Here is a 98,830-nt window from a genome sequence, read left to right on the forward strand (position 1 = left end):
TGGCCGTCTTTAGTAGGAATCCCCCTCCTTTGAGGGCGGGGAGGAAGTCAAAGTTATGTATACCTATTTCGTCGCTGGATTTGTTTGGCGGCTTTTCATTTTTGTATTTAAGGCTGTAACATGACCGTTACTCATACCTCTAAACCTTTCGAACCTATTATTACCTCTTTACTCGATAATGATTTATATAAATTTACGATGCTGCAAGCCATGCTGCATCAGTTTCCACAGACACATGGTGTGTATCGCTTTCGCTGCCGTAATAATAAAGACACGCTGTATCCATTGGCTGATATTAAAGATGATCTAGAGCAGCAGTTAGACAATTTATGTGAATTACGATTTTTAGAGGATGAACTAGAGTACTTACGTGGTTTGCGCTTTATGCGCTCAGACTTCGTTGACTATCTAGAATTGTTTAAGTTGAAACGTCGTTTTATTACCGTCAGTACGGATGATAAAGGTCGCTTATTTATCGATATCGAAGGACCGATGATTCAAGCGATGTTCTTTGAAGTGTTTGTACTCGCCATCGTTAATGAGCTGTATTTTGATGCGCTATCGAATGCCAGTGTGATTGAAGAAGGGCAGCGCAGATTGGATGAAAAAGTCACATTGTTGCATCAATATGCGACAGAGCAGGCAAAATGTGATGCTAATACCCCGCCATTAATTATCGCTGATTTTGGTACTCGTAGACGTTTTAGCAAAGCTTGGCAAGCCCATGTGGTTGAGACTTTGCATAAAGCGGAACCAAAAATAGTGAGCGGTACTTCCAACGTGTATTTAGCAAAAAAGCTGGGAATGACGCCAATCGGTACGATGGCACATGAATTTATGCAGGCATTTCAGGCTTTGGATGTGCGTTTACGTGATTCACAAAAAGCGGCGCTTGAAGCGTGGGTGCATGAGTATCGAGGCGATTTGGGTATTGCGCTGACCGATGTCGTTGGGATGGATGCGTTTTTACGTGACTTTGATTTGTATTTCGCTAAGCTGTTTGATGGTTTACGTCACGATAGCGGTGACCCGTATATCTGGGGTGATAAGGCGATTGCTCATTATAAAAATCTTAAAATAGACCCAAGAACCAAGATTTTAACCTTTAGTGATGGCTTAGATTTGGATAAAGCTTGGGATTTACATCAGTATTTTAAAGGTCAAATAAAGACCAGCTTTGGTATTGGTACCAACCTCACCAATGATATGGGTATCACCCCGATAAATATTGTCTTAAAATTGGTGGAATGCAATGGGCAGCCAGTCGCTAAACTGTCAGACAGTCCAGGCAAGACCATGATTAATAACGACACGTATCTTGCCTATTTGCGCCAAGTATTTGAAGTCGACGAGCCTGAATAGAATTGACTTAACTTAACTGTCGCTATTCTCTGTTTTATCTTCTTCTTCAGCAAAAGCGGCATCTAGTGCTTGCTGTACCGCATTGATACGGGTTTCGCAAACGCGATAAGCAGCAATCGACTCTTCAACAGTCGTCATCAGATTATCAATATCTGGCTCATCTTGTTGCTGTAATTCAGCGGCATTGGTTTTTAGAATATCATAAGCCGCTTTAAAGGTTTTTGGGGCGGCTTTTTTGCGTTTGCGAGTAGGGGTTGTCATAAGGTTTCCTAATTTTAAAATAAAGTCTTTGATTAAGTTGAATCGACGGTAGGTTGTACTTCTTATTTATTAATATTTACGTCAATAATCTGTGCTTTTGCTTTACCGTCTTTTAAGAGAATGTGCACCGTTTGTTCTGGATGGAGCTGCGTACCGCTGGTCAGTATTTGCTTGTCTTTTGCATCAGTAAGCATGGTATAGCCTTGCTTGAGCACCCGAGAAGGACGGTGCAGGAGCACAATATCACGCAGATGTTCGCTATCACGCTGTGCTTGTATTAACTGCTGCTGTGCGGAATGCATAATCGTTTTTTGGTTATTTTGACTGGCGCTAGCAGCCACTGTTAACTGCTGATAGGCAGCCGCTTGAGTCTGTGTGCGTAGCTCGCTGGTGAGTCTGGCGGCTTGCTTGACTTGGCGCTGAGCGCTTTGCTGAATACTACGCCACGCATAATCACTGTCTTTTTGCAGAGCGGTTAATTGACCAATTGTTTGTGATTGTATTTGGCTCAACTGGCGTGTCGTTTGTTGTGCAGCGGTGCTTAATTGACGCTGAGCAGCTTGTTTTATTTGCGCTTGGTATTGCAGCGTTTGAGTGACGAGCTGGGCTAAATGCGTCATGATAGCGGCAATCACCTTTGATGGGGTATCAAAGCTAGTATGCGCGACTTCATCTAAGATCACTTTATCACGCTCGTGACCAATGCCAACCCAGACAGGGATAGGCTGCTCGGCAACCAATGCTGCCAATTCATAATCATTTAGATAGGCTAAATCACCGACCGCACCGCCGCCACGAATAATGACTAATAAGTCTGGCAGGTGCTTATAAGTATCAAAAAACTGCTGCTGGGCGTTAACGATTGCTTGGCGGATCTCGCTTGGCGCATGATTACCCTGAAAGGTCGCATTATGATAATGGAAATGACAGGCACCTGTGCGCGCTAAGCGATCAGCGTCGGCTTGAAAATCGCCTAATCCAGCGGCTTTTTCAGGGGCAATGACCAGCACATGCTCAATATCAAATGGAACAGGCAGCTGTTGATTCAGGTTTAATAAGCCTTCTCCCGTCAAGCGGTCGACCATCTCTGCATACTGCCGCGCCAAGTCGCCTAACGTGTAGCTAGGGTCAATATCTTCAATAGTGAGAGAGAAGCCATATTGCGCATGGAAGCCTGCGGATACTTTGAGCAATACTGTCAAATCACGATCAAGGGGCATGCCAGTTGCGCGCTCAAATTTTGCTAAGACGCGTGCTGCTTTAAAGCGCCAAAGATTGCCGCGGCAACTAGCAATGACCTTACCGTCATCATCTTTTTCTGCCAATTCAAAGTAATAATGCCCGCCTTTACTAGATAGATTGCGAATCTCTGCTTTTACCCATACACGGTGGTTAAAGGTCTGTTTGATAACCATATCAACGGCTGATAAATAGTCACTCAACCGCAGAACGGTATCTTCTAAACTGACTTCTATATTGTTTTCTTGCTCAGCTAACTCGGCTTCCAAGGTCGCTAAATCTTTAGCAGGCGCTAATACCTTAGCTGGTTTCATATTTGACAGGTTGGGTTTGCGCATAATAATAGACCAAAAGTGAGGGAGCTTAAAAACGAGCTGTTTATAGAATAAGAGTCATAAAAAATCAGAAAGGATAGTTTACCCCAAAAGCGAGCACACAAAAAGAGAAGCCAACCAGTCAGCGACTAATATATTCTTATCGCTGATTGGTTCGCTAAATACTTTGTTAAATAACAAGATACTTTATTAAATAACGAGCCGCCAAATAAGTGCTTTATGAAATAATAATTATTTTATTGGCAACGAAAGTTGATTTTATACTCGTAATCGTCATCACGTGATAAGTTCGGCGAGCCCGTACCAAGGATCGTACCGAGGACGGCACTGGCTTGCCCAATCATCCGACCGGTATTTTCATCTAAAATACCGTTATAAGTGACTTTGTCATCGACGATAATAACTTGCTTACCTCTGCAAGTCTTTTGTGCGCTGTCTATCGCATTTTGCTGTGCTTTTACTTTGCTATCGGCGATGCCAGTCGTCTCATAAATAGAGTTGGCACGCTGGATAACTGGTGATGAAGGCGTAGTTTGGCAAGCACTTAGGGCGAGTGCTGCCGCCAAAGTAGCAGTCAGTGCAGCGGTTTTATTAATAGTATTCATAAACGATTCCTAATGTCTGTCAGTCATATATAAAGTTGAATATCACAGCAAAGTTGAGGATACGCCATGCACGTATCCGTCCATAGGTGGCTCAACAACTATGATGAATCTACCCTATTCGGCTCTGGGGTGTCTAGTCGGTTATTGTGTGCGGTATTGCAGAGACCGCACATATTCATCATATATTCATAGGCGACGTTTACTTATGATGAGCGAAAATGAAAATAAGCGGTACTATGACACAGCAAATCACTTGAAATATAAACCATATCTAGGATAATTGACCTATTCATTTTTAATCAATAAGTAATTTTATGCCATTAATTCCTGCTCCTGCTGGCGTGCTCGAAGTCGACGCGCTTTGGCAACAAGATAATCCTAACAATCCAAATACCGATACAGTGGCGTTACTGTGTCATCCCAATCCGTTATTCGACGGCACGATGAATAATAAAGTGGTAACGACGATGTATCGCTTTGCTCGTGATAATGGTATGCACGTGGTACGCTTTAACTTTCGCGGTGTCGGGCAGTCGACTGGCGAGCACGATTATGCGGATGGTGAAGTCGTAGATGCAATGACCGTGCTACAATGGATTGCAGAGCAAACCAATGCGCGCAAGTTATGGTTGGGTGGTTTTTCTTTTGGCGGTTATGTGACAGCACGGGTGGCTGAGCAGGTACTTGAAGCCCCTCATATTTGGGGGCTAGGCGATTTTGAGATTACTAAAATCGCCCTTATTGCTCCATCCGTTGAAAAAAATAACAGCAGTGATATAAGCTTGCCAGCCGATAAAACTTTTGAGATTTATGGCAATGCTGATGAAGTGATTGACCCTGATAATATGCAAGCATTTGCGGAGCGATTAGGAATTGCTGTCAGCGTTGTAGAGGGCGCAGGGCACTTTTTTCATGGACGTCTGTCAGAGTTGAAAGGCTTATTAGAAAAGCATACCTTTGGTAGCGACGCTTAGTTGTTACCTAGTAATATTAGGATAGAGAACCGCTATCAAGTCATGAGCTCTGATCGCTTTACTTTGACGAGTTCATGCAGAATCAACCATTACCTTACTATTTATTTTGTCTAATGATGAGTCGTATTATGAGTTTATCTCCATTGCAACGTTACGAGCAAGCCGTCAGTACAGATGAGTTTACTCGAGATGAGCAGCAATTTAAGGCCATGAGCTATCTTGATGAGATACATCATCAGCTCATCAATAGTGCGCCACAGAAGAAAAGCTTTTTTGGCTTTTTAAAGTCCAAGCCGACAGCACCAACGGGGTTGTATATGTGGGGCGGGGTAGGTCGTGGTAAAACATGGATGATGGACATGTTTTATGATTCATTGACCATTGATCGCAAGATGCGTCTGCATTTTCATCATTTCATGCAGCGCGTTCATCAAGAGCTAAACAAGCTGCAAGGTGAGAGTGACCCATTAGAAAAAGTCGCCGACATCATTTATGCAGAAGCGGTTATTATCTGTTTCGATGAGTTCTTTGTTTCTAACGTTTCTGATGCCATGATTTTGGGTGATTTATTTACCATGCTGTTCAATCGTGGTATTACATTGGTCGCCACCTCAAATATTGAGCCATCAGGATTGTATAAAGACGGCTTACATCGTGACCGTTTTATGCCCGCTATCGCTGAAGTAGAGCGTCATACTACGGTGATGAATATCGATTCTGGTATCGACTATCGTTTGCGCGTATTGCAGCAGGCAGAGCTATATGAGTCGCCTATGACGAAAGCGAATCATCATTGGTTAGCCAACCGTTTTGCCAGTTTATCCAATAACCAAAAAATCAGTAATGAGCCAATTACGATTAATGGTCGCGAAATTAGAATTAATGCTCGCACTGAGGATATTTTATTCTGTGATTTCCGTCATTTATGTATGGAGCCACGATCAGCATCTGATTTCATCGAAATCGCCAAGCAGTTCAGCACAGTATTGGTCAATGCCGTGCCTGCCTTAGATGATGACTTACGTGATCCGACCCGTCGGTTTATTTATCTGGTTGATGAGTTTTATGATCGCCGTGTTAAATTGCTGGTTAGAGCGCAGCAGTCGATTTTGGACCTATATCAAGGAGAGAAATTGGCGTTTGAGATTGAACGGACACGCTCGCGCTTACTTGAGATGCAGTCAGAGGATTATCTGCGCATGGAGCATCGGGTCGATGATGCGGCATAATTAAAGCCTCTTCATAGCCGATGATAATCTACAAGTTGTCGATTAAAACACTCATGGTTTTCCATTCAAGTCATTCACACTCAATATTGATATATATTCGTTTGACATAACGTGTTTTTTGACAGTATTGAGAGCCAACCAAAGCATTGGTTTTTTGCATAAAAAGATAATAATAAATAAGGAGCGGTAATGACTACATCCGACGAAAATGATAAAAAACTGTCGACCAAAGACATCACCACTAACAGTATGCCGATTAGCAGTGAAGAAATGATTGGCTGGATCAATTCAAGGCGCAGTATGGGCAATTTGGATACGCCAGCACCCACACATGCCCAAATCGAAACAGCGATTGAGTGTGCGGCGACAGCGCCAGATCATAAAAAACTGCGCCCATGGCGTTTTATAGTGACACAGGGGGACGCCCGTCATGAATTGGGCAATGCCTTGGTCGCAGCGGCTCAAGCTAAAGCGGTGCAAGAGGGCGAAACGCTGTCCGAAAAGGACATCGTAAAAACTCAGGCCATGCCATTAAGAGCGCCCGTCATCATCACAGTTGTCACAAAAATACAAGCGCACAAAAAAGTTCCTCCTTTTGAACAAATGCTAAGTGCGGGTGCAGCTGTACAAAACCTGATTTTGGCGCTAAAAGCCCAAGGTTTTAGTACAGTGTGGCGTACGGGACTGCTATGTAATGAAGCTGCTGTTAAATTATATTTTGACGTTGGTCCAGATGATTATGTGACGGCTTTTGTTTATACTGGCACCAGTCCCAAAAATGAACCCGCCCGTAAACCGATTGATATCGAGTCTTTAGTGCGATTTGAGTCATAATATATCTAAGCGCTGTTTAGTGGCGCTTTTCTCTTGACGAATACCGCTCTCTAAGAAGACAGTCGGTCGTGTAGCAAAAAGATAGATAGCCTCAATACTCCAAAGCGTCATAAGTCATGATAAATAACCCATGATAAATTCTATTAATAATAAATCAGCCAATACGGATAACAGCAAATGACCAGCCCTAATGATAGCAACAAAGACATCAGTAGCGATAATACTGAGGTGAATACGAATGCCCCTGAAAAGCAAAACAGTCTGCTGGCAGGTATCATCGAACGTGCTACCAAATCGGGTATTGGTCGTAAAAAACTCAATCCTAGCGCGGTAGAATCAGCAGTAGCAAAAAACATGGCGGATATTCACAGTAATCCTACCAAGCTACGTTTGGCGTTTTTAGGCGGTGGTAGTTTTGGTACAGCAATGGCAAACTTGGCTGCACGCAACGGCTGTGATACCACGCTATGGGTACGTAACAAGCGTACGGTAAAGGCGATGGTAAAAACGCAGACCAATAAAAAATATTTACCAGGTTATAAGCTTGATGACAGCCTTAAATACAGCCATGACTTGGCAGCAGCCGTCAAAGATAAAGATATCGTTTTTATTGCGGTGCCTGGTTTGGCTTTTCGTGAGACCCTAAAGAATATTGCACCATTTATCAGTGGTCAGTCTATTGTGTCATTGACCAAAGGTATGGAGAAAGATACTTTTGCCATGATGAGCGACATTATTAAAGATGAGCTACCTGAAGTGAATTTTGGTGTCATGTCGGGGCCAAACCTTGCGATAGAGATCATGAAAAACATGCCATCGGCGACCGTTATCGCCAGTGAGTCTGAGCCCTTGCGCCATGCCGTACAAGCCGCATTACATAGTGCGTTTTTTCGAGTGTTTGCCAGTGATGATGTCAAAGGTGTGGAGCTTGGCGGTGCGCTAAAGAATATCTATGCGATTGCCATGGGAATGGCGGCGGCCTATGATGTCGGTGAAAATACCAAGGCAATGATATTGACTCGTGCTTTGGCAGAGATGAGCCGCTTTGGGGTTGAGGCGGGTGCGAATCCGCTTACCTTCTTAGGATTGTCTGGTGTGGGTGATTTATACGCCACTTGTAGCTCAGAGCTCAGTCGTAACTATCGTATCGGCAACATGCTCGGTCGCGGTATGAGTATTGAGGCCGCGGTGAAAAAACTCGGTCAAACAGCTGAAGGGGTCAATACCATTCAGCAAGTGCATGAGAAAGCTACCAAAGAAGGCATCTACATGCCTATTACCCATGCATTGTATGCGGTCATTTATGAAGATAAAGCAGCATTAGGTGTGGCGTTACATCTCATGGAAGCGGGCTTCCGTAGTGATGTTGAATTTGTAATGGCACATGATCATAGTAATGCGGCGCTAACTGCGCAGATGAAGACGTCAAGCGATAGCACTGATGATGAAAGTGGCGATACTGACAGTAAGTAAAAACCCCAATGTTAAATGATGACGTTGTTCTAAGAATGATTATTCTGCAAACAACGTCATCATGACAATGCATAAAGGAAGGTTATGAAAATTATACTAGTACGTCATGGTCAAGCAGAAGATGAGTCGCGCCCAGACAGCGCGCGCCAGTTAACTGACTTTGGTCAACAGCAAGCAATGCAGACGGCAGAGTATGTGATGACTCACTATCATCCTGATTATTTTGTCGTCAGTCCCTATGATAGAGCACAGCAGACGCTAGCAGCATTTCAGACGCGCGCGCCCAAGGTTCCAGTAATCGTACAGCAAAATATCACGCCTTCTGATGATGCGCGTCAAGCCTTAATAGATATTGCGAATATTGACGCTGAGTGTCTGGTAGTGGTGTGTCATATGTCTATCGTTGCTTATATCGCTGGTTTATTAACCGGTGATTATCCTGAATCATTTTCTCTTGCAGAAGCAAGGGTGTTTGAGATGGAATTTGTAATGGCAGGTATGGCAAAAGAGATTGATCGTTTTGTGCCTGAGCAGCCGTATTGAGATTAGGTCGAATCGTCAGTGATATTGTTGACACTTAGTCTATTGATGCTTAGTGGTGTTAAACTGGCTAAGTAAGGGTTGGCTACTAAAATTTCAGTCGCCAATGCATCAGGTTTTAGCTATTACAGGAGAACAATGATGATAACAAACCAACCTGCATCAGCATGAGATTGTCTGAATCCTATCTTATCCTACATTTAAAGCAGCTTTAATAATTAAGGACACGCTTAGTGTTACATGTTTGGTTACGAGCGCAGCATAGCCCGCTAGCTGTCTGGCATGAAGATATTCAGCAATGGCAAACGGTCGATGGTTGGCAACAGCTACAAGCAATCTATGGTAATTATAAAACCAATGCACAGAAGACTTTGTGTCTATACTTTCCATCAAGCCATATATTGCAGGTAGATACTGAGCTGAATGCGACTCAGCTTAAACAGCTGGGCAATAGCGGCAAGCAATACTTGTTTGAAGAGACATCCTTGACCCCTGTTGAGCAATTGGCGATTCGGCAAATCAGTGAAGCTGATAATCACCAACTGTATGCACTGGCGCAAAGCGATATCGAGTCATGGCAGCAGAGTGCTAAGCTCGCTGGCATGAGCATAACGGCGTTACTGCCTGATTTTTTATTGCTGCCAACGCCAGATGAAGGGGCAGGTCAGCAAGTAACACTGTATCAAGATGAGCAAACCATGCTACTGCGTCAGTCATTGCGACAAGGTATGGCTGTCAGTTATTTGCCCTTGATCTTTGAACGTTTCCCGCATTTAAGTGAAGTGAATATATTACCGCCCATAACGGCTTTAGATGATCTTTCAAAGCCAACAAATTCGGCAATGCCCACGAGCTTTATGGCACAAACGGCCGCGCTTGTTGCAGATCATCAGTTATTATTAACCACATTGACCACGCCGCCCAAGCCTGTTGACAGCCCTGAGCGTCACGCGCTTAACTTCTTTATTAAATCAACGGACTCAAAGCTCTCACCGTATTTGCGTGTGGCAGCGATGGTCGCGTTATCGGCACTGGTATTACAGATGGCGACCGATGGCCTGCAGTGGTATCAGTATAGTAAGGCGACGGTAGCGACCAAAGCTGAGATTGCGGCGCAGTATCAAGCTTGGTTTCCAAATGAGCCATTAAGCTCGCGCACCAAACTGCAAGTGCAATTGCAACCAAAGCTGCGCAGTGACAGCCAAGCACCAGCCTCTCATATGGCAGCATTGACTCGTATATCCCCGTTAATCAAACAGTCTTCACTGCGGGCGCAAGCATTAGTGATGCAGCCATCAGCACTCAGCTTTACCTTGATTGCCCCTGATCGTAATAGTCTTGATAAGTTTACGAGCACACTTGTTGCGCAGGGTTTAAATGCCAAGCTTGCACAGGTAAACAGTAATGAGCAAGGGCAGTTTAGTGGTCAAGTTACGGTGAATGTCGTAGAAAATAATGACACTACGCAAACCAATGTAGCGGCATCATAATTTATTTGCCAACTAGGCAACGGTAATAAATAGGCAGTGGTAATAAAAGTCAAAAAGGTTGGAAAATGAAACGATTGCAGCGCCGCACTAAACGTAATAACATCACGCCAGAGACCAGTAACAGTATTGGAACCAATGTGCTGTCAACGCGTGTAAATAATTTTCAACAGATGCTATCGTTACGTTGGCAGGCACTTTCGCCACGTGATCAGTTGGCATTGGCCGTATTGTCTATGTTCTTATTATTGTTCATTGGGGGCTATGGTGGTTATAGTATTCATCAAGCGGCAAACGATAGTAAGCGCGACTATCAAGAGCAAGTGGCTGATTACTTTTGGTTGCGTGCCCAAGCTGGCAATATCGATAGTAATGCGATCAATGCGGCAAACACGGCGGATGGTGAAGCCGCCATGCCACCTGCCAATAGTATCAGTGCATTGTTAAACAACTCAGGTATTGCCAACGCTCAAGTCGTTGCGACGGGTGATGCTGTGCAACTGAGCTTCAATCATGCCAGTCAAGCGGTGGTCAGCACAGCACTTGGAAAGCTGGAACAGCAAGGCTGGCAGTTCAGTCAGCTATCGATACAGCAAGACTTGGTTACCAAAGCCATTCAAGTACAAGCGACTGTCACCTCATAAATCGATATGCTGTGGAAACTGGAAATATTTTACTCTTTATCTACTATTGCCCCAAATTAACTAATCATCAATTTCTAAAATAGCCATTTATCATTAGCATCATTGAAAAATTGCACGTTTGACACAATTGATTAACTATCACACAGCCAGAGATGGATATTTAAGATGAATCAATCTTCTGATCGCAAACCTGACACACGTAGCCATCAGCAGACCAGAACTGCTGAACACCAGAGTAATGCGTCAGTTGAAGCTGCATTTGATCATGAAATGACTCAGCAAAGGCAGAGCTATGGGGCGAGTGACAATATGAGCACTGGTAAGCGCCGTTCTTTAATCACTTATAATCATATTACTTATTTTTTATACGTAATCAGCTATTTTACCGCTGGATTACTGTGGGTTGTACCAATTGTGATGAACTATGCGAAGCGCCATGACGCAGAGGGTTCGTGGTTGTCCACGCATTTCGATTGGCAGATTAAGACCTTTTGGTATAGCATCGTGTTTTTCTTCTTAGGCATCATTATCATTACCTTTGCATTAGGGGGTTTTGGCATCAGTATGCTGGCTGATAGCAATAATATTGCCATTGGTTCGGTATTATTAGCGGTATTTGGCCTGCTAATCATGATTTTTACCTTCATATGGCATCTTTATCGTATCGTCCGTGGTTGGATAGCCCTGACGGATGGTCGTCCTGTACCTTAGGGACTTTAGAATACATCTGTCAGCTCCTTAGCCAATATGTAGGTATAGCTATTAGTACTCTAATACAGAAATTTAGCGCATGAAACTTTGCTCTTATTTCTGTTAAGCTGATATAATCGCAGCGCTTGATTTTATTCGCACTATTCACTCACTATTTCTTTCGAGCAGGGTCTGCCATTACTATGTCTTATGCCTTACTTCGCCCTTTTTTGTTTAAGATGGATCCAGAGCACGCCCACGAGATGACCTTATCTTTATTAGATAAAGCTCATAAAGCACGTGTTTTAGGTTTGGTATACGGTCAGTCAATGCAGCCAACAGACTGTATGGGCTTGCAATTCACCAATCCGGTCGGCCTAGCGGCAGGACTGGATAAAAATGGTGATTATATCGATGCGTTGGCTGAGCTGGGCTTTGGTTTTATAGAAGTGGGCACGGTCACGCCAAGACCGCAAATAGGCAATGATAAGCCAAGGTTGTTTAGAATCAAGCAAGCGGATGCTATCATCAATCGAATGGGTTTCAATAACCAAGGTATCGATTATTTGATCGAAAACGTCAAGCGCTGTCAATATAAAGGCAATATTGGGATTAATATTGGCAAAAATGCCGATACGCCAGTAGAGCAAGCCGCCGATGATTATGTCTATTGTTTAGAGCGTGCTTATCCGCATGCCTCCTATATCACCGTTAATATCTCCTCACCAAATACTAAGAATCTGCGTGATTTACAAAGTGGCGAGGCCTTGACTCAGCTTTTGGATACGATTAAAAATCGTCACAGCCAATTAGCCACTGAATATGGTTTTTATGTGCCACTGGTATTGAAAGTTGCGCCTGATCTAGAGCCGCTACAAGTGGATTATATCTCGCAGCAATTGCTCGATTTTGAGATAGATGGGTTGATTGCGACCAATACAACGTTGAGCCGTGTTGGTGTTGAAGATTTACCTGATGGTGAGCAAGCAGGTGGTCTATCCGGTCGCCCAGTCAGCCACATTAGTACCCAAATTTTACAACAGTTCTCCGATCAGCTAGATGGTAAAGTCGCTTTAATAGGCGTCGGCGGTATTGACAGTGGTGCAAAAGCCGTCAAAAAAATCGAAGCGGGTGCAGATATGGTGCAGCTCTATACGGGGCTCATTTATCGTGGTCCTGGGCTGGTACAGTCTTGTATTCAAGCAATCGGTGGCTATTACGACGCGATGGAGCTATAGCGGATCAATATCCTTAGCTCATTACCTATCATATGCACAAGATGACTGTATTTTGAGCTGAGTCATCAAAGATTAATGTGTCACAAAAAAGAAAGTAAACATCTGATAAAAATCGATAAGGTATGAGGCGTAGAACATGAGTGGTCTGGATATCGTGATTGCTATTGTTGTTTTGATCGGCTTATGGCGCGGCTTTCAAGTCGGATTGATTAAAACAGCCGTTGGTCTAGTCGGTTGGTTTATTGCCCTGATTGCTGCCACACGTTTGGCAGGAGTGGTTTCGCCGCAACTATCAGGCATGGTACAAAACCCTGTTTTACAAATGGCAATGGCATTTTTATTGGTGGTGATAATCATATTGGCCATCATGCACTTAGTGGCATTTGTATTCTCAGGCGTGCTTAAAACCTTACGCTTGGGTGTCGTTGACAAAATGGCAGGTGGTGTTCTTGGTGCTGCTAAAAATGTACTGATGGTTTTAGTTGTGCTTAGCGTCAGCGCGCCGTTACTGGTGCAAATGCCACAATGGCAAACGTCAGTGCTCGCGCCTGAGCTATTGCCTTATGCCCCGATGGGTAAAGCGTTGGTCTCAGATGTATTAGGTATGGCTTGGGATCAAGTCAATCAGTCGTAAGTATTTTTACGGTTAGCCTTTAATGTCTCAACGCTTCGATGCTGATAGCTTGGATTTATGGTGCTAGAGGTTATCGCTTCTATCATATCCTCTGTGTAAGTCATCCTTGATAAAAAATTATTTAATCGCATTTAGAGACCACAAATGCCAACAAATAGTGCATTTTGCTAATAGTCAAAAGATAAATATTCGTTAAATTCTGAACAACAATCATCATGTCGTCGGTGAGTGACAGTACGCATTTTTTATAATCTACTGTTAGCAGTCTTGCCACTATTGTAGTACTAATTAATGAGTCAAAATAGGATATAGCTATTATGTGTGGAGTCATTGGAGTTGCAGCTCACGAACCAGTCAATCAGATTCTTTATGACGGTTTGACGATGCTACAGCATCGTGGGCAAGATGCAGCGGGTATTGTCACTTTGCAAGATGGACGACTCTATCTACGTAAAGAAAATGGCATGGTACGTGACGTATTTATGAATCGTCATATGATGAAACTGGTTGGTAAGTTTGGTATCGGTCACGTCCGCTACCCAACAGCAGGCACGTCAAGCAGTGCCGAAGCGCAACCATTTTATGTCAACTCACCTTATGGTATTACCCTTGCACACAATGGTAACTTGACCAATGCTGAGAGCTTAGCCAAGTCTTTATACATCGAAGATCGCCGACATCTTAATACCGATTCAGATTCAGAAGTATTGCTAAACGTACTTGCCCATGAAATGCAAAACTTGGGTAAAACCAAAGCAACGCCTGCTGATATCTTTGAAGCAGTCACGGCTGTATATGGTCGCGTCGAAGGCGCTTATGGCGTGGTCGCTCTGATTACTGGTCATGGTTTGCTCGCATTTCGTGATCCAAACGGTATTCGTCCGCTTATTTTCGGTAAGCGCATGGCACCGAATGGCGGCACCGAGTACATGGTTGCCTCAGAGTCAGTTGCACTGACAGGATCAGGATTTAGTATTATCCGTGATGTCAAACCTGGCGAAGCCATATTCATTGATTTAGATCATAAATTACATACCCATCAGTGTGTTGAGCAGCAAGAATACACGCCTTGTATCTTTGAATATGTGTATTTTGCCCGTCCAGATTCTATCATGGACAACATCTCAGTTTACAAAGCACGCTTACGTATGGGTGAAAAGCTGGCTGATAAAATCCTTGCTGAATGGGGTGAAGATCACGATATCGATGTGGTGATTCCTATTCCAGATACCTCGCGTACGTCAGCGATGGAGCTGGCACTAAAAATGAATATTAAGTACCGTGAAGGGTTTATGAAAAACCGCTATATCGGTCGTACCTTTATTATGCCAGGTCAACAACAACGTAAAAAATCAGTTCGTCAAAAACTCAGCGCCGTACCACTTGAGTTCAAAGGTAAAAACGTCCTGTTGGTTGATGATTCTATCGTTCGTGGTACCACTTGCCATGAAATCATCCAAATGGCACGCGATGCTGGTGCGAATAAAGTGTTTTTTGCTAGTGCCGCGCCACCGGTTAAATATCCAAACGTCTATGGTATCGATATGCCAGTACGCAGTGAGCTTATTGCCTCAGGTCATACGGTAGAAGAAGTACGCGATATCATCGGTGCGGATAGATTGATTTTCCAAGATTTGGACGACTTGATTGATGCGGTAAAAGATACCAAGTACAGCAAAGTTGAAGGTTTTGATTGTGCCGTATTTAATGGTTGCTACATCACTGGGCAGATCAATGAAGCGTATCTTGAGCATCTACAAGAGCAGCGCAATGACACTGCCAAGACGGGCAAAAAAGGCGTACAGATAGTGGCTGATACCCCAGTTGATATGATGGGCGTCGAAGAGCTTTAAGCTATCAATTTCTTAAAAGTATCAGTTTTTTGCAGCACTTTTAGAAAGTAAAAGGCTGGATTCTCATAAGAATCCAGCCTTTTTTTATTTTAAATATAGTTCAATTACAGGGTTTAAAATTATTCATATGAACTATAAGCTGTTATCCATTCACGTGTTTATCAATTTTCTAGTAGCCACTTAAAAAATTAGTAAATACCCATAGTAAGCCATTAATGGCGGCGATGCCAACGACCATACTGACCAACAGCTGACGGCTGATATGATAAACGAACAACACCAAAATAAGGGCACCAATTTGCGCCATCAATAAATGCAGTTCAGCACTATCTAGCCCAGTCGTTGCTGATAAATTTTGATAAGAAAGGCTGGTCAAAATAAGTAATACCATGACTGATAGCGGCAAGCTCTCATTGAGCCGATGCAGCCAAGGTGTGTCTAACAACTTTCTGGGTATTAAGGCGGGTAGCGCACGGGTAATAAAGGTCACGGCGGCCATCGCAAAGGTTGCGAAAATAAGGTAACTACTGGTCATTGTTGGCTCCTGTCATATTGCGCTGCGTCCAAAACCCACGAGCTAAAATCAATAGCATACAAATGGTGATAGCTACCAATAACAACCAATTGCTAGTAAATAAGGAGGCCACCGCTAAAGAAATGATAGCAATAGCAATGGGGAAATAACGTTTGATACTTTGGAACTGCTCATAAGCTAAGATTGCAAACAGACAGACTAAGGCAAAATCCAAATGTGGTACCAAATCGCTCAGAGTACTGCCGATCATGACACCAACCGTGCTCGCCAGTACCCACCAGCTTTGATTAAATAAGCTCAATGGTAGTATCAACGCTTGTCTTGACTCATTAGGTAAACTGGTCATAACAGAGAAAGTTTCATCAGTCAGGGCAAATAGGCAATAGGTTTTGGCAAGCTTATGTTCTGGTAGGTATTGCAATAATGGCATACCATAAAATACATGACGTAGATTAATAGCGGCAATATTGGTTGCGATGCTACCAATCGGTAAACCAGCGCTCAGCATCGGCAAACAAGCATATTGAGCGGCGCCCGCATACAGTACAACACTCAACATAATCGTTGCCCACACAGGGATACCGGCAACTTGTGCCAGCACACCAAAGGCGATACCCGCAGGTAAATAGCCCATCGCCACAGGTAGGCTTTTTTTGAACCCCGCCGCCCAGTCGTAGCTGGTCTCATGCTGTTGATGTAATTCTTTTGAATGAGTAGTCACATGACATCCTAATTTTTGCTGTTTTTTGGTTATTATTAATATTTTACTGAAAGATTAATGTTAGAAAACTGGTTTTAAAATGAAGCCTAGTGCGAGCAATGGCAAAAACACCCTAGAAAAAATACACTTAATCGAAGAACATTACACAGACGGCTGGAGCTTTTCATAGCTGGCTGTTTGATGAGCCCGGTACAAGAAGCCACCCAAAATAATCAGCCGAAGTAATAACAAACACCACACGCTTAGCCAAATACCAGTCATATCCCACTGTTGGTAGAGCACCCAGCTAAGTGGAAAAAAGATAGCGGCGAGTATCAATGCTGCGTTACGAATCACATTACCGGCAGTTAAGCCAAAAAATATACCATCTAGCCAATAGGCACCAACGCCAACGAGAGGTAGTAATACCGCATAAAGATGGTACTCATATGCCAACGTAAAAACGGACTCGATATTGGTCATAAATTGCAAATATGTTGGCATTGCCAGCCACCATATTGCACTCAACGTTATCGCTAGACCATAACTGACGATACCGGTGCGCTTGACGATAATACGAAAACGTGGCCAATCCCGTCGTCCTGCTGCTTGACCGCTTAACGTCTCAGCCGATACTGCCACGCCATCAAGAGCAAAGGCTGAGATACTTAATACTTGAAGCAAAATAGCATTGGCGGCTAGGATGACGTCACCACTTTGAGCCGACAAGCGGGTAATCCAAGCGAAACTCAACGTCAAGATTAGAGTACGGATAAAAATATCTTTATTTAATGAAAATAGCCTAAGCATTTTTTCTTTAGAAAAATGTTGCTTGTCGGCAGTGAATAAGGCTTGCCAAGATATTTGCAAATGCTGACGGCTGAGCCACAATGCTAGTATCACGCCTAGCCAAAAGGCAATAGTGGTTCCTAACGCCACCCCAACCAAGCCCATCTGCATGCCGTAGACAAAAAACAAGGTTAGAATGATATTTAGCATAGCGATAAAGCCTTGCTGGTAAAGCATGTAGCGAGTCTTACCTTGACCAGCAAACCAGCCAATAAAGGCAAAGTTCATTAGCTCAGCGATGACGCCCCAAAAGCGTACATCCAAATAAGTCTTTGCCGCTTGCCCACTTTCAGGGTTAGCCGATAGGGCTTGCAAGCCAAAATCTATCAACCAAGGCTTTGCCAGTAACAGAATGCTACCGATAGCAAACGCTAATAACAAGGCACGTTGCAAGATTGATAGTAGGGGTGATGGGGTTGACGATTTTGTGGTATGAGTAGAATTATCAACATGATTGACCGATTGTCCGAGCGCTTGAGCCGATAGCCCAGAAGACGCATATTGCAAAAAGTTAAAACTCACGAGCAATAAAGACAATAACTGTATCGCCAAGCCCATCCCAGCAAGTTTAGCCGTGTCATTCATGTTACCCACGATCGCGGTATCGATGACGCTTTGTAGTGGCATGGCTAGGTTGGCCAATAACACGGGCAACGCAATAGCAACGATGCGCGCATATCGAGTATCAATCGGTGGCATAGCACTAGGTGGCGAGGTGGTCATTGGCATTTTTGGCTCGTTTATCGCTGAAAAACAAGAAGGGCGGAGTTAGTGTCATTAACGCTATGACATTACCGTATAGTCAATTCATTATAAAGGCGTTACGGCGTTAACTTTACTTGAAGTATGGCTTATATATTTGTACTTTGTTGCCTGGACTCTGTTTTAAATGGAGTTAGCTCTAGCAAGTGTGATATTCAAGGCAAAAATAGCTACAAAGACAAAAGCACCTAGACTCATTATTCACGAGTCAGGTGCTTTTCTTGATGCTTGCTTAAATACTATCTTAGCTAGCGATTAGCTTGAGAAAGTATAAAATTTATTAAGCATTGTCTTGTTCAAACATTTTTGGATCATTGAAAGTGACAATTTCTTCTTCAAACTCAGGTTTTACTTTCACAATAAAGTCATCGCGTGATAGACCCATACGTAATGGAATCGAGCTTGCAATATACGTTGATGAGTAAGTACCGGCAAGCAGACCAATGAAGAGCGCTACTGAGAACCAGAACAGTCCATCGCCGCCTAAGAATAGCATGGCAAGTACGACCAGTAAAACAGTGGAAATGGTCATAATGGTACGGCGCAACGTTTCGGTCAAAGACAGGTCAACGGTCTGGCGAGGTGTGATACCACGGACACGACGAAAATTCTCACGAATACGGTCATACACAACAATTGTATCATTGATAGAATAACCAACCAGTGCCAAGACGGCCGCCAAGACGGTTAAGTCAAATGGGAAACCAAATAACGCAAAAACACCAATGGTCACGATAGCATCATGAAACAGCGATAATACCGCACCAAGAGCGAGTTTAAATTGGAAACGTAAGGCAACATAGCCCAACATACAGACCAATGCTAATACCAGTGACATGACTGAGTTTAGATAAATTTCATTACCAACTTGGCTGCCAATAATATTAACGTTACTGATTTCAACATTATTATTAGGCAGGGTTAATGCTTTAGTCAGGCTACTATTTAGGCCGTCTACGTTATCAGACTGTGGTGGCAAGCGTACGAGGAGTTCTTCTCGCGTACCAAGATATTGTACCACGGCATCATCAAAGCCATTATCGGCCAATGCTTGTACGACTTCAACTTGCTCAACAGGCTGCTCGTAACGCACATCTGCGGACACACCACCCGTAAAATCAAGTCCTAAGTTTAGACCGTTTACTGCAATTGCAATGATACTACCAATAACCATCAATAGAGATAAAAGTGCCATTGGCTTTTCTATCTTCATAAACGGAATAATACGCTGGTTGCCAACGGCTTTGATACCGCCTTCAGCGATTGCAGCCGCATCATCAGCGGCATCACCCGATTCTACATCAGGATTGGCTGCTTGGGTGGTCAGTGCTTGACTGTCTTTACCCGCATCCTTACTGCCGCTCAGAGCTTTGCCTTTTTTTGATTTAGCGGTAGTTGGGTTATTGGCTTTGGTATTACTACCTTTCCCATCACGGCGTGGTTTTTTACGGCGGTGTGTGCTTGCCTCAACATTTGAGCCACTTGAACCATCTCGATCTGGATTATTCTGCTGTTCTAAAGGATTGTTCTTATCAATCGTCATAATGTTCTCCTAACCGATGCTCAAACGTTTGATAGATTTACGCTTACCATAAGCAATCTGTACCAGCGCACGTGTCACCATAATAGCGGTAAACAGTGAACTGACAATACCAATAGCCAATGTAACCGCAAAGCCTTTAATCGGACCCGTGCCAATTGCAAATAGAATAAAAGCAATCAATAGGGTGGTGATGTTGGCATCGAAAATACTACTAAAGGCTCGATCAAAACCTGCCACGATGGCGGATTTGGGCCGTACCCCGTTTGCTAGCTCTTCACGTATTCGCTCAAAGATCAGTACGTTGGCATCGACGGCCATACCGATGGTCAAAACGATACCAGCAATACCAGGCAAGGTAAGTGATGAGCCTAAGATTGACATAATAGCAATGATGATAATAACGTTCACGGCCAGCGCCACGTTGGCAATCACACCAAATAGACGATAGAATATAATCATAAACGCAAACACTAATAGATAACCGACTTGCGTAGAGAATAGACCTTTATCAATATTGTCTTGACCTAATGATGGACCAATGGTGCGTTCTTCTACAAAGTACATCGGTGCGGCAAGTGCGCCTGAGCGTAGTAGTAGTGCAAGCTCGGCAGCTTCAGCGCTACTATCTAGACCAGTAATACGGAAGGATGAGCCAAGGACCGCTTGAATATTGGCACGGTTAATGACTTTGGTCTCAGCATAAGGCGTTCTAACTTCGACAGTTTCGCCAGTTTCTGGATCTTCTTCGTAAGTGATTCTTTGCTTGTTTTCGATGAACAATACAGCCATCTGTTTGCCAACGGCGGTACGAGTGGCATTTTGCATGAGCTTACCACCAGCACTATCTAAAGTAATGCTGACTTCAGGAGAGCCGCTTTCATCCACACCAGTTTGAGCATTAGTGACTTTATCACCCGTGACAATCGCTTGACGTTCAAGCAGTACCGGCGGACCATCAAGCGTCTCAAACGGGAAAGCTTCGGTACCCGCTGGAGGGATGCCGCCCGTATAGTTTTCGCTGTCTTCAGCAACCATACGGAACTCAAGGTTTGCAGTGCGCCCTAAGACACGTTTTGCCTCAGCAGTATCTTGTACGCCAGGAAGCTCGACGACGATACGGCTAGCACCTTGAGACTGTACTAAAGCTTCAGTCACACCAAGCTCAGCAATACGATTGCGAAGGGTGGTCAAGTTTTGATTGACCGCATAGCTATTGATTTCATCAAGCGTTGCATCGTTGTACGCTAAAATCAGTGCAGGACCTTGCTCATCAATAGAGGATTGCAAGCTAAAGGTATTGCCCATTGAGCCTTGCAGAACATTCTGTGCACGGTTACGAGCATCTGTATCAGCGAAATGTAATACCACACTTCGATCTTCTGTCTTAATGCCTTTGATCGCAATTCGCTCAGCACGTAGCTCGCGACGCATGTCACGACTGGCACTGGTCAAACGCTGTTCAAGCGCCTTGTCCATATCGACTTCTAGTACAAAACGCACACCGCCACGCAAATCAAGGCCGAGTTTCATCGGTTTTGCCCCGATATCACGTAGCCACTGCGGCGTCGTTTGCGCCAAGTTAAGCGCGACGACATAGTCTTCGCCCAAGTTTTGACGCAGTACTTCCTGAGCTTTGAGCTGATCGACTGGATTGTCAAGACGTACCAGTGCACTGTTGCCCTCAAAGGTTCCATCATGGTTATTGATGCCAGCCTCTTCAAGCAAGCTTTGAGACTCAGTCAAGATACCTTCAGACAGCTGTGTACCTGCAGCGGCGCTTGTAATCTGCACGGCAGGTTCATCAGGATAGAGGTTAGGAGCAGCATATAGACCGGCAATGATTAGCACGACGGCAATAAGTAAGTATTTCCAAGCGGGATATTGCATAATCACTTCTTTAGGTTGATAAACGACTGGCGACGTAGGCCACAAGTTAGCAGATGGGAAGTTAGCGATAGCAATGGTTGAGTGCTGTATCTAGCAGTCGTCATCATGCACCATTGCGATCATCCGCGATGATAGTAAAACAGTAGAGCAAATAATACAGACGTATCTTTATATAGTCATCAAAAATATATAGTCAGCAAAATATCACTGATAAAATCAATAAAGACAGCATGGTCAAAAGCATAAACATAAATTGTCTATACTCTATGAGACTGTTTTTACATCATTGCTCTATAGCGAAAAATGACCGTAAATAAGGTACGGTCATTCTTAGGCACTGTATTAATCACTATATTTATTAACGAAAGATTAGGGCGTGTCCTCAATTCAATCGATTATCCTCTAAATGGGCTAAAAATGGCTAAATTTTGCCAAACATCGTCAAATAGCTTATTAATATCTCGATATTATTTGCGCTACTTTCCTTGTTTGACGGCAATTTATTTCATTTTTACCCCTATTTTTAAAATGAGGACACGCCCTAGTAATCATTAATAAAACGCGACTAATATTTCAATCAATCATTAAACGCTTTCGATTGTGCCAGCAGGTAACACTGAAATAACAGAAGCACGTTGTACTTTGACATCAGTATTATTGTTTAGGCTGACCACTGCATAGTCACCTTCAATGGCTTTGATACGACCCATCAAACCACCAGCAAAAATGATTTCGCTACCGACAGTCAATGCATTGACCATGGCACGATGTTCTTTGGTACGCTTAGACTGTGGACGAATGACTAAGAAGTAAAAAATCGCAAAAAAAGCAACAGGCAATAGTATTTGACTAAATAGTGACATCGCACCAGCAGCTTCTGGTGCAGCATGGGCAGCTTGGATAAATAACAACATAATTTCTCTCAGTAAGTCATAGATAATAATAAAATTAAACGCATAGTAACAAAAAATCCCAGACTTGGTAACTGTTAATCATAGGCTGAGTATGTTTTTCTTAAGGTAATGGCATGCTAGTGGTCATTACTTTTTGCGGCAATATTTTTGCCACCTCATATAAGTGACGCCAAAGCGCTGAGAGTATAACAAAATTCAAGCAGCGAATGGATGCTAGGTAGTAGTAGCGTAGCAAAAGGTATGATCAAGGATACCAAAAAACAAAGACTTAACAATAGCGTCTTATTGTGAAATGACATCATCAATGCTACTATCAAATGGCAATAATTCCCTGCATTTAGCGCACAGTTTATTAGTATATAATATATCCTATTATCTGCTGCTAAATCAGTTTTGAGCAGCGAGTTACCATCGTTTTAGCAGATAACTAATAGCTAATTAATCATGTTTGTTTTTAATGATTTAGTATCGTTTGCTCATTATATTATTATCCCTTTTACTTTTTTCTGTTTAGGTTACCTAACTTGTTTACCACTTTTATGTTTGTACCTCGTTTGTGTCGTCCGCGCGCTTGTAAAGAAGCGTCTGCTAAACCTCCTCCGACATCACGCTATTCAAAGCGTCTTAGTCGTACCAATTCAATTGCTGGATTATCAGCACTGACGGCGATGCTGCTATTGCCATATCCAGCTTTTGCCGCTGATGCTTTAGCAGAGCCGACCGCGATCAGTGTGCTATTACTCATACTTTTTGTGGTTGTCGCTATCGGTATCTCGTTTGTCTGTTCATTGGCTGAGTCTGCATTACTGAGCATGACGCCGTCTTATATCGCTGATGTTCAAGAAAGCAATCCGAAAAAAGCAAATATGCTAAGACGCTTAAAGGTTGATAATATCGATCAGTCATTGGCGGCTATTTTGACTTTGAATACAGTGGCTCATACATTAGGTTCTATCGGTGCTGGTGCCCAAGCCACGATTGTGTTTGGTAGTGCTTGGTTTGGACTGTTTTCTGCCATTATGACCTTGGCGATTTTGTTTTTATCTGAAATTATTCCAAAAACGCTTGGGACACTATACTGGCGTCAACTAAGCGGTATGGTCGCTTACTTCGTGCGAGGCATTATCCTGCTGTTGTATCCACTTATTTGGATCTCAGAAAAGTTAACCAAATTGCTAGTACGTGGCAAAGAACCCCAAGCATTCAGTCGTCGTGAATTTGCGGCACTTGCCAGTATCGGTGAAGAGTCAGGACAGATTGACCCATTAGAATCGCGCATTATTCGCAATTTACTAGCATTTGGTGCGATCAAAGTCGAAGATATCATGACCCCGCGTTCGGTGATGTTGGCGTTTGAAGAAAACAAAACAGTCGCTGAATTATTGGTTGATCGCCCAAAATTGACGTTTTCACGACTGCCAATTTATGATGGTGACTTGGATAACATCACAGGTTTTGTATTAAAAACAGACATGTTATTAGCAAAAGTAAACCATGCGATGCACAAGCCGTTGACTCAGTTTAAACGTGACATTACTTTTGTTTTTTCAAAAATGAAACTGTTTGATTTGTTAGAGCTGATGCTAAAAAACCGTATACATATTGCGATTACAGTCGGTGAGTATGGTGAAGTCAAAGGTTTGGTTACTTTAGAAGATGTGTTTGAGACGCTATTGGGACTTGAGATTGTGGATGAAATAGACCGCGTCGAAGACATGCAAGCACTGGCTCGACAAATGATGGACAGACGAGTAGAGCGATTGGGCATGAAGCTTAGTGATGATGAACAACAATACGAAGATAATAGTACGGACGCTAAGTAAGCTTCCATTTGGCTTATTAAATTGAGATTGGATTGACAGAAAGCGACCTAAAATTAGAGCGAAAACTGAGCTGTGTACTGCGTAAGTGGTTCAGTTAATATATCTAGTATTTATGATAACGATGGGCAGTGACTCATATTTCCAGAAATAATTGTGCCATATGGTTGGTATTTTAGTATTCGCAATAATTACACAGGGTGTCACATAGCTGTGAGAATTGAATGATAGTCTCACTCTATGGTAAAAGTACGCTGTCATCATTAATAAGTAGGTGATGATTAAACAGATATTTTTCACAAGTAGAATGAAGAGGGCACACGCTAGCCAGTGCTCGCTTCATTTATCATGATGTTAATGAGTAATAAACGACTACTATATTTAATCAATAAAAAACGTTAGTCATCAAAAGATGGCAACAACGATAACAGCATTGCTAAGGATTATGATGAAACGATTATGGGGAAAAGGGCTTTTGGCATTATTGCTAAAAAGTGCCAGCGTGGCGGCGGTAGTGACCGTTGTAAGTACTGTGAGTATCAGTGCACAAGCGGCAGCCATGACCGAAGCTTTGGTGCAGAACTATATAGCAGCAATGAAGTCATCAGCGAATAGCCAAAATGTCAATCAGGTCGCGCGTCTTGTCTCTGACGATGCACTGATTTCATTATCTAGAAAAGGTAAGTCTACCAGTTTAGATAAAGATGCTTATTTAAAGTTGTTGCAAAATAGTTGGAATAACACCTCTAATTACCGTTATGATATTTCTGTGGATAACATCGTTATTACGGGCGATCAGGCCAAAGCCAATGTCACGACCAATGAGAGCTGGGTAAAAGATGGTAAAAATGTCTCATTTGTCACTACCTCAAGAGTGACGCTGACGTTATCGACTGGTAATGCGGTGCTGCTACGTGCCGTATCACAAGTAACGATTAATTAATCGTTACTCGACTAATAACTCAGTACTGGCTAGTCAGCAATTAGACATTATCAACAATTAGGTATTAATGGATAAGCATTGATTAAGAAACGTCTTTATCAGTGGATAATCAAAGACAATAGTGCATTAATCAGGCTCTTCGAAAGCTAAGCATTCCATCATAAATAGCCATACAAATTCACAGGGTTGAACAACTAAATGGTTGATTGCATTTCGTGAGAGGTCTAAAAATTGACTCAACTTATGATGATTATCTTTTTATATTAGACTGGTCTTTGCTTCACATTGCATACTATACTAGCAAGCAACTTTATCTTATCACTTTCTGTCGTTAGGAAACTTCCAATATCATGTCTACTGTGCTATCAAAATCTCGCTCATTTATTGCGTTGCCATTGACGCTTGCGGTATCAACTTTACTTATCAGTGCTTGTAGCAATACGTCAGCGGTAAAAAAGGGTGCGACCAATAGCTCATCTGTTATTACTAAACGCCCAGCTACTAAAGCGCCTGCAGCAAGCAGCAGTACGGACTATTCAACGGCATATTTAGATGCAGATAGCTTGGATGAGTTAGCCGATTTACTCGAAGCCACTGACATGACTATGGTGGAAGGCAACAAACTTGCTATTCAGCAGTATGGTGATTTATGGAGTCGCTTACGTGCTGGCTATCGTATGAATGGCGGTCAGCCGACTTATAATCAGCGTATCGAAGGGCAAAAAAGCTGGTTTACCAGTCGACAAGACTATTTAAACCGTTTGACTGCACGTGCTAGTCGCTATATCTATCACACCGTACGAGAAGCTGAGCGTCGTAATATCCCGACAGAGCTGGCTTTGTTACCTGTTATTGAGAGCTCTTACGATCCAAGCGGTACCAGTAGTGCGGCAGCAGCAGGCTTATGGCAGTTCATTCCAAGCACGGGTCGTATTTATGGTTTGAATCAAAGCAGTACCTATGATGGTCGCCGTGATGTCATCGAATCAACTCGCGCCGCTTATGACTTTTTGACCGCACTACATAACCAGTTTGGCAGTTGGGAGTTAGCATTGGCTGCTTATAATGCGGGTCCTGGTCGCGTGCAAAAGGCCATTGATGCTAATAGAGCTCAGGGTTTACCGACAGATTATTGGTCTCTGAGATTGCCTACTGAAACGATGAATTACGTGCCGCGTTTCTTGGCGGTAGCGGAAATTGTTGCCAAGCCTGAGCAATATGGTGTCTACTTGCCAGCCATCGCCAACCGTCAGCATTTCCGTAGTGTGCCAGTGAATTATGGCGTGAGCTTGGCTGAAGTTGCGCAAATGACAGGCGTGAGTTACGACGAATTAGAAAGGTTAAATACGGCCTTAACATCAGGGCGTGTTGATTCTTCTGGTCCCCAGCGTATTATTATTCCTAATGATGTGAGTCTTAATACCGATGTTAAATTGAGCTCATTGAGAGGCAATGGTACGGGCAATATACTGGCATCGAGTAATACAAGCACACCAAGTAGCACGACCACGACGCCAAGCTATAATAACAAACCCTATACTGGCTCTTCATTACCATCTACAGGTAGCGCCTTGGCTGATTATGCTGCAAGCGCTAGTGTGCCGCAGCAAACGACCAGTTATATATCACCGTCAGCCACACCGACTAGCAGCTCTGTCTACAGTAATAATGCCTCGGTGCGTACTGAGCCACCATTGAGTACGGCAGAAACCAACAAGATCAATGCTGAGCTAAAAAGCAGTAACAGTCTACCGACCACCTCTGCTCAAATTACACAGAATAATACGATTGTCCAAGAACCACCACTGAGCAAAGAAGAGCGTGATTTTATTGCCAATCAAATTCGCAGTAACACGCCTGAAACCAATGTGATCAATGCTGATGGTAATATTAATTTATCCGCCGTACAGACACAGCAGTCTATTCTAGAAGCCAGTGGCGAAGAGAAAAAGCTTAGCTTTGCAAAAACATCAGTAAGCAAGCCAAAACCCCAAGGTGCACGTACCACTTATACTGTCAAGCGTGGCGATACCTTATCTAATATTGCCAGTCGTGCGGGTGTCAGTTGGCGCGATATCGCTGAATGGAATCAAATAGATGCCAGCTCTAAGCTGCTATCAGGCAGTACCTTATACTTATACAATGCAAAAACCATCGAACCGTTGAGCACAGCTAACAATACCGCGGCAAGTCAACCAGAGAGCTATGTAGTACAGAGTGGCGATACGCTGATTGGTACTGCTAACCGCTTTGGTCTATCGGTGACTCAGTTGGCAACCTACAATAATTTGAGTAGTAGAGCGGATTTACTACGTGGTCAAAAGCTATGGCTGATACCAGGTAAAGTGACTGCGCCAGTGACCACGCCTGCCGCTCCCTCGACCAAACCAAGTAAATCAAGCACGGCTACTAAGAACTATAAAATAAAATCGGGCGATGGCTTGATTGCTCTCGCACGTCAGTTCGATGTATCAACTGATACACTTGCCAGCCTCAATAATATGAGCACTACAAGCTCACTATATGTTGGTCAAACTCTAAAAGTACCTGCAAGTGTCGATTTCGATGCAGCAAACACCTCAAGCTCTAGTAGCCGTAACAGCAGCTCAAGTTCGGTGGCAACCACCAACTATAAAGTAAAATCTGGCGATACTTTGATCGGCATTGCCAATAGCGTAGGTATCAGTCCAGCTGAGCTTGCGGCGGTGAATAGCAACTTTGATGCAAAAGCACGCTTACAACGTGGTCAAACCATCAAAGTACCCGTGTCTAAAGGATTGGTTGATCGTCAGCTAAATGATAAAACTGTCAGTTATAAAGTAAAATCAGGCGATACGTTAACAGGCGTGGCTCAACGTTATAATATCGGTCTTAGTGACTTGGCAACAGCGAACAACCTGAAAACCAACTCTAATTTGATACTCGGTCGTACGATTACGATTCCTGCCAGTGGCAGCGTTGTAGCGACCTCTAGTAGCAATACCCAAAGCAGTAGTACGGCTAGCAGCACTGCCGCGACTAGCACAGCGAGTAGTGGCAAAAAATTGGGCAACACCGAGAGCTATAAAGTTAAATCAGGTGATGGTTTGATTGCTTTAGCACGTCAATTTGGTGTTTCGATAGACGACTTGGCTGCGACCAACGATCTCGCGACCAATGCCCAATTACAGCGTGGACAAACGCTTAAAGTACCAAAGCTCACAGTGAGCTACACCGTTGGGTCAGGAGACAGTTTGATTGGCTTAGCACGTAAATATGGCGTCTCTACGCAAGAATTGGCTGAAATGAATAATATCGCGGCGGATACGATGCTACAGCGTGGTCAGCGCCTGACCGTACCTAATCGTTAAGAGTAAGCGGCTTAGTGGAATAATAGCCAAGTAAATACGATTAAGACAGATCATTCTGCACAAAAAAGCTGCTCTTTATAAGAGCAGCTTTTTTTATCTATAAAATTCAATTCTCAAAATATCTAATAGCACTTATCAACTAGACAGTTTGAGTTTTGATAGTCTCAAGATAACTTCTAATATTGCTAACATAATGCATGGCTTGGCCATAACGACTATTGGTAGCTTTATTGTCACCTAAGTACGCATAAACGTTCGCCCAGCTTTTATCATCAATACCCTGATCTCGCAGTTTACGCTGAATACTCTTTACTGCATTTGGTCCCATGTTGTAGCCGGCAAGCGCAAACCAAATACGATCTGTCTTTGGCACATCAGCAAAGTCATCTTTCATTTGCTCTAAATAACGTGCGCCGCCGCCGATACTTTGGTAGGGATCGACGCGATCTGAGACCCCCATTGCTTTGGCTGTATTATTGGTCAACATCATAAGCCCACGCACGCCCGTTGGCGATACGGCATTGGCATCAAGGTGTGATTCTTGATAACCCATGGCCACTAATAATTCCCAATCATGATTATAATTGCGTGCTTGCTCTTCAAAAGACGATTGATAATCAGGCAGTTTTTCGGTCAACGTTTTTTGGAAATGATCTTGGCTATAGGCGTCTTTTAGCAAGTTTTGATTGTAAAAGGCAGCAAGTTTTTGTGTGTTTTTCAGCTTAATGCTGTCACATAAAAAGTAACTGGCTTTTTGTGATAATGGGTCATTGGATGAATTGAACGTCCAACTGACTTTTGGATGTAAACCATTCTTTGTTAAGCTGGCGTCATAGCCGCAACTGATGTTGATAGACGATAAGTTAAACTTGCTCTTTAACTGTGTACTGGCCGTTGTTAATGCCATGTCTACCTCGCCCGATCTCAGCGCCTTTAGGGCAGTTTCTTCATTGGCATACGCTTTTAGGTCGATATCAACGCCAAGCTCGTCAGCATAAGTACGCACCAAATCAAAACCAAAGCCATGTTGAAAACCGTCAGTCGCAAAATAAGTGCTGTCACCGGGGACGGCAGCGATAGTTAACGTGCTTTCTAGCATAACGTTATCATAGGCTGGCACTGGCGCACGCATCGTCGTCAGACTCTCAGCAGGTAAAGAGAGAAGAGCGATACTAGAAACTTGCGCAAGCTTTTTGGTTCTAGAAAAACGACTCGATGTCGTCGGGGTAACGGATGAAACGATGTTACTTTTAGTGTTCGGTAGGCGTTTAGATGGACGCAGTAAATAAGAAATACGGCGTCTAGCCCCTTGCGCAGATACTTTCACACGATAAGTAATACGCTGCATGGATGTCTCCTGATTTTAGCCATCCTGCTTACCGTAAAACGCTTATGAATGTATGCTTATAAAGTAGTCATACATCGATGTTGCATTTTAGACAACCACGCACTTCTTAATAAGATAAGTGCGTCGTCATCTTGTTTAATAATAGTGCCGCTAATGAATTTTTATCAGATGTAGCGGTGCAGTTTTTAATTAGCTGGTTATCTACTGGCGTATTCAGTGTATCAGGTAAGAGGGCTAAAAAATCTCTCAAAATATCAATATAAAACATCGATATAAAGTATCAATACAAAATGATGAACGCACAACACCGCGAAGGATATAAATCGGATGATTCCTTCATCGATGCATAGATAGGGCTAAGAATAAAACAACTATATATTAAACATAGGTAAGGTCATGAACTAAGTTATTGAGACAAAACATAAAATGAGCGGGGTGCTTATGCACTCAGCTTTTCTATGCTGATATTAATGACCATGTCCTCTTTAAATCATTTGTAATAGAGTCAACAGTGATTAATTTTTTGTCCAGCAATAAGGGTAAGCAAGTCGCTATTTTCATTACTAATAAAAAAATGATAGAAAATTTACTACCAATCAGCGGTTGCTAACCCAGTATCGCGACACTTAAATCAAGACATACCATGCTGCTGAAAATATATCACGCACAGTGTGTCTATTAGTAAACCGTCCAAAACCTCGCTATCTATATGACCTCAATAGCTATACAACATAGTAAGATTTTAGGCGGTTATACTCATTTAAGTACCATAACCGGAAGCTGTAATAAATGGGAAGCCTCATGACAAGACATTCTTTCTTCGGATATTAATATGCGGATATTCCTTGGATTATTCAAGTGTGGTTAAGAAATTAGCGATAAAACTTAACAATTGGGCTATAGACGGTTAAAAAGGCCATTGTTATTGATACACTATTGAAAATTGCAGCAGCAAAAATTGTGCATACTGGACGACAATACTGATTGTTATTAGCCTTGTTTTCCGAAAATTATTCTAAATTTAGATAGCTATGAGTAGAGTTGAGGACACAGTTTAAGCAGGATTATCAATATCTACAAAGGTCACGGGTATACTAAATGCTTGAGAAACTATGTGACCGAGTGCTTGAATACCGCCGCGTTCTGTCGCGTGATGTCCACAAGCGAAATAATCAATGCCCAGCTCACGGGCAATATGGGTGGTACGTTCTGATATTTCGCCAGAGATAAAGGCGTCACAGCCCATCAATGCAGCTTGCTCGATCATATCCTGTGCGCCGCCCGTACAAATGCCCACGTGTTCGATAATTCTGTTATTATCGATATGAGCGCTTGTACTATTCGGTGCGCTATAATTGGCAGAGATATGCAATGGCAATCGTCCTAGTGTCTGAGTAATGTGAGCAATGAGGCTTTGAGCATTCTGCGGGGTACAAGTGGCGATATTACCCACTGGATGCGACTCACTAGGGTATAAAGCGCCGATAACGGTCATGTTTAATGCGTCAGCCAACTTGGCATTATTACCAATGACAGGATGGGCATCGAGCGGCAGATGATAACCAATCAAAGAGATACCATGCTGCATAAGTTTACGGATACGCTGACCTTTCATACCAGTGATGGGGGCAGGTTCGCCTTTCCAAAAATAACCATGATGCACCATAATGGCGTCTGCATTGTCAGCAATCGCCGCATCAATCAACGCCTCACAAGCCGTCACACCAGTGATGATTCGTTTGATAGGTCGACCCCCATCTACTTGTAAACCATTAGGGGCATAATCTTTAAAAGCATCTGCTAATAAATAGTCATCACAGAATGTGGTCAGCGCTTGAACGGTAATGGCGGTGTTTGAGGGCTCGCTTGAGATATTGTGTGTGGTCATGGTATTCCCTTATAATTGATTCAGTGGGGCAAGCATTTATGGCTAACATGTGGCTTTTGATAATGAGTATTTTAACATGTAGCTACAGTAGGATAGACAATCCTACTCACTGAAATGGTACACGATACGTTACAACTGGGTAGTATTGGCGGTTATAATTTATACATGTAAGCTTGCCGTATAGATAGTGCAAAAAAACAACCATCTAGTGGGCTGTGAACGTTTGATAAATGCCGCTCAATGCATCCTAATATACACCATGCTTCTTACCTTATTTATCTTCGTCTGTTTGTATCAAATTTATAGAGGTTTTATATGTCGTCATCTCGGAACACCAGCAGCAAGGCGTCTGTATTAAAATGGTTACCTTGGGTTTTATTGCTAGTCGTGATTGCCGCATTTATTTGGTTGTTTGCGAGTATGAAGACGGCATCAGAGCAAGCATGGGAGCCGCCCAGAACCACACCTGCTGAGCAGCAAGCGTCAGCACCTGTTTCTGATACACCCGCAGCGATTTCTTCTTATCATAATGCGGTTGCTCGCGCCTCACAATCAGTCGTGAATATCTACACCACGCAAACGATGGCAGAGCATCCTTATATGAATGATCCTGTGTTGCGCCGCTTTTTTGAGTTCCATGGTGCACCGTCAGAAGAGCAGGGCAATACCAATTTAGGCTCTGGGGTGATTGTCTCAGAAGATGGCTATATCGTGACCAATGCCCATGTGATCGAAAAAGCTGATGAAATTACGGTCGCCTTTAATGATGGTCGTAAGAGCCGCGCTAGAATCGTTGGTACAGATCCAGACAGTGATTTGGCAGTGATTAAAGTAGATATGACCGGTTTGGCACCACTTGGTTTCCGTAAAGAACCTATCCGAGTTGGCGATGTCGCATTAGCGATTGGTAATCCTTTCGGTGTCGGTCAAACGGTAACGCAAGGGATTATCTCGGCGACAGGACGTACTGGGCTTGGGGTCAACAAGTTTGAAGACTTTATTCAGACCGATGCAGCGATTAACCCAGGTAATTCGGGCGGCGCACTCGTTGACGCTTTTGGTGAATTAATTGGTATTAATACGGCCATTTACTCACGCTCTGGCGGCTCTATGGGTATCGGTTTTGCTATTCCTACCGCTATCGTTGAGCAAGTGATGAACGCCATTATCAAAGATGGTAAGGTGAGCCGTGGTTGGTTGGGGATTGAGATACAGTCACAGCTACGTGACCCAACGCAGCTTGAAACCTCGACTGGGGTAGAAGTGCTTAATGTCGTTCCTAAGAGTCCTGCTGCTAAGAGTGGTCTGCGTATCGGCGATATTATTTTGACGATTGACGGCGTTGAGATGACGGATGCCAATACCTTGATTCAGTATGTCGCTCGTAAAGCACCGAATACCACGCTGAATGCGCAAATATTACGCCGTGGTAAAAATGCGCAAGTCAAAATACTGTTAGAAGAGCGTCCAGCACAAGAGCCGATGGAACGTCCGGTTGTGATTCTTGATGAAAATGTTGGTGGTATAGAAGATCCAAATCTACAAGGTGAGAGACAAGACGTACCGATGATGTCAGAAGCCGAGCGTGACCGTATGCGTGAAGAGCTGTTGCAGCTGTTTGAAAGAGATGGTGCACCCTTATAAGGTCACTCTTCATCACCTAAAACTTAAGCAAAATAAGCTTAATCAAAATGGCTTGAACAATTTATAGACAGTAAAAAAGCGCGTTATCTTGAAGATAACGCGCTTTTTGTTTCGACTTTTTTAGCACTATTTTGGTTAATATTACTCTATAGTAGGCTCGTGATTAATGTAAATCACCCCCTGCACACGACAACAGCAGGGTAGGATCTCGTCTTCATCAATCATGGCAAGGGGCGCAAACGGATAGTCAATGACGTGTGAGCTGGCGATACGCTTGATGCGGCAACTGCCACAATAGCCTTCCTTACATTGATAATTGATATCATGTCCGGTGCGTAGCAATCCATCAAGCAAGCTTTCGTCATCATGCAAGTAAAATTGCTTTTTACTCGTCATTACCCAAGTCATAGTCTTATCCTGTTTGTTTCCCTATCATTCTGTACTTTCTAAACAATAATCTTTCAAAAACTATTTTTTAAATGAACACATAAGCTCTAAAGTTCAAAATCATCAAAATCACTGTCTGATAAATCTGAATCAATTTGACCAACCAAGTATGAGCTGATTTCCGTCTCTTGCGGGGCAACTTGTACGTTGTCAGATGACAACCATGTGTTAATCCACGGGATTGGGTTTGATTTAGAATTCGGGAATGCGACTGGCAAGCCAACCGCTTCCATACGTAAATTGGTGATGTATTCAATATATTGGCAAAGAATGTCTTTATTGAGACCAATCATTGAGCCGTCTTTGAATAGATAGCCTGCCCATTCTTTTTCTTGCTCAGCCGCTTTACGGAATATCTCGATGCTTTCTTCATAGCACTCTTTGGCAATGTCGACCATCTCAGGATCATCACGACCGATGCGCATGAGGTTAAGAATATGCTGAGTGCCCGTTAAATGTAGCGCCTCATCACGAGCAATCAATTTAATAATCTTGGCATTACCTTCCATTAGCTTACGCTCAGCAAAGGCAAATGAGCAAGCGAATGACACATAAAAGCGAATGGCTTCTAAGACGTTGACTGCCATCAAGCACAAGTAAAGCTGCTTTTTCAGCGATTTTAAATCGACAGTAATTTGCTTACCATTGATCGTGTGCGTGCCTGCACCGTATAGGTTATATAGCGATGAGTTATAATATAAGTCATCGTAGTACTTGGCGATGTCTGCGGCGCGCTCTAGGATATGATCGTTTTGCATGATGTCATCAAAGACGATAGCAGGGTCATTGATAATATTGCGAATGATATGGGTATAGCTGCGCGAGTGAATGGTCTCAGAAAACGTCCACGTCTCAATCCACGTCTCAAGCTCAGGAATCGATACCAATGGCAGTAGTACGACGTTTGGGCTGCGACCTTGGATAGAGTCGAGTAGCGTTTGATACTTTAGGTTACTGATAAAAATATGCTGTTCGTGTGAGGACAAATTGCCATAGTCCATACGATCACGTGATACATCGACTTCTTCTGGACGCCAAAAGAACGACAGTTGCTTTTCAATCAATTGCTCAAAGATAGGGTGCTTTTGTTGGTCGTAACGCGCCACGTTGACCGGATTACCAAAAAACATCGGCTCTGTTAGCGCATTGTTTGGCGTTTGGGAAAAAATCGAATAAGTCATGAGACTGCCTTTATCATTGATATGGTTATTAAGTTATAGGGTTTTGACTAGATTTGGTTTGATTGGATGGGATTGTATTACAAGTGCTCTAAAGATATCTGTTCTGGCGTCTGTCCATCATTCATATACGCTTTAAATATCTCACTTAGCTCACTATCGTCCAAACCTTCCAATTCATCGATCGCACTCTTACGCAGCGCACTCAAGCCATCATCATCTGATAGTTGATGCATTTCTTTCTGTACGTCTTTTTTAGTCGTTCTCTTTATTGGTTTTTTCAATACTTTTGTGGTGACTTTCTTTAATGCTTCTGGTTTTGCTGCTGTGCCTTCGCCTAATTGCTCACGGACGTCTGCGATGTCGACTTCCACTTGTACGATATGCGAGTCACCATCGTTTAGGTCTGAAAATACGTTAGGGATAAACAAACCACCGTCTTTGATGATTGCGGTATATTGCACTCTATGACCTCCGTTATTTTTATTCTGTCTGTGTTTTAATTAGGGGTGGCGTGTCGCAAGCGCATCATATACTTTGTTATTCTCTCTTTTGCCTACTGCTAATACATAAACCACGACCACATCATCTTTAACGGTATACACCAAACGATAGCCTATGGTGCGTAGTTTGATTTTATAAGTATCATTATGACCTGATAACTGTGAAGCAGGAACACGAGGATTTAATAAGCGCTGCTGTAACTTTTTCTTAAACTGCTGCTGAATACTGGGTGCTAACTTTTTCCATTCTTTTAACGCTAAAGGGTGAAACTCAAGATTATAGGTCATCCAACGTTACCTTTACAGGTTTTTGCCCGTCATTCATCCGTGAGCTAATAGTTTGGCTTAATGCCATGTCGTCCATTGCTTCCATCATGCGTTCAAAGACGTCTGTTGAGACTAAATAAGCCACTGGTTTATTGTGGTTTAAGATAGCAATAGACTCACCGTCTGACTGTTTAATCAGTGCCGAAGGGTTGTTTTTCAGCTCTGAGATACTGGCTGTCTGTGTCGCAAATATTGGTTGCATGATTCATTCTCCGCTAATATTAAGCTCTAAATATAGAGACAATATTAGCACGAAAATTAGGTCTTAATTGTTAATCTATTTACGCGTATTTTGTAGGGTGCGCCAAACGTAATTTCCATGCTATCACTGCGCTGGGAATATCCTACAAAAAATATAAATAATGTTTAAACAAGCATATTTATTTAAACAAATTGTCAATACCAGATACTTGCTGACTTGCTTTATCGAATAAATCTAATAGTGCTGGAGAGTTCTTTTCATATTTGTATACAATGTAATCATCTTTAATGATACAAAACACTGTATCTTCACACCAGCTATATTCAGATTCATCATGATAGTATCTATATCTTCTTAAATATAAGCCTAGGGATTGAGATTGGTATTCTGTATAAAGAAATAATGGGAAGAAATCATCTGTGCCATAAGATAAATTTTTAGGGGGTATTCCTATATTCCATCTAATTGTATTAGAGTTAGTTTGTTGTATTAAAATATTAATTAGATTTTCAAATTTAGATACAGTATCCATAGTATTCATTTCCATTTTAAATCTTTCTCTAATTCTGAAAGAGTAACAACTAGGGCAGATAGTTCTCTCAACAACAACCAAGATTCTTTGTCTGTAAATTCTATTTTTTTGCGATAATAGAAAAAATATTTTTTAGTAGTAAACATAAGTACAAAATTTCTACACTTTTTTTTGTGTGAATCCTCAGTGAGCTTTTTTTCCAGACTCTCAACAAGGCTTTTAGCATTTAAAAACTCTGTAAATATATATTCTTTGTTGTTTTCAAAATCATTCATTTTTTCTGATACGTCTGGATAGATCTTTTTTAAAGATTTATTGATTTCTGGAATCCTAGCCTTTCCGATAAATAGTTTATATATCTTCCTAGCTTCAAGAAATAAGAATATAGAAATAGCTAAGCTAATAAAAGACATAATTACGGAGATATCTGAAGCTAGAGCTACATAGTTGCTCGGAATGATCCGAATGTCCAAAATAATACTCCATACTATTAAAACTGGCTAAAAAGCTAAGATCGGTATAGTAAATATCCTGTCACCTATAGTTTTTAAAAGTAACAGGATAGTATTTCCAATATTTCTAGCCTAAATCTTACATGCACCGCCAGCACAATCATCTTCCATATCCGCTTGGGCATCGTTCGCACCATCACGGGTGTTGTGATAATACAACGTCTTCACGCCAAGCTTATACGCGTTTAGTAAATCCTTAAGCAATATCTTCATTGGTACACGACCGCCTTCATAACGAACGGGATCGTAGTTGGTATTGGCAGAGATACTTTGATCGACGAATTTCTGCATGACAGCGACCAGCCGTAGGTAACCGTCATTGTTTGGCATTTGCCATAGTAGCTCATACTGATTTTTTAGCTTATCAATCTCAGGCACGACTTGCTTTAGGATGCCGTCCTTTGACGCTTTGATAGACACCAAACCACGTGGTGGCTCGATACCGTTGGTCGCGTTGGCGATCTGACTAGAGGTCTCAGACGGCATCAAGGCGGTTAGGGTAGAGTTGCGCAGACCGTGAGTGGTGATTTCAGTACGTAGGGTTTCCCAATCGAGATGTAGCGGCTCTTGGCAGATTTTATCCAAATCTTTTTTGTACGTATCAATCGGCAAGATACCTTGCGAGTACGTCGTCTCATTGAACGCAGGGCAAGCGCCTTGCTCTTTTGCCAATTTGTTTGACGCTTTCAAGAGATAAAATTGCAACGCTTCAAATGTTTGATGGGTGAGACCCAATGCTGAGTCGTCTGAATAGCGCACGCCATTCTTAGCAAGGTAATACGCATAGTTAATAACGCCCACACCGAGTGTACGACGACGCATGCTGCCATTTTGAGCCGCTTTAACTGGATAGTCTTGATAATCAAGCAGGGCATCAAGCGCACGGACGATTAGCTCAGCTGGTTCTTCGATGTCGCTGACGTTGTCGACTTTACCCAAGTTGACCGCTGATAGCGTACAAAGCGCGATTTCGCCTTCTTCGTCATTGATATTATCAAGTGGCTTGGTCGGTAGGGCAATTTCCATACATAGGTTTGACTGACGAATCGGCGCAACCGTTGGGTCAAATGGGCTATGCGTATTGCAATGATCGACGTTTTGGATGTAGATACGACCCGTGCTCGCACGTTCTTGCATCATTAGGCTGAACAAATCAGCGGCTGGGATTTGACGGCTACGAATGCTTGGGTCATTTTCGTACTTGGTGTATAGCTCTTCGAATTTGTCTTGATCTTCAAAGAACGCATCATACAAGCCCGGCGTGTCACCTGGTGAGAATAGCGAGATGTCTTGACCTTTGATGAGGCGCGTGTACATCGTTTTATTTAGCTGTACGCCGTAATCCATATGACGCACACGGTTGTCTTCCACGCCGCGGTTGTTTTTAAGTACCAATAATGACTCAACTTCTAAATGCCACAATGGGTAAAACAACGTCGCTGCACCGCCACGGACGCCGCCTTGTGAGCAGCATTTAACAGCTGTCTGAAACAGTTTATAGAATGGGATACAACCGGTATGCTGTGCTTCGCCGCCACGAATAGGGCTACCAAGGGCGCGGATGCGACCCGCGTTGATGCCGATACCAGCACGCTGTGACACATAGCGTACGATGGCGCTGGTGGTCGCGTTGATAGAATCTAGGCTATCACCACATTCGATCAATACGCATGAGCTAAACTGACGCGATGGGGTACGCACTCCTGCCATAATAGGTGTTGGTAGCGAGATTTTGAATTGCGACGTCGCATCGTAAAAACGCTTTACGTAGTCCAAACGATCTGATTTGTCATAACGGCTAAACAAACACATACCAACCAGCATGTACAAGAACTGCGGGCTTTCAAAGACGGTCTTGTTGACACGGTCTTGGACGAGGTATTTACCTGCCATTTGCTCAACAGCGGCATAAGCAAGGTTCATATCGCGCCAGTGATCAAGATATGCTTCTAATTCATCAAACTCAGCACGGCTATAATCAGCTAGGATATGCTGATCGTATTTACCAGCGTCGGTCAGTTTTTTGACATGATCATAAAGGTGCGGCGGGGTGAATTTATTGTAAGCAATTTTACGCAGATGGAAAATCGCCAAACGCGCAGCCAAATACTGATAATCAGGCGTATCTTCAGAGATAAGATCTGCTGCTGACTTGATGATGGTCTCGTGAATATCGCGAGTCTTGATACCTTCATAAAACTGAATGTGCGACTTTAGCTCAACTTGCGACACAGACACATTATCCAAATTGTGAGCTGCCCACTCGATTACCTTATGAATTTTATCCAAATCAATAAGCTCTAATCGTCCGTCACGTTTGGTCACTTTGATTTTGTCGATGTGTGTCATGTTGCCCTCTTAAGTTGATAACTTGGTAATTATTTATAATGTTGCTTATAGTGATGCTGCACAGTCAGTAAACGGCAGGCATTCTTTATAATGCTACGATGCTTGCGCCGCGATAGGTGTTTTTTTAGGCAAAAATCTACCGCTACTCATAGTGACAATTAAATTCACTGAGTACTACATATAGCGTGTTTGTTAGTAGGTAGGCACAATATAGCGGGAAAATTTTGAAAATACTATATTGATTTTAGCATCAAACTATGTTGCTGTGAGGTTGTGCTGTGTCCGAATTTTAGCAAAGGACGATGGGGTAAGGGTTAGACGCGATTGACTCAAATAATAAGTTTTTTGTAAAAATCGTAGGATCATTTGCTTTTCATTCGCGAGTAAATGACCCACCAATAAGGGGATATAGAACAATAATCATGAGGGCGCAGATTGTACAGCAAACCACAAAAAATCGCCACCCGTATGTGATTAATAGCGAGTGACGATTTCGACGGAAAAGCAGCTGGCTTTTTTTAAACGACAATTATCTGTTTATACGACCAAACGGACTGTTTTGGCAGCGTCGAGTGAGGCATACAGTACATTGACCTGATCGGCTGCTGTAAGATATAGATTGACCCGTGCTGAATGGAAGCGACCCGTTTTAGACGGTTTCACTTCTATCGAGGCCAAATCGAAATCAGGGAACTGACTGCCCAAAATAAGCTTCACTTCATTGAGTAAGTTCTCACGCTCGCCTTCATGACCAATGATGCTAAGTGGATAGTTCATTGGAAAGTCCCAGAGCTCAGGATTTTGAATATCCGTCCTTTTGCCTGTGATCACACCTTGATTGGGCGTTAGGTTGGTCATTTTTACTGATTTTTCATTTGCTGGTGCTTGGTTGTTGTTTTGATTGGTGCTGTCTTTTGGATCGTCAGTCATGATGTGTGCCTCGCTTTATTAAATGTTAGCTATTAGCATAAGAGCTTTATTCACCATTTATAGTGGCACTAAACTTATAATTCAAGTGCTAAAATGGCAATGACAGTATGCTATGGATCACTGTGATCTGTCATAAATTTTGCTCAGTCATCCATGATAATCAAATGTTAATACACATATCAGCTCATTTTTTATAAGCACAAACAGCGACATAATCCCCACGGTCATAGCCTTCGATGACTTCTTGCACCTTGTCATTGGCATACATAGGATGGGTCAGTAAGGTCTGCGCATACTCAAAATCGACGAAACCATTGGCTTGCATCAGCGCGATTTTTTCATCAGAGGTGCGCCAATTTGCTGATTTAACCAGCTCAATAGGATAGGGATCAGCAGGAGAGATATGCGCAAGTAGCGGATGCTCCCAAGTATTTAATGAGCTGGCCAAATTATATAAGCTGGCAAAACCGCTTTCTTTTGGCACATCGATAACAATCAATTTGCCGCCGGTTTTTAAGGCATCAAATGCCTTTTTAATACAGATATCCAAATCGTTGATGTAGCTGACACTGCCGTTAAACATGATGATATCAAACTTATTTGGCTCAATATCGCAAGTCTCGGCAGGACTAATATCCACTTGTAAGCCGCGCTTTTTAGCGATTTCAGCCATGTCTTTAGAAGGCTCAATGCCGTGCCTGATATGGATATCATAATCCTGCGCCAATAGTGACTCAAACAGTCCACTACCGCAGCCGATAGACAATATCTCACTATCCTTATCTAAGAAATGCGCGACCAGCTTTAGCTCACTGGTCAGTAAGTTTTGGTTGTCAAAAAACCAGCTGTCATACGCGCTTGCATGTTCATCAAATGCTGCCATGATGTTTCTCCTTGAGTGTGTCCATTATTATGTTTAGGGTTAAGTTAAATTTTATTTATAATAAATATGGTATATAAAAGTATTTGCCATAAAGCTAGCACTTTGCATAGGGCTAGGACAGATCAAGCGCTTGTTGCCAAAAATTCACTTCCATACGTGAAGCAGTATTAAATAACTGTTGGAATTTGTCTGCCTGAGCGGGGTTAGCCTGTGCTAGTAGCGTATTAATCTGCGCTTCATTCTGCGCGGTAATCGCTTGAAATTCGTCACTGGCAAAGACATCAATCCATGGCTGGTAAGGATTGTCCGCGACAAAACCTTGTTCTTTAATGCGTTTGCCAATTTCGCCATAGCCCATCAAACAAGGAGCAATTGCCGCATAAAGCTCAGCTAATGAGCCTGACATGGCAGCGTCCAATAGGTAGCGGCTATAGGCAATAGTCACGGCAGATTCAGAAGCGCTTTCTACTTCTTTAAGTGGGATGTCCCACTCATGACATAAATCGAGATACATGCCAATTTCCATATCTAGCATGGCATTGATGCCTGCTTGACCGACTCGCATTTGTGCCAGCGTATCACTCCTATACACGCTCAACGCCATCACACGGGTATAGTGAATAAGATATAAATAGTCTTGCACAAGATAGTGACGAAAGCTGTCAGGGGCGAGCGTACCTGCTGTTAGCTGTTTGACAAAATCATGCTGAATGTAGTCATCCCATGTGGGGCAATGGTGGCGTAATGTTTGGTAGTTCATAGTGTTCACTTACTGTTATAAAATGCGAGTAAGCAAAGAGTAGGAGGTGATCAGTGAGCAGGCACAAAAAAACCTTACCAGATTATATGAATAAACTGGCAAGGCTTGCTTAGCAATGTATGCTTAAGAGGTGTGCTATAAAATGTCACGCTTGTTTCCTACGTCAGTGCTAACTGCATCAGGTTCGCGGGTAACTCTCAGCCATGATTTTGAATTGTAGTTAAAGCATCAAAAATCAAAGCACCCCGACAAGGTTTATTTTTCAGAAATAAATATAAAGTTTATATAAGTTTAAACTGCTCGTACTTAAGCAATCGGCTCTATGGTAGACGAATTCAGTTATCATTAGCAAGTGATGCGCAAAAAACCATGAATAAAGGTTGTCTTACAAGCGTAAATAGGCAAGTTTTTACCTTTTATTAAGCTGATCAAGTACCACGAGAATGGTGAAAGAAATCACTATTTTCAAATGTATTTTTTATTCATAAACGCTCTACGATTGCCTATATTATTTAGCTACCCGACGGTAGGATATTAAAAAATATCTTATAAATTAAGGCAACATGTTTATGGGACACTGTCTCATTTAGCATTGATTAATTTATGCTTTATAATCATTCAGCTAAGAGGCTATGGCAAATAGCCATTGATAGGAGTGATCTCAGGCGGAATATCTGCCTCTTCTAGTGCTTCTCGCAGATTAATCTCGATAGTACGCGACAATGCAGTCAGGGGTAGTTTGTTGGCGGCTAAGCCGAAAGGCTCTTCTAGCTCTTCACTGAGGGCATCCAAACCAAAAAAGGTATAAGCGATCACGGCACAAATCAGTGGGGTCACCCAACCGAGCGAGGCCACCAAGCCAAAAGGCAACATGATGCAATACAGATAGGTCGTGCGATGGACCAGCAGCATATAAGCAAACGGCAGCGGTGTATTATGAATGCGCTCGCAGGCCGCCAATACAATGGTCATAGACGTCAGGCGCTCGTCCATGTTCTGTATGACTTGCTCTGACACCAGTCCTTGACGCCGAATGTCGCCGAGCTGCTTACCCATGAGGCGCATGATGTAATCAGGTAGGTTGCGCGCTTGGCGCATACTATCATGGTGTTTCGATGCGACAAAAGGCTCGACATCATGCCAAGGTGACGAGCCGCGCAGGCGATGGCGCACAGCATGCGCAAAAGCAATGGTCAGGTAAACCATCGTTCGCCCAGTCTCGTGCCCATTCTCGGTATCAGTATCTATAAAAGAAAGCACTTGACGGGTTAAGCTACGCGCATCATATACCAACTGACCCCAAAGCCCTCGAGCTTCCCACCAGCGTTGATAACTGGCATTGTTGCGAAATCCAAGAAATAGCGACAACGCGATTCCTAGCAAGGTAAAAGGAGCCATACCATAATAAGGAAAAGAGTCAGGAAGCCAGTGCTGAATAATTGTTATAAGTGTGCTGAGAAGCGCGATCAGCAAAATTTGCGGATAAATTTTTGGAATGACAGAGCCGTGCAGGGTAAAAAGTATCTTGAGGGCGTTTGGGGTTTGCCGGACAATCATGTCGGTTTCCTATCGATGGCATGTATAAAAAAGCGATGACAGAGGTATCAATCAGCGTATACTCAAATCATCGCGACCTATCATATCAGTAGTTACCAATATGGCAATAATAAGATGATACTTAAATACTCAAATCACTTTTGTATTGCGCAGCAGCAAGGGGAACGGTAAGCACGCTTTAAAGGGTCTCTTCTTCACGCAGCGTCAGCACTTCATAACCATCGGCAGTCACCGCGATGGTATGCTCCCATTGGGCAGAAAGCTTTTTGTCTGCAGTCACCACCGTCCAGCCGTCTTTTTTCATTTTTACTTTGGCTTTGCCTTGATTAATCATTGGCTCAATAGTAAAGGTCATGCCTTGTTCTAGAACCAAGCCTGCACCAGCGCGACCATAATGTAAAACTTCAGGCTGTTCGTGCATTTCGCGACCGATACCATGCCCGCAGTATTCTCTAACGACAGAGTAACCGTGCTGTTCGGCATGGCTTTGAATGGCATGCCCAACATCGCCGAGCGTTGCGCCCGGCTTGACCACACGGATACCTGCCCACATGGCCTCATAAGTGTTATCGACGAGGCGTTTTGTTAAGGGCATCACATCGCCAATCATATACATTTTGCTAGAATCGGCAATAAAGCTGCCTTTTTCTAAAGTAATGTCTACATTGATGATGTCGCCTGATTTTAGGACTTGATTGCTTGAGGGTACACCATGACAAACCACTTGATTGACAGAAGTATTGAGCACGTATTGGTAGCCGTATTGACCTTTGCTGGCAGGTCGCGCCTGCAAAACATCCACAATATAGCGCTCGACTAAATCATTGACAGTCATTGTGGAGATGCCAGCGACCATGTGCGTATCTAGGTAAGCAAAAACCGATGCCAATAAGCGTCCAGACTCGCGCATGATGGCCAATTCTTCAGGTGTTTTTAGCGCGATTTTAGCCATCGATAAGATTTCCTATATTAACATCTGCTCGTTTTAACTGCTCGCTGATGATATCGGTATAAGATGCGTGAGGATTGGCCTCGGCCAACATACCTATCTTTATCCAATACTCTGCCTGCGCGTTAATCGAACGTACCATTACCGCACTGGCTTTACGAAGCTCTTCGTGTAGCGCATCATCAATCTTAACAATACCCATTATTTTACCTAGTATATGAAATGTATACGAATCATATATATTGTATAGTGCCATTGCAAGCTCGTTCTTGTATTCCTTGATGAAGACATGTAGTTATAGCACTCGAGCCATCAAATCGATGACCCAAAAAAGCCGAGATAAACTCGGCTTTTTTATTGGTGCTTAGTTTGCTTTATGATTAATCATTCTCTAAGAACGAACGCAGATGCTCAGAGCGTGACGGATGACGCAATTTACGCAGTGCTTTTGCCTCAATCTGACGAATACGCTCACGTGTTACGTCAAACTGCTTACCTACTTCTTCCAAGGTATGGTCAGTTGGCATGTCGATACCAAAGCGCATTTTTAGTACGCGTGCTTCACGCTCAGTCAGATTGCCCAATACATCACGAGTCGCTTCACGCAGACCAGCTGCGGTCGCATCATCAACAGGGCTTGAGATAGTACCATCTTCGATGAAATCACCTAGATGTGAGTCTTCATCATCACCGATTGGCGTTTCCATAGAGATAGGCTCTTTGGCGATTTTCAGTACTTTACGGACTTTAACTTCGTCCATCTCTAAGCGTTCACCTAACTCCTCAGGCGTTGGCTCGCGTCCCATTTCTTGTAGCAACTGACGTGAGACACGGTTTATTTTATTAATCGTCTCGATCATGTGTACAGGAATACGAATGGTACGCGCTTGGTCAGCGATAGAGCGGGTAATTGCCTGACGAATCCACCATGTTGCATAGGTCGAGAACTTATAACCACGGCGGTATTCAAATTTATCAACCGCTTTCATCAGACCGATGTTACCTTCTTGGATTAGATCCAAGAACTGTAAACCACGGTTGGTATATTTCTTCGCGATAGAAATAACCAAACGCAGGTTAGCTTCGACCATTTCTTTTTTGGCGCGGCGAGCTTTTGCTTCACCGACAGCCATACGGCGAGCGACATCTTTCATATCGTGAATTTTCATGTCGAGCTGCTGCTCGTAATCACGAATGCGACGTTGAAGTAAAATGACGTCGTCTGCGACTTTTTCTAAGGTACCAGCAAAGGCAGGCTTACCCTTGATACGTTCAATGAGCCAGTCGACGTTGGTTTCATTGCTAGGGAAGGTCTTACGGAATTCTTCGCGCGGCATACGACCACGGCGAATGACCAAACGCATGATTTGACGCTCTTGCTTACGCACGTCGTCATAGACGTCATGCATGATGGCCATGACTTGGTCTGACAAGCGATTGTTCAACTTTAGCATCATAAAGCGTTCGGCAAGTAGAGCATAAGCAGTATCTGCTTCTGTGCTACCACGGCCATAATCTAGCAAGGCTTGCTTGGCTTTAATAAATAAGTGTTCGATTTCTTCTAGACGCAGACGTACTTCTTCAGGATCGATACCGCTGGTTTCTTCTTCAGCTTCCTCTTCAACGTCGTCTTCATCCTCGTCCTCATCATCAAGCGCCGCTGCTTTGGCTTTTGCTTTGATCACAGGCGGATTTTCTTTCTCTTCTTTTATGCGTTCACGTTCTTCTTTTGCTGCCTCTTTTGCTTCTTGGGCAGCGATTTTGTCTGCTTCGGTTTCAGGATCTAAAAAGCCAGTAATGACGTCAGAAAGCTTTTTCTCGCCATCTTGTACTTTTTGATACTCATCAAGGACGAACTGTACGGTGCCCGGCCAGTAAGACATCGCATGCTGTACGTCACGAATGCCTTCTTCGATACGCTTGGCAATGGCGATCTCACCTTCACGGGTCAATAGATCAACCGTACCCATTTCACGCATATACATACGCACAGGGTCAGTGGTGCGACCCGGCTCAGTCTCAACAGAGGCCAATACCGCCGCTGCCTCATCCGCTGCCATGTCATCATCGCTTGAATCGTCGTTCATCAAGATGTCATCGGCATCAGGCGCAGATTCAAAGATTTTGATACCAACGTCGGTCAGCATTTGCACAATATCTTCGATCTGATCGCTTTCGGTAATAGAGTCGGGCAGTTGGTCATTCACCTCAGCATAGGTGAGATACCCTTGCTCTTTACCCATTTGGATTAAGGTGGCCAGTTGAGATGTGGACTTAGAAACTGACTTATCGTTCATAAATACTCGCTTACTTGCATCGGACATTTTTATATTGTGACGCGCTATCGCTCGCTCAGTGCGTTGATATAATCAATCGATTCATCAAAATATGGCGTAGAGGTTGTCAATAATATCAAAAATGAGTTGATATGAATAAAGGCTCAAAATACTACAATTACAATGCTAAAAAACTGCTAGAAATTAGTAACGCTAAAAAGTTTTCAAGATAACATTATCTAAAAAATAATATATAAAAATAACGGTCCCTAAAAACGGATACTTCAAAATAATATCTAAAATTTGTGCTTAAGGAGGCGGATTATTGCCATCTATTAAATTGGGCTATAAATAGTTAGCGACACAGTTTAACACACACCAGCGTAATCAAGCACGAGGTAGTGATATCTACCGACCATTTCTTACTGATTATTTTATATCAGCCAAATGATTAAATGGCAATACATGCTATTGGGCATAATCATTAGTAGTGGGGGCAGCCGCTATACTTTTAAAGGGTTGGAGATTTTTTAGCAAAAATAATGGCAAACGTTAAGATTTGACGGTAACCATCTGCGCTGACTGCTCAGCTTGCTGCGCGCGTAACCAATCATTTAATAATTGCGACTGCTTACGGACAATCGCCAGCTTAATATGGTCAGGATTTTTGATGAGCTCTTGCATCTTTTTTTGCAGATGTAACTTGAGCAACTGCATCACCAAGTTTTCGATCAACTCATCCAAGCTCAAAATATTTCTGCCAATTAATGTCTTATAAAATCCGCCCCAGCTACGGCTAAGTGTTTCTTGGGTGATTGGTTTGACATTAGACAATATAAAGTGTGCGGCGGCGTTGGCATCTTTGGGTAAATGATTCAGGCAGCGTTTGATGGTGCTAACGATATCCAGCAAGGCGATATCTTGCAAATCTTCCCAAGCAAGCGGACGCAAGATGTCAGGCGCGGCTTTTTGCTTGATGTGTGCTGGCAGCTGTAAATCATTAATACCTGCCTGCTGCCAAATGGCTTCGATAGGGTCTTCAATTAAGGCGCGTGGCTGAAACAAAAAACAAAGTTGCAATTGCTGACTGATGGTCATGTCACCATCAAAATCTAGCAGCGCATCTTTGGCTTCGATATTTTGGCTACGTTTACCACCCAGCTTCTGATAGACGTCATTGTTCAGCAAATAGCGAAAGCTACTGCCTTTAGGTAATGCAGTGGTCAAGGCACGTACTTGCGACATGAGCTTGGCTTTGCCTTCTGCCAAGGTTAAATCGTAACGCTCGCTTAAATAGGCAAAAATATACTGTGACAATGGCATGGCATTCGCGATTTGCTCACGCATGGCATCGCCGCCCTGACTCTTAATAAACGTATCAGGATCATGATTATTTGGTAGGGTCAAAAACCGCAACTCTTTGTCATCGGCCAGTACTGGCAAAGCCACTTCAAGGGTACGCCAAGCCGCTTTTTGTCCCGCGCTATCGCCATCAAAGCTCAAGGTTAGGGTAGGGTTTAATGTTAAAAGTCGTGAGATTTGGCTTTCATTGATCGCCGTACCCATCGAAGCGATAGCGCCATAAATACCCGCTTGGTAAAGGGCAATGACATCCATATAGCCTTCGACCACTAGCCAGTCGTTGGCACGCTGCTGGCGAGACTCATAGTAGCCGTATAGTACATGCTGTTTATGAAAAACGGGTGAGTCAGAGGAGTTGATATACTTGGGTTTTACCTCATCATCGAGCGCCCGTCCACCAAAACCAATGGTACGGCCTTGATTGTCTCGAATCGGGAAAATGACCCGATCACGGAGTAGATCATAATCGCGTCCTGACTCTGATTGGCGCACCAAGCCAAGCGCCTTTAGCCCTTCAATATCTTGTGGAAACTGATGCTCAAGATGCTGCCACCCAAAGGGTGCATAGCCTAAGCCAAAGGTCTCAAAGATGTCTTCTGTGATACCACGCGATAAAAAGTAATGCTTGGCATGCGGATGAAGGGTGAGATTGTGCTGATAAAACTGCTGGATTTGCTCTAACAGCTCATACAGGTTACCGTCTTTATCGGAAACGCTATGATCATCGTACAATGCCGCAGCGTCAGTATCGCCACCTGTCAACCATGCTGGCGGATAGCTATTATCATCTTGGTAGTCTGTGCCATAAGAATCTTCTGGATAAGACGCTGAGTCGTAAGCATCTAGCGGTGGATACTCATCGTAGCCGTTGCTACTGTCGTGATAAACGGGTTGATCGGTATCGCCGTACTGGTTTTGTTGCTGAATAGCTGAAGTAGCGTTAATAGAAGGCGCATTAATTGTTTGAGCCGGACTTTTAGCGTCACTTTTAGCGTCGATAGTCGGATTAGGTGTTGGCGGTGGTGCAATCGGTTTTGGTGCACGGCGCTGGTAGCTGACGTTTTGTTGTTGTTCTTCTTTTGGGACTTCGATGCCTGTCTGCTTTGATAGCTCATTAACCGCTTCAATGAACGTTAGATTTTCGTAATCGCGTAAAAAACTGATGGCATTACCGCCGACGCTACAGCCAAAGCAATGATAGATGTTTTTTTGTGGATTGACATAAAAAGAGGGCGACTTTTCACCATGAAATGGACAGCAGCCTTTAAACTCACTACCAGCACGTTTAAGCGTCGTATGACGCCCAATGATACTGATTAAGTCAGCTTGGCTATTTAATTGGTCGAGAATGTGATTTGGAATACTCATGCAAAAAACAGTTTACCATAGGTGTATTATCTTAAGCATAGGCAATATTGGGCACAAACAATATTGGGCATAGATAATGAAACAGAAACAGAAAAAATAAGGCCAACTCTGTTGTTGACCTTATCTTTTTCATGATGTGCGTTGATGTACTAAAAAGAAGAGACGTTCTCTTAATTAAAAGAGAGACGTTGCCTCAAATTTAGCGCATTTATTCATCATTCATATCGACATCTGCTGGCAGGACATCAATCCCTTGAACAGGCAATGTCGTACGGCGTACAGGATTGGTGTTTTGTGGATCGACATTGGCTTCTCTTGCCGTAGAGCCAGTGCTCGATTGGCTAGTAATACGCTCAGCGGATGCTTCAGGCAGACCTAAACCGACATTGATGCCAGTATTGGCGCGTACAGGTGAAGTGCCTTGCGCTGCACTGGCTGCTGCATTATCGCTTGGCAGTCTCAATTGACTGGCGTTACGAATAACCTGAGTTTTGGTCGCGCCGTTATAGTCGCCTATCGCAACTGATGAAGTATCTTTGTTAAAACGACTTAACTGCCCAAACGTCAATTTGTTGATGAAAGAACGCTCACGTTTGGTGTCGAGTTTAACGCGTCCATCAGCACTTAACATGTTGGGATAATTAATCTGTAATAGAGTTTTGTATTCTGCTGCCAAATCAGACATACCCAATTTATCATAGCTATAAGCTAAGACCGCGATTGCGTCTGGGATGGACTCACTAAGTGGGTAGTATTGAAACACCCATTTGGCACGGTTAACAGCAGCGACATAAGCTTCGCGCTCGATATACCAGTTGGCGGCACTCATCTCACTTTCAGCAAACTGATTGTAAATGAAAGTCATGCGCTGAGCGGCGTCTGGCGCGTAAGGGCTGTTAGGGTACTTATTAATAAGCTCTTGAAAGTTAGCGAAGGCAATACGTAAATAGGCGGTATCACGCTCAGCTTGATTGAGCTTAAACAGTTTTAAACCTTCTGATGAGCCTTGCATATTGGCCACGCCGCGCACATAGTAAGCGTAGCTGACTTGCGGATTAGAAGGATATAAGTTAATAAATTGCTCAGCGCTGGCAGCTGCCATTTCATACTTACCACTGGCATATTGTGCGTACATCATGTCGAGTAATGCTTGCTCAGCGTACTGTCCAGTAGGATAAAAAGTGCGCAGATTGGTCAAATCTTCGATGGCTTGTGTATAGCGGCCTTTATCAATCTGGGTAATGGCGTCGTTATAATAATTCTGCTCTGATTTTTCGGCAGTTTCTACCGCATCGACGTCTTTACCGCCAGTCAGATTTTTAAAAGTCTGACAGCCCACTAAGTTTACGCTTAGCGCAAGTAGGGTTATTGAGGACAGTTTGATAAACGTATTGCCAACAGCTTGCATACTTCTTCTCCGACACAAGACGTATAATAGCAGCGACGCTATCATACTAGATATTAGGTTAATGATAAAAAACGATGCGTAGGCATCAATAGTGGTCTGTCATCTACTATGTCAATCATCGGACATACCAGTTATCGTTATTAAAAAACGCTTGATGGCATAGGGTTTATATCAAACCAAATGCTTTTAATAAAAAATTCGATAAGCATACAGTGGCATAGCATACAGCAAAATATGGCTATACTTTATAGAATAACGTTTGCTTCGTCTATTTTTTCGCCATCTATATTGTACTTAATCCAATCGTGCTCATCGAACTTGAGTCAGTATCGTACAGTTATTAGTCTACTGCAACACAGGTGCGATATGCTGCTGCTCGCAATGAGCTGTACACCAGCGCATGTCAGTTTGATATTTTAACATGAGCTGCTGTCACGAGCGATATCGAATGTCGCTGACACTGACAAATATACAGTAAATTACAGCAATGTCATATTTTAGAGAGTTAAGTACGGCGCTGAGGCTCTCTGCGGTATAATCAAAAAATGACAGATAACACACAGCTTCTATAGGGCTTAGGCGCTTGGCATGCTACACTAGCACGGTATTGCCTCCGCTTTTTTCGACGACGATCGCTTTTATGATAAGTAATTGATAGCGAATGGCCTTTTGTTTTTTATAGCGTTACGCTTAACACTTTATTAGAAATTTTCTCAAAAGCTACCTTTCAAAACCATGTCAGGCGCTTTGCCATATATAAATCTGCTATGAATAATAATGCTATGACTACCCATTTACCACCGAATCAATCACGACAGACTGATTCATCAGCACAAGAGTCACCGATGCCAAATGACGTTTTAAATAATAGTGAATTACCTGACGATAATCAGTCGATGCTTGATGAGCAAAGCCATAGCGATCATGTTTTAGAAGACGCTGTGTCAGAAGAAGCTATGTTAAAAGATAGTGATGTGCTTGACGATATGATAGATAGCAGCGATGAAGATGCTGACGACATTGATGATAGCGACGATGATGAAGCGTCAGCCGCCGGTCAAGTGGTGCCAGTAATTATTAATATGACGCATACGGTTATAGAAGACGAAGCTGGTTTACGTATTGATAAATTGGCTTCAAAAATATTTACCGATTTTTCACGTGTTCAATTACAAGGTTGGATCAGTGATGGCAGCCTGCTGTATAACGGTGGCGTGCAAAAACCGAAAATTCGTGTCAGAGCGGGTGATGTGCTGCAGTTAACCACCACATTAGAGCAGCATAGTGAAGATCAACCAGAAAATATAGACATCGATGTGGTCTATGAAGATGATGACGTATTGGTCATTAATAAACCTGTTGGCATGGTAGTGCATCCTGGTGCGGGCAATCAAACCGGCACCTTGGTCAATGCACTACTATATCACTATCCGCAGCAGCACCATCTGCCGCGTGCAGGTCTGGTGCACCGTATTGATAAAGATACCTCAGGGCTATTGTTGATTGGTAAAACCAAGCCAGCACAGCTTGCGCTGATGGAGCAACTAAAGGACAAGTCGGTCTATCGTCATTATCAATGTGTGGTAGCAGGGGATGCAGCGAGTCTATCGCGTCATCGCCGTATTGACGCCCCAATCGGTCGTCACCGCAACCAGCGTACTAAAATGACGGTAATGACAGCAGGACGCGAAGCTGTGACTCATTTACTGAATGTGACCGCGCTTAATGGCAATTATTGCCTGTTGGATGTGGGTCTTGAAACGGGACGCACTCACCAAATTCGTGTGCATTTAAGTCATGTTACTTATCCGATAGTGGGTGATCGTGTCTATGGTGGTCGTCGTCAATTGCGGGCAGGACTGACAGAAGCACAACGTCAAGCGATTAATAATTTTCCACGTCAAGCCTTGCATGCCTACACACTGGGTTTCGTGCATCCAACGACTGGTGAAGATATCGAAGTCACCACACCACTGCCTGAAGATATGCAGCAGTTAATGGCTGTGCTAAGTGATGGCTATGATGACGAGTAGACCGCTCCTTGTAGGGGAGAGCGTAAAGTCGCTTGTAGAAAACAGAGCCTAGTAGTAAATAGCGATCCGTGACATAAAAATGACTCATTAAAACGGTAAATCAGCCATGACTCATCAGTTTCCTATGACATTGCTTGCACAGATTGATGATGTGGCTGTTTTTCAAACAGCTGCCTTTTCAAGCGATGACGTTGACTCACAAGACCAGCCCACAGAACAGCTAGTACGACAGCAACGTCAAGCGAATTACGGTGAGCTAAATTTAGGTTTGCATGTCAATGACGATGCTGCAAAAGTACTGAGCAATCGCATGCGTTTATTATCTGCCATCAATGAACAGCTTGCACCCTTATCATCGACAGCTTGCCAACAGGTACCCATCAAACGCTTACACTGGGTTAACCAAGTTCACGGTAAGCAAATTCATGATGTTGATGGCACGGCGCTAGGTATGACGCCAATGTCTGCTGACGCGATGGTCAGTCGGCAACAAGGGCTTGGGCTTGCGATAATGACGGCTGACTGCGTACCGATAGTCTTATATCAGCCAGCTAGTGGTCAAATAGCAGCGATTCACGCGGGTTGGCAAGGTCTGGCTTGCGGGATTATTCAAGCGACTGTGCACTGTTTTACGCAATCGGGACAAATCAAAGCTTGGATTGGTGTTTGTATCAGCCAAGACAGCTATGAAGTTGGCGCTCAAGTTCGCAATCAATTATTGAAAGGTTGCACAGAAAATAAGTTATTGAACACAGCCAGTATTGAACATTTTGATTCGTTATATGTCATAGATTCTGTGGCTACTATTAAAGGCGATAGCGAGACTCAACATGTACAGGATACGGTTGATAAGCTGTCAAGCTGTGACACAGTTGACGCGAGAAAAATCAAGCTAAACTTACCAAAGTTGGCAGCGGATCAGCTTAGTGCGGCGGGCGTTATAGTAGATGACACCTTATCTAGCAGCTGTAGTTATACTGATGACCACTATTACTCTTATCGGCGTCAAACGCATTTGCAGCAGCCTGCTACAGGTCGAATGGCGCTGGTCATTGTACGTGGCGCTGCGTAGGATTACGCTATTTGCTGTTGCGCGCAATTAACTGTTGAACTTATATTGTTTTTATTTAACCATTTATAGCCATTATTAGAGTTTGTATGAATACACCTGCCAAATCGTCCACTACTGATAGCATACCGACTGTATCTATTGCTGTTATTTATCATAGCAACTACGGTCATACCAAGCGCGTGGCTGAAGCGATCGTTAAAGGGGCGCATCAGCAATTACCAGCAGCACAGGCCAAAGCCGTTGATGTCCATAAGGTTGACTGGGATTATTTGGATCAGGCGGATTTGCTGGTTTTCGGTAGTGCCGTATATATGGGTAGTGTCACTGCTGAATTTAAGACTTTTATGGATGAAACCTCAAAGCGCTGGTACCATCGTAAATGGGAAGGCAAGTGGGCAGCCGCTTTTGCCAACTCTGGTGGGCTGAGCGGTGATAAGCTGGCGGTATTACAGCAGATTTCTTTGTATGCGATGCAGCATGGCATGAACTGGATTGGATTACCGCTGATGCCGACAGGTCATGAGGCTCATGATTTAAACCGTTTATCTAGCTTTTTGGGCTTGATGACCCAGTCGCTTGATGGTCCCCCTGAGGAAACGCCAGGACGTGGAGATATTGATACGGCTATTTGGTTCGGCGATCATTTGGCTAAGACAATTATCAAGCATCAGCCGGCGGCACGCCCTTGAAATGAATGGCTATTGAGTCATTCAAGGTAATTTATTAAACATTAAAGGCAGATATCAAGCCGATATCTGCCTTTTTTTGCTTGTTTTATGAGTGTGATGGCACTATTTTTGATTTTTTGTACTGGTATTATTTTGAACCTGCACAGTGGTAGCAAGCGTATTTTTGACCAAGATACTATTGGTAGGGGTGGTATTCACAGGGATAGGGCTGTCGACAAATTGAAATGATTGGCAGCCTGTCATTAACAGGGCTGATGTCAGTATATAAGCAAGAATCGGTAACTTCATAGTGGTGTCTCAGGCGGCGATCGGCAACGTGGAAATAGCGCCTATCATAAACAAAATATGGTGCGTTGCAATAGCTTGTTTCGTAGCATTATAAAAATCTGACTGGTAAAAAAAGCGAGTGCTAACTTAAGTCTATGTATCTATTATGTACAACTAAAATCGATGATGACAAAAAATGAAGCAAATTTTTGACAGCTATCTACAATGATAGGTTTTTTATAAAAGATATGCACCCAAAAAATAGAACTTTAGTTACTGATTTTAAAGGTATTATTTAAATAGCTTATTATTATAATATAAAAAAATATATTACTTTATCAAAAACTGATAATGATAACGCGGTTCTTTACGTTTTGTAAAAATTTGAGACTAATACGTTATTCATTAAGTAATAGTAGCGAAATAGTCTTACATTAATAGAGTGAGTAGACATCATTTAGTAACTATGCTTAGTAACTACGCTTATGAAATTACTTTTGTCACGCTATTTTACTCAGCATTTACTGGATAATTTGCTACCTCATTTAATGGACTATCAATTGAGTATAACAAGTCGTCACTCATTAAGGCTTGCTCAATATTAAATTTTTCATCTCAATCATTCGTCCTAATAATAATTACAACACCCTAGGTGCCAGCTATATGAGGATATTATGAAGCCACTTTCTGTGATGTTATCGATGCTCGTCATTGGTATGACCTCCAGCGCTGCGATGGCTGAAGGCGCAAGCGTCGTCAATACCAGCCTAGCGAATGCTAGCTTGCCTAATGCCAGTTTACCTAATATTAGTCCAGCCAATAGCGAGCTTGTCAATCGCGGTGCTTACATTGCCCGTGCGGCCGATTGCATGGCATGTCATGGCGAAGATTATACTGGCGGTACAGCGATCGAAACGCCGATGGGAGATATCTACTCAACCAATATCACCCCGTCTAAACGTTATGGTATCGGCGATTATACCGAAGCGGATTTAAAGAGCGCGTTGAAAAAAGGTCGTACGCCAAGCCATATGCTTTACCCTGCCATGCCATATCCTTCTTATAGTGGCATGAAAGAAGAAGATATCAGTGCGTTGTTTGCTTATCTGCAAACCGTACCTGCTATCGATGAAGCACCGAAATATAAAACTGACCTGCCGTTTCCCTTTAACATTCGCAGCTTAATGATTGGCTGGAATTTTCTCAATGTCCCGTCTACTGAAAATCGTGATGGTATCACCGAGACGCAGCAACGTGGTGAATATATTGTCAATAACTTAGAGCACTGCGGTACTTGCCATACCCCGCGTAATAGCACTATGGGTTTCGATAAAAAAATGTATCTATCAGGTGCTCAGCTTGGTCATTGGCATGCACCAAATATCACGCCTGACGAGTCGAGCGGTATCGGTAGTTGGAGTGAACAAGATATCGTCACTTATCTGCGTACTGGTGAGCTTGACCAGCGTGCCTATGCAGGTGGTCCTATGGGCGAGGCGGTTGCACATAGTACGCGCTACTTAAAAAATGAAGATTTGAATGCCATTGCTTCTTATCTAAAAGCGGTGCCTGCTATCCAAACAGATGATAAGGTCGCAGCCGTTGATGTCTCGCGTTTGCCCACACCCATTAGTGAATCTATCACTCATGATTTACTGGCGCAAAAAGATTATTTAGCCCAAGCCAAAGCGCAGGTGAGTAATGGCAGCAATTCACCAGAATCGCTATATTTGGCAGCTTGTGGTAGCTGTCACGGCGTTGACGGTTATGGTCAGCCTGATGCGCGTTACGCTCCTATCGTTGGACTCAGCAGTATTCGCCGTGAGAAACCTGATGCGCTGGTCAATATGATCCTTCATGGGGTAGAAGGCGCGACTAACACGTCACCTATCATGCCAGGGTTCTCAGATGAGCTAAATAGCGAGCAAATCGCTGGTATTACCAATTATGTGCGTGTGAATTTTGGTGGTCTCAACAGTAGTGAGGTGAGTGCTAATGATGTTGATCGTATCGCAACGACAGGTACTGACAAGCCCTTCTTAATCAAATACGCGGGCTTACTGGCAGTAATCGGCATCATCGTGACTATTATTATCATTGTGTTTATTATACGAACCATCTTGCGGTCTAGGCGCCGTCGTTAATTCATTGATTCTATAAAGACGATTTACATATTTATTATAGGACAAGACCTACAGGCAACATGGTAAGGCACAACAGCTCGAAAAACAGACGTAGAACTAAGTCGAGCTGATTAATAATATATATGCCTACCGTCTTGCAGGAACGTCTACTTTAAGGACACTATTATGAAAGACATGCTTCAATCACCAACGCGGCGCCAACTGCTCTCGATGATTGGTAAAACAGCGGGCGCGACTGCGATGTATCAGGCAATGACGACGTTAGGATTTGCGTCAGAGTCGAGTTTTAAAGAGACCATGGATCTTAAGGGTGCACCTCCTGGCGCTAGTATCGTCATTCTTGGTGCGGGTCTTGGCGGACTGACCGCGGCTTATGAGTTACGTAAAGCAGGTTACGATGTCAAAGTGCTCGAATATCAAAATCGTGGCGGCGGTCGTAGCTGGACATTGAACAGTGGGGACAAATATACCGAGCTTGGCGGCGAAGAAGTCACCTGTGATTTTGAAGAGGGCAATTACTTTAATGGTGGACCGTGGCGTCTGCCAAGCCATCATTATGCCGTCTTCCATTATTGCAAACAGTTTGGCGTTGAAATGCAGCCCTTTATTCAAACCAATGATCGTGCTTATTTGCATCGCAGTACTCATTTCGACGGCGTGCCGCAGCGTTTGGGTGATGTGAAAAACGATATCCAAGGTCATGTTGCGGAGCTGCTATCGAAATCAGTTAACGTCGGTGGTCTTGATCGCTCGGTCAATACTGAGGACAAAGAAAAGCTATTAGAAGGTTTAAAAGGCTGGGGGGTGCTAGATAAAGATTATCGTTACCGCGCCAGTAATGAGACCAGTAAACATCGCGGCTTTAGTGTGTTTCCAGGTGGTGGCTTGATGCCTGATGCGACGCCATCAAAACCTTTGCCGATTAGTGAGATACTAGATTCAGGTATGTGGGCAGATATTTATGGCAACCATATGACTTATGGTCATCAACCGACGATGTTTCAGCCAGTAGGTGGTATGGGGAAAATTGGTGATGCGTTCACCCGTGAATGCCGCGATATGATTGAGTTTAATGCAAAGGTCACTAAAATTCATCAAGATGACAGTGGCGTAACGGTCGATTATGTAGACAGCAACAGCCCAGATGGTGCCACCAAGACCATTCGTGCAGATTGGTGCGTGTGCAATATTCCATTAACTGTATTGACGCAGATGGATATCAATGTCTCAAAACCAATGAAGCAGGCGATGGCCGCTGTGCCTTATGAAACCTCTTATAAAGTCGGCTTAGAGTTCAATCGCCGCTTTTGGGAAGAAGATGAATGGATATTTGGTGGTCTGACTTATACCGACATGCCCATTGCGCAGATTGCTTACCCGTCACAAAATATGTTTAAAGATGGTACAGGCGTGCTACTCGGTGCGTATGGTTATGGTCCGACGTCTTATAAATTTAATAGCTTAACGCCGCAAGAACGTATTAATGTTGCGCTTGCTTATGGTAAATACATCCATCCTCAGTATCCAAAAGAGTTCCGCGCAGGGACATCAGTTGTCTGGCACCGCATCCCATGGACGCTCGGCTGTTACGGTATTTGGAATGAGTCGACCCGTCGTCAGCATTACGATACCTTGTGCAGTATTGATAATCGTATTGTGCTGGTAGGCGAGCATTGCTCACACATTCCGGCATGGCAAGAAGGCGCTATTTTATCTGGTATGGATGCCGCAAAGCGCCTACATAAAAAAGCAAAAATGCTTGTTTAATAACGCTTGGGTTATATAAATAACTATAAGATTCAGAGGCTATCATGGACAATGCAATTGTGAAGAAGGCAATCGTGGAGAAAGCAATCTTGAAGAAAAAAGTCATGAAAAACATGGCACTAAAACTGCTGACGGTGATGCTGATGAGTGGGATCAGCAGTGCGACACTGTTGGGCTGTAGTCAACAGTCAGATGATGAAGTGACGGTTTCCAGTGTACAAGATCAGGATTCCTTAACAACCAATGACTATCAAGCAAGCCGAAATACGGGTGCGTGGGGCGGCGTTTATATGAGCCGTGAGGAGCTTACTGCACCTGCTATCAATATTGTAGACGACAGCTCATTGCCCAATATGGAAGACGACCCAAGTATTACTGAATGGGACGCAAAGTTTGAAGGCACAAATGGCTTTGTGACGACAGATGGCAAAAAGCTTTATCACGACTCTTGTGCGGCTTGTCACATGCACAAAGGCGAGGGTGCTTACGGTGCAGGCTATTATCCGCCACTGGCGAATAACAGTAAGATGCAATCAAAGTATTACATCATCGATATCTTGATTAATGGCTTTCGTGGTATGCCCTCATTCCATGGAATGATGAACGATGCGCAGATGGCGGCGGTTACTCAATATGTGGTCAGTGACCTAAATGGTTTTACCGATACCGTGACTGCTGACGATGTGGCAAAACTGCGGCATCCAAATCCATCAGCGGGTGATCCGAGTGATGATTAATCGTGTTTACTATTTTAGTCAATAATTGTCCAATATATCCTAGTATCAAAATGATTTAACCGTGCTTCGCAATATAAAAAAGCGCCTAATTATTTATTAGGCGCTTTTTTATGAGCAAGACTTGATGAATTAAGAAAGATGGTTTATTTAGGACTAGATGACCAGACTGGTGAGCGAATAGTGCCTTGACCAGACTTACCAAACGACTCGCCACCATTCAATGATTTGATGGTTAATACGCCTTTGCCACCTTGCTTTGAGGCGTAAACGACCCGCTTACCATTAGGCGAAAAGCTTGGCGCTTCATCGATACCCGTATTGCCCAAGTTAGTAGTGACCGCGCCGCCGCTATTCATGATCGCCGCTGAGCGACCACTTAAAAAGGCAATTTGTGAGCCATCGTTACTAAATTGCGGGCTAGTGGCATAACCGCTACTTGATACCTTAGTAGTACGTCCTGAACCAAACTCATAACGATAAATCTGTGGTTTGTTAAATCCAGTTTTGTCTGATACAAAAACAAAGGATTTGCCATCAGGCGCATAACTTGGTTGCACTTCGCTACTTGGCCAATTGATAAGTCTTCTAGGTTGACCACCACTGGCACTCATCTCATAAATATCGGCACTGCCTTCAAAGCTGCTAGAAAATAATATCTTGCTGCCATCAGGAGAGAATGATGGACTGAGATTGCTGCCAGGGAAGGGCGTTAACGGGGTTGCACCGCCACCGCTCACACTTTGTACATAAATAACGGGATAAGATTTATCACGTTGTACGGAATAAGCGATGCGATTGCCATCTGGCGACCATGTTGGTGAAAAGATAGAACCGGTTACTTCAGTAATGGTTTTGGCATTTTCACCATCGGCATCCATCACTTTTAAACGTGAGACTTTTTCTTTACCAGTACCAGTCTCTTCAATATAAGCAATACGCCCTGAAAAGTCACCTGGCGTACCAGTAATTAGCTCATATACTTTATCAGCGATGACGTGACCAGCATAGCGCATGCTTTCTTTGTTATTGTCAGCCGTTAAGCTTTGTTTGCCTTCGATTACTCTACCAGATTTAACGTCAATCACTTCGTAATCAGTTACTATTTTACCTCGATTGCTGCGGGTGCTGCCGACCACTAGATAAGGAATCCCCATGCTTTGCCATACCGGCAATGTGCCTGCCAGCTCGCTGCTACTGCGCGGCTGCTGTGGTAGATCTTTGCTAGTCACTTTTAGCTCTGTTTTGCTCAAATCATTTAGAATAATTGGCGATAATACAGAATCACCAGCAAAGGGTACAAAGGCGACTTGGTTTTGTTGTCTTGGAGCCACAACTGTTACATCTATCTCCATTGGTTCAGCATTAGCAGTGTAAAAAGGTGACAAAAATAAAGGAGAAAGTAAGAGCGCAATTGGTGTCATACGTAAAACAGAAGCGGTCGATAATGTCATAAGTCAATACCCTAATTTAATGATGTATTAATAATGAATCAATTTTACTATTTTTTAAAAATTATTTAATGGTAACGTTAATCACTAAGTTTGCAAAGCTTGCGGGATTATTAAGATCAATTGGCAATGGGCTTGAATCATAAGCTGCTTTTTCCGCGGCTTCATTCACCTCTCTATTCAAATCTCCATTTGAGCCACTAGCTTTGGCAGATAGTACGTTACCTCTTGTATCTAATTTAAGAGATATTTTAGCGGTTTTACCCTGTGTCTCATTTGGTGCATTAAGGTTGCGTTCAATCTTATCAGCGATAGCATTTTTGAACTCACCGGTAGAGCGAGAAGAGCTATTTGTGCTACCTTTTGCGGTACTAGAGGTGGCAGAATCACCAGATATGGTTGACTCACCATCTTCTGACAAGCTAAAGCTTTTATCTGCGCTACCAGAATCACCTGTATTAATCTTTAAATTTTTATCAGTCGCAGTAGGGCGTGTAATCTTAGGCGGATTATTTTGTTTATTACGGAGATCTTTAAGCTGATTTTGTTCTTCTATCAGTTTTTCATTTTTGTTTTGCTCCACCTGACTATGCTCTTCTGTCACCGACTCATCTAATTGTGCTGCCCACTCTGCCATTCGACGTTCGTAGTCTTGGTTTTGCTCAAGTAAACGTTGATGCTGCTCTTCACTCATCAGCATTGGTTGACTGGCAGGATCGTTAGAGCGCGTAAAGACAGGCACACGCTGCGAGTTGGGCTGACTGGCGCTAAAACTTTCTGATGATGAGGTGCTCGATGCACTGCTTGTGCTAGTTTCAGCTTGCATCGCGCTAGCTGCCGCTGCACGATTGGCAAGGATTTGACCTTGCATTTCAGCCAATTGCTCAGGGGAAACCATGACCGTCTCAATACTTTCCACAGTGTCGGTTTTAGTGTGTTGATAAGTATAAACGAGTATCCCAATCACGAGACCATGTGCCAGCACGCTAAGTAGCGTAGGCAATGTTAGCCCATTGCCTTCAGGTTGGGTCGGTACATAAACGACAGGAGCATTATGCATGGTAAAGATACTCAAGGACGAGGTTCATCAAATTATCTACTTTATTATAGCAAGCTAAGCGAGGAATAGGATTTATTACAATGATGGTGTGGGCAAGGGTGCGCCTGTTAATAATCCCACCTTTTGAATGCCCGCTTTTTGTAAGGTGGCCATGAGTGTCATGATAGCGCCATATTGATTGTTTTGATCGGCATTAATCATCACTTGTACGGGCTGAGCGCCTACATTGCTGCTTTGGCTTTGCAGATTGGCGAGCGTATCAATCAATTCTGGCTCACTAATCGGCAGGTCGACATTGTCTTCATAACTGATAAAAATATCGCCACTATCGGTCAAGGACACAATGACGGGTAGTTGGCTTTGGCTCATGGTATTGGTTTGCTCTTTTGGCAAGTCAACATCGACGCCCGTAATCAGCATGGGCGCTGTGACCATAAATATGACGAGCAGCACCAACATCACATCGATATAAGGAACGACATTCATCTCCGCATTTAGCGCTTTTTTTTCACGGCGATAGGGACTCTGTTTCATGATTTCATAGTCCTTGTGCCTGATTGGCAGTAGATTGCGTTTCTCTCGTAGCGACATTGTCTCTACCAACAGTGCTTTCTGCACTGGTCTCGCGCTGGAGCATGCCCGTCATTTCATCACAAAATAAAGCACGTGAATCGTACAAGCGACTAGATTTGGCGGTAAAGTGGTTATACGCCAGTACGGCAGGAATCGCTGCAAACAAGCCCATAGCGGTTGCGATTAGTGCTTCGGCAATACCAGGTGCGACAGAGGCGAGGGTCGCTTGTTCCGTTTGTGATAACCCTAAAAAGGCGTTCATGATGCCCCAAACCGTACCGAACAATCCAACATAAGGCGCGACTGAGCCAATGCTCGCTAGCGTGGTCAGTCCTGATTCTAATAGTTGCTGCTGACGTCCTAAACCGACTCGTAGCTTGCGCTCAACACCATCGATGATGTCATCTTTGGGTTGGCGCTTTTTATGCATTCTTAAGTATTCAGAAAATCCCACATAAAATATTTGCTCAAGTCCTTGGCGTTCAGGCGAGCCTTGTACGCCTTGGTAAAGCTTGGCTAAGTCTTCACCTGACCAAAACCAAGTTTCAAACTGTTGATCGAAATTTTTGGCCGTACCAAGCCGCGCGCTCATACGAAAGATAATTACCCAACTGACTAAAGACGCCAATAACAATAATGCCATCACAATCTGCACCAAGAGACTGGCTTGGGTAATAAGGTCGATAATATTTAATGATTCAGGCATGTATGGGACTCATGGGTAATTAATAATAGCTGGCATGGCGCGACACGCAGACCAGATAGGATCTTTAATAACGAAAATATAATATGACAGTCATGATGCATATTGCTATCAGCCGCCTAGTGTACTGCTAAATGTCGAAAAGGTCATTTGTTAAAGTGTTAAATACCAAATAATTAACAGCTGTTTGTACAATTCGTAGTATAAGGTTAATTTATATGTGGATGTCTGAAATATTGTCTGGCTGTTATGTCTTAATTGACTGAAAAGGTGGGTTTGTACCCATAAGGCACTGGTAATGATTGAATTTGTACCGCAACTTCTCTAAAATGTTGCACCTTGTTACCGCTGTCTTTTGATAATGACGTCGCCATCCATTGGCTGACGTCATATTTATTTTAGGCATCAATAAATTTGTTCTTTCACTAGCAAGCTGGGCGCGACACTTATGAATGCAATTGAACGCTATTTTGGGATTAATGGTGAAAACACCACAGTCAAAACGGAAATCCTTGCCGGTATAACCACCTTTTTGACCATGGCTTATATCATCTTTGTCAACCCCAACGTATTGGCGGAAGCTGGTATGGATAAAGGGGCGGTATTTGTTGCCACCTGTTTAGCAGCGGCAATAGGCTGCTTTATTATGGGTATCTATGCCAGACTGCCGGTGGCACTCGCACCAGGTATGGGTTTGAACGCCTTTTTTACTTACGGCGTTGTATTGGGCATGGGCTACGCTTGGCAAACTGCGCTAGGTGCTGTTTTCTTATCAGGTTGCTTGTTTATCATTTTGAGTTTGTTTAAGATTCGCGAATGGGTTATCAATGCCATTCCAAACAGCCTTAAGCAAGGTATTGTGGCAGGTATTGGTGCTTTCTTAGCATTTATTGCGCTACAGAGCTCAGGTATCATTGTCGGTCGTGATGCGACATTGGTGATGCTAGGTGACATGACCTCATTTGCACCTATGATGGCTGCTTTGGGTTTCTTTATTATTATTGGTTTGGTCTATAAAAAAGTCCCAGGTGCCGTGACGATTGGTATCTTGGTTATCACCGTGATTAGCTTGTTGACAGGTCATACACAGTTTGCTGGCATCATGTCTGCGCCGCCATCTATCACACCAACATTGATGGAGCTTGATATTGCGGGTGCGTTTGACGTTGGTATGATCAGCGTTATTTTTGCCTTCTTATTCGTCGATTTATTTGATACGACAGGTAGTTTGGTTGGTATTGCCAATAAAGCGGGTTTGATTGATAAAGACGGCAATATTCCTAATATGGACAAAGCGCTACTGGCGGATTCTACTGCTACGGTCGCTGGTGCAATGCTGGGTACGTCATCGACCACCAGTTATATTGAGAGTGCTTCTGGAGTGGCATCAGGTGGTCGTACAGGTCTGATGGCAGTGACGGTTGGCGTATTGTTTGTACTGAGTATTTTCTTTGCACCATTGGCTGGTATGATTCCTGCTTACGCCACAGCTGGCGCGATTTTTTATGTGTCGGTACTGATGTTATTTACCCTAAAAGAAATCAACTGGGAAGATTTGACAGAAGCGGCTCCTGTAGCGGTTGTTCTGTTATTGACCCCGCTGACGTACTCTATCGCTGATGGTATTGCGCTTGGTTTTATCACCTTTACCGCGGTAAAACTGATGACCGGTAAATTCTCTGAAATTACGATCCCAGTTTGGGTATTGACCGTTATTTTACTGACCAAGTTGGTGGTTTTATAAGTTTTACTAGGATGCAGTGAGCGTTCGATATTACTTTGCTGCTTTTGAGTTTTGTTACGTTAAATTCCTCTTTATTCGGAAACGATAAAGGGGTTTTTTTTGATTTAAAATGGCTCAAATTCCTCTAAATTTATTCAAGTGTTTGATTTAATAAAACAATTAATCGCCAATAGTAAATAGAAAAGTATAACCAGTGCGTCATAAGGGATAAAGTGCTGTTAACTGATTGTTTTTTAGAAATATATTAATTTGTGAAAATAAGCAATATCGTTAGTTTGAAAATTTTTTTCATGATATTATAGCCGAGTTAAGCGCATCACCTCAATCAACGCCGTAGAGGTTTTTCTTACAGTGAATTAGCAGCACCCAAGATGGCAGATTTTTTTGCTAAAGCGATTTTTTCGTTTTAATAGCGATATCTGATCATCACACTCCTTTCACTACAAACAAGAAGAAGGCACTAATGCCGCTTAGCTGTTCGTTGTTGCCTTTGTATTGTTAACGTAGCCCGTTTAACAGTCGAACGACCTACTTAACCGCTTCCAGCCTACGCTGGATTTTCTCGTTTTGTGATGGCGCCGTTTGGACTTTTGATTATTGTTATAAGTATCTATCGATAGCCATCATCTAAATGAATGATGGTGATGGCTAGTTATACCAGACGATCAGACTTCCTAAAGCACTATTTATGATGGTTTTTAAACGATAGTTATGGAGTTGTTATGAACCCAGTAGACCAGTTTACCCCGCAAGAGCCGATTTTGTTTAATCCTGTCGATTTGCTATCGCCAGATTATATTGCCCAGTCGGCAGAAATTCTGCACGCCCGTATTTCGCCGTTGTATAGCGTCGATGAAGAGCGCTGGTTGTCCAAATTATTGCCACTTGCTAAACCCAGCACAGAAGAACGTGACGCCGCTGCTGAGCAAACGCGCCAGCTGGTTGAGCATGTACGTAATGATGGCAAAGCGGTCAAGATGGTCGACTCGTTACTGCTTGAGTATAGTCTTGATACCCAAGAAGGTATCTTGCTGATGAGCTTGGCAGAAGCTTTGATTCGAGTGCCAGACAATTATACTGCTGATGCCTTGATTCATGACAAAATGAGTGTAGCTGATTGGAAAAAGCACATCAAAAATGACAACGGTTTTATGGTCAATGCCTCGACATGGGGAATGATGATGACAGGTCGTGTCGTCAGTATTGATAGTAGCACCACAGCATCAGGCTTTTTGGATCGCATGACTAAAAAGATGGGCGAGCCTGTTATTCGTAGTGCCATGCAAAAAGCCATGCGTATCATGGGTCATCAGTTTGTATTGGGCGAGACCATCGAGGACGCCAATAAAAATAGCCAACCTTATCGTAATAAAGGCTATACCTATTCGTTTGATATGCTCGGTGAAGCGGCTATTGCGCATAAAGACGCTGAAAAATACTTCAATGACTACCTGCATGCGATCAGAGCCACTGCCAGTATTAAAGTCAAAGAAGGCATGCCTAAGCCATCAGTATCTATCAAGCTGTCAGCATTGCACCCTCGCTATGAAGCCACGCAAGAAGCCCAAGTCATGGGTTTATTACGTCAACGCTGCTTGCTGCTCATCGAAGCGGCACGTGAAGTCAATGTGGATCTTAGTATCGATGCCGAAGAAGCCGACCGCCTTGAAATTTCTTTAAAACTGTTTGAGTCTTTGTACCGTGACAATTTGACGGCTGACTGGGATGGTCTTGGCTTGGTCGTGCAAGGTTACTCTAAGCGTGCCATCGCTATTTTGGTGTGGTTGGCACGGCTATCGACTGAGGTGGGAGATCGTATTCCAGTACGTCTGGTAAAGGGCGCCTATTGGGATACTGAGATCAAGCTTGCCCAGCAAAAAGGTCTGTCAGGCTATCCTGTCTGGACACGCAAAGAAGGCACGGATACTGCTTACCTTGCCTGTGCGCGTTTCTTATTGTCAGATCATCTGCGCGGCTTGATTTGGCCACAGTTTGCGACACACAATGCGCACACCCTAGCATCAATTATGACCATGAGTAAGCATAGAGACTTTGAGTTTCAGCGTCTACATGGTATGGGCGATGCGCTTTATGATCATATCTTACAAGCGTATCAAATTCCGGTACGTATCTATGCCCCAGTGGGTGCGCATAAAGATTTGCTGCCGTACTTGGTACGTCGCTTGCTCGAAAACGGTGCCAATAGCTCGTTTGTCCATCAGCTACTAGACAAGTCTTATCCGATTGAAAAGCTGACAGTACATCCCTATGACAAGCTACTGGCCAATGCGACGTTACACAATCCAGAGATTCCGTTGCCGTTAGAGATTTATGGTGCGCGCCGTGCCAGTTTTGGCCCTAATATATTCGTAGAGTCACAATGGTTGCCCTTTAAATCTGCTATCGATAGCCATTTGCATAAAACTTGGTCAGCGACGTCCATCGTCAATGGCAAAGCAGTTGATGAATATGAAGTAGAGGGCGTAACGCATAAGCTTGCGGCTCAAACCGTACGTGCACCTTGGAACCACGAAGTAAGTGCTGGTGAAGTCACTTATGCCAATGCTGAAATAGCTGGTCAAGCGATCGATGCGGCAGTGGCAGGGCAAAGTGTCTGGCAAGCAGTATCAGCTGCTAAGCGTGCTGAAATATTGCGTAAGATAGCTGATCTCTATGAAGAAAACTACGCTGAGCTAATGGCGCTATGCCAAATCGAAGCGGGCAAAACCCTTCAAGACGGTATTGATGAAATTAAAGAAGCGGTTGATTTCTGCCGTTTTTATGCCGATGAAGCAGAGCGTTTAGACGACGTCGTGCATGAATTTACCGATTTGGCTGGCAAGCAATCTCGTCAAGTTTATAAAGCACGTGGCACCTTTGTCTGTATTAGCCCATGGAACTTCCCATTGGCTATCTATACGGGTCAAATCGTAGCGGCGCTAGCAGCAGGTAATACGGTGGTGGCGAAACCTGCCGAACAAACCAGCTTGATTGCCCATTTTGGTGCTCAGCTAATGTACCAAGCAGGCGTACCAACACAAGCCTTACAGTTAGTGATCGGTGCTGGCGATGTTGGTGGTGCATTGACAGCGGCTGACAATATAGCAGGTGTGATATTTACGGGTTCAACCCAAACGGCTCAACGTATTAACCAAAGCCTAAATGATCATGCCCAAGCCAGTGGTGAGCTACCTGTTTTTATCGCCGAAACTGGTGGTCAGAATGCTATGATTGTTGATTCAACGGCATTGCCAGAACAAGTGGTTAGAGACGCTGTCTTATCTGCATTTGGTTCAGCAGGTCAGCGTTGCTCAGCTTGTCGTATATTGTGCGTGCAAGAAGAAATGGCTGATAATTTAATTGAGCTATTACAAGGTAATATGGCTGAGCTATCGGTCGGCAATCCTTTATATGCTGCTACAGATGTGGGTCCAGTGATTGATGCGGATGCCAAACGTAGTCTTGAAGCGCATATCGAGCGTATGGACGCTGAGCCAACGGCGACTATCTTGGCACAGACGCCAATGAGCTCAAGCTCAGTTGTCAGTCAAGAACAGTCTACCTTTGTATTGCCAACAGCGATCGAAGTGAAAAGTATCGACGTGATAGGTGGCGAGCATTTTGGTCCAATTTTGCACGTACTGCGCTATCAAGCACGTGATCTGAATAAGCTGATTGATGCCATCAACGCGACAGGCTTTGGTTTGACCTTGGGTATTCATAGCCGTATCGAAAATACCGTTGAGCACATCGAGCGCCGTGCATTTGTAGGTAATACTTATATCAACCGCAACCAAATCGGTGCCGTCGTAAACGTACAACCATTCGGGGGTTGTGGTCTGTCTGGCACGGGTCCTAAAGCTGGTGGCCCGCATTATGTCGCACGTTTGATGCAGCTTAGCTCAGAGTCAAATAGCAGTAATCAGACAACTGCTAATACTACTAATACCACTACCCAAACCACCACTCAAACAGAACTCGCATAAGGAGTAGCAACATGGCGACTGAATTCAAAAAAAATCATGCCCAGGTTTGTGAATCTTGGCGATTACTTGGCGCAGTGAATCGCGCAACATATCTGCAAGCGGCTATTCCAAAGTTGGCATTGCTGACTGGTGATGCCAATAAAGCAAAGCGTTTGTTCAATCATCTATTGAGCGCCGCGCCTAGCTTGGATGAGGTGCATCGCATGACTGGTGCAACTGGTGAATCCAATGATCTATATGTCACTGGTCGTGGTAAAACCATGGTTATTGGTGGTGAATCTGCTAGAGCCATGGCGGTATTAGGACAGTTGGTAGCCGCACTATTGACAGGTAATGAAGTCATTCTGCATTGCCCAAGCCAAGATGAGATGTGCAATGAAGCTGCCAAGATACTATACGATACAGGTATCAGCGAAGATGTATTGAGTGTGGCGAATGACTCGCAAACCGTCACGCTTTTATATATCGATCGTCTGGCACAGGTTGCAGTCTCTGGCAATCGAAGCGAAGTGCAGACTATCAGTCAAGAGCTTGCCAATACCGATGGTATCTTAACGCAAGTCATCAGCGTCACCGATATGGAAGGCTTGTCAGAGATGCTAACGCCTGATTATTTGCATCGTTTTGTCACTGAGCGTGTCAAAACAATCAATACCACAGCGATCGGTGGTAATGCTAGCTTGCTTGAACTTGGTACAGAATAACCGTATTAATTACAAACCCGCTTCTCTCTTATATCCGTTTTGATAAGTGCGAAGCAGTGTTTGGTATAGCTATAAATACCGAATACGATTTATAAGAAAAAACCGCTATCTGAATAATTGTCAGATAGCGGTTTTTTTATTTGCGTTATTTGATTCATGTCTGATTAATAGATGTTATTCAGCAATATCAATCCATACCCAACCGTTCTCTAGCCATTCGCTCAAATCATCTGCATCAACATCGGTGACATCTTGACTATTTAGGTGTTCGCCATTAGCCAAACGCACCAATACCGCTACTGCGGTCTCGTCAAGCCCGTCAATGCGCTGACCATTGGCATATAGCATAATGCCATCATTAGTCTGGCTATAGAGCAAACGATTGCTATAATCCGCTTGCAAGGTGGCACCTTCTGCTAGAGCTTGCATGAGCTCATCCGTATCCAATGTATCCTCTGGCATCAGCGCATCATACTGGCGTTTGCTGACGACTTCAGAAACTGCTTGACGAATGATATCATTACCACGCTCAGACTGTAGCATTTGTAATAGCTGATCTTTGATCGCATTGATGCTGCTCGCTTGCAATTCACCTGACGCTTGCAGCGCTTGTGGCAGCAGTATTGGGATAAATAAATCGCTATCGTTGGTGGCAATATCAGCCAAGCTGTCGATGATTTGCATCAAGTTGGGACGACGGCAGCCAAATGAAAAGGTTAAGCAATCGTCTTGTGCCACACCAAAATGTGATAGCTTCGGTGGTACGTAAAGCACGTCACCCGCTTCTAATATCTCATCAAAGATAATCTCGCCCATATCATCAAACAATCGAATCGGTTCATCAGCGACAAACTCGGTATTTTTATCACAGAATTTGCCCAGTTGCCAACGTCTAGTGCCGTAGCCTTGCGCAAGAAACACATCATAATCGTCATAGTGTTTGCCGACTGAGCCAGCTTTTGGCGCATAAGAAACCATGATGTCATCACGTTGCCATTGTGGAATAAAGTCAAAGGCTTGCCACAATTGACCAAGCTCAGGTGACCACTGTTCCATATTCTGCACCAGTACGGTCCATTGCTCAGGTAAGTTATCGAAATCAGTTTCAGTCAATGGGCTTTTTTTGAGTTGCCACTGCGGCTGACCTTCTTTTTTACTTGCTGCTTGAGTCAGCAGGCGCGCTGCGGCATCTTCTTCTAGGGCTAGACCGAGCATGTCGTCAGGTTCAAACATGCCAATTAGCTGTGGTAAGCCTTGTTTAATTAAGAGTGGCTTTTTTTGCCAGTATTCGCTTAAAAATTGCTCAGGCGTGATAGAGTCGGGTAAACAAAGCGGTATAGAAGTCATGGGTAGATCCGTGTGTTTAAGTAGAAAGGATATCAAGGTAAGCAGAATATAAAACTAGAACAGTGCTTTATAGCTGACGTGTATTGGTTTATGATTAGCGTCTAGCTGATGGTCAAAATATAGCCATCAGTGCCTCTCATTATCCGTAGGAAATTTATGAAAAAATTACAGTTTATCGTCATCATCGCCAGTATGTTTATGCTGCAAGCTTGTGTGCATAAAATCGTCACTGTACCTGTAAAAGTCGCCTACAAAACCACTAAAGGCGTCGTCAAAGGCACTGTTGCTGTTACCAAAGCGATTATACCGGGTGATAGCAGTGATAAAAAAGATGAAGACGATAAAGAATAAAACCTCACCCATTAACTATGTATTTAAAAAATCATAGTGTTTAGAGTAAGGTTTTTTTAAAAAGATATAAATGAATGTTCGTTTATATCTTTTTAACATTTTATAAAGATAAGATTGTTACCAGTTAAATCTTAGCAATCCACTCTTTAATCGTGCGCGCTTGCTCCGCCGCATTACCGATATAAGTGGCTGGCGTCATCTCACGTAGGCGCGCTTTATCCGCATCGCTTACCGCAGATAGCTCATCACTTTCAACGAATGTCAGCATGGCTTCGCGAGTCATGGCATTACCACGAGTCAGAGCTTTAAGCTTCTCGTATGGGTTCTCAACACGGTAGCGGCGCATGACGGTTTGAATCGGCTCAGCCAATACTTCTTGTGCATTATCCAAATCGTCGTTTAAGCGCTGGGCATTCAATTCAAGTTTGCTGACACCTTTTAAACAAGCATCATAAGCAATCATACTTTGCGCCAGACCAACACCGATATTACGAAGTACGGTAGAGTCTGATAAATCGCGCTGCATACGTGAAATTGGCAGTTTTTCACCCAAATGAGCCAGCATGGCATTAGCAACGCCCAAGTTACCTTCTGAGTTTTCAAAATCAATCGGGTTCACTTTATGCGGCATGGTAGAAGAGCCCACTTCACCATCTTTTAGGCGCTGTTTAAAATAGCCTAAGCTAATGTATTGCCAAATATCACGGTTAAAATCGATTAGGATGGTATTAAAACGTTTGACGGCATCAAATAGCTCAGCGATATAATCATGTGGCTCAATTTGCGTGGTATAAGGGTTAAAAGTCAGCTCAAGGCTTTCATCAATGAAGCGTTCTGCATGTGCTTGCCAATCGACGTCAGGGTATGAGGCGTAATGAGCGTTATAGTTACCAACCGCGCCATTGATTTTACCCAATAGCTCTACTTGATTCACTTGCTTAATTTGACGGGCTAGGCGATAAGCGACGTTTGCCATCTCTTTACCTAGCGTCGTTGGGCTAGCGGTTTGGCCATGGGTGCGTGATAGCATGGGTTGATCAGCATGAGCAATCGCCAAATCAACGATGCTATCAGTCAATTGCTGCATTTTCGCAACCACAATCTCGCGGCTGTCTTTTAGCATTAACGCATAAGACAAGTTGTTGATATCCTCACTGGTACACGCAAAATGAATAAATTCTAATGAATCTTCAAGTGCTGCCTGACCACGGAACTTGTCTTTGATGAAGTACTCAACGGCTTTTACATCATGATTGGTCGTTGCTTCGATGTCTTTGATGGCTTGGGCATCTGCTTCACTAAAGTCATCAACGATGCTGTTTAAAAAGGCATTGGTATCGGTATCAAATGCTGCCAATTCACCAATCGCATTGTTATCTGCCAATGACTGTAACCAGCGAATCTCGACAGTGACGCGGGCTTTAATGAGACCAAATTCTGATAAATAAGGACGCAAGCTGTCAGCTTTAGAGGCGTAACGACCATCGATTGGGGAGAGTGCGGTAAGTAAGTTCATAATAATGCCTTTAAATTAAAAAAGTAAAAGTGATGAAAACTGTGAAATCACACAAATGAACACATCATATAAGACTGTGGTCAAAAAAATACGGGTAGTGTAGCAAATGTAGCCGTTGATAAAATCAAAATATGCATATAACGCTATTATTAAGGGGTATCGGGTGTATTAGAGTATGTCGTGCCATACTTAGTATTAAAGTAAAAACTACGTTTTGTCCTTGGATCTAAAATTGAGGTTACCGTTTTGACAGTACCGTTATTGCCGATAGCGACGCTGTCTGTGGCATATTCGCTTGCTTGATGGATTGGATTCGCAAGTTTTGACGTCACTATCGCGCCATTCACATTTTTTTCTTGCAAGACATCTTGTAGAACAAAGTGATTGATACTAAGGTTGGCTCGATTGGTCGCAGTAATTTTGTAGGCAATACATTGTCCTGGAGTTACTTCAGATAGGGCAGCTTTACTATAGGCAAGCTTGTTTTCTAGATTTGGTAACAATGAGGCGATTTTGCAATCGTTAAGTGCTTGTTCTTTTTCAAGGACTAAAGCTGAATTTTTATCAATCACTCTGCCAAAGTTATTATTTTCATAGTTATACTTGTTAGTAGTCAAGGAAATAACAGTTTTTTCATTAGTAGTACGAATGGGATAAGTGCTACCACTATTTTCTTCAATCAGGCAGACAGTACTTTTGCCAGATAGAGAAGCGATAGGTATTTTAATCTCATATCTACCGACAATATTAGTAGGAATATTGATAGTTTCAAGAGGAGTATTAGTAGTACAGTCAACCAGTTTGACTGTGCTACCTGCAATACCACTTTCAGCAGAGTCAAAAGTACCATTGAAGAAGTTGGTATTGTTATATATACCGCTGTCTATCGTAGCGTTATCTTTTTTGACATTGATGTCGCTATCGTTTATACCGCCATTATCATTGAATACAGTGCCTGAAAAGACATAATTGAACGGTTCACTTTCTACTCCAAAGCTGATCCATTCGTTATAGGTTTCACCGATTACGTTACGCGCAATGCCGATATTACCATTCATAATCCCTTCATAGGTCAAAGTCACGGCTTTCGAATTTCTTACCGCGACAACATAATTGCTTTGACTGTTTTCGATGCCATAACTGACATAAGTACCGCCATTGGAAATAGCGGTATTAGATGAGAGTGCAGAATACGTGCTGCCATTATTGATACTTTTAATAATATTTTCAAAAGTTGGCGTCGGTGGTAAAACTCCGTTATTTGAACTGAGGCTTACTTGTTTATTCGTATTCAAGGTAGGACTATATGGATTTTGGCTACCAGTAGCACCCGCTAGATTAGTAATATTATAATAAAATAAACCACTACCATTCACATTTGAGCTATCGGTACGCAGCTGCGGGTTGAACACAGCATTTTGTGAATTCAGCTGGGTACTATTGACTTTGCTGCCCATAAAGTAGTCGCCCATTGCATTATAGTAATAGGGGACATCTGGGTTGTTTTTGATAGTGGCTTGCGCAGGTATACTGATTTGACTATTTTGAGTAAAACTTAATGTTTGACGTGCAATTTCTGAGTTACCACCCATTGAATAGCTGGCTTGACCAATTTTTATGGTATGTATAGAGGCGTTATCATTAGGCGTAATAGTAAAAGTGTACTTAAACTTATCTTTATCAATACTAGTATTAGAATCATTCCTGATCTCAATACCGTTGGTACGCGTACCACTAGATGGTGTTATCTCAGCATTACTGTTATAACCAATATTTTCATTGCGAACTAAAGTAAAACTACCGGTAGCACCAGAACCTGCTGCTACATATGTGCCAGAAGCAGTACCAGCCGAAGCATCAGAGCTGGTAACCGTGATACTACCCATCTTTGTTGGTGCAGCCTGCAAATTAAATGACGCAGCAATGAAAGTAAGCGTAAGACCTCTCTTCAGCCATATCGAACAAGAAAATGAGATATTCAGCAAGGCGAAAAGGCGAGCGGTCATTCAGTATCCTAAAAAAAGACAAATCATTGTATTAATTAACGTTAAATGAGATGTCAAATCCCACAAGGCGCATCAATAGAGGCAATGACACCGCCGCCCAAACAAACCTCATCGATATAAAATACTGCTGATTGACCTGGCGTCACTGCCCGTTGCGGCGCATCAAATATCACTCGTACTTCTAAACCTTTATCATCAAGAGCAAACACTCGGCACGCTTGGTCTGGCTGACGGTAGCGCGATTTTGCCATACAACGTAAGCCGTCTTCGCTAAATATATCTGCAGGCGGTAAACCATCGACCCAATCGAGCTTATAAGCTTGCAGCTCATTACTCAGCATCATGGGATGCTCATGACCTTGTCCAACGATCAAACGGTTGTTGTCCAAGTCTTTTGCCAATACGAACCAAGGCTCTTCTGGGCGATCTTTGACACCGCCAATGCCAATACCACCGCGCTGACCTAACGTATAATACATTAAACCATCGTGTTGACCGATAATGTGACCATCGTCAGTGACGATATCGCCTTTTTGTGCCGGCAAGTACTGTTGTAAAAAGTCTTTAAAGCGGCGCTCACCAATAAAGCAAATACCGGTTGAATCTTTTTTATTGGCAGTAATAAGATCATGTTCTTCAGCGATTTGACGAACCACTGGTTTTTCAAGCTCACCGACTGGGAACAGTGTCTTAGCGATTTTATCGCCGCCAACCGCATGCAAAAAGTAACTTTGGTCTTTATTGTTATCAAGCCCGCGTAATAGCTGCGCAACCTCAGTGCCATTAGCATTCGTATAGTTCATACTACGGCGCGTGTAGTGACCGGTGGCGATATAATCTGCACCCAGCGTCAAAGCATAGTCTAAAAATGCTTTAAACTTGATTTCTTTGTTGCACAAAATATCTGGATTGGGCGTACGACCCGCTTTATATTCCGCTAAAAAATGCTCAAAGACGCGATCCCAATATTCCATGGCAAAATTGGCTGTATGTAGCTTCATACCGATTTTGTCACATACCGCTTGTGCATCCGCTAGATCGTCCATTGCCGTACAGTATTCGGTGCCGTCATCTTCTTCCCAGTTCTTCATAAACAGACCTTCGACTTTAAAGCCTGCTTGTTGAAGTAAAACGGCTGATACAGAAGAATCAACACCACCTGACATACCGACAATCACGTGTTTGGCGCTAGGATTTTCGATATCGGCAAGTGTTAATGGACGATGAATCGTAAAAGACTCAGAAACGGCTATGCTTGAGGTATCTTGTATGGCTGACATAAAGCGGCTCAACTATTTGTACGTTCTCCAAAATAGATATTGACACCAAAAATTATGCCATTGCTACAATAGGTAGTCTCAGCAGAACGACGTCAGCTTATCTTTTGGATCTGGTATTATGATAAAATAAACGTCATATTATACCAGTTAATTGAAACTGGTGGCGACCGATGGTGTCTAGGCATTGGTAAAATCGCTTTAGAAATTTAGATAGTGGTTTTGAATTATTTTAATCACGTTTCACTCATCTTGGAATAATAATGATAAAAATTGGTCAAGGTATCGATGTTCACGCTTTTCATAATAATGGTCAGCAGCAGCAATATGTGGTGCTAGCAGGTGTGCCTATTGAACACACGCACAGTTTGCTGGCACACTCTGATGGAGATGTGGTGCTGCATGCGCTTGCTGATGCACTGCTTGGCGCATTGGCGTTTGGCGATATCGGTCAGCATTTTCCTGATACAGATGCCGCCCATGCAGGGTTGGACTCGCGGGTGCTGCTACGTTATGTCTACAGTAAAGTGCAAGAGGCTGGTTATAGTCTAGGCAATGCTGATATCACTGTGATGTGTGAGCGTCCAAAGCTGGCACCGCACAGTCAAGCCATGCGTGATAATATTGCCAGTGATTTGCAGACGGCGGTCAATAATATCAGCGTTAAAGCCACCACCACTGAAAAGTTAGGCTTTACTGGTCGGCAAGAGGGCATTATGGCCAATGCCGTGGTATTATTAGTCCCTAATGTTGTCGAATCTAGATAGCTTGGATCGGGTGTCATCGCTGCTTGAGCACTCCGAGTCATATTGACTTGGTCAGTTGCGCGCAGATTTTATATATAGTCTATAGAGTTGTACTTGTAATACCGTGGCGCTTGCCCCATGTATCAGCCATCTCTTTTCTCAATCATTTTGTAATATCAATCACTGTTTTCAATGAACCGCTTTATCAATAGGAGCTTTTATGAGTGAGCAAACCCCAAATACTGCTGCAAACGACGTTGAACAATTGATCCGTGATCAAATCCGTGACAATAAAGTTATTATTTATATGAAAGGCACGCCGCAATTTCCGCAGTGTGGCTTTTCTGCTAAATCGATTGAAGTGCTTACTCAAATCGGTCGTCCATTTGCGTTTGTAAATATTTTAGAAAACCCAGAAATCCGTGCGACGTTACCTAAAGTCGCCAATTGGCCGACTTTTCCACAGTTGTGGATTGATGGCGAATTGATGGGCGGATCAGACATCATTTTACAAATGTATCAATCAGGCGAGCTTAAGCCATTGGTTGAAGCAAACAGCCCTGCTGCTTAATACTTGAGAGTATGCTTTGGATGTCTTTGATATTCAAATAAACTTGATAAGATAAAGCACAGTAAACCCAAATGGTCAGTTAATGGCTATTTGGGTTTTTTATTATCTTTACGCTTTAGTGTCTTTAGGCTTCGTTGTTTTTATCGAATTTACCCCCATATAGTGTGCAAGATATCAGCGATATAGATAATAATTATCATACGAGTGAGAGAGCTTTATGAATAATCAAGCAACAGAACAGCAGAACGTGCAAAAAGAAGCTACTGAGCAAGCGGCAATCGAAAAACGCCGTGAGCATTTAAAAAATGAATCCACGCGCATCATTGAAATTGCTGGCAATGAGCCATATTCAGCCCTGAAATGTATTCATCAGCTTAGCGTGGCAGGCGGCGCAACAGAAGCCACTTATATTGCGATTGAGCAGCGTATCGTTGCGGATCAAGATTCTGCGGGCGCTTATCATTTGGCATTATTGGCACAGAATACGCCAGATTTACCCATCGATGCGCGTCAACTTATCGAGATGGTCGTTAATAAAGGTGATAACCACCAGCGTTTGGCATTGCTAAAAAACTTGCTGCTACCGCCAGTGGACATGATTAAAGAGCAAGTTCTGGCCAGTAATGATGGCGATGCCATTGGCTTGATGAATGCTTATTTGCAGATCAATCCAGAAGGTTATGGCAGTCAGCATATGCTGAGCAGTGGTCAATCAGATCAAATCGTACCGCTGAGCCCTGGTAACTAGGCGCTAGTTATTAAGTTACTAGTTACTAAGTTTAACAGTGATGCTTAACACTTAATGTAAATAGTTTCTACTGCGGCATTTTTTAAGCATCAAAAAATTGTTATAATGATGGGTTAGCAATCCAATATCTAGCGGCTTTTCCAAGTCGTTAACTTTTTAAATCCGACTGACGTTTATTTGCTGATGACCATGCTATTTAGCCATAAAATTCTGGTAATAATAGTTTTTGGCTAAAAGCGGCGTTATGAGTCAAGTGAGGCGTATATGCAATACCCAAAAAATTACGACGTGGTAGTGATCGGTGGTGGTCACGCTGGCACAGAAGCTGCTTTGGCAGCCGCACGTATGGGCGCGCAGACCTTGCTGTTGACACATAATATTGAGACGCTCGGGCAGATGAGTTGTAATCCAGCAATTGGTGGTATCGGCAAATCCCATCTGGTACGTGAGATTGATGCGCTTGGCGGTGCAATGGCGCTAGCAACAGACAAAGCCGGTATCCAGTTTCGCGTGTTAAACAGCCGTAAAGGCGCGGCGGTTCGTGCCACGCGTGCGCAAGCAGATCGTATTTTATATAAAGCCGCTATTCGCCATACGCTTGAGAATCAGCCAAATCTTGATATATTTCAACAAGCAGCTGATGATATCTTAGTCGAAAATGGTCGTGCGACGGCAGTGGTTACTGCAACGGGTATTATCTTTAATACGCAAACGGTGGTACTGACCTCAGGAACCTTCTTGGGCGGGGTGATTCATATCGGTTTAGAGAACTCAAATGGTGGTCGCGCAGGTGATCAACCTTCTATCAAGTTGGCAGATCGTTTACGTGAGCTTAAGCTACCAGTCGGGCGTTTGAAAACAGGTACGCCCGCACGTATTGATGCGCGTAGCGTTGACTTTAGTGTGATGACCGTACAGCCGGGTGACACGCCGCTACCTGTTATGAGTTATATGGGTGACGTGTCTATGCATCCTGAGCAGGTCAACTGCTATATCACCCATACCAATGCGCGCACGCATGACATCATCCGTGAGAATTTAGACCGTTCGCCGATGTTCTCTGGCAAAATCGAAGGCGTGGGTCCACGTTATTGTCCGTCAATCGAAGACAAGATTCATCGTTTTGCGGATAAAGACAGCCATCAGATATTTATCGAGCCTGAAGGTCTGACGACACATGAGCTATATCCAAATGGTATCTCAACCAGTTTGCCGTTTGATGTGCAATTAGAGTTTATTCATAGTATGAAAGGCTTAGAAAACGCGCATATCACCCGTCCAGGCTACGCGATTGAGTATGATTATTTCGATCCGCAGAACCTAAAACCAACGCTAGAGACTAAGTCCATCGATCGCTTGTACTTTGCTGGTCAGATTAACGGTACGACTGGCTACGAAGAGGCTGGCGTACAGGGTTTGCTAGCAGGTACTAATGCGGCGCTAGTCACTACTAATAACAGCGAGTTTGACGTGTGGACACCGCGCCGTGATGAAGCCTATCTTGGCGTGTTGGTTGACGATTTGATTACCCATGGTACGACTGAGCCATATCGTATGTTTACGAGCCGCGCAGAATATCGTCTATTATTACGTGAAGACAATGCCGATCAACGTCTAACTGAAACAGGTCGCAAGCTTGGTCTTGTAGATGATGTGCGCTGGCAGGCTTACCAACAAAAAATGGAAGCAATTGCCACAGAGACCTCACGTCTCAAAGATATGTGGGCAACCCCTGCTAACGCGCTAGGCAAAAAAGTCACAGAGCAAACGGGCGAGGTGCTGTCAAAAGAATCAACTGCTTTTGATTTGCTCAAGCGTCCGCAGATTCATTTTGCTGATATCGCTGCCATCACTGATTCGCAAGTCGATGCGCAAGTGGGTGAGCAGATAGAGATTTCTGTCAAATACGCAGGCTATATTGACCGTCAGCAAGAAGACATTGATCAGATGAAGCGCCTAGAAAATACAGCGCTGCCACTGGACTTTGATTATAGTATGGTATCAGGCTTATCAAATGAGATTGTACAGAAATTGACACAAGTACGTCCTGCGACGCTTGCCCAAGCTGGACGCGTGAGCGGTGTGACGCCTGCGGCCGTTCAATTGCTAGCCATGACAGTGAAGAAACAGAAAAAAGCGAAGGCCGCGCTAGATTCGTAATAGTAGTATAACTAGTATAACAAAAGCCCATAGCGATATATCGTTATGGGCTTTTGTTTGTTAAAAATACAGCCGCTGTTAAAAGAAAATAGAGCAGGCGCTTGTCTTACTTGCTATTTTGTCTCTATACTAGGTTAGAAAACTTAATGATTACTTGTCAATTTATCTCGCTGATGTCCATATCATGATGGGCTTGTCAACGAACTGAGCCTATTTATGATTGATGCTATTGTCTTTGCTATTACCATTGTCTTGCCCAACCTTGCCTTAATGTGGTTGGGTTTTTTTATGCAGAGACGCGGTGAGGCGAGCCAGACTTTTATTGATCAAGCATCGAGCTTTGTCTTTAATTACTGTTTACCCTGTTTGCTTTTTTTTAGCGTCGTTGATAGTGATGTCGATTACAGCAAACAAATCACGCTGATAGTGGCTGGTATTCTGGTGACATTCATCTTGTTTATAGGTGCAGAGATTTACGCCAAATATTTTGTGAGCAAACCGGCTGATCAAGGGGTGTTTGTACAAGGGATATTTCGGAGTAATATGGCTATTATTGGACTGGCAACGGTTGCTAATGCCTACGGAGAACGTGGCTTAAGTATCGGCGCTGTCTATATGGGTGTGGTGACGATACTGTTTAATATCTTAGCGGTTATCACTCTCAGCCGTGTGTCCAAAAGTGTGGATGATACTTGGCTCAGTCGCAGTACCATGATTATTAAAAAACTATTTACTAACCCACTGATTATCGCATTGGTAGCAGCATTTGCTTATAAGGCATCACCACTGCCGCCTATTACAGGTGTGATTCATACGACTGGTGATTTACTGGCGGCAGTGGCATTGCCCTTAGCATTGATTTGCGCCGGTGCCAGTATTGATTTGAAGTCGATGTTGCACCCTTCAGGGCTATCCATGCAGGCGAGTATCGGACGTATTATTGTTGCGCCATTGATTGCCATCGCTATTGGACTCGGATTTGGTCTATCAGGTGTGCATATGGGTGTGTTGTTTTTGATGGCAGCTTCACCAACAGCCGCCGCCAGCTATGTAATGGCAAAAGCCATGGGTGGCAATGATGTGTTAGCTGCTAATATTTTGGCTTTTACCACCGTCGTAGGTATGTTTGGAATGGCGATTGGTGCGGCAATATTACGCGGGTCAGGATTAATGTAGTAGCCGTTTGGCGTGATAAAACATGTTCTAATAATAAATCTATAAATAGGAGTACTCAAATTGCAATTACTAAACAAAGCAATCGTGACCGAACATCTCAATATGCAATCTGCCATTGGGGCGATAGAAGCATTGTTGCATCAACAGGCAGCGCATCCCAATTGGATCAAAGCGCCTGAACGTTTGGTCATTGAAACTTTTAGTGAAGATGACGCCCATAGCTTAGGTTCGCATTTATCCATGCCAGCCACGATGTATGATGGTAAGAACGAGTATACAGCCGTAAAATTGGTCACCATTTGTCCTGATAATCCGAGCCGAAATTTACCAACCACAACGGCGATTATTACCGTGTCAAACAATGATACTGGTGAGATATTGGCAATTATGGATGGGGTTTATATTACCCAAGTGCGTACGGCAGCATTGTCAGGTATTGCGACCAAATATATGGCAAGCGCTGACTGTCAAAGTGTGGCGGTGGTCGGTTGTGGTGGCATGGCTTATGAGCAATTACATGCGGTAATGACAGTACGTCCTGAGATTAAAACAGTATATTTATGGAATAGAAGCAGGGAAGGCGCTGAGACTTTCAAAGTGAAATTTACTCGTGATTATCCGCAATGGGACGTTACTATAACGGTTTGCGAAAATATCAATGATGCTATCCGTAATGCAGATGTTATCAACGTCGCAACCCGCGCAACAGAAGGCTTGTTTGATCTCAACCATATTAAATCTAATGTACACATCAACGCAGTCGGCGCCTATCAGCCTTCAATGAAAGAGATAAGCAATGATGTCATTGCAAACAGTCGCATGGTCGTTGTCGATGATTTGGTTGGCAGTCGTCATGAAGCGGGTGATTTAATCCAAGCTCACGATAATGTCGATTGTGCATGGACATGGGACGATCTGAGTGGTGACTTACAAGCGCTAGTCACAGGGGCGCTACAAGAAAAAACCGCTAAGTCTAATAATGGTGTTACGTTATTTAAATCGGTTGGTGCAGCCAGTTTTGATGCAGCAGTCGCTCTATATGTCGCACAACAAGCCGCACAAAAAAATCTTGGCTCGTCAGTTGAATGGTAATGCCATTTATAGTGACCGTACGTAAAGATTGCTGTGTTTTTCTTATGTAGCAAGCCAAAAAAAGCCCTCTTTCTAAATAAGAAAGAGGGTTTTTTATATTGCTTTAAACGTTAAATTAATACGTCCCTAGCATATTTTTAGAACGGTTATTAATTTGGATTGTCTTTATTACGTTTGTCTTCGCGCCGCTGCTTACGTTTTGGACTGGTGCGATAGGTCAAATAACCACCGACAGCCATCACCGCCAGAAAGGCAACAATGTACATGAATATTGATGAGCCGATAAGTAGTGAGGCACCGATAATAGGAGTTGCATCCATGTCAAACATCCAGCTAAGGTTTATCAATAATTATGCAAGTGTCTGATTTCATTGTAAAGTAAATAAATTTAACTCAGGTGTAAGTTCCAGTGAACGCATGCGCGCTGCCTGATCGTAAACGTTAGCCGTCACAATCAGCTCGTCTGGCTGATACTGAGCAAGGAATGCCGCCAGTCTCGGCTTGACAGTTTTCACAGAACCGATGAATGACACTGACAATGCGCTATCCACCATCATTTTTTCAGCAGGGCTCCAGATACTGTCCATATCGTGAGTAGGTTTCGGCATTTGACCTGTTTCACCACGGCGCAAGCGTACGAAACTTTGCTGCGCAGAGGTAAAATGATACTGTGCAGTAGCATCGTCATCGGCGAGTAATAAATTGGCTGCCAGCATGACATAAGGCTTATCTAAATAGGCTGATGGTCTGAACTGTTCACGATAAGCTGTAATCGCTTGCCCAAGCATTTGCGGTGCAAAGTGTGAGGCAAACACATAAGGAAGTCCTAGATGCGCCGCTAACGTAGCCCCAAAAAGAGAAGAGCCTAATATCCAGATAGGAACGTTTGACTTTGCCCCAGGAAATGCCTGTACTGGGCTATTATCTGTACCGTTCCCTAAAAAGTACATCAATTCTTGGACGTCTTGCGGAAAGCGATCAGCATCTTGCATCTGACGGCGTAGTGCCTGAAAGGTTGCGCCATCAGTACCTGGCGCACGACCCAGCCCTAAATCTACGCGATCACCATATAATGCCTGCAAAGTGCCGAATTGCTCAGCGATGACGAGCGGTGCATGGTTCGGAAGCATCACACCACCAGCACCAATACGTATATGCTTGGTTTGGCTGCCGATATGCGCTAGTAGTACCGACGTCGCTGCACTGGCAATGCCTGGCATATTGTGATGCTCTGCCATCCAATAACGGTTTAAGCCAACTTTTTCTGCTTGCTGTGCTGTTTCAACCGTTTGGGCAATGCCTTCAGCGATGGTTTTACCTTCAGGCACGGGTGCGAGATCTAAAAAGGATAAGGGGATAGCGTTACTCATAAATCACCTGTTTTTATGATGCCGCCTTTCAGCGACATGGTTATATGGTTATATTGGTATTTGATTCTAGTTATGAAAGAGACTAGCGACAGCAATGATAAACCAGCACCTCAAGAATCTAGTGCTAATTCAATATTGTTATAACTATTCGCTCAATAGTTCATATAATGGGGCGGTTCTATTGAATATAAAGGTCAGAAATTAAGACGATAACAAATCTTAATAATGGGGTAGAGTTATAACAATCACATGCGCGCCAGTCGATTTTGAGTAGAAATGAGAATAGAAAATGGCATCATTATCTGTTGATAACGATGCCATTGACGTTTAGTAAAAATATGAATTAATGGTTCTTTACTGGCTAAATTGTTTTTGACACAGTTCCATAAATGCCCGACCATACTGACGAATTTCTGCATCATCACGTACCGCCATCCAACTGGTAAAGCGCCCAAAGTGATCTACAGGTATCGCAGTTAAATTTTGATAGTGACTCGGTTCAAACGCCATCTCTGCGATAATACCGATACCCAAGCCCAGACCTACGTAAGTACTGATTACATCAGCATCGAGTGCTGCTAGCACGATATCTGGCTCCAATCCTGCTTCTTCAAAAGTTTTGTCAATCGCACCGCGCCCCGTAAAGCCACCGTGATAGGTCACAATCGGATAGCTGGCGAGGGTCGGCAAATCCACAGACTCGTGATTGGCCAGTTCGTGATCGCTTGGGACAATGACGCGATGCGTCCAGTCATAATAGCGATAGCAGCGTAAATAATTGTTATGAAGTAAAGACTCTGTTGCAATGCCAATGTCTGCCTGCCCGCGAATGACCATCTGCGCGATGGTCTCTGGATCCGCTTGTTGTAATATTAGATTGACTTTGGGGAAACGCTCTTTAAACTCTTTGACGACTTGCGGCAATACATATCGCGCTTGCGTGTGAGTGGTGGCAATCGTCAGCGTGCCAATATTCGGATTATTAAAATCGAGACTTAGGTTTTCAATCGTACGGATTTCGGCGAAGATAGATTCGATATGCGGCATTAGTGCTGTGCCCATGGTCGTAAGACCCGTTAGGCGTTTGCCTTGACGGACGAATACTTCCGTTTTGAGCTGATTTTCAAGTGCCGCAATATGTTTTGATAGGCTAGATTGACTGGTGTGCAGTACGGTCGCCGCCTGACTTAAGTTATAGCCATTAATCACCGTATGCCATACTGTCTCCAACTGCTTGAGCTGAATCTGTAAATGCCGCTGATTGACCACTACGTCGATTGCCATAACTAAATCCTATTGTATAAATATACAAACCCTGTCTGTATACAAAAGTGAAAATGTACAAATATGCAGTAAGCAGGTAGTGTAAAACAAAGTGTTTATTCTTGTATATACTTAATGGTTATCTATTTATATTTATTTGGAATATAGGATAAGTCGTTTGTCCTTTGCTAGAAGTAAACCATTACAATAAAAAAACCCTCGATTAAAGAGGGCTTTTTTAAGACAAAGGCGTATCTATTTCAGTGGGTTTTAGCGAAAACGATCCGCATTCATGACTTTATTCCAAGCAGTTACAAAGTCATGAACGAATTTCTCTAGGTTATCGTCTTGTGCGTAAAGTTCAGCGTAAGCGCGTAGTATGGAGTTTGAGCCAAACACTAGGTCTACGCGGCTGGCTTGCCATTTTACATTGCCAGTAGCACGCTCACGTACTTCATAGAGAGCAGAGGCGTCATTATTGTCTGTCTTAACGGGATGCCAAGAATAGCTCATGTCTGTCAAGTTCACAAAGAAGTCATTGCTAAGTGTCCCAGCACGCTCAGTAAAGACCCCTTGTTGGCTCTGAGCGTAGTTGGTATCCAAGACACGCATACCACCGATTAGAATGACCATTTCGGGTGCAGTCAAGCCCATCAGCTGAGTACGATCTAATAGCATCTCTTCAGGTGATATGGCATAGCTGCTTTTGATCCAATTACGGTAGCCATCATGTCGTGGCTCTAAATCAGAGAAGCTCTCTGTGTCAGTCATCTCATCGCTCGCATCGCCACGACCCGCATCGAATGGCACTTCAATTTGAACACCTGCATTAGCTGCTGCTTTTTCAATGGCGGTGTTACCAGCGAGTACCACTAAATCCGCGATGCTGACGTCTTTATCAAAGTTCGTCTGGATGGCAGTGAGCGCCTCAAGTACGCGAGCCAATTGCTCAGGCTCATTACCTAGCCAGTCTTTTTGCGGGGCTAAACGAATGCGTGCACCATTGGCGCCGCCGCGATAGTCTGAGGCGCGGAATGTACGAGCGCTATCCCAAGCGGTAATAATAAATTCGCGATGGTCGATACCACTGCCTAGTATCTGTGCTTTTAAGATCGCAATATCATCAGCGCTCAGATTAACATTGCCTTGTGGAATTGGATCCTGCCAAGTGAAGTCCTCGCTTGGCACATCCGCCCCTAAATAGCGAGATTTTGGCCCCAAATCACGATGGGTAAGCTTAAACCAAGCTTTTGCAAATACTTCATCGAAATATTCTGGATTTTGATGAAAGTTCTCTGAAATTTTACGGTAAGCAGGGTCTTTAATCATTGCCATATCAGCATCGGTCATGATTGGGTTGCGGCGTACACTTGGATCATGTGCATCTAAAGGACGATCCTCTTCCTTGATATCGATAGGTTCCCACTGCCAAGCACCAGCAGGACTCTTAGTCAGTGCCCACTCATGATTTAGCAATAACTCGAAATATTCATAATCCCATTGGGTTGGATGCGTGGTCCATGCGCCCTCGATACCACTTGAGACGGTGTCGCCAGCATTGCCTGTACCTTTAGGGTTGCGCCAACCTAGACCTTGCTCTTTGATATCAGCCGCTTCTGGCTCATCTTCTAATAAGGTAGCGTCACCATTACCATGACATTTACCAACCGTGTGACCACCAGCCGTCAAGGCGACCGTTTCTTCATCATTCATTGACATACGAGCAAAAGTAGTACGAATATCTTGTGCCGTTTTAATAGGATCGGGGTTGCCGTCGACGCCTTCAGGGTTGACATAAATCAAGCCCATCTGTACCGCTGCTAAAGGGTTTTCTAGTGATTCACGCTGATTATCATCTTCATAACGATTTTTGGTAGCCGCCAGCCATTCACGCTCGGAACCCCAATAGATATCCTTTTCTGGATGCCAAATATCGGTACGTCCACCAGCGAAACCTAACGTTTTAAAGCCCATAGATTCATAAGCCATATTACCCGCTAGTATCATCAAATCTGCCCAGGAAAGTTTGTTACCATATTTTTTCTTGATTGGCCATAATAGACGACGTGCTTTGTCCAAGTTGACATTGTCCGGCCAACTGTTTAATGGCGCAAAGCGTTGATTACCAGTGTTAGAACCACCGCGGCCGTCAGAGCGCCGATAAGTACCAGCAGAATGCCAAGCCATACGAATCATCAACCCACCATAATGACCCCAATCTGCTGGCCACCATGCTTGTGACTCAGTCATTAGATTTTTTAAATCTTGCTTGACGGCTTCTAAATCTAATTGCTTAAAGGCTTCTGCATAATCAAAGTCAGGATCCATTGGATTGGTTTTGTGATCCTGCTGATGCAAGATATCTAAGTTTAAGCTATTCGGCCACCAGTCGGTTGCTGCCGAGGCGTTCGTAGTATGCGCTTGGTGCATGACAGGACAGCCACCCATGCTTGGACGTTGTGGCTCGTGCGAAGTATCTACATTTTCACTATGAATGGTTGGTCCATGACCATCTCCTTTATCATAAGTGGTGTTACTTGCAGCATCTGATGTTGAGTTTGAGTTAGTCATCATGTGGCTCCTAGGCAGTAATCAGATAAATGGCAATCGAGGGTGTTATTTACTATTGTTTGCAAAAATTATTTGTCATCTCTAGCATATAGAATAATAATTGATTTAGGGAAGCAATTTATACAAACATATTGTTTTATAAAATAAATGGCATACCTAATAAAATTATATTTTTTAAATATATAAAAGTAAGGATTTAGTAATAATTTCTGGTTGTTAAAGCATTAATTATTAATAACTTATCAGGATAATGATTGGCTAATCACAAGAGAAAGGGGTTTATATAAAACGGTTATGATGCAAAATGCGATATTTTCCTTATTTTTATACCCATGCTCAATATGAAAGCAAACCCTAGTCTATCAGCTAGGTTTTATTAACCAGTAGAAAGAAAGGTTAATGCAAAAATATCGTTAGAATGTCTAGTCAAGGTCAGCGTTCTCAAGTACCATAATTCAATTTTGTTGTAATGGCTGTATTTGTGCAACGTTAAGCAATTTTTATCGATCCCGTTTATCAGTGCTATTTATCAGTGTCAGTTACCGATAGATGATGCTAATGATTGATAAAAATTGTGCGCGGTTGTGTTCTTTTTCTTAAGTGCTAGTGAGCGATTATGTCTGCTGTCAAATCTGTGCCACCCAATCAATCAGCTGTCAAAAAATCATGGGGAGAGGCTGCAAAGGCTTATTTAGACCCTCGTGTCATTATCATGTTGTTTTTGGGCTTTTCAGCGGGTATTCCTATACTGCTTATTTTTTCAAGTTTATCACTTTGGCTTAGAGAGGCAGGCATTGATCGTAGTGTTGTGACCATGTTTAGCTGGGCGGCACTGGGTTATTCGTTTAAATTTATTTGGGCGCCATTAATCGATGCGCTTCCTGTGCCATTTTTGACCAAATGGTTGGGTCGTCGTCGCAGTTGGATGGTGGTATCACAGATGCTTATCATATTGGCTATCTTTTTGATGGCAAATGTTAATCCAGTTAGTGAAGACGTTTTAGTCTACATGGCAGGCGCTGCGGTTTTGCTTGGCTTTTCTTCTGCCACCCAAGATATCGTGATTGATGCTTACCGCATCGAGCTTGCGCCGCCATCGATGCAGTCAATTCTATCCTCTATTTATGTGTCGGGTTATCGTATCGGCATGATCGTTGCGGGGGCAGGCGCGTTATATTTGGCAGATTTTTTTGGCTCGAATGAGACTTTTTATAGTTATGAGGCATGGCGAAATACTTACTACATTATGGCAGGTGTCATGACATTAGGGGTATTAACCACGTTCGCCAGCTATGAGCCAACGGCTGAAACGTTGCAAAGTAAAAAGCAAAAGGGTAACTTAAAAATATTTCTTATTTATTCTGCTTTATTGCTTATCCCAGGTCTGATTTTTGGCATTATTTATCTGATCAATATTTTGATTAATACAGTGTTCGATAGCACATTGGCGATGATACCGTTAATGGTCATGCCAGCGATTAAGTTTTATTTTTTGGCATTGGTCGCTTGCGCACCGTTGCTGCTGTTGTATTTGATCATCAATCAACCAAAAATTATTAATAAAGCGCCATTGGTTGCCGAAACTCGCGAAGACTACGTGAGATTAGTAGCATTGTTTGTATTTTCTGTGATCGCTTTTATCGCCGCTTATATATTGATGGGGCCAGTACTGCCAGAGTTTGAAGGAGCATTCTCCAGCTTCTTTGTTGAAACATTGCATCTGCTGATAAGCTTGGGTGTAGCGATAGTAGCAGGTTATGCATTGGTACAAGTAGGGTTGGTGAAAAAAGAAGTAGCCATGGCAACTTGGGTCGAGCCGATCTTGGACTTTTTTAGACGCTATGGCAAAAAGGCATTTTTATTATTGACGCTCATTGGGCTATATCGAATTTCAGACATCGTGGCAGGCGTTATTTCCAACGTTTTTTATCAAGACATGGGCTTTAGTAAAACAGATATTGCCAATGCAGTGAAACTCGTCGGCGTGATTATGGCGATTGCAGGTGGGTTCTTAGGTGGGCTATTGGCACAGCGTTTCCGTATGATGCATGCCATGATGATTGGCGCAATTCTTGCGTGTGCGACCAATTTGTTGTTTGTACTACTAACTTACAACCCAGGCAGTTTGCCGTTTATGTATGTTGCGGTCATATTTGATAACTTGGCAGCAGGGCTGGCGAGTGCCGTGTTTATTGCTTTCTTATCTGCTCTAACGTCTATTCGTTTTACGGCAGTGCAGTATGCGATTTTCTCTTCATTAATGACGCTCATTCCCAAGGTGATGGGTGGTTATTCAGGTGCTATCGTCGATAATATGGGCTATCCATTTTTCTTTATCTTTACCTTTGCGATTGGTATCCCGATTCTGGCGCTGATTTACTTTGTCGATAAGCATATCGTCATTGGTGATAACGATGATATTTATGGCGATGACAATAATGATGGAAGCGGCGGTAATGGAAGCCGTGATAAGTTAACCAAGGCGAATCCAAACCTGACCGATACCAAAGAACCACCCCGCGCGTCAAATTAAGCTAAGCAGTATTTTATTCTCATTGATTCATAATATTTTTAAGAGCTACTTATGACAGCATCGACCATTCGTCAAATCAAGCAGTACATTCAGCAGTTGACGAATGAGGCTGCAAATAGCAAGCTACCGCCATTTTGGCTCACCGATTGGCTATTATATGTCATCGATAAGCCTGCGATATTCTTAATGATGGATGAAGGTTATCAATTAACTGATAGTGAATTTGAGCAATTCAATGCAGGTGTGATTAAGATGCAGCAAGGAATGCCACTTGCGTATTTGACTGGTCAGCAAGAGTTCTGGTCGTTAAAATTTAGGGTCAATGAGCACACTTTAATTCCGCGACCTGATACTGAGATACTGATTGAGCAAGTATTAACTTGGATAAAATATCAGCCAAACAGTGTCAGCAGCCCAAAACGGTTACTGGATTTAGGGACAGGTTCAGGCTGTATTGCGATTAGTCTCGCTCACGAGTTAAATACGCAGCGTTCAGACAGTAACGCAGAAAGCTGGCAAGTCGTTGCGGTGGATATGTCGCCAGCAGCGCTCAAGGTTGCTCAGCACAATGCAGCTATCAATGATGTTGCTGATATTGAGTTTATACAAGGCAGTTGGTATGACGAGCTGCCCAGTCATGGCGAGCTATTATTTGATGTGATTGTTTCTAACCCTCCTTATATCGATGAGGAAGATGAGCATTTGGCACGCCTTGTAGCCGAGCCTATTAGTGCCTTAAGTGCCCCCAATCATGGGCTTGCCGATATAGAGAATATCGTAGGACAGGCACCGAAATACTTGCGTGTCGGTGGGCTACTGGCTATCGAACATGGTTTTGACCAAGGTGATGCCGCTCGCAAGTTGTTTGTAGACAGTGACTTTGAATCTGTGCGTACAGTACAAGATTATGGTGGTAATGATCGTGTTACGCTGGGTCAAATTAAGTCATCAGATTTTTGTTAATAGACTTCTTTAATAATAGGTTATTGGTAATAAATATGGCGCACACATCATATGAAGGGCAGTTGTTGGATGAAGAGCTGCTGCGTTATGCAAGGCAGATATTATTAGACGGTTGGGATATTGACGCTCAACTACGCTTAAAATCAGCTCGTGTGGTCATGATAGGGGCAGGCGGGCTTGGTTGTCCTGCTTCTGAGACGCTGGTGCGTGCAGGACTTGGGCAAATTCATCTGATAGATGATGACATCATTGAAGCCAGCAACTTGCAGCGCCAGACGCTTTTTTTACCTGAGGATATCGGTCAAACTAAGGCGCTAACAGCGGCGCACATGTTAGAGCGTATTAACCCTTTAATCACCGCTCGCGGTACAGTTGCAAGATTAAGCGAAGACAATGCTTATGAATTGCTCGATATGGCGACAGGCAAGCCTGACTTACTTTTAGATTGCACCGACAATTTTGCTACGCGTGATGTCATCAATCGTATTAGCGTGCGCTATCAAATCCCGCTATTATCTGCCTCAGCAATTGCGATGCAAGGTCAGTTGGCGCTATTTGAGCCGCAACTAAACACTGGTTGTTATCACTGCGTGTTTGGTTCGGTAGTACTTGATGCAGCGGCTGATGAGCGTACGTGTGCCAACTCAGGTGTGCTAGCGAGTACCACTGCTATCATGGGTAATTTGCAAGCGAATGCTGCCCTGCAGTATTTGGGATTAACCAAAAATCCACTGACAAATAAGCTATTAATATGGGATGGTAGCCAGATGCAGCAACGGCTGATGGGCTATCGCCAAGATGCCGCGTGTCCTGTCTGTAGTAGTCATTAGTGATTGTTCATTAGTGGTTGTGTTGCTTGTCATTACTTGTAATCACCTATTCTCAAAAACCTTTCTTATGACCATAGTTGTTTTTTTATGAAAATTCATCGTCCGCATTTATTAAAGCATACCTTCAATGTTATGAACCGTGTTCGCCAAACAGCCAGCGTGGCAGGTTTATCTGCGCTGAGAGTGGCAAAAGGTGAAAAGCCTGATGCCACATTATTAAAAGAAACGTTTGAGCAGTTGGGCACGACTTATATCAAGATTGGTCAGTTTATCGCCAGTACGCCGTCACTGTTTCCACGCGAATATGTAAAAGCTTTCCAGAGCTGTTTGGATCAGACCACGCCACTGTCTTATGCTTATATCGAGCAGGTATTGAAAGAAGAGTTGGCGGTTGATGGCATGACGCTCGCTGATAAGTTCGCCCATATCGACTCAAAGCCACTAGCATCAGCCTCTATTGCGCAAGTGCATGCGGCACGGTTGCATAATGGCGATGAAGTCGTATTAAAGGTACAAAAGCCTGACGTCGAGACCATTATGCAAACCGATTTGGGCGTATTGCATGGGGTGACTAAATTACTTGAGATTCTGATGCCGTCGATGAAGTTTGCCAGTATTGCGCCGATTATCGATGAGATTCGCCTGCGTATGCTTGCCGAGACGGACTTTATCGCTGAGGCACAAAACAGCCGCGATTTTCAGCAGTTCTTAGCCGTATCAGGCAATACGCGCGTGGTAGCACCCAACGTATATGAAGAGCTGACGACCAAGCGTGTACTAACTATGAGCCGCTTGTACGGCGTATCTATGGTAGATGAGTCGCTCATGCGTCAGTATTGTGCTGATCCTGCGCAAGTCATGGCGGATACCTTGAATACGTGGTTTGCCAGTCTCATGCTGTGCAACAGTTTTCATGCTGACCTGCACGCGGGCAATTTGATGCTATTAACCGATGGTCGTATTGGCTTCTTGGATTTTGGTATTGTCGGTAAGCTAAAAGCTGAGAGTTGGCGTGCGTGCATGGGTATGATGCAAGCCATGCAGGACAGTGACTATCAAGCGATGGCGCGCCATATGATTGATATGGAAATGACCCATGGTGGCAATAAAGTCGATGTAGTGGCGTTGGGTAATGATTTGCAGCGTATGATGAAGACTATTATGGCGGAGGACAAATCCTTTACCAGTGGTGTGCCTTTTAATAGTAAAGAACAAGCCGATGAGCTAAATAAAATGATGCTTGAGATTGTAGAGGTCGGTAAGCGCCATGGCATACATTTCCCACGTGACTTTGCTTTATTGACCAAACAGATGCTGTATTTTGATCGCTTTATGCGTACGCTGGCACCTGATATGGATATGTTTAGTGATCAACGCGTACAAATGCTAGGACACACAGAGACAGATGTGACCATGCCACCAACAGTAAACGTATCGTAGTTTTCGCTTGTATGTTTGATTATTAATCTGCCGCTGCTCTTGAATGCTCTAACACAAAGGATTGTGTGCTAATTGCCGCAAAAATGGCTCTGTCATGATGACTGCTCTCAAAAGCCGTGCTTTTCCTCATATTACCAATGAAGCTGCCATTGCCTGTATCGGTATGTACTGCATGGCAGTCGTCATGGGCTATGGACGCTTCCTCTTTACTGCTACCTTGCCCGATATTATGGTGCAACTGTCGATTTCAACGACGATTGCAGGCTGGCTTGCCTCTATCAATTACATCGGTTATTTTATCGGTGCCCTCATCGCCATGTTTGTGCCTCAGCGCTCGACGTGGCAAGCGCTGACACTGTGGGCAATTATAAGTGTCGTCACAACGATGCTACTTGTCGTACCCGATATGTCATTAACTCTATGGTATCTCATTCGTCTAATCGCAGGTATTGCAAGCGGGGTAGCGATGATTTTAAGCTCATCGTTTGTTATTCAAAGCTTAAGTCCTGAACGCCGTTCTGTACTGTCGGCAGTACACTACGCAGGTATTGGTGTGGGCATCAGTGCCTCTGCCATACTGACGTGGTGGTTGTTAGTATTAGGCTATCATTTTGATGTCATTTGGTTGGTAGCAGGCTTTACAAGCTTACCTCTGGTATGGCTACTCTATGCGGTAAAACCAAGACAAGCACACGGTTCCGACTTGCTGCGGACTGATCCTACACAGCACGTGTCAGTGCATCAAACCTATTTGAGCTTTAAGCGCGCTTTGTATGAGGCCATTGCTGGTCATCGTAAGGCTATTGCTTTGCTGTCAGCGAGCTATGTACTGGCGGGCTTTGGTTATATTACCTCTGCGACTTTTTTGCCAGTCATGGCAGCACAGCGCCTCACGACGCAGACGTATGCTGGATTGCTCATTTGGCTAGTCGTTGGTGTGTTTGCGATGTTATCAAATCCACTGTGGGGCGCACTTGCCAAGCGAATTGGTGAAATTAAAACGTTAATAGGCTTAACGATATTACAAGCATTTGGGATGTGCCTGCCCATATGGTTCGACGGCGCTATTGGTTTGTACGGCAATGCTGCTATTTTAGGTTTGACCTTTGTGGGGATGGTGTCGATGACGCTCACTTTGATTAAAAACATCAATCCTGATTACTCAAATTTGCTGATAGGATTGGCAACTTTGGCTTATGCATTGGGTCAGTTTTTGGGACCATTGGTGACGGTAGCATTGGCAGGGCAGGACGACAATTTCAATGCAGGGTTACTCGTTGCCGCCGCTGGATTGATGGTTGGACTGGTGCTATTGCTATTGTTTCGTCGACAGCCACCGACTACTATTTAAACCACACTACGATTAAATATTTCTCGCAACTCAAAACTGGTATGTACTTGAGCGACACCTTCGATACGATTGAGCCTATGTAATAAAAACTCCTCATAATGTGCCATATCGCGTACCCTTACCTTGATAAGGTAGTCTTCTGTACGACCCGTGACAATGCTACAGCTAATGACTTCATCAAAGCTCTGAATCTTATGCTCAAATTGTTCAAAGCGCTCAGCCGTATGGCGATCCATGCTAATCGCGATAAAGACGGCGAGCGGGTAGCCAAGTTTTTGCGCATCTGTTTTGGTGTGATAACCCGTGATAATACCAGCATCTTCTAAGCGTTTAATACGGCGTGCACAAGGCGTGGCTGACAGGTTGACGCGTTCGGCAAGCTCGGTGATACTCATACGTGCCTGAGTTTGCAATACGCGCAAGAGCTGTCGATCGATCTCATCAATATCGGCTAAATATGGACTATCCAGATGACTGTTTGGCATGATCTGTTGCTTTATTAGTGAATTCAGCTAATTATACTGATTAAATTGTATTTTTTCACTAAAATAGCGCCATATATTATCAAAGAAAGCTGATTTCTATTGCATAAACTCTGATATTATTATGGTATAAACATTGGTTATCTCGTATGATAAACATTGATCTAATCACCAGCCGTCCAGCTAAAAACATAAATTCCCATATCATCTAAGGATTGATTATGTCTGACCAAGCCAAACGCACTGTAGCTTCAACGACTGCAAAGATTACACCCAAAAATGCCGCTTTTGATTATAAAAAGTATCGTCCATTTGCTTTTGCGCCATCGCTGTCAGATCGTACTTGGCCGAGCAAAACGATTGAAAAGTCACCAATTTGGGCAAGTGTGGATCTGCGTGATGGCAATCAAGCACTGATTGACCCGATGACGATCGAACAAAAAATGCGTTTTTTTAAAACGTTGGTTGAGGTTGGTTTTAAAGAAATTGAAATTGGCTTTCCATCAGCGGCGCAGGTTGAGTTTGATTTTGCTCGTAAACTTATCGAAGAAAATCACGTCCCAGACGATGTGACTTTGCAGGTATTGGTACAGGCTCGTGAGCATTTGATCGCCCGTACGTTTGAGTCATTGAAAGGCGCGAAGCGTGCGATTGTCCATGTTTATAATTCAACGTGCCGTGTACAACGTGAAAAGGTCTACGGTAAAGATAAAGCTGAAATCAAAGAAATTGCTGTTACTGGTGCTAAATTATTGGTTGAATATGCGGCTAAATACCCAGAAACAGAGTGGGTATTCCAGTATTCACCAGAGAGCTTTAGTCAAACGGAAACTGAATATGCTGTAGAAGTCTGTGATGCGGTCTGTGATGTGTGGCAACCACAACAAGGGCAGGAAGTAATTTTAAACTTGCCAGCGACGGTTGAAGCGTCTATGCCCAATGTTTTTGCCGACCAAGTCGAATATTTCTGCCGTCATCTTGCCCAGCGTGAGCATGTCATTATCAGCTTGCATACGCATAATGACCGTGGCTGTGCGGTTGCAGCAGCAGAGCTTGGGGTATTAGCGGGCGCCGATCGTATCGAAGGTACGCTATTGGGTAACGGTGAGCGTACGGGTAATATGGATATCATGGTCATGGCGATGAACTTGTTTAGTCAAGGTATCGATCCAGAGCTTGATTTTAGTAACATGAGCGAAATTGTACAAGTGGTCAGCGAATGTAACAATTTGCCCTTACATCCGCGTCATCCATACGTCGGCGAATTGGTCTTTACGGCCTTTAGTGGCTCGCATCAAGATGCCATCAAAAAATCTCTCGATTATAACGAAAAGCATCAAAACGAGACGGATAACGTTTGGGATGTGGCTTACTTGCCAATTGATCCGGCGCATATCGGTCGTAGTTATCAGGATGTGGTACGTATCAATAGCCAGTCTGGTAAAGGCGGTGTGGCTTATATCTTGCAGCGCAACTATGGCTTTAATTTGCCGCGCTGGATGCAAATTGACTTCAGCGGCGTGGTACAGAAGCAAGCTGAATCAGCTGCTCGCGAATTGCAGAATGATGAAATCTTACAAACCTTTGAAGACACGTATCTACAGCAAGGCAGTTTTGAGCTATTAGATTATACGGTCAATAATAAAGGCGGTGAAGTCTACTTTACTGGTCAAGTACAAATGAATGGGGACATCATTAATATTGATGGCACTGGTAATGGTCCATTATCATCGTTTATAGACGGACTTGCCCAGCACACTGGTAAATCTATCCATGTTATTAATTACGCTGAGCATGCCATCAATCCACAGCACAATAGCGGTGATGGCATCGATGATGATACCAATAATGACAACAAAACCAATGCCAATGCCGCTGCTTACATTCAGTTGAATGTTGATGGGGAGGTTTATTCTGGTATTGGCACTTGCAGCAGTACTGTATCAGCGATGCTTAAAGGCGCCTTATCAGCGTTTGCTCAAGCAGTTAGTACTATCACTGCTTAATGTCTTTATGATCGTTTTGATAACTTGTCGCTATAACGCTGTCGCTTCTTGTCTTTAGCAAGTAAAGCGATGGCGTTATTTTTTGCATGAAAAACGACAGTCTATATGTAGAAAGTAGACATTTATGATTATCGCCTATCTTGCAGTTGGCTAAAGCATCGCGACTAATAGCATAATGTTACTTGTGTTTTTGATGTCTAAGACTTACGCTAATGTACATAACTCATATTATTATATTATTATAAACAAAAGGTTAATTATGGAACCTATCTCACTTGCTTCATTTTCATTGGCTGCTATTTTGGCGTCATTGCCAGTAAATGGCGAAGTGGTCACTAAACCGACTATTACCACTCATATCAGCCCAGCTATCGCAGGACAATGGGAAATCGACTTAGACAGTAGTATCACGATGACCAAAGAAGCCAAAGCCAGACAAGCTGTAGCAAAAGAGCTGAAACAGACAAAAAGTGATGAGCCAGAAGTAACTGCTGGTACAGAAGGCGGTGTCCTTGTGCAAAGTGAAAAGCGCGTCCTTAATATTAAGCCAAATACCAACAACCAGTTAAAGGTCTCTGCCAAAAAAGCAAGCCAGTGCCGCGAGCTATACAATTTTGCGGCCGATAATGAGATGTGGGCAGTGAGTGGCAAAGAGTGGACATATGGTCGTTACCTAATCACGCACCGCGAAGAAGGGCTGCCCATTATTGCGCTAAAAACAGTCTATGACAACAATGAAGTAGATTGTTCAGGTAACCAAATCGACCAAACTGACGAAGCGTTGATTGCGTTTTTAAACCACGACGGCAACCAAATGCAGTGGTGTGCGGATCCTGATGGTAATGAATGCTTTATGAATTTTAATAGAGTGTTGCCATAGCACTTTATCGTTAATCATAAGACTTAAGACCATTTTTTTCTACAATAGACCTCTTGCAAAAGTCATAAACCAAGCTCGAAATTAACAACACCGGCGAATA

Annotated in this window: 81 protein-coding genes and 1 riboswitch; of the genes, 39 read left to right on the forward strand and 42 right to left on the reverse strand. The window is 43.4% G+C overall.

Annotated features, from left to right (window positions below):
* The first annotated feature begins 120 nt into the window (after window positions 1-120).
* Complete coding sequence (gene pncB / locus I3257_RS05275) at window positions 121-1,362, forward strand: nicotinate phosphoribosyltransferase (RefSeq protein WP_087815655.1); 1,242 nt, start codon at window positions 121-123, stop codon at window positions 1,360-1,362.
* A 12-nt stretch (window positions 1,363-1,374) separates the two neighbouring features.
* Here pncB and xseB read toward each other — a convergent pair whose 3' ends face one another.
* The 3 genes from xseB to I3257_RS05290 all read right to left on the reverse strand — a co-directional run bounded on the left by xseB (window position 1,375) and on the right by I3257_RS05290 (window position 3,802).
* The gene (xseB, locus tag I3257_RS05280) at window positions 1,375-1,623 is read right to left on the reverse strand and encodes an exodeoxyribonuclease VII small subunit (protein ID WP_045446121.1); all 249 of its coding nucleotides are present in this window, start codon (window positions 1,621-1,623) and stop codon (window positions 1,375-1,377) included.
* A gap of 62 nt (window positions 1,624-1,685) precedes the next feature.
* Window positions 1,686-3,200 carry an exodeoxyribonuclease VII large subunit gene (xseA, locus tag I3257_RS05285; protein WP_087815653.1) on the reverse strand — a complete coding sequence of 505 codons (1,515 nt, stop codon included), beginning with the start codon at window positions 3,198-3,200 and terminating at the stop codon, window positions 1,686-1,688.
* Between the two features lie 233 nt (window positions 3,201-3,433).
* Window positions 3,434-3,802 (reverse strand): hypothetical protein, encoded by a 369-nt coding sequence (locus I3257_RS05290; RefSeq protein ID WP_045446124.1) that lies wholly within the window; start codon window positions 3,800-3,802, stop codon window positions 3,434-3,436.
* 314 nt (window positions 3,803-4,116) lie between these two features.
* Here I3257_RS05290 and I3257_RS05295 point away from each other — a divergent pair, with 314 nt between their 5' ends.
* The 11 genes from I3257_RS05295 to purF all read left to right on the forward strand — a co-directional run bounded on the left by I3257_RS05295 (window position 4,117) and on the right by purF (window position 15,398).
* Window positions 4,117-4,776, forward strand: a complete 660-nt coding sequence (locus tag I3257_RS05295; protein WP_087815651.1) for an alpha/beta fold hydrolase — start codon at window positions 4,117-4,119, stop codon at window positions 4,774-4,776.
* Window positions 4,777-4,904: 128 nt separating this feature from the next.
* Window positions 4,905-6,005 (forward strand): cell division protein ZapE, encoded by a 1,101-nt coding sequence (zapE, locus tag I3257_RS05300; protein WP_087815649.1) that lies wholly within the window; start codon window positions 4,905-4,907, stop codon window positions 6,003-6,005.
* Between the two features lie 189 nt (window positions 6,006-6,194).
* Window positions 6,195-6,839 carry a nitroreductase gene (locus I3257_RS05305; protein WP_087815646.1) on the forward strand — a complete coding sequence of 215 codons (645 nt, stop codon included), beginning with the start codon at window positions 6,195-6,197 and terminating at the stop codon, window positions 6,837-6,839.
* 177 nt (window positions 6,840-7,016) lie between these two features.
* Window positions 7,017-8,312, forward strand: coding sequence for an NAD(P)H-dependent glycerol-3-phosphate dehydrogenase (locus I3257_RS05310; RefSeq protein WP_055124195.1), 1,296 nt, complete (start codon window positions 7,017-7,019; stop codon window positions 8,310-8,312).
* Between the two features lie 84 nt (window positions 8,313-8,396).
* The gene (locus I3257_RS05315) at window positions 8,397-8,855 is read left to right on the forward strand and encodes a phosphoglycerate mutase family protein (RefSeq protein ID WP_087815644.1); all 459 of its coding nucleotides are present in this window, start codon (window positions 8,397-8,399) and stop codon (window positions 8,853-8,855) included.
* A gap of 230 nt (window positions 8,856-9,085) precedes the next feature.
* The gene (gene gspL, locus I3257_RS05320; protein WP_087815642.1) at window positions 9,086-10,342 is read left to right on the forward strand and encodes a type II secretion system protein GspL; all 1,257 of its coding nucleotides are present in this window, start codon (window positions 9,086-9,088) and stop codon (window positions 10,340-10,342) included.
* Between the two features lie 65 nt (window positions 10,343-10,407).
* The gene (gene gspM, locus I3257_RS05325) at window positions 10,408-10,983 is read left to right on the forward strand and encodes a type II secretion system protein GspM (RefSeq protein ID WP_087815640.1); all 576 of its coding nucleotides are present in this window, start codon (window positions 10,408-10,410) and stop codon (window positions 10,981-10,983) included.
* A 165-nt stretch (window positions 10,984-11,148) separates the two neighbouring features.
* Complete coding sequence (locus tag I3257_RS05330; RefSeq protein ID WP_227675917.1) at window positions 11,149-11,694, forward strand: hypothetical protein; 546 nt, start codon at window positions 11,149-11,151, stop codon at window positions 11,692-11,694.
* 182 nt (window positions 11,695-11,876) lie between these two features.
* Window positions 11,877-12,911, forward strand: coding sequence for a quinone-dependent dihydroorotate dehydrogenase (locus tag I3257_RS05335; protein ID WP_060490895.1), 1,035 nt, complete (start codon window positions 11,877-11,879; stop codon window positions 12,909-12,911).
* A gap of 136 nt (window positions 12,912-13,047) precedes the next feature.
* A complete protein-coding gene (locus I3257_RS05340) occupies window positions 13,048-13,545 on the forward strand; it encodes a CvpA family protein (protein WP_045446136.1) in 498 nt (165 codons plus the stop codon).
* A gap of 317 nt (window positions 13,546-13,862) precedes the next feature.
* Window positions 13,863-15,398 carry an amidophosphoribosyltransferase gene (gene purF / locus I3257_RS05345; RefSeq protein ID WP_055124190.1) on the forward strand — a complete coding sequence of 512 codons (1,536 nt, stop codon included), beginning with the start codon at window positions 13,863-13,865 and terminating at the stop codon, window positions 15,396-15,398.
* A gap of 169 nt (window positions 15,399-15,567) precedes the next feature.
* On the opposite strand, the gene I3257_RS05350 is transcribed toward purF, so the two are convergent.
* The 6 genes from I3257_RS05350 to yajC form a co-directional block, all read right to left on the reverse strand.
* On the reverse strand, window positions 15,568-15,933 hold the full coding sequence (locus tag I3257_RS05350; protein WP_087815638.1) for an AzlD domain-containing protein: 366 nt from the start codon (window positions 15,931-15,933) through the stop codon (window positions 15,568-15,570).
* Window positions 15,923-16,654: an AzlC family ABC transporter permease gene (locus I3257_RS05355; RefSeq protein WP_227675918.1), complete on the reverse strand. Its 732-nt coding sequence runs from the start codon at window positions 16,652-16,654 to the stop codon at window positions 15,923-15,925. The genes I3257_RS05350 and I3257_RS05355 overlap by 11 nt, the downstream gene beginning before the upstream one ends.
* A gap of 141 nt (window positions 16,655-16,795) precedes the next feature.
* Window positions 16,796-18,211: an MATE family efflux transporter gene (locus I3257_RS05360; RefSeq protein WP_176393095.1), complete on the reverse strand. Its 1,416-nt coding sequence runs from the start codon at window positions 18,209-18,211 to the stop codon at window positions 16,796-16,798.
* A gap of 313 nt (window positions 18,212-18,524) precedes the next feature.
* Complete coding sequence (gene secF / locus I3257_RS05365; RefSeq protein ID WP_087815635.1) at window positions 18,525-19,787, reverse strand: protein translocase subunit SecF; 1,263 nt, start codon at window positions 19,785-19,787, stop codon at window positions 18,525-18,527.
* A 9-nt stretch (window positions 19,788-19,796) separates the two neighbouring features.
* Entirely contained in the window at window positions 19,797-21,674 is a 1,878-nt protein-coding gene (secD, locus tag I3257_RS05370; RefSeq protein ID WP_055124186.1) for a protein translocase subunit SecD, read from the reverse strand.
* Between the two features lie 584 nt (window positions 21,675-22,258).
* Window positions 22,259-22,588, reverse strand: a complete 330-nt coding sequence (gene yajC, locus I3257_RS05375; protein WP_045446152.1) for a preprotein translocase subunit YajC — start codon at window positions 22,586-22,588, stop codon at window positions 22,259-22,261.
* A 539-nt stretch (window positions 22,589-23,127) separates the two neighbouring features.
* Between yajC and I3257_RS05380 the strand changes: the two genes are divergently transcribed.
* The 3 genes from I3257_RS05380 to I3257_RS05390 all read left to right on the forward strand — a co-directional run bounded on the left by I3257_RS05380 (window position 23,128) and on the right by I3257_RS05390 (window position 28,701).
* On the forward strand, window positions 23,128-24,411 hold the full coding sequence (locus tag I3257_RS05380) for a hemolysin family protein (RefSeq protein WP_087815657.1): 1,284 nt from the start codon (window positions 23,128-23,130) through the stop codon (window positions 24,409-24,411).
* Window positions 24,412-24,856: 445 nt separating this feature from the next.
* Entirely contained in the window at window positions 24,857-25,351 is a 495-nt protein-coding gene (locus tag I3257_RS05385; RefSeq protein WP_060490899.1) for a nuclear transport factor 2 family protein, read from the forward strand.
* Window positions 25,352-25,701: 350 nt separating this feature from the next.
* A complete protein-coding gene (locus I3257_RS05390; RefSeq protein ID WP_087815633.1) occupies window positions 25,702-28,701 on the forward strand; it encodes a LysM peptidoglycan-binding domain-containing protein in 3,000 nt (999 codons plus the stop codon).
* 139 nt (window positions 28,702-28,840) lie between these two features.
* On the opposite strand, the gene I3257_RS05395 is transcribed toward I3257_RS05390, so the two are convergent.
* The gene (locus I3257_RS05395) at window positions 28,841-30,049 is read right to left on the reverse strand and encodes a transglycosylase SLT domain-containing protein (RefSeq protein ID WP_087815630.1); all 1,209 of its coding nucleotides are present in this window, start codon (window positions 30,047-30,049) and stop codon (window positions 28,841-28,843) included.
* A 1,054-nt stretch (window positions 30,050-31,103) separates the two neighbouring features.
* On the reverse strand, window positions 31,104-31,937 hold the full coding sequence (locus I3257_RS05400; RefSeq protein ID WP_087815627.1) for a Nif3-like dinuclear metal center hexameric protein: 834 nt from the start codon (window positions 31,935-31,937) through the stop codon (window positions 31,104-31,106).
* Between the two features lie 315 nt (window positions 31,938-32,252).
* On the opposite strand from I3257_RS05400, the gene I3257_RS05405 reads away from it, so the two are divergent.
* On the forward strand, window positions 32,253-33,581 hold the full coding sequence (locus tag I3257_RS05405) for a trypsin-like peptidase domain-containing protein (RefSeq protein ID WP_087815625.1): 1,329 nt from the start codon (window positions 32,253-32,255) through the stop codon (window positions 33,579-33,581).
* 141 nt (window positions 33,582-33,722) lie between these two features.
* On the opposite strand, the gene yfaE is transcribed toward I3257_RS05405, so the two are convergent.
* The 17 genes from yfaE to I3257_RS05490 all read right to left on the reverse strand — a co-directional run bounded on the left by yfaE (window position 33,723) and on the right by I3257_RS05490 (window position 51,124).
* Window positions 33,723-33,989: a class I ribonucleotide reductase maintenance protein YfaE gene (gene yfaE, locus I3257_RS05410; RefSeq protein ID WP_045446158.1), complete on the reverse strand. Its 267-nt coding sequence runs from the start codon at window positions 33,987-33,989 to the stop codon at window positions 33,723-33,725.
* Between the two features lie 86 nt (window positions 33,990-34,075).
* On the reverse strand, window positions 34,076-35,209 hold the full coding sequence (gene nrdB / locus I3257_RS05415) for a class Ia ribonucleoside-diphosphate reductase subunit beta (RefSeq protein ID WP_045446160.1): 1,134 nt from the start codon (window positions 35,207-35,209) through the stop codon (window positions 34,076-34,078).
* Between the two features lie 77 nt (window positions 35,210-35,286).
* The gene (locus I3257_RS05420) at window positions 35,287-35,670 is read right to left on the reverse strand and encodes a hypothetical protein (protein ID WP_087815623.1); all 384 of its coding nucleotides are present in this window, start codon (window positions 35,668-35,670) and stop codon (window positions 35,287-35,289) included.
* A gap of 39 nt (window positions 35,671-35,709) precedes the next feature.
* The gene (locus I3257_RS05425; protein ID WP_087815621.1) at window positions 35,710-35,997 is read right to left on the reverse strand and encodes a type II toxin-antitoxin system mRNA interferase toxin, RelE/StbE family; all 288 of its coding nucleotides are present in this window, start codon (window positions 35,995-35,997) and stop codon (window positions 35,710-35,712) included.
* On the reverse strand, window positions 35,987-36,238 hold the full coding sequence (locus I3257_RS05430) for a type II toxin-antitoxin system Phd/YefM family antitoxin (protein ID WP_087815619.1): 252 nt from the start codon (window positions 36,236-36,238) through the stop codon (window positions 35,987-35,989). Before I3257_RS05430 ends, I3257_RS05425 begins: the two co-directional genes overlap by 11 nt.
* Before the next feature lie 178 nt (window positions 36,239-36,416).
* Window positions 36,417-36,785, reverse strand: coding sequence for a hypothetical protein (locus tag I3257_RS05435; RefSeq protein WP_087815617.1), 369 nt, complete (start codon window positions 36,783-36,785; stop codon window positions 36,417-36,419).
* Entirely contained in the window at window positions 36,776-37,243 is a 468-nt protein-coding gene (locus I3257_RS05440) for a hypothetical protein (RefSeq protein ID WP_087815615.1), read from the reverse strand. The genes I3257_RS05435 and I3257_RS05440 overlap by 10 nt, the downstream gene beginning before the upstream one ends.
* A 111-nt stretch (window positions 37,244-37,354) precedes the next feature.
* Window positions 37,355-39,631, reverse strand: coding sequence for a class 1a ribonucleoside-diphosphate reductase subunit alpha (gene nrdA / locus I3257_RS05445; protein WP_087815613.1), 2,277 nt, complete (start codon window positions 39,629-39,631; stop codon window positions 37,355-37,357).
* A gap of 537 nt (window positions 39,632-40,168) precedes the next feature.
* Window positions 40,169-40,489, reverse strand: coding sequence for a DUF493 domain-containing protein (locus I3257_RS05450; RefSeq protein WP_045446256.1), 321 nt, complete (start codon window positions 40,487-40,489; stop codon window positions 40,169-40,171).
* A 256-nt stretch (window positions 40,490-40,745) separates the two neighbouring features.
* Window positions 40,746-41,444 carry a class I SAM-dependent methyltransferase gene (locus I3257_RS05455; protein ID WP_087815611.1) on the reverse strand — a complete coding sequence of 233 codons (699 nt, stop codon included), beginning with the start codon at window positions 41,442-41,444 and terminating at the stop codon, window positions 40,746-40,748.
* Window positions 41,445-41,556: 112 nt separating this feature from the next.
* Window positions 41,557-42,204 (reverse strand): thiaminase II, encoded by a 648-nt coding sequence (tenA, locus tag I3257_RS05460; protein ID WP_087815180.1) that lies wholly within the window; start codon window positions 42,202-42,204, stop codon window positions 41,557-41,559.
* Between the two features lie 138 nt (window positions 42,205-42,342).
* Window positions 42,343-42,462: riboswitch (TPP riboswitch) on the reverse strand.
* A 372-nt stretch (window positions 42,463-42,834) separates the two neighbouring features.
* Entirely contained in the window at window positions 42,835-43,761 is a 927-nt protein-coding gene (locus tag I3257_RS05465; RefSeq protein ID WP_087815182.1) for a bestrophin family ion channel, read from the reverse strand.
* A 178-nt stretch (window positions 43,762-43,939) separates the two neighbouring features.
* Window positions 43,940-44,713: a type I methionyl aminopeptidase gene (gene map, locus I3257_RS05470; RefSeq protein ID WP_087815184.1), complete on the reverse strand. Its 774-nt coding sequence runs from the start codon at window positions 44,711-44,713 to the stop codon at window positions 43,940-43,942.
* The gene (locus I3257_RS05475) at window positions 44,706-44,912 is read right to left on the reverse strand and encodes a ParD-like family protein (protein WP_045446174.1); all 207 of its coding nucleotides are present in this window, start codon (window positions 44,910-44,912) and stop codon (window positions 44,706-44,708) included. The genes map and I3257_RS05475 overlap by 8 nt, the downstream gene beginning before the upstream one ends.
* A 178-nt stretch (window positions 44,913-45,090) precedes the next feature.
* On the reverse strand, window positions 45,091-47,007 hold the full coding sequence (gene rpoD, locus I3257_RS05480; RefSeq protein ID WP_238049050.1) for an RNA polymerase sigma factor RpoD: 1,917 nt from the start codon (window positions 47,005-47,007) through the stop codon (window positions 45,091-45,093).
* A gap of 531 nt (window positions 47,008-47,538) precedes the next feature.
* On the reverse strand, window positions 47,539-49,716 hold the full coding sequence (locus I3257_RS05485; protein WP_238049051.1) for a CHC2 zinc finger domain-containing protein: 2,178 nt from the start codon (window positions 49,714-49,716) through the stop codon (window positions 47,539-47,541).
* 208 nt (window positions 49,717-49,924) lie between these two features.
* Entirely contained in the window at window positions 49,925-51,124 is a 1,200-nt protein-coding gene (locus I3257_RS05490; RefSeq protein WP_238049052.1) for an outer membrane protein assembly factor BamD, read from the reverse strand.
* 782 nt (window positions 51,125-51,906) lie between these two features.
* On the opposite strand from I3257_RS05490, the gene I3257_RS05495 reads away from it, so the two are divergent.
* The 3 genes from I3257_RS05495 (at window position 51,907) to I3257_RS05505 (ending at window position 54,918) form a co-directional block, all read left to right on the forward strand.
* Window positions 51,907-53,157, forward strand: coding sequence for an RluA family pseudouridine synthase (locus I3257_RS05495; RefSeq protein WP_238049053.1), 1,251 nt, complete (start codon window positions 51,907-51,909; stop codon window positions 53,155-53,157).
* Between the two features lie 106 nt (window positions 53,158-53,263).
* Window positions 53,264-54,229 (forward strand): polyphenol oxidase family protein, encoded by a 966-nt coding sequence (locus tag I3257_RS05500; RefSeq protein WP_201501386.1) that lies wholly within the window; start codon window positions 53,264-53,266, stop codon window positions 54,227-54,229.
* An 86-nt stretch (window positions 54,230-54,315) separates the two neighbouring features.
* The gene (locus I3257_RS05505) at window positions 54,316-54,918 is read left to right on the forward strand and encodes a flavodoxin family protein (RefSeq protein WP_238049054.1); all 603 of its coding nucleotides are present in this window, start codon (window positions 54,316-54,318) and stop codon (window positions 54,916-54,918) included.
* 102 nt (window positions 54,919-55,020) lie between these two features.
* Here the strand turns inward: I3257_RS05505 and I3257_RS05510 are convergent, their stop codons facing one another.
* Entirely contained in the window at window positions 55,021-55,206 is a 186-nt protein-coding gene (locus I3257_RS05510) for a hypothetical protein (RefSeq protein ID WP_238049055.1), read from the reverse strand.
* Between the two features lie 653 nt (window positions 55,207-55,859).
* On the opposite strand from I3257_RS05510, the gene I3257_RS05515 reads away from it, so the two are divergent.
* The 3 genes from I3257_RS05515 (at window position 55,860) to I3257_RS05525 (ending at window position 59,833) form a co-directional block, all read left to right on the forward strand.
* A complete protein-coding gene (locus I3257_RS05515; RefSeq protein WP_238049056.1) occupies window positions 55,860-57,329 on the forward strand; it encodes a cytochrome c in 1,470 nt (489 codons plus the stop codon).
* A gap of 165 nt (window positions 57,330-57,494) precedes the next feature.
* The gene (locus I3257_RS05520) at window positions 57,495-59,096 is read left to right on the forward strand and encodes a flavin monoamine oxidase family protein (protein WP_238049057.1); all 1,602 of its coding nucleotides are present in this window, start codon (window positions 57,495-57,497) and stop codon (window positions 59,094-59,096) included.
* Between the two features lie 104 nt (window positions 59,097-59,200).
* Window positions 59,201-59,833: a cytochrome c gene (locus I3257_RS05525; protein ID WP_238049075.1), complete on the forward strand. Its 633-nt coding sequence runs from the start codon at window positions 59,201-59,203 to the stop codon at window positions 59,831-59,833.
* Window positions 59,834-59,976: 143 nt separating this feature from the next.
* Here the strand turns inward: I3257_RS05525 and I3257_RS05530 are convergent, their stop codons facing one another.
* The 4 genes from I3257_RS05530 to tolQ form a co-directional block, all read right to left on the reverse strand.
* Window positions 59,977-61,284: a translocation protein TolB gene (locus I3257_RS05530; protein ID WP_238049058.1), complete on the reverse strand. Its 1,308-nt coding sequence runs from the start codon at window positions 61,282-61,284 to the stop codon at window positions 59,977-59,979.
* A gap of 61 nt (window positions 61,285-61,345) precedes the next feature.
* Window positions 61,346-62,356 carry a TonB C-terminal domain-containing protein gene (locus I3257_RS05535; RefSeq protein WP_238049059.1) on the reverse strand — a complete coding sequence of 337 codons (1,011 nt, stop codon included), beginning with the start codon at window positions 62,354-62,356 and terminating at the stop codon, window positions 61,346-61,348.
* Window positions 62,357-62,416: 60 nt separating this feature from the next.
* A complete protein-coding gene (gene tolR, locus I3257_RS05540) occupies window positions 62,417-62,875 on the reverse strand; it encodes a protein TolR (RefSeq protein WP_109591345.1) in 459 nt (152 codons plus the stop codon).
* Between the two features lie 4 nt (window positions 62,876-62,879).
* Window positions 62,880-63,620 (reverse strand): protein TolQ, encoded by a 741-nt coding sequence (gene tolQ / locus I3257_RS05545; protein WP_238049060.1) that lies wholly within the window; start codon window positions 63,618-63,620, stop codon window positions 62,880-62,882.
* 445 nt (window positions 63,621-64,065) lie between these two features.
* On the opposite strand from tolQ, the gene I3257_RS05550 reads away from it, so the two are divergent.
* From I3257_RS05550 to I3257_RS05560, 3 genes are all read left to right on the forward strand, one after another.
* Complete coding sequence (locus tag I3257_RS05550) at window positions 64,066-65,361, forward strand: NCS2 family permease (protein ID WP_055124161.1); 1,296 nt, start codon at window positions 64,066-64,068, stop codon at window positions 65,359-65,361.
* 722 nt (window positions 65,362-66,083) lie between these two features.
* On the forward strand, window positions 66,084-69,347 hold the full coding sequence (gene putA, locus I3257_RS05555; RefSeq protein WP_238049061.1) for a bifunctional proline dehydrogenase/L-glutamate gamma-semialdehyde dehydrogenase PutA: 3,264 nt from the start codon (window positions 66,084-66,086) through the stop codon (window positions 69,345-69,347).
* Between the two features lie 11 nt (window positions 69,348-69,358).
* On the forward strand, window positions 69,359-70,051 hold the full coding sequence (locus I3257_RS05560) for a 1-pyrroline-5-carboxylate dehydrogenase (RefSeq protein WP_045446201.1): 693 nt from the start codon (window positions 69,359-69,361) through the stop codon (window positions 70,049-70,051).
* Window positions 70,052-70,225: 174 nt separating this feature from the next.
* Here the strand turns inward: I3257_RS05560 and I3257_RS05565 are convergent, their stop codons facing one another.
* A complete protein-coding gene (locus tag I3257_RS05565) occupies window positions 70,226-71,398 on the reverse strand; it encodes a cupin domain-containing protein (RefSeq protein WP_238049062.1) in 1,173 nt (390 codons plus the stop codon).
* Between the two features lie 156 nt (window positions 71,399-71,554).
* Between I3257_RS05565 and I3257_RS05570 the strand changes: the two genes are divergently transcribed.
* Window positions 71,555-71,749, forward strand: a complete 195-nt coding sequence (locus I3257_RS05570; protein ID WP_109591335.1) for an NF038104 family lipoprotein — start codon at window positions 71,555-71,557, stop codon at window positions 71,747-71,749.
* 124 nt (window positions 71,750-71,873) lie between these two features.
* On the opposite strand, the gene purB is transcribed toward I3257_RS05570, so the two are convergent.
* The 3 genes from purB to mnmA form a co-directional block, all read right to left on the reverse strand.
* Complete coding sequence (gene purB, locus I3257_RS05575) at window positions 71,874-73,265, reverse strand: adenylosuccinate lyase (RefSeq protein ID WP_201501377.1); 1,392 nt, start codon at window positions 73,263-73,265, stop codon at window positions 71,874-71,876.
* Window positions 73,266-73,414: 149 nt separating this feature from the next.
* Window positions 73,415-75,271 carry a hypothetical protein gene (locus tag I3257_RS05580; protein ID WP_238049063.1) on the reverse strand — a complete coding sequence of 619 codons (1,857 nt, stop codon included), beginning with the start codon at window positions 75,269-75,271 and terminating at the stop codon, window positions 73,415-73,417.
* 53 nt (window positions 75,272-75,324) lie between these two features.
* On the reverse strand, window positions 75,325-76,551 hold the full coding sequence (gene mnmA / locus I3257_RS05585) for a tRNA 2-thiouridine(34) synthase MnmA (protein WP_269135327.1): 1,227 nt from the start codon (window positions 76,549-76,551) through the stop codon (window positions 75,325-75,327).
* A 260-nt stretch (window positions 76,552-76,811) separates the two neighbouring features.
* Between mnmA and ispF the strand changes: the two genes are divergently transcribed.
* The 6 genes from ispF (at window position 76,812) to I3257_RS05615 (ending at window position 83,041) form a co-directional block, all read left to right on the forward strand.
* The gene (ispF, locus tag I3257_RS05590) at window positions 76,812-77,315 is read left to right on the forward strand and encodes a 2-C-methyl-D-erythritol 2,4-cyclodiphosphate synthase (RefSeq protein ID WP_238049064.1); all 504 of its coding nucleotides are present in this window, start codon (window positions 76,812-76,814) and stop codon (window positions 77,313-77,315) included.
* Between the two features lie 199 nt (window positions 77,316-77,514).
* Window positions 77,515-77,865 carry a Grx4 family monothiol glutaredoxin gene (gene grxD, locus I3257_RS05595; protein ID WP_045446215.1) on the forward strand — a complete coding sequence of 117 codons (351 nt, stop codon included), beginning with the start codon at window positions 77,515-77,517 and terminating at the stop codon, window positions 77,863-77,865.
* Between the two features lie 217 nt (window positions 77,866-78,082).
* The gene (locus I3257_RS05600; RefSeq protein WP_238049065.1) at window positions 78,083-78,613 is read left to right on the forward strand and encodes a hypothetical protein; all 531 of its coding nucleotides are present in this window, start codon (window positions 78,083-78,085) and stop codon (window positions 78,611-78,613) included.
* A 264-nt stretch (window positions 78,614-78,877) separates the two neighbouring features.
* A complete protein-coding gene (gene mnmG, locus I3257_RS05605; protein WP_238049066.1) occupies window positions 78,878-80,773 on the forward strand; it encodes a tRNA uridine-5-carboxymethylaminomethyl(34) synthesis enzyme MnmG in 1,896 nt (631 codons plus the stop codon).
* 216 nt (window positions 80,774-80,989) lie between these two features.
* Window positions 80,990-81,949, forward strand: coding sequence for an AEC family transporter (locus tag I3257_RS05610; protein WP_201559811.1), 960 nt, complete (start codon window positions 80,990-80,992; stop codon window positions 81,947-81,949).
* 60 nt (window positions 81,950-82,009) lie between these two features.
* Window positions 82,010-83,041 (forward strand): ornithine cyclodeaminase family protein, encoded by a 1,032-nt coding sequence (locus I3257_RS05615; protein ID WP_238049067.1) that lies wholly within the window; start codon window positions 82,010-82,012, stop codon window positions 83,039-83,041.
* A gap of 149 nt (window positions 83,042-83,190) precedes the next feature.
* On the opposite strand, the gene I3257_RS05620 is transcribed toward I3257_RS05615, so the two are convergent.
* From I3257_RS05620 to katG, 4 genes are all read right to left on the reverse strand, one after another.
* Window positions 83,191-83,361 (reverse strand): hypothetical protein, encoded by a 171-nt coding sequence (locus I3257_RS05620; RefSeq protein WP_157908376.1) that lies wholly within the window; start codon window positions 83,359-83,361, stop codon window positions 83,191-83,193.
* 48 nt (window positions 83,362-83,409) lie between these two features.
* A complete protein-coding gene (locus I3257_RS05625; RefSeq protein ID WP_238049068.1) occupies window positions 83,410-84,411 on the reverse strand; it encodes an LLM class flavin-dependent oxidoreductase in 1,002 nt (333 codons plus the stop codon).
* 354 nt (window positions 84,412-84,765) lie between these two features.
* Window positions 84,766-85,695 carry a LysR substrate-binding domain-containing protein gene (locus I3257_RS05630; RefSeq protein ID WP_045446223.1) on the reverse strand — a complete coding sequence of 310 codons (930 nt, stop codon included), beginning with the start codon at window positions 85,693-85,695 and terminating at the stop codon, window positions 84,766-84,768.
* Between the two features lie 249 nt (window positions 85,696-85,944).
* Window positions 85,945-88,122 (reverse strand): catalase/peroxidase HPI, encoded by a 2,178-nt coding sequence (katG, locus tag I3257_RS05635; protein WP_238049077.1) that lies wholly within the window; start codon window positions 88,120-88,122, stop codon window positions 85,945-85,947.
* 739 nt (window positions 88,123-88,861) lie between these two features.
* Between katG and I3257_RS05640 the strand changes: the two genes are divergently transcribed.
* From I3257_RS05640 to I3257_RS05660, 5 genes are all read left to right on the forward strand, one after another.
* Complete coding sequence (locus tag I3257_RS05640; protein ID WP_238049069.1) at window positions 88,862-90,778, forward strand: MFS transporter; 1,917 nt, start codon at window positions 88,862-88,864, stop codon at window positions 90,776-90,778.
* A 51-nt stretch (window positions 90,779-90,829) separates the two neighbouring features.
* Complete coding sequence (gene prmC / locus I3257_RS05645) at window positions 90,830-91,741, forward strand: peptide chain release factor N(5)-glutamine methyltransferase (protein ID WP_238049070.1); 912 nt, start codon at window positions 90,830-90,832, stop codon at window positions 91,739-91,741.
* A gap of 35 nt (window positions 91,742-91,776) precedes the next feature.
* Window positions 91,777-92,571 (forward strand): HesA/MoeB/ThiF family protein, encoded by a 795-nt coding sequence (locus I3257_RS05650; RefSeq protein WP_238049071.1) that lies wholly within the window; start codon window positions 91,777-91,779, stop codon window positions 92,569-92,571.
* An 87-nt stretch (window positions 92,572-92,658) separates the two neighbouring features.
* Window positions 92,659-94,011 (forward strand): AarF/ABC1/UbiB kinase family protein, encoded by a 1,353-nt coding sequence (locus tag I3257_RS05655; RefSeq protein WP_238049072.1) that lies wholly within the window; start codon window positions 92,659-92,661, stop codon window positions 94,009-94,011.
* Between the two features lie 94 nt (window positions 94,012-94,105).
* Window positions 94,106-95,362 (forward strand): YbfB/YjiJ family MFS transporter, encoded by a 1,257-nt coding sequence (locus I3257_RS05660; protein WP_238049073.1) that lies wholly within the window; start codon window positions 94,106-94,108, stop codon window positions 95,360-95,362.
* Here I3257_RS05660 and I3257_RS05665 read toward each other — a convergent pair.
* Entirely contained in the window at window positions 95,359-95,847 is a 489-nt protein-coding gene (locus tag I3257_RS05665; RefSeq protein ID WP_238049074.1) for an Lrp/AsnC family transcriptional regulator, read from the reverse strand. The two genes, I3257_RS05660 and I3257_RS05665, sit on opposite strands and share 4 nt — an antisense overlap.
* Before the next feature lie 218 nt (window positions 95,848-96,065).
* Here I3257_RS05665 and leuA point away from each other — a divergent pair, with 218 nt between their 5' ends.
* Complete coding sequence (leuA, locus tag I3257_RS05670) at window positions 96,066-97,850, forward strand: 2-isopropylmalate synthase (protein ID WP_201559818.1); 1,785 nt, start codon at window positions 96,066-96,068, stop codon at window positions 97,848-97,850.
* A 259-nt stretch (window positions 97,851-98,109) separates the two neighbouring features.
* Window positions 98,110-98,730 carry a hypothetical protein gene (locus tag I3257_RS05675; protein ID WP_201559819.1) on the forward strand — a complete coding sequence of 207 codons (621 nt, stop codon included), beginning with the start codon at window positions 98,110-98,112 and terminating at the stop codon, window positions 98,728-98,730.
* Window positions 98,731-98,830 lie beyond the last annotated feature (100 nt).

The organism is Psychrobacter sp. Ps7 (genome assembly GCF_022129225.1).
GTDB classification, from domain to species: Bacteria; Pseudomonadota; Gammaproteobacteria; order Pseudomonadales; family Moraxellaceae; genus Psychrobacter; species Psychrobacter immobilis_A.

Excerpts from the sequence above, each read along its gene's own strand:
- pncB (WP_087815655.1), top strand. The coding sequence starts at position 121 with ATGACCGTTACTCATACCTCTAAACCTTTCGAACCTATTATTACCTCT.
- xseB (WP_045446121.1), bottom strand. The coding sequence starts at position 1,623 with ATGACAACCCCTACTCGCAAACGCAAAAAAGCCGCCCCAAAAACCTTT.
- xseA (WP_087815653.1), bottom strand. The coding sequence starts at position 3,200 with ATGCGCAAACCCAACCTGTCAAATATGAAACCAGCTAAGGTATTAGCG.
- I3257_RS05290 (WP_045446124.1), bottom strand. The coding sequence starts at position 3,802 with ATGAATACTATTAATAAAACCGCTGCACTGACTGCTACTTTGGCGGCA.
- I3257_RS05295 (WP_087815651.1), top strand. The coding sequence starts at position 4,117 with ATGCCATTAATTCCTGCTCCTGCTGGCGTGCTCGAAGTCGACGCGCTT.
- zapE (WP_087815649.1), top strand. The coding sequence starts at position 4,905 with ATGAGTTTATCTCCATTGCAACGTTACGAGCAAGCCGTCAGTACAGAT.
- I3257_RS05305 (WP_087815646.1), top strand. The coding sequence starts at position 6,195 with ATGACTACATCCGACGAAAATGATAAAAAACTGTCGACCAAAGACATC.
- I3257_RS05310 (WP_055124195.1), top strand. The coding sequence starts at position 7,017 with ATGACCAGCCCTAATGATAGCAACAAAGACATCAGTAGCGATAATACT.
- I3257_RS05315 (WP_087815644.1), top strand. The coding sequence starts at position 8,397 with ATGAAAATTATACTAGTACGTCATGGTCAAGCAGAAGATGAGTCGCGC.
- gspM (WP_087815640.1), top strand. The coding sequence starts at position 10,408 with ATGAAACGATTGCAGCGCCGCACTAAACGTAATAACATCACGCCAGAG.
- I3257_RS05330 (WP_227675917.1), top strand. The coding sequence starts at position 11,149 with ATGAATCAATCTTCTGATCGCAAACCTGACACACGTAGCCATCAGCAG.
- I3257_RS05335 (WP_060490895.1), top strand. The coding sequence starts at position 11,877 with ATGTCTTATGCCTTACTTCGCCCTTTTTTGTTTAAGATGGATCCAGAG.
- I3257_RS05340 (WP_045446136.1), top strand. The coding sequence starts at position 13,048 with ATGAGTGGTCTGGATATCGTGATTGCTATTGTTGTTTTGATCGGCTTA.
- purF (WP_055124190.1), top strand. The coding sequence starts at position 13,863 with ATGTGTGGAGTCATTGGAGTTGCAGCTCACGAACCAGTCAATCAGATT.
- I3257_RS05350 (WP_087815638.1), bottom strand. The coding sequence starts at position 15,933 with ATGACCAGTAGTTACCTTATTTTCGCAACCTTTGCGATGGCCGCCGTG.
- I3257_RS05360 (WP_176393095.1), bottom strand. The coding sequence starts at position 18,211 with ATGCCAATGACCACCTCGCCACCTAGTGCTATGCCACCGATTGATACT.
- secF (WP_087815635.1), bottom strand. The coding sequence starts at position 19,787 with ATGACGATTGATAAGAACAATCCTTTAGAACAGCAGAATAATCCAGAT.
- secD (WP_055124186.1), bottom strand. The coding sequence starts at position 21,674 with ATGCAATATCCCGCTTGGAAATACTTACTTATTGCCGTCGTGCTAATC.
- yajC (WP_045446152.1), bottom strand. The coding sequence starts at position 22,588 with ATGTTGTTATTTATCCAAGCTGCCCATGCTGCACCAGAAGCTGCTGGT.
- I3257_RS05380 (WP_087815657.1), top strand. The coding sequence starts at position 23,128 with ATGTTTGTACCTCGTTTGTGTCGTCCGCGCGCTTGTAAAGAAGCGTCT.
- I3257_RS05385 (WP_060490899.1), top strand. The coding sequence starts at position 24,857 with ATGAAACGATTATGGGGAAAAGGGCTTTTGGCATTATTGCTAAAAAGT.
- I3257_RS05390 (WP_087815633.1), top strand. The coding sequence starts at position 25,702 with ATGTCTACTGTGCTATCAAAATCTCGCTCATTTATTGCGTTGCCATTG.
- I3257_RS05395 (WP_087815630.1), bottom strand. The coding sequence starts at position 30,049 with ATGCAGCGTATTACTTATCGTGTGAAAGTATCTGCGCAAGGGGCTAGA.
- I3257_RS05400 (WP_087815627.1), bottom strand. The coding sequence starts at position 31,937 with ATGACCACACACAATATCTCAAGCGAGCCCTCAAACACCGCCATTACC.
- I3257_RS05405 (WP_087815625.1), top strand. The coding sequence starts at position 32,253 with ATGTCGTCATCTCGGAACACCAGCAGCAAGGCGTCTGTATTAAAATGG.
- yfaE (WP_045446158.1), bottom strand. The coding sequence starts at position 33,989 with ATGACTTGGGTAATGACGAGTAAAAAGCAATTTTACTTGCATGATGAC.
- nrdB (WP_045446160.1), bottom strand. The coding sequence starts at position 35,209 with ATGACTTATTCGATTTTTTCCCAAACGCCAAACAATGCGCTAACAGAG.
- I3257_RS05425 (WP_087815621.1), bottom strand. The coding sequence starts at position 35,997 with ATGACCTATAATCTTGAGTTTCACCCTTTAGCGTTAAAAGAATGGAAA.
- I3257_RS05430 (WP_087815619.1), bottom strand. The coding sequence starts at position 36,238 with ATGCAACCAATATTTGCGACACAGACAGCCAGTATCTCAGAGCTGAAA.
- I3257_RS05435 (WP_087815617.1), bottom strand. The coding sequence starts at position 36,785 with ATGGAAATGAATACTATGGATACTGTATCTAAATTTGAAAATCTAATT.
- nrdA (WP_087815613.1), bottom strand. The coding sequence starts at position 39,631 with ATGACACACATCGACAAAATCAAAGTGACCAAACGTGACGGACGATTA.
- I3257_RS05450 (WP_045446256.1), bottom strand. The coding sequence starts at position 40,489 with ATGACCAACCTAACGCCCAATCAAGGTGTGATCACAGGCAAAAGGACG.
- I3257_RS05455 (WP_087815611.1), bottom strand. The coding sequence starts at position 41,444 with ATGGCAGCATTTGATGAACATGCAAGCGCGTATGACAGCTGGTTTTTT.
- tenA (WP_087815180.1), bottom strand. The coding sequence starts at position 42,204 with ATGAACTACCAAACATTACGCCACCATTGCCCCACATGGGATGACTAC.
- I3257_RS05465 (WP_087815182.1), bottom strand. The coding sequence starts at position 43,761 with ATGATTGTCCGGCAAACCCCAAACGCCCTCAAGATACTTTTTACCCTG.
- map (WP_087815184.1), bottom strand. The coding sequence starts at position 44,713 with ATGGCTAAAATCGCGCTAAAAACACCTGAAGAATTGGCCATCATGCGC.
- I3257_RS05475 (WP_045446174.1), bottom strand. The coding sequence starts at position 44,912 with ATGGGTATTGTTAAGATTGATGATGCGCTACACGAAGAGCTTCGTAAA.
- rpoD (WP_238049050.1), bottom strand. The coding sequence starts at position 47,007 with ATGAACGATAAGTCAGTTTCTAAGTCCACATCTCAACTGGCCACCTTA.
- I3257_RS05485 (WP_238049051.1), bottom strand. The coding sequence starts at position 49,716 with ATGAGTATTCCAAATCACATTCTCGACCAATTAAATAGCCAAGCTGAC.
- I3257_RS05490 (WP_238049052.1), bottom strand. The coding sequence starts at position 51,124 with ATGCAAGCTGTTGGCAATACGTTTATCAAACTGTCCTCAATAACCCTA.
- I3257_RS05495 (WP_238049053.1), top strand. The coding sequence starts at position 51,907 with ATGACTACCCATTTACCACCGAATCAATCACGACAGACTGATTCATCA.
- I3257_RS05500 (WP_201501386.1), top strand. The coding sequence starts at position 53,264 with ATGACTCATCAGTTTCCTATGACATTGCTTGCACAGATTGATGATGTG.
- I3257_RS05505 (WP_238049054.1), top strand. The coding sequence starts at position 54,316 with ATGAATACACCTGCCAAATCGTCCACTACTGATAGCATACCGACTGTA.
- I3257_RS05510 (WP_238049055.1), bottom strand. The coding sequence starts at position 55,206 with ATGAAGTTACCGATTCTTGCTTATATACTGACATCAGCCCTGTTAATG.
- I3257_RS05515 (WP_238049056.1), top strand. The coding sequence starts at position 55,860 with ATGAAGCCACTTTCTGTGATGTTATCGATGCTCGTCATTGGTATGACC.
- I3257_RS05520 (WP_238049057.1), top strand. The coding sequence starts at position 57,495 with ATGAAAGACATGCTTCAATCACCAACGCGGCGCCAACTGCTCTCGATG.
- I3257_RS05525 (WP_238049075.1), top strand. The coding sequence starts at position 59,201 with ATGAAAAACATGGCACTAAAACTGCTGACGGTGATGCTGATGAGTGGG.
- I3257_RS05530 (WP_238049058.1), bottom strand. The coding sequence starts at position 61,284 with ATGACATTATCGACCGCTTCTGTTTTACGTATGACACCAATTGCGCTC.
- tolR (WP_109591345.1), bottom strand. The coding sequence starts at position 62,875 with ATGAAACAGAGTCCCTATCGCCGTGAAAAAAAAGCGCTAAATGCGGAG.
- tolQ (WP_238049060.1), bottom strand. The coding sequence starts at position 63,620 with ATGCCTGAATCATTAAATATTATCGACCTTATTACCCAAGCCAGTCTC.
- I3257_RS05550 (WP_055124161.1), top strand. The coding sequence starts at position 64,066 with ATGAATGCAATTGAACGCTATTTTGGGATTAATGGTGAAAACACCACA.
- putA (WP_238049061.1), top strand. The coding sequence starts at position 66,084 with ATGAACCCAGTAGACCAGTTTACCCCGCAAGAGCCGATTTTGTTTAAT.
- I3257_RS05560 (WP_045446201.1), top strand. The coding sequence starts at position 69,359 with ATGGCGACTGAATTCAAAAAAAATCATGCCCAGGTTTGTGAATCTTGG.
- I3257_RS05565 (WP_238049062.1), bottom strand. The coding sequence starts at position 71,398 with ATGACTTCTATACCGCTTTGTTTACCCGACTCTATCACGCCTGAGCAA.
- I3257_RS05570 (WP_109591335.1), top strand. The coding sequence starts at position 71,555 with ATGAAAAAATTACAGTTTATCGTCATCATCGCCAGTATGTTTATGCTG.
- purB (WP_201501377.1), bottom strand. The coding sequence starts at position 73,265 with ATGAACTTACTTACCGCACTCTCCCCAATCGATGGTCGTTACGCCTCT.
- I3257_RS05580 (WP_238049063.1), bottom strand. The coding sequence starts at position 75,271 with ATGACCGCTCGCCTTTTCGCCTTGCTGAATATCTCATTTTCTTGTTCG.
- mnmA (WP_269135327.1), bottom strand. The coding sequence starts at position 76,551 with ATGTCAGCCATACAAGATACCTCAAGCATAGCCGTTTCTGAGTCTTTT.
- ispF (WP_238049064.1), top strand. The coding sequence starts at position 76,812 with ATGATAAAAATTGGTCAAGGTATCGATGTTCACGCTTTTCATAATAAT.
- grxD (WP_045446215.1), top strand. The coding sequence starts at position 77,515 with ATGAGTGAGCAAACCCCAAATACTGCTGCAAACGACGTTGAACAATTG.
- I3257_RS05600 (WP_238049065.1), top strand. The coding sequence starts at position 78,083 with ATGAATAATCAAGCAACAGAACAGCAGAACGTGCAAAAAGAAGCTACT.
- mnmG (WP_238049066.1), top strand. The coding sequence starts at position 78,878 with ATGCAATACCCAAAAAATTACGACGTGGTAGTGATCGGTGGTGGTCAC.
- I3257_RS05610 (WP_201559811.1), top strand. The coding sequence starts at position 80,990 with ATGATTGATGCTATTGTCTTTGCTATTACCATTGTCTTGCCCAACCTT.
- I3257_RS05620 (WP_157908376.1), bottom strand. The coding sequence starts at position 83,361 with ATGGATGCAACTCCTATTATCGGTGCCTCACTACTTATCGGCTCATCA.
- I3257_RS05625 (WP_238049068.1), bottom strand. The coding sequence starts at position 84,411 with ATGAGTAACGCTATCCCCTTATCCTTTTTAGATCTCGCACCCGTGCCT.
- I3257_RS05630 (WP_045446223.1), bottom strand. The coding sequence starts at position 85,695 with ATGGCAATCGACGTAGTGGTCAATCAGCGGCATTTACAGATTCAGCTC.
- katG (WP_238049077.1), bottom strand. The coding sequence starts at position 88,122 with ATGGGTGGCTGTCCTGTCATGCACCAAGCGCATACTACGAACGCCTCG.
- I3257_RS05640 (WP_238049069.1), top strand. The coding sequence starts at position 88,862 with ATGTCTGCTGTCAAATCTGTGCCACCCAATCAATCAGCTGTCAAAAAA.
- prmC (WP_238049070.1), top strand. The coding sequence starts at position 90,830 with ATGACAGCATCGACCATTCGTCAAATCAAGCAGTACATTCAGCAGTTG.
- I3257_RS05650 (WP_238049071.1), top strand. The coding sequence starts at position 91,777 with ATGGCGCACACATCATATGAAGGGCAGTTGTTGGATGAAGAGCTGCTG.
- I3257_RS05655 (WP_238049072.1), top strand. The coding sequence starts at position 92,659 with ATGAAAATTCATCGTCCGCATTTATTAAAGCATACCTTCAATGTTATG.
- I3257_RS05660 (WP_238049073.1), top strand. The coding sequence starts at position 94,106 with ATGATGACTGCTCTCAAAAGCCGTGCTTTTCCTCATATTACCAATGAA.
- I3257_RS05665 (WP_238049074.1), bottom strand. The coding sequence starts at position 95,847 with ATGCCAAACAGTCATCTGGATAGTCCATATTTAGCCGATATTGATGAG.
- leuA (WP_201559818.1), top strand. The coding sequence starts at position 96,066 with ATGTCTGACCAAGCCAAACGCACTGTAGCTTCAACGACTGCAAAGATT.
- I3257_RS05675 (WP_201559819.1), top strand. The coding sequence starts at position 98,110 with ATGGAACCTATCTCACTTGCTTCATTTTCATTGGCTGCTATTTTGGCG.